Origin of the sequence: Paenibacillus swuensis (assembly GCF_001644605.1) — a bacterium.
Lineage (GTDB): Bacteria > Bacillota > Bacilli > Paenibacillales > DY6 > Paenibacillus_N > Paenibacillus_N swuensis.
On record NZ_CP011388.1, the window covers coordinates 4,632,062 to 4,747,404 of the forward strand.

A 115,343-nucleotide genomic window follows, 5' to 3' on the forward strand; every position below is an offset into this window, starting at 1 on the left:
TCTGCTGCCAGTACAATTCTAACAGCTGTCTATATGGGAAAACTTCCGGATCATAGGTGATCTGTACGGCTTCGTAATGTCCGGTCGTCTCGGAGCATACTTCTTTATACGTAGGATTCTCGGTATGTCCGCCCGTGTAACCTGAGATTACGCTCTGAATGCCCGGCATTTCGTCAAACGGCTTCACCATACACCAGAAACATCCTCCGGCAAAAGTGGCTTTCTTGAAATGGTCTTGATGTCCATTCATATGTCTATCACTCCTCTAAATGTTATAAGATGGATTAAGACTGCTTCTTTATTTCAATGATACCAGATTTATTGTTATGTACAAAATAAAGCGGCCCCTCTACAGGAACCGCTCAACTTCATACCTTCCATCTTAGAACAAAGCGTTATCCCTGCTGTAACGTTTTACGGCTTCGTTCACAAGAATAATGATTACGAAATTCAGAACGGACTGATACACACCAACCGCGGATGACATGCCAAACTCTTGTAAATCAAGCAAAGCGCGGAACGCGAAGGTATCAATCACATCCGTTTTGTCGAACAGAACGCCGTTATTTCCGATGAGCTGATAAAACATTCCGAAATCTCCCCTTGCAATTGTGCTTACTTTCAACAAGAGCAAGACAATAATGGTAGGAATCAGGTAGGGAATCACAATGTGAATAATGCGTTGGAACAACGTCGCTCCATCTATTTTGGCAGCCTCGTGCATCTCGGTATCAATTCCTGTGATCGTCGCCAAATAGATGACCGTTCCGTACCCCACGATTTTCCAGGCACTGAAGAAAGCAAGAATGTATACCCAATAATCCGGGTTATTATATACGTCAATGGCGCCCATGCCCAGTGATTTCAGAAATGTGTTTACCGCTCCGAACTCATAGTTCAGCAAATTATATACGATGGCGCCCGCGACCACCCATGAAATGAAATACGGTAAGAATATCGCGGACTGAAGAAACTTCTTAAGATATTTACCGGCAAGTTCCGATAGAATAATGGCAATGACGATCTCCAGAAAGTTGTTAACCACCATAAAGATAACGTTAAAGAATACGGTGTTCTTGGTAATAAGCCAGGCTTTACCTGACTCGAACAGAAATTCGAAGTTTGCTAAACCCACCCACGGACTGCCGAATATGCCGTCCGTATAAGAATACGATTTGAAGGCAATGATCATCCCGGCCATCGGAAGATAACTAAAGATAAAGAAGAAAACAACGGCAGGCAATACCATTAGGAACAGACTGCGGTTTTTGGATAATTCCTGTACAAATCCACTCTTTCTCAAGATGAATCCTCCTGTCTGGTGTGATAAAATGCATCCCCGCAGGGATGCATTTTACGGCTGCATATGACTTGTTTAATCTATTTCTGCGCGGCCATGAACACGTCCACTTGCTTCTGAACCTCAGCCATCACTTTGTCCATACCCGCTTCCTTGTACTTCTCGAGTAAAGTCTTGACGCCCTGCTCGGGATCGCCAAGCGCTCCGAGATACAATGCGTCCCTGTACTGATCGGTCACATTCTTCATGGCCGCAAGCTCATTCTTGAATTTGGTATTATCGAATACAAACGTGAGAAGCGGATTCGTAATCGCCGATTTATTGAAACTCTCCAACATCTGCGCATATTCAGGAGGCGCGTCGGCCATTACTTTATACATGGACGGCGTTCTCCACCCCCACGGACTGCCGCTGTCAGGTTTGTAACCGGATTCGGAACCGTTAAGCGCTTTAATCTTCTTATCCGCGGTCAGTTCGTAGTGCGTACCTTCGATACCGTAGGTCGTCAGATTGAAATACTCTTCATTGTTACGGAACAAATCAAGCAACATTAATGCTCTTTCCGGATTTTTGGCATTCGCATTAATCGCCATACCGTTGCCTGTGTAAGGTACCGAATACGTTGGCTTGCCTTCGTACACATTGAACATCTCGACTTTCCAATCCGGATGGGATTGCGACGCCGAGGTAACGGCGGAACTGATCTCCAACAAGTTGCCGGCCATGGATGCGCTGCGGCCGCTCAAGAAGGAGTCTCTCACTGTCGTTTTATTCGTCATGACACTTTTGGACCAGTAACCCTTCTGATTGTACTCCGACGCTTTTTTCGCAAACTCCATAAATGCAGGCGTCTCCAAATAATTTATAACTTTTCCGGACGGATCCTTCACATCGAAAGCGATTCCCGAGTTTGCGACCATCACTTTCCAAAGATGATCCGGATTTAGCATCATGTCGTAAATTTGATACGTCTTCCCATCCGCATCGTAAGGAACCAGATCCGGCTCATTGTTGGCAATAGCGTCCAAATATTTCTCGTAATCGGCAAATGTCTTAATGGGAGCCAGCTTATACTTTTCGCGCAAATCACCCCGAACCGCGCCGACGACCATGGGGAAATCTCGGTTGGATGACGGAACCATAAATACTTTACCGTTTACTTCGGCCTGCTTCCACGCTTCTTCCGGCATCTCCTTCATGGTAAGAGGAGCATACTTGTTCAACAATTCCGGTTTAAGTTCCAAGAATGCGCCTTTATTCGCCTGTTCGCTATACTTCATCCAGCTAGCCGCATAGACAAGATCGAATTCCTCGCCGGTTGCGAATAACAGAGGGTATTTCTGATTATATTCGCCCCATGATAGGAATACGGGCTCCACGGTAGCATTGATATCTTGTTTAAGTTTCTTATTAATCTCTTCATATACAAGGGACGTATCCTTAGGCTGGTCGCCGACAAGATACATTTTCAGTTTGACTTCCTTGGAAATATCCGGTTTAGACGGATCTTCGGTTGCTGCCGTTTCCCCGGAAGGCGTGTTCTGACTTTCCTTCGTTTCTCCGTTTTCATTGCCGTTGCCGTTACTGTTGCCGCTGCAGCCTGTCAATACGATCATGATCGTAAGGAGTACCGCTAATAAGGTAAGACTTGACTTTTTCATTGTGAATCCTCCCCTGATTTTATGTTTATGATAAACCGGCTGGTGCCGGGTTCACCCTTTAACAGCACCAACCGTAATCCCTTGGACAAAATATTTCTGAACGAACGGATACAACAATACGATCGGACCCGTAGCAATTACGGTCATGGCCAGTTTGAACGATTCCTTAGGCATCGAAACGACCGCCACACCGGATTGAGCCGCAGCCGAATTGGCGAAACTCATGCTGTTCAGAATGTTATATAGAAAGTATTGGAGCGGGTACAAATTCTCGTTCTCGATGAATAATAAGGCATGATACCAGTCATTCCAATAGTTCAGCGCAATAAATAGTCCGATTGTGGCAAGAGCCGGTTTGGACAAGGGAATAATAATGGAAAGGAAAATTCGGAAATCGCCCGCTCCGTCGATTTTTGCGGATTCGCTGATCGCATCCGGTATTGTAGTCGAGATAAAGCTTCTCATAATGATAATGTAGAAAACGTTTAGCAGCATAGGCAGAATGATGGCCAACAACGAATCCTTAAGATGCAAATATTTAATAATCAGAATATACCAAGGCACAAGCCCGCCCGAGAAAAGAGTCGTGAAGAAAAAGTAGAACGCAAATCCATTGCGGTATCTAAAATCCTTCCGTTGCAACACATAGGCTGTCATGGCTGTTAAAAACAATCCTGCGGCTGTCCCGATTATCGTCACCAACAAGGTTACTTGGTACGCCCTTAAAATTTGACTAGGACTTTTAAAAATAAATTGATAGGATTCCAGAGAGAACACGCTTGGGATTAATTGATAGCCTTGTCTTATAATTGAGTTTTCTTCGGTAAAAGAGCCGGAAACAATCATAATAAAGGGTATCACACATAGCGCTGCAAAAGCGGAGATAAACCCATAACCGATTACATTGAATGCAATTTTCTCCATTGTCCATTTTTTGTCCATTCGTACTTCCTCCATTACCTCTGTGATCTGCTGCGATCGTCTTGTTCGCTTGTTCTAATCATAAGAGGAGCTGTTGGCCGGAGTATACTGAACAATGTACATTTGAACTGTATTAAACTCACATTCTGCGGCTATATTTTTTATACTTGAATACACTTTTTCATCATTCCGGCTCTGAGGGGATTGTCATTGTTCCACAATAAACGGAGGTGTGATATAGTGTTGCTACGTTAAGGAGAACTTCTCTTTACACTGAAAGGAGCAACATTGGGAAATGATACTCAAAGCATGGACTCGCACCAACAGATTATACGCAAACATTTTCCTTTCCCTGACCATTTGCATTATCGTTACTATGGTTTCTTTGTCTTTCATTCTTTATATGAATTTCGAGAAAATAACACTCTCCAACATCTATTCCTCGGAAAAGAATAGCTTGTCCCAATCAAGTTACAGCGCCAAGGCAATGATGGACTCCGCAACGAATTATGCTTTACAGATGTACTCGGATCCGCAATTTGATAAACTTCTTCATTATGCAAAGCCCAAGGAAAGCGACATTACATATTCCTTAATGCGTTTAAATTCATATCTGAACATGAACTACTTCTTCTATTCCATCTATATGTACAGTAATAATTCGCAAACGTTCTACATGTTGCCCGACTCGGCCGCGAGTATCTATAAACGAAATGCATTCTTTGATACCGAAGCGGTAAAGCTTCTGGACAATTTCAAGAAATACAAACGGTTGGCGCCGATCCCAAGACAAATACCCGTTGAAGTTTCTGGGGTCAACGGTAAATTTGCTAACGTATATACCTTCTTGTTTTATGATCTGCCTGGAAGCTCCGATAAGCTGGACAACGTCATCATGCTCAATATATCTGAACGTTGGATGAAAGATACAATTAAGAGCTTAAATAAGGATGGGGAAGGCGATACCTTCATTGTGGACAGACAAGGCAACGTCGTCACAGGGACGGAACGTCACGCTTTTATGTCCAATTTAAGCGGCGAATCTTACATGAAGAACATAGCTGTATCAGATGAGGACACGGGTTATTTGGTAAATCCAGTGGATGGGGTTAAGTCACTGATCATTTATTCGAAGCATGAGCCTTCAGACTGGATTTTTGTGCGCGTGTTGCCTTACGATCATATCATGGGCAATATTGATGCCATGAAACACAACGTATTGCTCATCTGCTTCATTATTCTCATCATCGGACTCACCGTTTCCATGTACTTGTCGAAATCGTTGTACAAACCCATAGAAGGCATTCTTTCCAATCTGAATGTGCTGGCGAAAGAGAAACGGGATAATCAGTTTAAATTGAAACAGAATTATTTAAGCAGACTCGTTCATAATCTGGGCGATGAGAAGACGCAGGATATTCAAGAGAGATTAAGAGAGTATGCCATTGAATTCTCCCCTAACAGCGAGTTTATCGTTATGCTGATGTCCATTGACGGGTATGAAGAATTCAGCAACAAGTATAATTATAAAGACAGAAGTTTGCTTAAATACGCAATAATGAACATTACGACCGAGTGTTTGTCGACGATGGGGATTTGCGAATGTGTGGATATGGAAGATCGCACCATTACCGTTATTTTTAACGGGAACCTGAAACCTTTGCTGGAAGATCAAGATCAGCTTGATAAAGCGATTCGGAATATACAGGATGCGGTCCGGAACCATCTTCAGCTTTCGTTATCCGTCGCGGTCAGCGAAGCGGGAGACAGTCTTGCCGTGATTTACGATCTGTACGAAGAAGCGCAGCAGTTGATGGAGCGTAAATTTTTCGAGGGATATCAAAGCGTCATATATAGCGGTCAACAAGATACAGATCCTTCCCAATCGTTCATGTATCCGCTGCAACAAGAGAAGTCCCTGATCGAGGTAATTAAGCTCGGTAAAGCAGACGAGGCTATGGAGATCATCCGGGACATGTCGATGGCGCTGCCGAATCAATCCTCGCTGGCTTCCAATATGTTCTTTAATCAGTTGGCTTACTCGATCTGTACCACAGCTATATCTTTGGAGAAATCCAGCGGATCAACCTTCAATTACGACTTCCATTCTTTCATTCCCCAACTTCACAAGCAAGAGACATTTAAAGATGTGATGCGCCGCTTCTCGGAGCTTGTTGAAGCCATCTGCGCGGGAATGAAAGAGCGTAAAAGCTCCAAACACGACCATCTGATTGCGAACATTGACGATATTATTCAGCAGAGCTATTCCGATCAAGATCTTTCCTTGTTCAAAATCGCCGAAACGGTAGATATGTCGCCCGCCTATCTGGGGCGAATTTTCAAGAAAATGACGATGAAGTCCGTCCCGGACTACCTCAATGAGTTCAGGTTGGAAAAGGCCAAGGAATTGCTGAGCGGAACATCGCTATCCATTGATGAGATTTCCCAGAAGACCGGTTACAACAACAGCACCTATTTCTACAAAGTGTTTAAGAAATATAACGGAATAACACCGAACGAGTATAGATTGAACATAAATTCTCACGAAGACTAGCCATAATGTGCTGGCGGCGTGAATGGCAAATAAGCGGCGGCCTTCTCAGGCACGCCGCTTTTACCGCTTATTATCATGGAACCGTTTATTGGTTTGAATAAGCTTTTCCCTCTAAGGCTATTACTGGACCGTTGTTGTAGACGGCTCCCGTTACCGGATTAAAGGCTCCGTCCACGGAATACTGCATGATATAGCCTTTACGCGTCGTATTGCTGCGGTTAGGAGTACTGCGATGAAAGAGCAAAGAATGGAATACAACCATGCTTCCTTTCTTAAGCGGAACTGCCATACCGGGATCATCGCCGAAGTAGCACTGTTTACCCACATCGGAGTCCCTATGTTCAACAAAGCCTTGTTTATGGCTTCCTGGATGAATCCATATACATCCGTTCTCAATCGTGGCGTCCTCCAACGCCAGCCAGCACGTAACATAATGCTCAGGCTGAGTCGGGGCGTACCCGTTGTCTTGATGCCAAGGGAAGTCACGGTCCGCTTCCGGCCGTTTATATACGGATTGATCCCAGTACAATTTAACGTCAGGACCAAGCAAGGAGGTTGTGATATCGACCATCTTTTGCTGGGACGCGAAGGTTTTAATAGCGTCATCCTTCTGATTCAGAAGAACTGTGAAATTGATTTTCTTCGCTGTACTGATTCCGGCATGTCCTGATTTCACCAATTCGGCTTCCGATGCTTCATCAAGGATATCAATCCTTTTCGTCAAAGCATCTATTTCCTCGGCGCTGAATAACGACTCTAATATGATATATCCCTCTTGTTCATATTGCTTCAATTGATTTTCATTTAACATGCGGATCGCTCCTTTAGGTTTTTTCGTGATTTTGTTGCATATAGCTCATTTTTACTTTTCTTGAGTGTTGGCGATATTGACCAGGCGTTTGTTTAAACTCTTTAACAAATAACCGGCTTAAGTAGGCAGCATCTGAAAATCCACACTCTATAGCGATGATAGATAAAGGATCATCTGTACTTTCAAGCTTATATTTAACTTTCTTCAATCTCGTTTCCCTGACTAATTGCATCGGGGTGACCCCATAATCGTTCATAAAAACTCTGTCCAAATAGACAGGATGTAAGTGAAGTCTGGCGGCTAACCCCGATCTGGATAGTTTTAACTCGGAATGCTCTGTGATATAACGAACTAAACCATGAAACCGTTCATTGTCATTAGAAGTAATGAGATCTTTATCCGGTTCACTTGCCTTCTGGCTGTCGATTAGCAGACTTAACAGTGAGGTGGAATAGGCCAGTAAACTGTATTCACGAAAATCCGAATGCCCTTCTTGCCAAGTTTGGTTCATTAGTTTAAATAGTTGAACATACACATCACTTGCGGTTAAAGTGACGACCCAGCTTACCGGGAAATAGTACATGAAGTCCAATTTATGCATGACTTGAGCTTTGAAACCGAACCAAAGATGAGTCCCGGGTCCATTCGCGGTTTCTGAAAAAGGAGTGTTCGGCGGATGAACCATTACATCTCCGGTTTGTGCTGTCCTCGTAATTCCGTTAGTAACCGTAGTCACTTCGCCTCGAAGAACAAAGCTGACGATCCAGTAGGGATATATTTGATCTTTGACATTAAGCGATGAATACCCAGCCTCTTCAACATTGAATAGCTCAACCCGGAGTTGCTGGATGATGACGCCTGACCCTGGACTCTCTGCGTTGGGAGTCATCGTTTACCTCCTCTTGATTTCCATTGTAGAAAAAAAAATCTATACTAACAATTTACCATATCAACTTGTTATTGTACTTTTTCAACCTATCTCGCGCACAAAAAATCCCCGAAGATAAGTCATCGGAGATGATTATAGAATATTTGAACCCTATTCTCTAGCTAAGGACGGAAGGCACATCTGTACTCTTTGGCACATCGACGGATGCGGCACTCCGACTATGCACTGTCATGTTCAAACCGCCTTTAGGTCGTAAAGTGATGATAAATTCCGGCTTTACTTGCTGATCTTCCTCTAGATACCGAAACTCGTATCGCTGGGCAATTGTAGCCAGAATCAGCGTTGCTTCCAGCATGGCGAAGTGATTGCCGATACATACACGCGCCCCGCCGCCGAATGGAAAATAAGCGAATTGAGGGATCCCCTTCACCATGTCGTGATCAAAGCGTTCCGGACGGAATCTGTTAGGCTCCGGGAAATACTTCGGATGCCTATGCATTAAGTACGGGCTGACCGTGACCTCTTCCCCTTGCTGGATGAGATATTCGCCGATCTCCACATCTTCCGTAGCCTTTCGGCCGATAAGCCAAGCCGGGGGATAGAGACGCAACACTTCCCAAATAATGTTCTGCGTGTACCCCAACTTATCATAATCCTGCAAGGTCGGTTCCCGGCCGTCCAATACGCTTGCGAGTTCCTCCTGCAGCCGCTGTAACACTTCAGGATGCCTTGTTATTTCATAGAATGCCCATGTAAGTGTATTTGCCGTGGTCTCATGCCCTGCCAGGAAGATCGTCAGAATCTCGTCCCTCAGCTGTTTGTCGGACATCCCCGTCTGATCTTCGGCGTCACGCGCAGCCATTAATACAGACAACAAATCTTCCTTGGAGGCCTCTGCATCCGCAGTTCTTTCGCGTATAACATCATATATGAATTCATCCAAAATCCGGAGAGCCTCTCCGTAAATCTTGTTATCCTTTGTCGGTACGGAGAGCGGCAAATCAATGATAGCCCGCATTCGCTTTGTCACTTGATGCAGACAAGTATCCATAGGCTTTCCGATCTTGTCATAATTCGCAAAGACATCCATGCTGAACATCGTCTTCGTGATGACGGCCAATGCGATATTCAGCATGTCATGCTCGATGGAACGAGTCTCTCCGTCCTTCCAGTCGTCCAGGTAATGCGAAGGAATATCCACCATGTCTTCTGCGTATTTCTGAATATGAGTTCGGCTGAAGGAAGGTTGCATCATGCCGCGCTGCCGTTTATGTAATTCATGGTCGCTGGTGAGGATGCCTTCCCCGACGAAGGTCTTCAGCTTATCAAACACCTTGGGCTTCTTAAATGATTTCTGCTTCGTAACCAGAACTTCCTTAATCATGTCCGGGTTGGTAATCACATAATTGGGTTCACGCAATAACCGAATTTTCACAATGTCTTCGTAACCGCGAAGCTCTTCCATAAACAAGTCCGGTTGGCCAAAAAGCTGTTTCACATGACCGAGCAACCAATGGCCTTTAGGACTTTGGTTTGCCCGTATTGCGTTCGACATATAGGACCCCCTAGTCTAATTTTCTAAATGTTTCCATTCTATTATATAAGCGGATTTACCCGCCAGCAATACAAATAAAAAACGCTCTGCGAGGTTTCCGCAAAGCGTTTCACTTGTTTACATCATCTTGCCGTCTTTCGTCGGGTCGCCCATCATCATACTCACCGAAGCGCCCGGCATCATCATGCCCTTATCGTTAGGCATCATCGGCAAGTTATCGGCAGATTCGGATTCATTGCTTAGCTGAACCTCCGTTCCGAATTTCGGTGCCGCAAACGGAAGGTGGGTTCGCCCTCTGGCCAATATGTGCAGATGGTTGCCTGAATCTCCTTCATAAGGACCATCATGATCCCAAGGTACCCAGGAACGCCCGTTACAGTAATGACAAACATAGGACCGGCGATAACGGTCAGCTGTCTTGTTCGGGTAGGAACGATGGAACAGATGGGAGTGGAAGAACAGGATATCCCCCGGTTTCATCGGAACGGAAATCGCAGGCGGATAGTGCGCCACAATCTTGGATAAAGTGTTCACTTCATCATCGATATGACTCACATTGGCAACCGTTGGGAGATCGCCAAGAGGACCTTCCGAATGAGAGTGCGCAGCAGGATCCGTCGGATAGATCGGTTCGTGGTTTGAACCCGGTACTACCCAAAGGCATCCGTTGTCTTCATCGGCTTCTTCAAGCGCCATCCATGCTCCGATTAGTGAATCAGGTTGTGTGCGGATATAATAGGAGTCCTGATGCCACCCCTGTCCTCCGCGACCCGGCGGGTTGTGAAACAGCATCGATTGAAGCGCATAGACATCGGGTCCGATCAACGCTTCCAACACATCCAGCACACGCGGATGCAGCAACGCCCACTCTCCGGTTGCATGTTGCCGGGATAACATATGCACACGAGTTTGCTGCGCGAATTCTTCTTTCAGCGGATCTTTGCTGGCTTCCTCGGCCATTCTCCGTTCATGCTCTCCCGCTTTGTGCAATTCGACGGCCCAATCATGCAGTTTAGTTACATCCGCTTGCGATAACAGCCCTTCCACTTTCAAATATCCATCCCGATGATATTGCTTGTATTGCTCTACACTTACACTGTAACGGTCTTTGCGGATTGCGGTTTCGGTCTGTGTTTCTATGGAATGCAGCATAAGGAATCCCTCCATGAAGTTAATGATTATAACTTTATTCTGACGGATTCAGAAAAGGCTTACAATGGAGGGAATCGTTAATTTGATGTGTTTATTTGATCTTAGTCGGAAACAAACACAGATGTATTGATCGGATAGGGCAAATGCAGTCCTTCCACTGTTGCGGTGTTACGCAAATAAGGATCCGCATACCGCTCGCGGAATACGGTCGCAGGCATGCCTCGGAGTTGCTTGAACATTTTGGAGAAATGATGCTCATCCCCAAATCCCGATTCGTAGGCCACACGCTTCACCGTCCAGTCTTCCGTAATCAACAATTGCTCAGCCCGCCGGATTCGGCGTTCCAGTAACGCCTTCTTGGGCGTGATGCCGTAGATCTTGTGAAATTTGCGTGTGAAATGTTCATGCGTCCATCCCGTAATTTCAGCAATGCTTTCAATCGTAATGGGCAGATGCAGGCGGGATTCCATATGGGATATCGCCTTCTGAATAGGAGAAGGAATGTCGGGATGTTGCTCGTACTGCAGCAGGTCTGCTGAATCTCCCCATTCTTCCAATATAGCCAGCAGCACGACCCCGATTCGGCGTTGCCAGCTTCTTGGCTGTTGATGCGCGATTTGCAGCATCTGACTAAATAATACCGGCACAAGACTACCCTTTCGCAAAGGCAACAGGACAGGATGATCCAGCCATGTCTCATAGGAAGAATCACTAGCCATTAGTTCGTTCATCTCAAAATGAACATATAAATGCCTTACCGGCCCCCCACGGTCAAAATAGTACGTGTGCTCCTCGCCGGGCTTGGTAAACAAAAGGCTAGGCTTATCCAAGGTGTAAATTTGATCTTTAAAAGTATATGTTGTGCCATTGGCGGAAGGAAAATAAACCAGCTCGTAATCGCCTAACACGCGCGGCCCTAACGTGAAACCCGGTTTTACGATCATGTCGCCGACCGAATGCACCTGTGGCAGCATGTTGTACCCCTCCTCTCGAAACAGAACCAGTTGTAAAAAATTATACGTTCTGCATAAGAAAAAAGCCATCCGTAAGGATGACTTGTTCCCGACTATAGAAGAGATGACTTACCGGTTCATCCAGCCGCCATCTACGCAAAGAATGTGTCCGTTCACATAATCTGAAGCTGATGAAGCCAAGAATACGGCAGATCCGGCTATATCTTCGCCCGTACCCCAACGCCCGGCAGGAATACGGTCCAAGATTTGCTTGCTACGAACCGGATCGTCCCTTAATGCCTCAGTATTGTCCGTTGTCATATACCCCGGTGCAATTCCGTTCACGTTAACCCCCTTGGAGGCCCATTCATTAGCCAGTGACTTGGTTAATCCCGCAATGGCATGCTTGCTCGCCGTATAGCCGGGAACGAAGACGCCACCTTGGTACGACAGCATGGAGGCGATGTTAATGATCTTGCCTGAGCCTTGCTCCAGCATCTGCTTTCCCGCCAGTTGGCACAAGACGAACACCGAATTCAGGTTAACGTCCAGTACTTCCTGCCAGTCTTCGTAAGCATGTTCCGCCGCTGGAGTGCGGCGAATGATGCCCGCGTTATTGACCAGAATGTCAATGCGGCCAAACGCTTCCAAAGTCTTGCCAATCACCTCTGGCAGGGCTTCACGATCAGACATGTCACATTGTATCGTCAGCGCTTGACGGCCCAATGCTTCAATCTCTTGCTTTACGGCATCCGCGGGGGTGTTGTTCGTAACAAGAGCTACATCCGCACCCGCTTGTGCCAAACCGACGGCGATGGCCCGTCCGAGACCGCGTCCCGCACCGGTTACGATCGCAATCCGCCCCGTTAAATCAAATATGCTCATTCTTCATGACACCTTTCAAAGGTTCACCGCACGGCATAGACTATGCTTTCGTACCTGCAAAGCTAAGCTCGAACGATAGAACCGAAATAGTTGCTGTATTTATCCATTAATTCTTCGTCGGCACCGCTGTCGGTAATCATGCAGTGCACATCGGACAATGCCGCAAACGTAATGAGCGCTCCCTTGTCGAATTTGCTGTGATCGGAAACGCAATAGACGGTTTTGGAACATTCCATGTAGACTTTCTTCAACTTGAGCAGTTCCTCCGTGAAGATCGTCAAGCCATACTCCGGATGGATCCCGGTGGTGGACAGAAACAGTTTATGTACATTCAGCCTGCGCACCCAATCATGCATATCATTGCCGATCAATAGGTTCTGATGCCGGTAACCCCCGGGCACGACAAGACGAATCTGTTCTTTGGCCGTGAGTTCGCGAATGATGAACAGATCGTTCGTAAGCACAGTCAACGGAGCATTCTTCAATCTTCTGGCGATTTCGAGCGTAGTGCTTCCGGCGTCCAAAGCGATAATATCGTCATGCTCGATCTGGCTCACCGCGTAATCGGCAATGGCTTCCTTCGCTTTTCGGTGCTTCGCATTAGGATATTGCAACGGAAAGAGGTTATCCTCCCCCTCCGTCATCATCACGGCGCCGCCATGTGTCCGTGACAGCAGGCCCTTCTCCTCCAGCTTCTCCAAATCTTCCCGAATCGTCTTCTCGGTTACGCCGTAGGTCTCACTTAACATGCTAACCCGCACACTCTTGTCCCGCTCCAAATCTTCCATAATCCGTCTGTGTCGTTCCGCTGCCAACATGTTTCCTGTTCTCCTATCTGACTACCATGATCATCCTGTTATTTTAGCGTATCCATAGGGACGATATCCATATCTTTAAATGTATAGTTCTCACCGGCCATCGACCAGATGAAGGAATAATTGCCGGTTCCCGCGCCCGAGTGAACAGACCATGGCGGAGAAATAACCGCTTGCTCATTGGCTACTACCAGGTGACGGGTCTCCGAAGGTTCACCCATGAAGTGAAACACACGTGATTCCGGTTTAACGTCAAAATACAGGTAAGCTTCCATCCGGCGATCATGCACATGCGCCGGCATCGTATTCCATACGTTGCCCGGCTTCAGGCAAGTAACACCCAGCATCAACTGGCAGCTTTGTACGCCGTCCGCGTGGATATACTGGTAGATGGTACGCTCATTGGAAGTTTCAATGGATCCCAAATGCAACGGATTGGCCGTTTCAACGGAGATTTTGCGTGTAGGATACGTCGCATGGGCCAAAGCGGAACAGATATATATTCTCGCCGGATTCGCGGTGTCCTTGCTTTGCAGCGTTACATTCTTTGCGCCCATACCGACATACAAAGCGTCCAAGCGGGACAGTTCATGTGTTTCACCGTCTACGGCGATCAGCGCTTCTCCGCCGATATTGAGCAGAGCCACCTCACGGCGCTCCAGGAAGTATTCTGTTTTCAACGCGTCACCCGCGGACAGCTCGATGGAGCCCTTCACCGGTACAGCGCCGCCTACGATCATACGGTCATAGTGCGTGTATGTCAGCTTCAGCTGATCTTCCACAAACAGCGATTCAATCAGAAATTCACTTCTTAAACGTTCCGTAGTGTAAGCTTTAACATCCGTTGGGTTGGTTGTGTGACGAATTTGCATAATAATCCTCCTATAATGTTCGTTTTTGTTTGTTTTAACCATAACACACTTAAAATGAACATTAAAGAACTTTTTTGCCTACAAAAAAGAGCAGGATTCGCCGGCTGATGCCTTGGACCTGCTCTCTGTTGCGGTTATACAATTTTAAATTCAGGTTTGACCTTCGTAAAGTCCGGATTATGGCCGGCAATCATTAAACCCATACCCCAGTCGAAGTGCGTGTTGACTGTCGGGTAATCGCTGGCATCGCGGCATTGAAACAGGATGTTTCTCCGGGTGCGGGAACTTTTATTGGACTCAGAGCCGTGAATGGTTAAATAGTTAAAGAACAACACATCCCCCGCTTCAGCCACGCAAGGAATACCGTCCGTAATGGGGTATTCTTTATGGTTCAGATAATAAGAGCCTACATGAGGCAATTCACCTTGGCGGTGGGATCCGGGTATGACCCGAAGACAGCCGTTCTCTTCATCCGCCCGGTCCAAATGGACACTTGCCGCCAACATGGAGTGGTTCTCATGCGGGAAATAAGGATAGTCTTGATGCATGGGGAAAGCGGCGCCGTTCTCGGGAGGTTTCACTAACATTTTGGAATGATGAAGTTGCACGTTGGGACCGATGATGCGGGTTAGGACCGCTTTCATGTTCGGATGCACGATGGCTCGGGTGAAGGCGGCATCATGGTAATGGACGTCATGAAATCCTTTCAGCACCAGCTTTTTGAGCTCCTCCTTAGGCAAAAAATCTCCTTGCCACGCATCGTTGCTGTCCAGTTTCGTCTGTGCAGCACGCTGGATAATCGCGTCTACCGCTTCTCTCATCTCTTCCACTTCCTGCGGGTTGAATACGCCTCTCACCAGTAAATACCCATTTTCTTTGTAAAATTCTACATCCTTTTCGGTAATCATGCCTACTCCTCCTCAATGACTCATGGGGCTATATCTTAAATATCCCTTGTTCCTGCCTCTAATTATAATTAAAATGAATAGAAGCTGTCTTTTCAGGAACATGACATTCTTTTGTACTATTAGGACATGATTTATGAGAGTAGGGATCAGAGGTATGTATTTATGCAAAGAAAGTGCCGATATTCTGAATGCCGCCCATACGGTCGTTACGGGGCCTTCGGCTAGTTTCCATATTCACTACTGGGGGATGAATGCCCGGCTGTTTGATAACCCTGTACATAAGCATTCGTTTTTTGAAATTTGCTATGTGTTGGAGGGTGAAGGGGTTTATACGGATGACGGTGTTGACCATATCCTGAAAGCGGGTACTCATTTCGTATCCCGGCCGGGCATAACTCATCAAATCCGCACACAGAAAGGGTTGTACATTGTATTTGTGGCGTTTGATCTGGATGAATCGAGTGCTGATGAATGGGTGCGGGAGGCATATCGAACGATAGCGGAGGATGCGAACGTGGTGGTGTATGACGGGGATGCATATGCTACGGCACATTTGTGGAAAACGTTGATGTTGCGGCATGAGGAATGCGGAAATGTGCCGCAGGCCGGGATGTCCCAGGTGGCTTATGCCTTGTTGCTCTCCTTTCTCGCTCTGTTCGGAAAGTCTGTGCCTTTACAGCAAACCGGACGACCCAAGAACACGAACCTACTCCTGCAGCAGGCCAAAATGTACATTCGCGACAATCTGTCTCAGCCTCTAAATTTACCGGGTGTCGCCCGTTATTTGAATGTGTCGGAGCGTCATTTATCGCGCCTGTTCGCTACGGGGATCCATGAGTCATTCACCCAATATCTGAACGGGGAACGGATTCGTCAAGCCTCTCATCTGTTGTTGACGACAGACTTGCCGATAAAGGAGATTGCCGAAAGTAGCGGATTTTCTTCGGTACATTATTTCTCTCGCCTGTTTAAGGCGCAGAAACAAGTCCCTCCCGCTTCTTTTCGGGAGGGAGTGCGTTAACCTTCGTATGCTTGCTTAAGGGCCTCAACTGCCTCCGCATTGCCGTCGAACTGGGGTTATGTCGTTAATCTGGCATATACACCAAAGAAGATCATGATTTCAGCAATAATGATGTAACCGGGTACGGCTAACCATAACGTGCATAGGAACATAATTCCCAGCAACCCCGCTAAAATCGCAAGATGAATCCTTCCCAGTCTTAGGTGGGCGTGCCGATATTTATGGAATACCAACGTGGTGGAAACGAAGTAAAGCGTTACCGACCCAAATATTAAGCCCACCATAAAACTGTAATTTAATTCCTCCAGAAATATTAAACGGATGGAAGCGGCAAGCATGCATAAGGAGATAAAGACAAACAAATGACCATAGATAATGATTTGTCCCGTAGTTTGTAGGGTTTTATTAACCTTTTTTTCGACATTATCAAAATATTGCCACCAAATCGCGATCGTTAATATAAACGTCATGACCGCAAAAAGCACGGACTGCCAGGTCCACGAGCCGGACTGCAATACAGCGAGTATACTAATCACCATTTCTCCAAGAAGGATCAGTGTAAACAGAGCAAAGCGTTCTAGCAAGTGATGCGTATGGATTGGGGTTTTCACCAGATGTCTTCTGCCCAGCAGCGGAAGCGCAATATCAACGGCAATCCCGGCGTACAAAGCCGCATATCGCAACCAAGAGTCGAACAACAGGGAAGAAGCTGAGATAACAAGTCCGATCCAGAATCGGCTACCAAGGTAACGTGCCGTTACTTTACGGTAGGATAATTCCTGACGACTTACAACTAAGTACTGAATGGCCGTCATGGCTCTTAAACCCACATAACCTATGAAGAATGCCGCATAATTCTGATCAAATTCAACGGACAGGCTGGCTGTCATGATTAAGGAGAAAAACAACTGTACAATCAGAAACATGCGATGGGATGTCCGATCCTCCCCGAACCGGTTAATAAAGAGGGATTGTCCAACCCATGCCCACCAGATTGGAATAATAATCAATATAAATTTCAGTAGATACTCAAGTGGGATATGGCCGTGATGAACATGCAGAAGAACATGGCTCGCCTTCGATACAGCTGCGACAAACAGTAAATCATAAAACAGCTCAAGCCAAGTCACCTTTTTCATCACAGAGGTAGAGACGGATTTGGGTTCCAATGGAGATTCAATTGTTTTGTTAATGTTGTTGTTCATGTTGGGCACCTCTAACACAGAATGATGGAATTTGCAATTAATGGATTTATATCCTTATGCACAAAACATTATAACATGTCCCTAAAGTCCATACTTCCTCTAAGTATGATCATAATCTGTATTTCTTTGAATACTTCATCGAATGACGGTATAATATTACTTTAATAAATGATTTTTCTACAACTTAAAGGAGGTGTACCTATCTGGTCCTCGGGCTTGGATAGGAATTATTGTTGAGTGATCCATTACCCATTTGGTTAAGCTTGTCTGTTGTACTCATTCTTGTGTTATTAAATGCATTCTTCGTTGCTGCCGAATTTGCACTTGTTAAGGTCAGAAGCAGCCGGATTGACGCCCTTGCGGATGAGGGAAACCGGAATGCCAAATATACTCAGAAGATTCTGAATAATCTGGATGCTTATTTATCCGCTTGCCAATTGGGAATTACGCTTGCCTCGCTGGGATTAGGCTGGGTGGGTGAACCCGCGGTTTCAAGTATGCTGGAACCTCTGTTCAGTAAGCTTGGACTTAGTGATGTGCTGTTGCATACGGCATCCTTTCTAGTCGGGTTTATCGTGATTACCATCTTCCATATCACACTTGGCGAACAATTCCCCAAAACTTATGCGATTCGTAAAGCTGAGGATGTTTCGATGTTATCAGCCGGTCCCATGGTTCTAATGTACAAGATCATGTTTCCGTTCATCTGGATGTTAAACGGAATATCCAATTGGATGTTAAGGCTTTCCGGGATTGAACCTACCGCGGAGCATGAACAAGCCCATACGGAAGAAGAAATTCGCATACTGATGAAAGAAAGTAACAAGAGTGGTTTCATTGATAATAATGAAATGAAGCTTGTCAATAATATATTTAACTTTGCTGAAACAACCGCGCGAGAAGTTATGATTCCCAGGACTGAACTGGTATGTTTGTATCTGAATAATTCTTACGAACAACACCGCGAGCTTGCCTTGGAAGAAATGCATACCCGTTATCCGGTATGCGAGACGGATAAAGACAGTATTATTGGTTTTATCCATATCAAGGATTTGTTGAAATACAACGATATTGAAGATATTCGCACCATCATTAGGCCCATCACCAAAGTGCCTGAAACGATGCAGATCAGCGAGCTTCTGAAGCTTATGCAGAAGAAGAAGACACAAATGACGATACTGATTGATGAATATGGCGGGACTTCGGGACTGGTTACGGTGGAAGATATTATCGAAGAAATCGTAGGCGAAATTCAGGATGAATTCGATGAAGAACGACCGAGTATTGAAATTAAAACCGATAACACTTATTCCATTGACGGCTTGCTATTGATTGATGTCGTTAACGATCACTTTGGATTTGATATCGATACCGAAGATTACGATACGATTGGCGGTTGGGTGTATTCTCATGTAGAACTTCCCCCCGATAAAGGGAAAACAGTAACTTATAACAAAGAATATCAATTCACGATTGAAGAAACCGACAATCTGCGCATATCCCGGGTTCGCCTGAGGAAACTGGATGAGAAGCCGGTTTTGGAACCCTCGTTGGAATCATAAAACATGAAGAAACCGCCAATACATGTTGGCGGTTTCTTTATTTCAACGCTGTGATTCACGGGACCTGGATGACCACACAGCCTTTTTTGTGTCCTTTATCCACATATCGATGAGCTTCAGGCACTTCCTCAAGGCGGTAGTGCCGGTCAATGACCGCTCGAATCTTTCCCTGTTCCACAAGCTCTTTCAGAAATATTAAATCTTCGGTTCGTTCCTTGGCAATCCCTTGCCCGTCTACAGTCAAGTATTTGCCGTTCGGCGATAACGCCCTCTTGCAGTTCGCTTTCGTGATTTTTCCGACAGCGTCAAAGATGATATCGTAAAGATTTCCGTTTCGAGTAAAATCCTCTTTCGTGTAATCAATAACGGAATCAGCCCCCAAAGATTTTACTAATTCGAAATTAGCGCCACTGCAGACCGCCGTAACTTCCGCCCCGTAATATTTGGCAAGTTGAACCGCGGATGTACCTACAGCTCCGGAAGCCCCGTAGATAAGCACTTTATGCCCGTTCCCGATATTCCCTTTTCTAAAGAAGTGTAATGCCGTAGTCCCTCCAAAAGGAATGGTTGTTGCCTCTTCATAGGATGCATTGACCGGTTTTAGCGCAATACGTCCGTTTTCAGGAATACAAGTATACTCCGCATAACCCCCGCACCGCATCCCAGTCAGAGCAAACACTTGATCCCCCTTCTTAAATCGCTTCACAGCTGTGCCTGTCGAGACTATTTCTCCTGATAACTCCACTCCGAGTATAGGGTTTCTTGGTTTTCTGATCCCTAAGACGAGTCGCATCGGGATCCAGAACAAGAGTGGACTCTGGAAACCGCGAATTCTGCAGTCCCCGGATGTTACCGTTGTGGCATGAATCTTTACCAGCACCTCATGGTCCTTAGGAACCGGTTGTGCTACCTCGCTAAACCTTAGTACATCAGGTGTTCCGTAACTCTCGCACAGGACTGCTTTCATAAGCTTCATGAGCTTCCTCCATTTTGGGAATGATTAAAGTTCGACCGTTCAGGTACTTTCTTATATATGAAGGAGTTTCGCGGGCAATGTGTGAAACTTATCGTTACTGCTTACAACGGCTTATTGGGGTTCTATAAAGAAAACCTCGGTAATCGATAAATTGAAGGCCAAGGAAATACGGAATGCCAACTCGAGGGAAGGTGAATACTTTCTTTTTTCAATAGCTACTATCGTTTGTCGTGTTACGCCCACATGATCAGCCAGCTGCTGTTGGGTCATTTCATTATGGTCAAAACGTAATCTGCGTATGTTATTGCTGATCATTAATTTATCCACCTTAGACTCCTCTCCGATAAAGTTACAGTTGCGTAGTAACGCCGATAATCTTGGACACAAATCCTGAGAGAAACAACATCATGAACATCAAGGAAGGGGATAAGTCCATAAGCAAAGCCGCCATAGCAAGAACAAAGCCAATTACAAACACGTAATGCGAATTCCTTGTGGCTCTTACTATAAAATCCAAATGTGCATATTGTGCAAAATAACGAAACATAATGCTTTTTTTCTAAAAGTAAAGTAATTTAAGCTAATAGTATATGACAACATACATCATGTCAAATATATTTTACATTTGAATAGTGTTTACTGCAAAAAAATAACCATCCCGAAGGATGGATATTTCTATATTATTTTTTGCCGCGAGCCGGGGGAATACTTTGAGGATTGTTAAACACATTCTGCGGATCATACTTAGCTTTAATTTTCCGTAATCTTGCGTAGTTTGATCCGTAATAGACAGGTCCGGAGTTTTTAATGCCTTGGTCTGGAACGTTGATATAGGAACCTACGATATAAGATTGCAGCTTCTTCCTTGTGTTCCGGGTTAAGGCAATATTTCTCGCTGCATGAGACGGCTTAACCCATGATGAGTTCCATTCTACATAGAATTTCGGGTTACGCCAGAAGAAAGCAGTCGCTTTAGGTGCGATCCGTTTAATGGCACCACCCCAGTTCAGGAAGAAGAAGCCTGCCGGCGTTCCTCCCTCCGCTTTTTCCAGAAACTCGCGCATCGCTTTATAAGCTTGATCCGGGAATGGACGCATGCCAAATCCGCTGGAGAACTGGTTGCTGAACTTTTGGGGTAAAATGGGATCGGGGGCTAACAGAAACTTCGTAGCTTTAATGTATGGCAGATACAGGATCGTTTTTTTAGTAGGCGTCCCGACGCTTAGAATAGGTTCTAATTGGCGCAGTGCTTCTGTTTTCGATCCGAGATACAGCCCCAGCATGCTGACGTTTCCGCCTTTTTTGGGACCGACACTTAACTCGCTGCCCAATTTCGTACTGGCGTTAGGCGCCCATACTTGCCATTTCTTCACCACTTTCTCGAATTGCTCCCATGGCCAGGTAATGCTGAATACGGTAGCTTTGTTTGGAGCCCGCAGCACTTTGAATTTATATTTGGTGTAAACCCCAAAATTGCCTCCGCCTCCGCCTCGGGTGGCCCACAACAGATCGGAGTTGCGTTTTTTGCTGGCACGGATGACCCTTCCCTTAGCATCAACCATCTCCAGACCGATCAGGTTGTCGCTGATAAGCCCGGTCGTTCTTTGGAGCGGACCGATCCCTCCGCCAGGTGTAATTCCGCCGATCCCAACCGTTGGACTGTCGCCAAACGGAGCGATAAAGCCTTGGCGCGCCAACTTATCTACGACTCTTCCTACCCGATTTCCCGTCCCCACCACAACAGTTCTGCATTTTTTATTTAACTTAATTTTCTTCAGATCACTAACGTCAATAACCAGGCCTCCGTTAACTTGCGAAAGGTTGGTTTCCAGAGCATGTCTTCCGCTTCGTGGCCGGATGGGTACGTTATTTTTGCGCGCCCATTTAATAGCATTCGCTACATCGATCGTTTTTTGAGCAAAAACAAATACTTTAGGAAATCTGTCGGTATGCGGATCCCAATTCTTACGAGCTGCTTCATAACCAGGATCTCCTTTAAAGATGACTCGCCCGGTAAGCTTCGTTGATAATTTCAAATATCCCAACCCCTTTAAGTAGTGACTACACTATAGACCATATAAAGCACAATCTATCTTATGTAGGGCACCCGTGCAGGGATTGGGCCAGTGGATGAGTAGTTATGGATAATATGCTATACTACCTCCATTAAATAAATTCGTGAGGTCTAATCATGGCTCGATACAAAAAAGAACAAACCGAACAAATTCGCGAAGAAAGAAAAGATCAAATCTTAAGGGCAGCCTTACAAGTCTTCGCTGAATACGGCATTGAGGGCACCAAAATGAGTATGATCGCTAAGGCTGCCGGACTCAGCCATGGACTTATATATCATTATTTCGAATCAAAGGAGGAAGTACTAACCGAATGTTTTCTGTGGGCAACGGATGGTGCTGAGCAAATGATTGAAGAAATTCACTCCTCGTCCGCAGCTCCCTTAGAAAAAATAACTCATTTCACCCGATCTGCTCTTACTGCGGGAAGTCATGAGGTGTTTCGGCTCATTCAAAGTTGCTTAACCTATCCGAACTTAGATCAAGAGTCACAAAAGTTGATTCAGCGTACTGCCGAAAAGTATGTCCAGCTGTTAGTGCCCATATTTGCGGAAGGACAACGCCGGGGTGAAATCGTTGAAGAGGATCCTGACAAGCTGGTTAACTTGTATTTAACGGTTTTATCCGGTCTGATTGCAGAAAATGCTGCCGGGCTGAATCAACATCTAGATTGGACTATTCGCATGCTCCTAAGGATCATTAAAGAATAAGAACCTGTGCATTATAAATCAGTCTCGGCAACGAGGCTTTTTTTGTTGACAAAAGTCGGTTCCACCCATAAGATATTATTGACTGACTAAGTTAATCAATAATAATTTGAGGGCTAGGGAGGAGATCTGCTGTGAGGAGCAACTACGAGAAATCGAATCCGTCGACGAAACCGAGCCGGCTTTCCGTTGTAGAAAGATCGCTTGCCCCAGACTTAGGGCGAGGATTCATGCTGATGCTGATCATCATTGCACACGCGCCGGTATACTTGTTTTCGTCTGAGCACTTTATGTTGACTCGACCGCTTGGGGAGAATGCGCTGGACAATATCGTTAATTTGATCGGTCTGCTGTTCGTGGACAATCGTGCTTATCCCATGTTTGCCGTATTATTTGGTTACGGTCTTGCAACTATGGTAGCTAAACAGATGGATCGGGGCATGTCGGAAAAGCAAGTGAAGCGTTTGCTTCAACGTCGTTCGTTGTTATTAATCGCATTTGGATTCTTACACCTCATTATCATCGGGGGAGCGGACATTTTAGCTACATATGGCGTGGCCGGACTCCTCTTCGGATGGCTGGTCTTTAAAGATGGCCGTACGCAGTTACGCATCATCCTTGTGCTCGGACTCTTGTATTTGATTCTGATCCCGACCGTTTGGATGCAGCTCTTCCCACTAATGACAGGAGAGGAGCTTGACTTGGGTCTGACAGCTTCCCACACGTACCTTCAGCTCGCCGAAGAACACGCTTTGGCGTTTCCGATATTTATTCTGTTCAATTTACTTCTCTATCCCATGGTGCTGATTATCGTTGTCGGGATCTGGTCCTCTCGAAAACGTTGGCTCGATAACCCGCGACAATACCATGTACAGCTTAGGCGTATGGCTGCCGGTGGAATCGGTATTTCTGTAATTGGAGGCTTACCCTATGCACTAGTCGGTGCGAACGTCTGGAGTCCGCCCTCCGGATGGGTTAGTTGCTTCTTTATCCTTCATATCATTACCGGCGCAGCCGGAGGTTTGGGATATACTTCGCTGATTGCTCTCATTAGCGATGCGGTGAGACACACCGTGCCAAAGATGACCGGGTGGCTGGCGTCTGTCGGGAAGCGATCATTGACGTTTTACATTTACCAGGAAACGATGCTCGTCCTCCTGCTATCCCCTGTTGCCCTTGGGCTCGGAGGAACGATAGGCAGCGCAGGCGCATTTGTCCTTGCGGTGATCATCTGGTTGTCCGGAGTTGGCATTGCGGTTTGGTTGGAAGAACGTGGATGGAATGGCCCCGCAGACGCTTTATTGAGAAGGCTCGTCTACAGACAAGAACGGTGAATTTAACTGGTGAGTGGATTAGCCTGCTCATTTCCTATGATTTCTTGAATATGCAATTTCACATTTACTTCAACCCTATCCCTTGTTACGACTATATTATTGATCAATACCCCTAACATCATCTTTTGTTTTTCGAGTGGAGAGTTTTTATAGACTTCTTTCCAGACAGGGATATGTTTTCTTAACATCTCCATCTCATCAACTTCTACTTTCATTTCCTTTACTTTTATTTGAAGATTTGATAGCTTACTGCTTTCTTCTGTTATTTCATTATTTTTTTGATCAATAAGGGTATTTAGTAGTTCGGCTTTAAATGAACTTTGTCCCATAATTGATTTTGGCACTTCGGATGTGAGAGCGAATAATTCCTTGTATTTCTTTTCAATTTCATTTTGTAACCTTCTTAACTCTTGAGAATCACCATCTATGTTATTCTTGTTGAATGATTCAATTTCTGTTTTTAAGTTAATTTGTTTCAATTCATCTAAAAAAATATCAAGCTCTTCCAGGACAATTTTTTCAATTTTGTTAGGTGAGTATATGGTTTGCCCATTGCATATTTTACCACTAGCTTTTCCGCTGCACCTATATTTTGGAGATGTCCATATTTTCTTTGTCCCATCGACCAATGTGTATGTTTTACGATTATATGTTGTTGTTAATGGAGCACCACAATGACCACACTTTGCCATACCTACAAAAAGTAAAGGGCTCTTTGTTATTTTCTTTGGTTCATCATTACTATTCTGAGTTTTTTTATTTGGGGATCTTTTGCTTCTAGACTGCTGAACCCTATCCCATTTATTCTCAGGAATAATTACTAATTCAATAATTTGTTTTTTTGACACAACCCAATCTTGCGGTTTTTGCATACTGAATACACCCATGTCACTGGTTCGTTTCCCATATGTAGGATATCCTTTATAAACAGGATTTCTAAGAATAAAATTAATCACTCCAGCTGACCATTGTCCGCCATTAGGAGCTGCAACAAAAGGCACTCTTTCGTTATTCATGTATTTTGCTATTCTATTACTGCCAAATCCATATTCATCAACGTAAGTATATATTTCATCAATAATCTTAGCTTCATCAGGTTTGATCACGGGCTTCATTAATTCTTTACCTTTTTTATTCTTGATACCAGATTCAATTAGTTTATAACCGAAAGCTGCTCTGCCACCTCTAAACAATCCATCCTCAGCCATCTGGGTGTGATTCTCCCTTACCCTAATAGACGTATTTTCACTCTCACCATTTGATTGCCAAAACCGTATATAGTTCTTTAACTTATCAGAGTAATCATCAAATTTTTGTTGTCCTTCTTGAGTTGACCAAAGTTCAACACCTTTTTCATTAAACCAGTTCATTATTATAGGCATTTCGTCATCCCTTCGTCCTAACCTGTCAAACATAAATACTAGTAGTATATCGTATAGACCGTCCTCTGCATCTAATTTAGCTTTTTGAAGCTCTCCTCTTTTATTAACTGAAACTCTATATCCAGATACTCCTTTTTCTGTATATTCCTTAACAAGAGTCCAGCCTTGCTTATCAACAAAATCTCTACATGCCCTTTTTTGCATAGGCATATCATCACCAAGAAGTTGTGCTCTTGTAGAAACTCTATACAAACAAGCAACCCTCTTATTTACTAATTCATTCTTGGGTGTTATCGCTTCCATATAAAACCCTCCGATTACGTTATAATAACTACCATAATTCTAGCAAATTTTAAATATATATGTAATTATATTTATGTTGCATTTGCAAATAACAATATGTATACTAATAAAGTCGATCAGAATTACGGGGAATTAGCTCAGTCTGGGAGAGCGCTTCGCTGGCAGCGAAGAGGTCAGGGGTTCGAGCCCCCTATTCTCCATAACTAACATAAAAAAGACCTTCTAATAAAGAAGGTCTTTTTTATGCATTCATTCTGCGCTTCCCACAGCTATTTCCCGTCCAACAGACCCTTACGGTCCATAATCGCAAGCAACCGATAAAAGCTAAAGCTTCCCGCGCCCGTTGTAATCAGCTTGCTTTTCAGCGCTTTATCCACCGCGGCTTTAGCCCAAGAAGGCACCTCCTGCATATCCTCCCTGCCCTCCAAAGCCTGTACACGCACCTCAAGATCCGGCGCAGCTTCCAATTCCTTCACCCGAGCGGTCAGCTCGTCAATTTTCTTATTCAATTCATTCAGCACGCGAATGACCTCCTCATCGAATTGATACAGATTATACACGCTTATCAAGTTCTGCAACTTGGTCGGATATGCGGGGTCTGTGGCGTACCCGGCTCTGTACAATGCCTGCGTTTGCTCTACCGGTGTTGAGGCTGTACGCACATGATAATAGCGCGAGTTGTGAAACAACAGATCCTGGTCGCGAAATCCGTCGTCAATCGTATCATAAACACGCCAATTAGCGGTTACATTATTTACGCGGGTTCCGTTATAAACTTCCCAGGTCTTGGTCGATATCGTTCGACCGTCCCAGAAGGCATTCGGCTTGCCCCTGCCTGCTTTAAAACCAACAAGGTTATTCCAGCTATGAATGGTGGCTCCCGTCTCCAGTAACGCTTGAGCTACACGTACGGATGGAAATACGGGTGAACCCTCTAGACGCAACCGGACGGCAACCGGGCCTACAAACGCGATGAAAGCCTGTTGCTTTGTTGCCATAAGGCACCTCCTCATCATGATGGTCATTAAACGATGTTGCTGCGGAAACAAGATTTACGATAGTTTATGCATCCGGATGGGACGAAGTCTCCGTAGTTTGTCTCCTAGCCAATAGCCGTTTTTTGGCCGATGAAGATTTTCTTAAAGCATACCAAGATTTAATCATCGCGCACATGAGCAAAAAAGCCTTTCTTCCCAGGTACATTACCCAAGAAAAAAGGCCTAGCTTTCGGACGCCTACATCGAATCCATCGGATTTTTGCCAAGCAGACTCGTTAATTCCTTCATAAACATATCGATATCCTTGAACTGTCTGTATACGGAAGCGAAGCGCACATAAGCCACTTCATCCACCGGGTACAATTGAGCCATCACCAGCTCCCCGATGCTTCTGCTTTCAATCTCGGCATGCGCCGTGTTACGCAAATCCTTCTCGACTTCCGAGACGATGACTTCCAGTCTCTCGACAGAAACCGGACGCTTTTCGCAGGCCCGGATTAATCCGCGCAGCATTTTGTCCCGAGAAAATTCCTCACGGCTTCCGTCTTTCTTAATCACAATAAGCGGCGTTTCCTCAACGGTCTCGAACGTGGTGAAGCGGCGCTGACATTTCTCGCATTCCCTGCGGCGCCGAATGGACTTGTTATCGTTCGCCGGACGGGAATCCAGCACTTTCGTGCCTGCATTGTCACAATGAGGACATTTCATAAAGGTTAACTCCTTCACCTTGCTCAAAGTATTTAGAATGGACCCGTCGGATTTCCATGCATTCCCTGATTGTAAGCCAAGCTTATCGAACATAATACTACTACCATATGAAAAGGAGGTGAACACACATGGGATCAGGATCATCAAGAACTAACGATTTGGTAGTACCACAAGCGAACCAAGCTCTGGAACAACTGAAATACGAAATCGCTCAAGAATTAGGTATCCAAGTACCAGCAGACGGATACTACGGTAACATGGCAACACGCGATACTGGTGCGATCGGAGGTCACATTACTCGTCGCTTGGTAGAAATCGCACAACAACAATTGGCCGGACAATATAAATAATTACTCAGCACTAAGGTCGGAGAACCGCGTGAGCGGTTTTTCGGCTTTTTTCACATATACGAAAAAGATCGCTTATAAGCCTTCGGCTTCCTGCTCCGAATAAATTTTCTTATATTTATTATAATAATAAACGACACGTTGTACATAGTGCCTTGTCTCACCGAAAGGGACCGCGTCCAACTGCTCCAGGCTGCCGTCCCAGTTGCCGCTCTTGAGCCATTTCTTAACATTGCCGGGTCCGGCATTATAAGCTGCGATGACAGCTATTTTGTTATAATCAAACTGGTCGTAGAGCGAACGGATATACCACGCCCCCACCTCTATATTCACATCGGCCCTGTTGTCCAACTCGTGAATCGTATACTTGGAGTAATCCGCTTTCTGGATAATCCAATTGGCGGTATCCGGCATAATCTGCATAATGCCCACAGCGCCCTTGGAGGACTTCGTGTCCGTCTTGTAATTACTCTCCACCCGTATAATGGCGGCAATCAAGTAAGGATCAACCTTGTAATTCTGTGAGCTTACTATGATATCTTCGCGATAATGAATGGGATACACCCAACGATCCAGCCAGCTTGTCCCTGCAAAAAGAATCCACATCACACAAACCGCAATAATCAAGGCCGCACCAATACCTGCTTTCCATACGACAGAGCCTGTATTCATAAAGTCAGTCCCTTTCGTTGCCAGAACGCTTCTAGCTGTTTCTCCGTTTCTTGCAGGCTTTCGCTGTTATCGATGACAATGTCCGCTTTCGCTTTCTTATCTTCAATCGGCATTTGCGAGGCTATTCTCTGCCCGGCCTGCTCCCTTGATAGCTTGTCCCGAAGTATGAGACGCTCTAATTGAATTTCTTCCGGCACATAGACCACCATAACTTCATTGAACATGTATTCCAATCCGGATTCGTACAACAAAGGAACATCCACCACAACCAATCGTGTCGGCTCGGCGGCCTCCTGCTCGGCCATCCTCGTTCGCATCAGTGCTCGAATCGGCGGATGCAACAACCCGTCCAGATCCTTTCTTGCCAATGCATCAGCAAAGATAATCCCGCCAAGCTTCTTGCGGTCCAAATTGCCGTCAGGCAGCAAGATTTCGTTACCAAAGCGTTCAGCGACTTCACGGAGCACAGGACTCCCGGGAAGAACCACTTCCCTGGCGATCAAGTCCGCGTCAATAATATGCGCGCCCCTAGCTGCCAGAAGGGCGGCGACGGTGCTTTTGCCCGTTGAAATCCCGCCCGTTAAACCGATATTCATTTCTATAGCAGCTCCTTAAGGTTCACATCAATTTAAGTAATCCCATGAGTATTAATATGCATCCAGGGATGAAAGAAATTCTTCGAATCCAAGCGGCATCGGAGAAAATAAATCCCACACGCAATCCGCAGTAAATGAAAGTCCCGCTGGCCAGTGCGATCAACCCTGAAGTAATTATAGGGTGAAAGCCGACCAAGGCAGCACCAATTCCCGCTCCCAAGGCGTCTAGCGACAAGGCAATTCCAAGTAAGGTGGCTTCGGAAGCGGATATGTTACCGGATCGGTCTATGTCTGCTACCGAGGGCTTCCGCAAAATCTGAATAATGATGCCAAGTCTCTTGAGCTCCACATGCAAGACGGTTTGCTTCTCAGCATCCACATCACCAGCGGGTGTGGGAGGACCGGCGGCAGGCTGAATGTCGTCTGTTTTTTGCATCGACATTTGGATCAAAGACCAGACGCCTAAACCCAATAAAATGGAAGCCCCGACCACTTCCGCGGTCATGGGAGTAATCCACTGCAGAACCAGCACGCCGACCTGCATGGAAATGAAAATAATAAGTCCTGAGCAAACGGAAATAATAATGATGGACAATAACGGGATACGGATTTTCCGCAATCCGTACATGACACCCACGCCGAATCCGTCCATACTGACGGCAAGCGCAAGCAAAGCTAGCGATAGAATAGGGAACAGCATGTGAGTCTCCTTTCTTGTGACGGCAACTCGTGCTTCCTATTCTATGGCAGCGCCCAGATATGGGTGCATGTACTTTATTTAAGTGTCCTTATGCAAACGCTTCGCTTTCAAAGGCTGACATTTCGCGCAATAATGCGTTCCGCGGCCTCCGACTACACTTTTCTCGATGACATGGCCGCATCTGTGGCAAGCTTCGGCTTTCCTTCCGTACACTTTCAACTGATGCTGGAACATCCCCATTTCACCTTGACCGTTCACATATGATTTAATGGATGAACCGCCCGCTTCCACAGCTTCGCTCAAGGTTACGACAATCGCTTCATGTAACCGTCGCTTCTCCTCTTTCTTCAGGGACTGGATTTCCCGTTCCGGGTGAATACCGGCCATGTGCAGCGCCTCATCCACATAAATGTTACCGATGCCTACAACGTATTCCTGATTTAACAGGAAAGGTTTGATTTTCGTCGAACGCTTTCCTAGTTTAGCCTCGAACGATTCAAACGTAAACGCTTCATCCAAGGGCTCCAAGCCCAGCTTCATCAGCGGGGGAAGCGTGAATTCCTCACCGGGATCAAACAAATGCATGGTTCCAAACTGTCTGACATCTTTATATCTCAATTCCGTACCGTCGGTAAAATGGAATATGACATGTGTATGCTTCTCAATCGGCTCGTCCGCCCGATACAGCCCGTAGCGGCCTTCCATGCGAAGATGGGAGACCAAGACGCTTTGATCCAGCAGAATGCGCAGAAATTTCCCTCTGCGTTCGACCGTGCGGACCGTTTGGCCCGTCAGTACGGCATCGAACAGCTCCGCCTCACGCGGTCGCTGCAGGATGCGCGGCAAATGAACGGTTACCCGTGCAATTTCCTTGCCGGTAATCAGTTGATTCAGTGTTCTTCGAACGGTTTCTACTTCCGGTAATTCCGGCATGAACGATCACCTCGCCTAACATTATAACAGATATGGAAAGAAAAAAAGGCGAAGGCTTACTTCGCCTCCTGCCAATTATCCCCGTAGCTTACGTCCGCTTTGAGCGGAACGCTCAGCTCCAATGCTTGCTCCATTTCTTCAGGTACAAGCTTCTTCATAAGCTCCAACTCTTCCGGCGGCACCTCGAATACCAACTCATCATGCACCTGAAGCAGCATTCGGCTTCTCAGGTTCTCAGCCTTCATTCTGGCGGCTACGCGAACCATCGCCAGCTTAATGATGTCGGCCGCCGTTCCCTGAATCGGCGTATTCATGGCGGTCCGCTCGGCGAAGGAACGCAGATTGAAGTTCGATGCCTTAATTTCCGGTAAATACCGCCTTCGTTCCAGCAACGTGGTCACATATCCGTCTTCCCGCGCCTGCTTGACGACGTCATCCATATATTTACGAACACCTTGGAAGACGGCAAAATATTGCTCAATAAACTGTCCCGCTTCCTTGCGGGTAATATGCAAATTCTGGGATAGGCCGTAATCGCTTATGCCGTAAACAATTCCGAAGTTAACCGCCTTCGCCTGACGGCGCATGTTGGCATCCACGGCGGATTCTTCCACGCCGAATACGTCCATAGCCGTTTTCGTGTGGATATCCAGCTCCTTAATGAAGGCTTCCTTCAGATTCTCATCCTGCGATATATGAGCCAGCACCCTCAGCTCGATCTGAGAATAATCCGCGGCCAGAATGAGCCACCCTTCCTCAGAAGGCGTGAATACTTTGCGGATTTTGCGGCCTTCCTCCAAGCGAATCGGAATGTTCTGCAGATTCGGAAATTGAGAGCTTAGCCGGCCTGTAGCGGCGATCGTTTGGCGGTAGTAGGTGTGTATTTTGCCGGTATCCTGACGAACCTCTTTCAACAACCCTTCCACATAGGTGGAAGCGAGCTTGGCCAATGTGCGGTAATGTAAAATCTGACGGACGATTTCGTGATATGGCTCCAGTTTCTCTAGCACTTCGGCATCGGTGGAATAACCGGTTTTGGTCTTCTTCACGACAGGCAGACCCAGTTTATCAAATAGAATCTCGCCCAGCTGTCTCGGTGAATTAATATTGAAAGGGCCCTGCGCAAGCTCGTAAATCTTGTTCTGAAGGTTGTCAATCTGACTGCCCAGCTCAAGTCCGTATTGCTTAAGACCTTCGACATCCACCCGAATGCCCTTCAGCTCCATATCCGCCAACAGCGCGGAGAGCGGAAGCTCCAGCTCATAGAATAAGCGGTTCATTCCGCCCTCTTCCAACTGGCCTTTCTGGGCGTCAGCAAGTTTATAGGCCGTGGCTGCTTTACGGCCGAGATATTCCGCAAGAATGCCGAGCTCAGGCAGTTTGAATTTGGCTCCTTTACCGAAGACGGTCTCATCCGAGGGTAAAGCCGGAAGTCCATATTTACGAGCCTGCTCGCTCATTTCGTAGTTGGTTTCCGTCGGATCGAGCAAATAAGCGGCGAGTTGCGTATCGAACGTAACCCCGGCCAAGACGATGCCCTGCCATGCCAACGCCACTTCAGCTTTGTGCGCATCGAAGATTACTTTGGGTTTGGAGCTGTCCGCAAACCACTCCCGAATCGGTGCCGCATTGTCGCTTAGGAGGAGGTCTACGGGTGCATAGTAGGCTTGTCCCTCACCTGTATAGAAAGCCGCGCCGACCACGGCAGCCGCATGGGGATTCTCCCCCACCGCTTCCACATGAATCGCCTGCACAGCCTGCAGCTGCTCTACAAGTTCCGTCAAATTAGACTCATTCAAGGCGGTTACGTTCAGTTTCTCTTGTTCCACTTCGTTCATTTGCTCGATCTGCGGTAAATTCAACCGCTCGATTAACGATTTAAACTCCAGTTTCGTAAACATTTCGGCGAGTGATTGAGGCTGGTAACCTTCATATTGTAAAGAGGACCATTCGGTTTCCATCGGCACTTCCCGATGAATCGTGGCAAGACGCTTGCTCATCCGCGCGTCTTCCGCGTGATTCACGATTTTCTCTTTCAGCTTGCCCTTCATTTCTTCCGCGCGGTCCAGCACCTGCTCCACGGTTCCGTATTCATGCAGGAGCTTTAAAGCGGTCTTCTCGCCCACACCCGGAATGCCCGGGATATTATCCGAGGTATCGCCCATCAGCCCTTTAAGATCAATAATTTGTTCAGGCAACAGGTTGTACTTCTCTTTAATATAAGCCGGATCATACAACTCCACTTCGCTAATCCCTTTGCGGGTCAGCGCTATCGTAACATGTTCCGAAGCGAGTTGAAGCATATCTTTATCGCCCGTGACGACTATGACTTCTTTCTTCTGCTCGTCCGCCACACGCGTTAGTGTTCCTATAATATCGTCCGCTTCATACCCTTCCAGCTGGAATTGAGAAATGCCGAACGACTTTAACAACTCTTTAATTACCGGAAACTGCTCCGATAATTCAGTCGGCGTCTTCTCGCGGCCGCCCTTGTATTCCTGGTAGCCTTCATGACGGAACGTAATCTTCCCCGCGTCAAAAGCGACCAAAAAATGCGTCGGTTTCTGTTCATCTATAAGTCTTAACAACATTGTCGTAAAACCGAAAACCGCATTGGTGTGCAAACCTTTGGAATTGCTAAGCAACGGCAACGCAAAGAAAGCTCTGTAAGCGATACTGTTCCCGTCGATAATGACTAATTTATCCATCGTGCACCTCACATTATTCCATATTCCTGATATCTTCATCATATCATAGTAGTGACAAGTTACGAAATCTTAGTGAAGGTAAGCTATGTCGGTAAATACTAGATCGGAGGCGTATGCAATGACCGGCCCTCAAGCTCAAACCCTCTTTACCCCCGAGGTGAAAAAAGTCGTCCTGTTTCAGTTGAACGGGACTTTGCTCGACACGGAAGCTACCTTGCGCGCTTGCTTACTGGAAGCTGTTGCGGAGTGGACCGGACGCTGGGCTAGCGACCCTGACCGGTCTGAGCGATTGTGGCTTCGATATAAAGCGGCATGGGCAGCGTCTGAGCTTGGGACAACTCGGAACGTCCATGCCCGTAAATCGCGCGAGAACAGATTACCGCCAGGGAGCGACGCGGAGCAACGGATCGCGCTCTGCTTGCGGGAAGCGCTGATGGCGGAGCGCATCCCGCTGCCGAACATGGACGCCGCCGTGCGTCACATGGTCGGCCGGTACCGGCAGCTGCAGCAGGAACGCGCGCTGCCGCAGGCCGGGATGCCCGCGGCGGTGCAACGCCTCGCCGCCGCGGGCTACAAGCTCGCGGTCGTCAGCAGCGACTCGCGCGAGCGCACCGCGCAGCGGATCCGGCTCCTGGGCCTGGAGCCGTGGTTTCCGCCGGCACGGCGGTACTGCGCCGATGCGACAGGCGCGCGCAAGCCGGCACGCCGCTTCTATGAAGCGGTGCTGCGGGATTTGCGCGCGAAGCCGCGCGAGGCGGTCGTCATCGGCGCATCGTGGCGCCGGGACGTTGCGGGGGCCACAGCGGCGGGCATCGACGCCGTGTGGGCGAATTTTCGCCGGGCCGAGGTACCGGCGAAACCGGCGATGCGGGTGTTGGTTCCGCCCGGCGGACCAGCGGAACCGTTCGGGGCAAGCTCGGCCGCGCAGAAAGGATTGCCTGAACGAACCCAGTCAACCCATGCAAAGCCTGCCGGTCGCGGTCACAAACCCGTCCCGCTTCCTTTCACCTCGGAATCTATCCGAACCCGGGGAAAGGCACGCGGCGGTTATATCACAGTGAACAATGCTGCGGATCTTTCGGCGTTATTTGGCTAAGACGGCCAATTGTTGCGAGATCGCTCACCAAGGAGTCAACGGGATAACCCTCCCTGCCTTCCAAATACAAATAAAAGTCTCCGCCCATGCGGAGACTTTTACGGCTATATGTTCAGGTCAGGCCGCTTCCCTTTCACCAGATACACAACGTTCTCGCCGATGTTGGTGGCATGATCGGCCATACGTTCCAAGTAACGGCTGACAAAGCAGAGTAGCGTGATCTGATTGATTTCTTGCGGGTTCTGACTCATCAGGAGGAACAGTTCCCTTAGAATTTGGCTATGTAAATGGTCGACTTCATCGTCCATTTTGGCCATTTTGTAAGCGAGATCGACGTTCTCTTCCACATAAGACAGGATGCTTTCATTGGTCATGATCTGGACGATTTCCGCCATACGCGGAATATCTACAAGCGGTTTAATCAAGCTTTGATTGCCGATTCTGAGCGTAACCTTAGCTACATCCACAGCCAGATCTGCCATCCGCTCCAAGTCGCTGGCCATCCGGAACGCGATCGTAATGCGGCGAAGATCTTTGGCTACAGGTTGCTGTGTGGCGATTAACGTTGTTCCCAGGTTCTCGATCTTTTCCTCAATCCGGTTGATCTCCTGATCCTGCGTAATAATCTGCTGAGCCAGTTCCAGATCCGAATCCTTCAGTGAGCGGACGGAGTCCAGAATCGCCTTCTCCACCTTATCGCCCATCTGCATCAACTCTTGCCGCAGCTCGTTCAGGCGCAAATCAAATTGTTCCCGTTTCGTTGCCAATGTGCATCCCTCCTTCAATAGTCTACGCTTCGTTGTTTCATTTGCTGCTTGAACTTGATTGTTTTAACCAAAACGACCTGTAATATAGTCTTCCGTTCTCTGATCTTCCGGGTTAGAGAAGAGTTTAACGGTTTCCGCAAACTCAATAACTTCACCGTTCAGGAAGAATGCGGTCTGCCCGGAAACGCGGCCGGCTTGTTGCATGTTATGCGTGACAATGACGATGGTATAATCTTTCTTCAGCTCTTGGATCAATTCCTCTATTTTGAGGGTGGAAATCGGATCTAAAGCGGAAGTAGGCTCATCCATCAACAGAATTTCGGGATTCACAGCCAAGGCTCTTGCAATACACAGACGTTGCTGCTGCCCCCCGGATAAACCGTAAGCTGATTTCTTCAAATAATCTTTCACTTCATCCCACAGTGCGGCGCTGCGCAAACTGGACTCTACGATCTTATCCAGCTCCGCTTTCGAAGAGATGCCATGAATGCGGGGACCGTAAGCTACATTATCATAGATTGATTTAGGAAATGGGTTAGGTTGTTGGAACACCATCCCGATATTTTTGCGAAGAAGCTCTACGTTCACGTCAGGATCATAGATGTTGGTTCCGTTAATCAGAATTTTTCCGTTAATTTTGACACCTTTAATCATATCGTTCATCCGGTTCAGTGTACGCAACAACGTAGATTTACCGCAGCCCGACGGTCCGATAAAAGCTGTAATGGACTTCTCGGGAATGGACATATTCACTTTCTTCAATGCATGAAATTCCGTATAATACAAATCCAAATCCTTAATATCGACGATAGACATAACCAAATCCCCCTAGATTACTGATAGATGAATTGCAACTATTTTCTCTGATATTTATTGCGCAGATAAATCGCCAGCGCATTCATGCTCAGAAGCAACAACAAGAGCAGGATAATACCGGCAGCCGCGATGCTTTTAAATTCTTCCTTCGGCTGGTTGGACCAGTTAAAGATCTGGATGGGCATTACAGTAAACGGATCAAAAATGGAGTTAGGCATAAACGCGATGTAAGATGCGGCTCCGATCAGAATCAGAGGCGCGGTTTCTCCGATGGCTCTGGATAAGGAAAGAATAGCTCCGGTCAGAATGCCCGGCATGGCCGACGGTAACACAACTCGCACCACGGTAGTCCAACGGTTGCCGCCCAAGGCGAATGAAGCATGACGCAAATTCATTGGAACAGCTTTAATCGCTTCCTGTGAAGCTACGATAATAATGGGCAGAACAAGCAAGGTCATCGTCAAGGCGCCCGCCAAAATACTTCGATCCAAGTGAAGGAACCGAACGAAGATGGTAAGTCCCAACAGACCATAAACGATGGAAGGAACGCCCGCCAGATTCGAGATATTCGTTTGAATCAAACGGCTGAACCAGGTGTTCTTGGCATACTCCTCCAGATAGATGGCCGTCGACACGCCGATGATAAAGGTTAACGGTGTAACAATCATCATCAACCACAGCGTCCCGGCCAAGGCTGTAATAATACCCGCTTTCCCCGGAATCCTGGACGATTTGCTCGTCAGAAACTGCCAATCCAAGTAACCCAATCCTTTGCGTGCCACATCAAATATGAGAAGTGCAAGTGCGATCATACCGATAACCGTGGAGAGAAAGAACAGCACATGATAAATTCGGTTGGTCGTCCGGCGTTTACCCACACGGACGGCTTCTTCTTGTTTAGTAAGTGCCAATCAATACACCTCCCGGAATTTTCTCGATATATAGCCTGCAATAATATTCATCACTAAGGTAATCACAAACAGTGTTAAACCTACGGCATAAATGGTTGAATACTCTACGGAACCTTGGCGGACGTCGCCTGAGGCCACGGACACGATGTAGGCTGTCAGCGTTTCTACACTGTCCAACGGATTTAAAGACATGCTCGGCTTCAATCCCGCTGCAAGTGTCACGATCATCGTCTCGCCCACGGCTCTGGACAATCCAAGCACGAAGGAGGCGATAATACCGGATAGCGCTGCCGGCACAACTATCTTGATTGAAGTTTCCAGCTTGGTTGAGCCCAGCGCGTAAGCACCATTACGAAGGGATGCCGGCACGGAAGCCATAGCATCTTCGCTTAGAGAGGAAATCATAGGAATAATCATAATACCGACAACAATGCCGGCGCTTAACGCGTTAAAAATTTCGGTTTGCGGCAAGATCGCCTGCAAAATCGGTGTAACGAAGGTGAGCGCAAAAAATCCGTACACAATCGTAGGCACACCCGCAAGAATTTCAAGTACGGGCTTAATGACCGCGCGTACCCGGTTTGGCGCATATTCACTTAGATAGATCGCGCTGCCAAGACCTATGGGTAAGGCCACAATACTTGCTATAAGAGTAATCATCAACGTACCTGAGATTAAAGGCAGTACACCGAAGCTTGGATTCGCGAATAACGGTTCCCACCTCGTGCCCGTCAGGAAATCCCAAACAGGTACTTCACGAAAGAACCCGGCAGATTCCGTCAATAAAATGGCAACGATTCCGACCGTGGTCAGAACGGATATTCCCGCGAAGAAAGCCAGTAGCTTAGGCATCAAGAAGTCCAAAGAGAAAAGCGATTTCTTCTTTTTGAGATTTACTTTGGAGTTCGTTTGGTTCATGTTGCGGCCCCCCTGAATACTTAGAGTTCACCCGACAACAAGTCGATAACCGTGACACCGGTTAGTTTCTTGGCCGGATGCCACGGTTTGTCAACTGCTATACGGTATTCATGTCATTATTACTTCACCATATCTAGGTTCTTCTTGTAGTCTTCAGCGCTTAATTTAATGTAACCCACTTCTTCAACCAAAGCTTGGCCTTCTTCGCCGTTCAGGTATTTCACAAACTCAGCGATATGCGGTTTAGCCAAGGCGCTTTTCAATGGGTAGATAAAGATCGGACGGGACAATGGTTTATAAGAACCGTCACCGATTGTTTCAACACTTGGAGCAACTGCGGCCGCATCAGCCGTTTCTTTAATGGCAACAGCTGTAAGCTTGTCCGCGTTTTCTTCATAGTAAGCGAATCCGAAGTAACCTAAGGAGTTCTTCTCGCCGGCAACACCTGTTACAAGAACATTATCGTCTTCAGAAGGCGTATAGTTTGTTGTGGATTCGTTCTTCGTGCCGTTGATTTCTTCGGTGAAGTATTCAAATGTACCGGAAGATGTTCCCGGTCCGAACAATTTAATTTCTTCTTTCGGCCAGTCCGGACGAACATCGCTCCAAAGTTTCACTTTAGAATCCTTCTGCCAGATCATCTTTAATTCTTCTACCGTCATCTCGGTCGCCCAAGTGTTTTCTTTATTAATAACAACTGTAATACCGTCCAAAGCTACAGGCATTTCAACGACTTCTTCGTTCTTAGCCTTCAAGTCAGCCACTTCTTCGTCTTTCACTTTACGGGATGCATCCGCGATATCAATTTCACCGTTGATGATCTTCTTGAAGCCTGTCGATGTTCCGCCCTCGGAAACCGTAACGTTTACGCCGTTGTTTATATTCATGAATTCTTCGGCAACCGCTTGAGTAATTGGGAATACTGTGGACGATCCGTCGATTCTAATTTCACCGCTAAGATCCTTTACTGCTTCCGTTCCCGTATTATTTCCACCTTCTGCTGCTCCGTTACCCGTGTTGTTCCCCCCGTTGTTTCCGCATGCTGCAAGTGTGAACGCCAGCACAGTTGACGCCAAGACGATGGATCCCTTACGTAAAACGCCTTTAAACAAGATGATCACTCCTAGTTTTTGTTTTTGTTTTGTAACACAGTTGTAATAGTAACCCTCGTTTGTTTTCGCTATTTAAAAGTTTTGTAAAGGGATTGTAAAATCGTGACGCGCTCTTTTCATAGTTTGTTATGTTCGGTTCATAACATTCCATAATTCGACAAAAATTTACCTAAGTTTAACAAAACTTAGTATTTGATTTAATATCCACATTTTATACTTGGCGTAATCATGTTTAGGGCTAAAGTTGTAGGCGGTTATAACTAGAAACATTTATGGGGGAATTCAGATGCAAGCTGTAGGTAGGTTGTATGCCACATTTAAGGCGAAGTTGATTTTGAGTTTTATACTTATTGTAGTTATTTTTACAGGGGTCGCACTGTATAACCTGACCCAGGTGACGGGGATTAAGACGCAGATTGCCAATCAGAACGCGGCGATGGACAAAAAGGTGGAAGCCCTGGAGCTCAAACAGAACATTCAAGTACTGTTTAACATCTCCACTAATTTGACTTCTACGCAAAATCTGGACCTCGAGCAGGAATATCGGGACAATACCGCGTCTTTCCAAAAAAGTGTGACACAATTGGCGGCCTACGCGGACAATGCGGAGCAGCGTAAACTCGTTCCCAAGCTGAAAACGGTATCTCAGGAATTCATCACGAATTTCGATGCGGCGGTAGCGCTGTTGAAGGATGAGAATGCGGATCCGCTTACTGTTATTGATGAAATGAATGCGGCCACGGATCGAACCAAGGCGCATCGGGAATACCTGTTCCAGCTCGTTGACAGCTTCTATCAATCCTTCTCGGAATCCGCCATGTCCGCCATTAACAAGTCAGATCATATGCTAAACTCCACCGTTCAGGCTTCCGCTGTAGCTTCGGCCGTTGTGCTCGTGTTGTGCGCCCTCGTGGCCACATTGCTAATTCTCTCCTTCGTTCGTCCCATCGGACAATTGCAACAAGCCGTTAAACGAGTGGCGGGCGGGGATTTCCGATACAAGGTGCATTCAGGCAGGCAGGATGAGCTGGGAATGTTAAGCCGTGATTTTGACCATATGATTGATCAGGTAAATGAAATGACGGGGGCAACCAAACAGATCGCCTCCTCCCTCTCCCGGTATTCGGATACGTTCCATAGTTTCTCCAAAACAACAGCCGTTGCCAATAAGGAAATTATCCGCGCCATTGATGACATTTCCAGCGGTGCCGATCAACAGGCGATCCATACGGAGGAGAGTACCAATCTCATTGCCGAGTTGGAAAGCGGGGTTCAGGAAATCAGTTTGTACACTGAGAGCATGAAGGAAATGAGTCTGGAAGCTAACCGGAATACCCAGACAGGTTCCGCATCCGTAACTTCATTGAAAAAGGCTGCCGAGGAATCGGACCAAGTATTGACCGCCGTGTTCGAGTCCATGGAGGCCGTGATGTCTTCTTCCGGACAAATTGAGAAAATCGTCAACACCATCACGGATATTTCCAATCAAACGAACATCCTTTCCCTGAACGCGGCCATTGAAGCTGCTCGTGCGGGTGTGCATGGTAAAGGCTTTGCGGTAATCGCCGATGAAGTCAGACAGCTTTCAGGTCAGACCAAGAATTCATCAGCATTGATCTCGCAGATCATTCGCGGATTAGTGGAACGTTTAAGCGAATTGCAAATGCAGATGCAGCAAGCGATGACGAGTTTTCAGGCACAAGGCGGCAAAGTGAATGAAACGCTGCTGTCCTTCCGCTCTATTGACAGTTCAATGGACAAGCTGACTACGCAGATGGAACGAATACAACTCAAGGTGCTGGAGACGAAGACAAAGAATGAGAAGCTTACCGCTTCCGTCCGCTACGTCGCTTCCATTGCCGAAGAAACCGCGGCGGGCGTGGAAGAGGTGAACTCCACCTCGATTCAACAGGACGAAGCGATCCGGAGCATCGCGGATCAGGCGGAAGAAATCAACCAACTTTCACGCCGGTTGTTTGAGGAGATGAGCAAGTTCCGTACGGTGGGCGATGAAGCGAGTGTAACACCGGATCAAGGGGAAGAACCCCGGGATTCGGGTTCTGCGCAAGTCCCCTCCGTTGCACACGAGGGAGGGGCTCAAGGCAAGGCTGAAGCTGGAGAGGAGCCTGATCGAATCGGACACATTGGCGCCTCTTCTGGACTACTATCGAATTCGTTGAGAGAGCGCGTCATGGTAAGGAACGCTCAGCCTCCGACAACCCAGGAAGTTGAAGCGGTTGATCCGAAAGAGAAGGACAAAGTGCTCGTAACGGTTTAACTGCCGCCACGCCGGAATAGAGTTAGAGAATTTTCATTACACTCGAGAGAACATAATTATTCTAAACGCTTAGTAATCTTCTGAAGTCTAATGGATCACCTTCACCCGCTAAAAAAGCCCCGAGATCACGAGATCTTGGGGCTTTTTACGATGACGGCTAATGCATTAGCTTTATTCGGGCTTACGATTCGCGGTTGGACCGATTACGCGAATTAAAGGGTCTTCTGACCCGGTCTCCAGTTAGCCGGACACAAGCCTCCAGCCTGCAATGCTTGCAGAATGCGGAGGGTCTCGTCCACACTTCGGCCCACATTCATATCCGTAACCACTTGATATCGCAGTACGCCTTCAGGGTCAATAATGAACAAGCCGCGATGAGCGCCACCGGACTCGTCATCCAGAATACCGTATGCCTTCGCTGTCGTCTTGTTGATATCCGAAGCCATCGGATAGTGAATTTCTCCGATGCCGCCTTGGTCACGCGGAGCATTCATCCACGCGCGGTGTGTGTGAATGCTGTCCACCGAGGCTCCGACGATCTCGCAATCCAAAGCCTGGAATTCCTTGTAACTATCGCTGAAAGCTATAATTTCCGTAGGACACACAAATGTGAAATCGAATGGCCAGAAGAACAGAATCAACCATTTTCCACGATAGTCGTCGAGTGTTAAATTACGTTCCATTTCCTGGTTAAACTGGGTTGAAAGCATGCTGAACGCGGGTGCCGGCAAACCGATTTTGGCTGTAATGAAAGGAGCCGTTGTTGCTGTATTCAGTAAAGTCATCTTAGGAGTTCTCCTTTAAAGTTAGTAATGCTTTTGAAAGCGCCGTTTGATTAAAGCCCAGAATGTTCGTCTCCCCAATAACCGTAACCGGTACGGAGCGCATCCCTGTATTCCATAGCTCCTCGGCGTATGTTTCGTCAAGATCAATATTGCGTTCTTCAAAATCCACCTGGTTCTCTTTCAAAAAGTTCTTCACTTGGCCGCAATAATGACAATGCGTGCTTGAATACACGATTACTTCTGCCTTTTCTGACATGGATGGGCTCTCCTCCGTCTTCATTTTGTGAATTTATCTTTACACTTGACTCTGTGCGACACCCGAAGCACTTACCGCTTCCGCCTCATCCAGGAACCGCTCACAGTCGAGCGCGGCCATACATCCGCTTCCCGCTGCGGTAATCGCCTGTCTGTACTTGTTGTCCTGCACATCGCCGCAGGCAAACACGCCCGGAACGTTGGTGGTTGTCGTACCCGGTACAACGGTAATATAGCCATGGTCATCTGTTGTGATCTGACCCCCCAAGAACTTCGTATTCGGTGTGTGTCCAATCGCAACGAAGATGCCGTCCACCTCGAGTAACTCCTCTTCCCCGGTCGCGTTATTACGCACCCGTAAGCCCGTAACGCCTTTCTCTCCCGCGACCACGCCCAGCGGGGTATTATCCAAACTCCAAACGATTTTACCGTTTGCCCGGGCGCGGTCCTGCATCACTTTGGAAGCGCGCAGCTCCGTCCGGCGGTTAACCACACGAACTTCCGAGCCGAAGCGCGACAGGAAGTTCGCTTCTTCCATAGCGGAGTCCCCGCCGCCGATGACGATGATTTTTTTGCCGCGGAAGAAAAATCCGTCACATGTCGCGCAAGTGCTAACACCGCGTCCGATATTCTCCTGCTCGCCCTCAATACCCAAATATTTGGCCGAGGCGCCCGTAGAAATGATGATGGACTCCGCAGTCAAATCTCCCATACCTTCAACCGACAGCTTGAATGGCCTTGAGGACATGTCGATCGCGTTCACCCAGCCTGTCCTAAACTCCGCGCCAAACCGCTCGGCTTGTTTACGCATTTGATCCATCAGCTCCGGACCGGTTACACCCTCCGGGAACCCTGGGAAATTCTCAACCTCCGTGGTGGTGGTCAACTGTCCGCCAGGCTGAGGCCCTTCAATGATTAACGGATTTAAGTTAGCTCTCGCTAAATAGATGGCAGCGGTCAGACCTGCGGGTCCCGTACCGATAATGATGGTTTTGTGCATGTGCATTTGCTCCTTTGTATTTAGACTGAGTATAAATATTTCCGTAAAAAAATCATACCATCCGCGCAGACACGCTGCATGAAGGTATGATGAAGGAAAGATGAAGACTTGATGAAGATCGCTTCAATGTAGCTTCTTTAATTAATCTTCAAAGCCTGTATGATATTTGCGTTCGCTGGAGGACCGGTGTTTCGTGCCCGTGTGGTCCTTCTCCTCTTGCTGTTCCAGCTTCAAGTCTTCCAAAGGAATTGGATCCACATGCTTTTCCTCTTCCCACAGATCGTGCAGGCTCGGGTTGTCGGACGGGTTCTGCTCGGGATTGTCCCGGGACCCCGCCTGTTCCACTTGTTTCTGTTCCGCTTTCTTGTCCGTGTGGTGCTCCGTTGATTTTGTCATGGATCTCACTCCCCTTCAGGTTGTACCCATTTATACCTTCATTCGCTTAAGGTTAAACATATTGGCAGGGTTCTCCATTCAAGGTAGAATATATTCTATAGAAGAGAGAGTACATAAATGACACAGGAGGCTAACTTTACAATGCACAAGAAATCGTTGGATATCATTACTTTCGGAGAATCAATGGGCCTTTTCTACCCAGAGGGGACTCGCGGGTTGGGCCAAGGCGGCCCATTGGCTCAATCGTTCGGCGGAGCGGAAAGCAATGTGGCCATCGGACTCGCGCGGCTCGGGTGCCGTCCGGGTTGGTTCAGCTTGTTGGGTGACGACCCGGTCGGGACCGGCATACATCAAGCTTTGCGCGGAGAAGGCGTGGATGTCAGCCGTGTCCGCTTTACGAATGAAGCTCCGACAGGGCTCATGCTGCGTGAATCCCTAAGAGGAAAGCTATCTGTGTACTATTACCGTGCCGGATCGGCTGCTTCCCTGTTGAAAGCGTCTGATATCGATGCCGATTATATCGCCTCGGCATCGATTCTGCACATCACAGGCATTACGCCGGCGCTGGGCGAGGGCTGTATTGAAGCGGTTCGGGAAGCGGTACGCATAGCGAAAGCGAACGGGGTTGTCGTCAGCTTCGATCCAAACCTCAGATTGAAATTATGGAGCCTGGAACAAGCCCGTCCGATTCTTCTGGAACTAGCGGCCGCAGCTGATTACTTCCTGCCGGGATACGATGAGCTGAAGCTGTTGTGGGAGTCGGAAGATGAAGCATTTATATTGGATCAAGCGGCGAAGTTGCCCGGAATCTCCGTCATCAAGAGTGCGGGCGTTGACAATCTCATTCTGGAACCGGGTAAAGCGCCGGTTCGGATCCCTTTTGAACGAGCAGAACAGGTTGTGGACACGGTGGGAGCGGGGGATGGATTCTGCGCAGGATTTCTAGCCGGTATCTCTAAAGGATATTCAACGGAAGAAGCAGTTCGCTTAGGCGGGTTGACAGGTTCGCTGGTTGTGCAAGCGCCCGGAGACTGGGAAGCGTTGCCTACTTGGCGTGAAGTGGAACGAATTCGCGGTTTAAGCTCACATATTGAGAGATAAGCGGATAAACGGTTACTCAGCCCAAGCCATCTTTTATAGTAAAGGATGAATATCATGCCTGTTCGAAGGTCCGTCGGAACCCTCCAAGGGAACTCTTTTTTCGAATCGGGATTGCCCGTCTATATGAACAGGGTACGCGAATCATTCGATATGCTGGAACATGCCCATGACTTTGTCGAAATCAGCTATGTCAGTGAAGGCGCCGGTACCCATTATATCGGAGATCAATCGATGGAAGTCCGGCGCGGGGATCTGTTCTTTATCCCGATCGGGATCTCCCATGTGTTCCGCCCCGCGTCCGTCCGCGATGATCGTCCTCTGGTTGTCTACAACTGTATATTTCAAGCTTCCGTTCTGGAAGACTTATTGTCCGCTCCTGGCATCGATGATAAGGTAACGAGCTGGTTCCAAACTCATGCTTTGTCGCAAAATATTCTTCGGATGCGCGATCATCATGAAGAAGCCCATCGGGTGATGCAAGAGATGTATGGGGAGTTTACCAGAAGAGATATCGGCTTTCTGGCAGCATTGTATCGGGGTATCATTCAACTGTTTATTCTGATGTTTCGAAAGCAACACAACCACTCACCTGTACCACAGACGCTCCATAACGGGCTGGAGGATCTAATGCGGAACATTCGCCTCAACGGCTCCTCTGCGCCTGGACTGGAAGAAGCTTGTACGGCCTTAGGCATAGGTGAGCGGCAATTCTCAAGGTTATTTAAACGTCACACAGGCAAGACCTACATCCAATATGTGCAAAATGCAAGGATCGAACATAGTCTCAGGCTGCTAACCGGTTCAAATTTGTCAGTGCGGGAGATTGCATGGAAATGCGGTTACCAGGACATTAAATTCTTCAATGCATTATTCAAAAAACATACAGGAATGACACCCCGAGCCTATCGATCATCCTTCCTGAACCTGAACTGAACTGAACTGTGCTGAGCCCATTACCGAAACTTCCAATGTGTTCGAATGATGGCTTCGGCAATGCCCAAATTCAGCAGTACACTGCCATAAACGCCGATGGTATACGCCGTCACATAATCGAGATGAAGCCATTGAAAGCCTATGAAATGGAGTAGGTGAATCCAAGTGTTTGTGAAACAAAACATATAACTGCGCAACATCCAATTCCGATGCTTGACGATCTGCTTGCGGCGGATGAACACGATCGCGGCGATCGTAAAGGCAAGCCACAACAGGTTAACCATATTAAATACGATACTGGTCACCTTGCCGCCTGTGGCAAACGGGGCCATATATCCGGAGGTTACATCTACAATCACGACCATCGCCACATAAACGTATCCATTGGTGCGATGGAACTTCCGATGCTGCTGCAATCGTGTCCAGAAATTCAGCGTACCTGCTATTAAGGCGATAATTGCCGCGCCGACATGAATGCGCATAATGGTTAACCACAGGGGAACCTGGAGCTCGCGCTCCAGGTTCGTCTTGTGTTTCAGGAAGCTTTCCGCTTGGGGATCCAAACCGAAATTTTTCAGCAACGCGTAGATGATGACAAGCAGTACCGCAGCGACCGCGGTGAAATACCTTTTACTCATATGTAATGATCGATTCCTCTCAACGATTATAAATGAATGATATCCAGCAACGACGCCACCACTACATCCGGTTGCCACTCACTCGCGGCGGCGTCCTCTCTCGTTGCGGAGCCGGTCAATACCAGCGCGGTCGCCATGCCCGACTGCTTGCCCAGCGCAATGTCCGAGGTGAGGCTGTCGCCGATCACCATACATTGCCCCGCCGGCAAGCCCAGCACCGCGAGCGCGGCTTCCGCCATCCGGCGCGAAGGCTTGCCGATGACAACCTCCGGCTCCACGCCGGTCGCGTACGTGATGGCGCCGATCATGCCGGCTACATCAATCGAGTCCCCGTCGTCGCCGGGAAACATGCGGTCGCCGTTCGTGGCGATGATCCCGGCGCCGTGGCGTACCGCGCGGAACGCGTCGTTAAGCTCCGCGTAAGTCAGCGTCTCGTGCAGGGTGATGACGAGCCATGCGGCATCCTCCGGCTTACCCGCAATGGGGATGCCGTGGGTCCGCAGCTCGTCCTTCAACCCTTGTTCGCCCAACACCCAAACGGGGCGTCCCGAATGCTCTTGCGATAAGTACATTCCGGTCACCGTAGAGGTTAACAGAATGTCCTCGGCCGCGATATCCAAGCCCATGGCCAAGAGCTTGGCATGACACATTTCTCGGGAAATATTGCCTCGGTTGCTTAAGAACACAACTTTCTTCCCCTGAGATTTCATATGGGCAATCGCCGCGTCCGCTCCCTTGATCAAGTGTTTGCCCCGGTAAACCGTGCCGTCCAGATCGATAATATAACCTTGAATATCCGCCCTCAACCCCTCACCCCCGCTTTATTCAAATCTGAAGTATGTTCGGGCATTCTCATAACAAATACCTTCGATAAGCTTGTCAAGCATTTCCCGTTCATCAGGCACTTCTCCGCGCTCCACCCATTCACCGATGAGATTACAGAGAATTCTGCGGAAATATTCATGCCGCGTATAGGACAAGAAGCTTCTGGAATCCGTCAGCATGCCTACGAATCGTCCCAGCATGCCCAAGCTCGCCAACGTGTTCAGTTGGTTCAGCATGCCGTCTTTCGTATCGTTGAACCACCATGCGGAGCCCAGCTGCATTTTGCCCGGAATCCCGTCGCCTTGAAAACTGCCGATGATGGAAGCCAACACCTCGTTATCTCTGGCATTAAGCGAGTAGACAATCGTTCGGGGCAGGGCGTGATCCCGCTCCATCGCGTCCAACAAGCCCACAAGCGGTGCGGCAACCGGAGCGTCGTTAATGGTATCAAATCCCGCATCCGGCCCGAGCTGACTGAACATACGCGAATTGTTGTTTCGGTGCGCGTTCATATGGAACTGCATGCTCCAGCCGTGGGCAGCGTACTTTCCGCCCAGAAACACGAGCGTTTGCGTCTTGTACTTGATCTCATCCTCTAATGTTAGTTCTTCCCCTTGCAAGGCTCTGGCAAAAATATCGGCGACTTCTTGAACCGCAGCTTCCTCATAAGGGAGAAAGTCCAATCCATGATCCGAGATTCTGCACCCCTGCTGATGGAAAAACTCGATGCGGGATGCCAGCGCGCTGAGCAATGCGTCATATGTGTCAATCGGAGCTCCCGTCACTTCCTCCAGTTTCTTCAGATACTTAGGAAACGTGGCTTTGCGAATGTCCAGATATTTATCCGGACGATAGGTCGGCAGCACTTGAAAGTCCTGAACTTCCTCGCGCAACTTCATATGGTACTCCAAGGAATCGGAGGGATCATCGGTTGTGCAAATCACTTCTACATTCGATCTGCGGATGAAATCCCGCGCGGCAAAGCCTTCTCCCTGTAACAAAGCGTTCGCTGTGTCCCAGATGTGCTTGGCATTTCCCTCATGAATGAGTTCATCAATTCCGAACATCCGGCGTAATTCCAGATGAGACCAGTGATAAAGCGGATTTCCAATCATCATCGGGAGCGTGCGTGTCCAAGCGAGAAACCTGTCATAATCTTGTACACCCTCGCCGCCCGTGACCAGCTCTTCCGCTTCTCCATTGGCGCGCATCGCTCTCCATTTGTAATGATCCCCGTACAGCCATACTTCCGCCAGGTTCGTATATCGTTTATTCTCGTAAATTTCCTTAGGATCCAAGTGGCAATGATAGTCTATGATCGGCATATGGGCAGCCACTTCGTGATATAAACTTACCGCCGTCTTGTTCATCAGCATAAAATCCGCGTCCATAAACGTTCTCAAATTGATCTCTCCTTTTTTTATCCCTATTTTGCCAATATAACATGATCGTCCGACTTGTGAAACCGTTAACTTATCCGAAGGAGTTCCTGTACTCTTTGGGCGATACCCCTTCCGCTTTGCGAAACACTTTAATGAAGTAGCTGGCTTGCGAGAAGCCTGCCGCGAGAGCAACCTCCCCTACCCTCATTCGGGTGGAGACCAGCAGCCCCTTGGCCGCGGCCAGTCTGCATCCGGTAAGATGCTGAAGCGGGGTACGACCAACGATATCGCTGAACAGCCTCAGAAAATGAAACTCGCTGTAGCCAGACAACTCCGCCATTTGCTTTAGCGTCCAAGGCTCATGGCAACGCTCCCGCACGGTGTCCGCCACGGCGCGAATGGAATCGGCTTGTCCGGGAAGGAACGGATCTTCGGGATTTCGGTAGTTCAGTGTCAGCTCCGCCAACAGCTCATAGAGCAAAGCGGACATCCTTGGCTCCGATCGGGTATGAAACGCCTTGGCCAAAGCGTACATCTCCTCTGTAATGGAAATCAATCGTTCCCGGTCTTCAAAGCTGAACCGCCAGCCTGACATTCCTTCCCCTCTGCGCAACAATCCGAACGGGAGCGCCGCCTCCAGATGAATCCACCTTACATCCCAAGGATCCTGAGGATCTGTGCCGTAGTGTTGAAAGGCGTCTTTAGGGTAGAGAAAGCCGTCCCCGGCCTTAAGCGGAACGGATTCGTTGTCTAACATCATGTACCCTTTTCCCTCAAAAACAAGATGAATATTGTAATAAGCAAGCGCCCCCGCCTCCCTCCGCTCCGCGTGTTCCGGAAAATGGTTATACCGCCCCATGGAGACAGGGTAGCATACAAGACTTTCAGACACCGGCGAGGTCAAAAAATAGTTCGTCTTCACTCTGGTTTCCCACCCTTCTGTTTCATTCGCATAGCAAGAAAGTGTTATTTTCCGCAAATATATACTATATACACTTTATAACACAGATTTTAAAATGAACAGTAGAAGAACTTATCGCAATAATATTCTATTTATTTACTGGAGGCGCTAACATGAACCATCCTGACGCACTAAAACCTTTTCGTCTAGGCGTATGTTATTATCCTGAACATTGGGAGGAAACGTTGTGGGAAGATGATTATCGGAGGATGCGTGAAATGGGGCTTACCGTCATTCGCGTCGGCGAGTTTGCCTGGTCCCTGTTTGAACCTGAGGAAGGTGTATTTCAGTTCGAACTGTTCGACCGCGCTATAGACGCGGCTCATCGACATGGCCTGAAAGTTATTCTCGGTACACCGACTGCCACACCGCCCGCATGGTTGACGCATAAATATCCGGAAGTGCTTAATGTAACACACGAAGGGGTTACTCTTCAGCATGGCATGCGCCGGCATTACAACTATAGCTCCCCTAAATACAAGGAGCTTTGTGCCATCATAACCCGCCGGATGGCGCAACAATACCATGATCATCCCGCAGTTATCGGCTGGCAAATCGATAATGAACTGAATTGCGAGACAAGCCGATTCTATGCCGATGCCGATCATCTCGCTTTCCGAAGCTGGGTTCGCGAGAAGTACCAGACGCTGGATCGACTGAATGCCGCTTGGGGCACCGTATTCTGGAGCCAGACCTACACGGATTGGGAGCAGATTTTCCTGCCTCGTCCGACAACCGCCGGTTATCAGCCTAACCCGCATTTGGCGCTGGATGAGAAGCGTTTTATATCCGATAACACGATTGCCTTCGCCAAGATTCAAGGGGATATTCTTCGTGAGGTTGCGCCCAGTCACTGGGTCACGACCAATGGTTTGTTCCAACATCTGGATAACCATCGGATGACCGATGATCTGCTGGATTTCTACAGCTATGACTCCTATCCGCAATTCTCGACCATCTTCTTGGATCCCGCGGAAGAAGATGCACTTGCGGACCGGAGCAGCTCGCTGAACCTTTCGGCCGTGCGCTCGATCTCGCCTAACTTCTGTATCATGGAGCAGCAATCCGGCGGCGGCGGTTGGGTAAACCGGATTGATATGCCGATGCCAAAGCCGGGACAGATGCGATTGTGGACCTATCAATCGATAGCGCATGGCGCGGATCTGGTACTCTATTTCCGTTGGCGCACCGCTACAGTCGGTCACGAAATTTACTGGCATGGCATCAACGATTACCACAATCTACCGAATCGCAGAGTCCGGGAAGCATCGGACATTGGCGCTGAGCTAGCCCGGGTCGGCGTGAGCATCGCGGGTTCCCGGGTGCGTGCCGATATCGCCATCCTCCGGGATTATGATAATGAATGGGACGGCGAATATGATGTTTGGCACGGACCTTTCCAGTGGAAAAGCGGGAAAGAATGGTTTAAAGCTTTGCAGAAGCGCCATATTCCGAACGATGTTTTGTATCTGCGTGAAGGTACATCCTTAGAGGAGCTGCAACGCTACAGTGTGCTTGTCTATCCGCATCCGGCCATCTTGCGGGATGAAACGGCCGCTTTGCTCGAAGCTTATGTGAAGAGCGGCGGCAAAGTGATCTTCGGTTGCCGTACGGGTTACAAGAACGAGCACGGTCACTGCTATATGCGTCCGTTCCCGGGCGCGGCGGCGAATCTGTGCGGGATTACTGTGGAAGAATTCACGAAGGTGATGGGTACGCGCAAGCCCACCTCCATGCAATGGGGAGAGGATTCGGATGCTCTGACACTGGCGCCGGATTTCAACGATATTCTGGAGGTGGCGCCGGACAGCGCGACTGTCACCGTCGTAGCGACTTATGCGACGGATTATTATGCAGGCAAGCCAGCCGTTACGCGGAACGCGTTCGGGCAAGGCGAAGCATGGTACTTCGGCGCCGTGTTTACGGCAGCCGCAGCCGGGCGCGTCATCGACGCGCTTGGGCTGCAATCGCCGTCGGCGGCTTGGTTGCAGCTTCCGCCTAGCGTGGAGCTGATTGTTCGCGAGGGCGAGGCCGGCACGCTGCACTTCCTGCTGAATTACAGCGAGGAAGCCGCTGTCATTCAGGTGTCGGGCGAACGGACCGAGCTGCTTTCCGATACGCCGTTGTCAGGCGATGTCACCCTCCCGGGCTACGGGGTTATGATCCTTAAGGAGAAATAACAAGAAGTTTTTACTAATGTGTAGTTCTGGTAAAAACAGCGCAAGATCAATGTGATCTTGCGCTGTTTACGTTGTTCTTCTTTACTGATGTACGCCGGGTTTTCGACCAGGTAAACACGGCCAATGATAGCCAAATGCATGTAAAAGCCGCTAAATGGGTGTCCGTGAAGTTTTCCTTGTAGAGAAACACCCCTAGAATTAAACTGATCGTAGGAGCCAAATACTGCAGGAATCCGATTAATGTGAGCGAAATCCGTTGAGCTCCCATCGCGAACAGCAGAAGCGGAATTGCGGTCACCGCTCCGGAGCCAATAATCAGAGGCAGCGAAACCGCAACCGATTCGCCGACGCTGAGTGTCCCTTTCACCAACAGGTACACCAGATAACCCAGGGCGAACGGCATGACGAACAGTGTTTCAAAGGTGAGACCCACGATGGAATCCATGCGAGTCAGCTTCTTGGCCAGACCGTATAACCCGAACGATAACGCCAAAGAGAGCGCAACCCAAGGAAATTGTCCGAGATTTAACGTCATCACCAGCACCCCTGCCCCGGCAAGCGCGAAGGCACACCATTGCAAGCTGCTCAACCTCTCCCGCAGTACGGCCAAACCTAATAACACGCTGACCAAGGGGTTGATATAATACCCCATGCTCGCTTCAATTAAATGTCCGGAATTGACGGCCCATATGTAAATATACCAGTTCCCGCTAATCAATAAACTCGCAACCGCCAGCGGCACGGCTCGCTTGGGTTCCTTACGAAGGACGCGAAGCTGCGCTTTAAACTCCTCTCGCCTCCCTGTAACCGACAATACGATTAACATAAAGATGAACGCCCAGAATACGCGTTGTGCCAAAATTTGGTCGGAAGAAATGTTGTCCAGCCATTTCCAATAGATCGGGAGCAAGCCCCAAATGAAATACGATAATGCTGAGTAACCTATACCTTTTTGTTGTTCTGTCATCATTATTATCCCCTGGTCAAAAAAATAGTTTCGTCGGCAACCCTTACCTATGTATTCTACGCCTGCCCCCTCATTCTGGCAATCCGTTTCCCGGTTCACGTTGTCACTGCGGACACTTCTGTCACCCTGAAATCATGGATGTCTTTCGAAAGATTTAGCAACCGCAACTTCAAAGGGAGGGCTGATGAACGCGATGAGACTTGCTACCAAGACCCGGCTGGAGTACCTGCAACAATTAATTCAATCGATGGGCAATAGCCCTGAACAGCGGGAAGCGATTCATATTCTAGAATCCCTTCATAAAGATATTGAAGAAAACTATGCTGAAATATGGATTGAAGGTTGATGACTTTTAAATCTCCCCATTGGTTATATTAGGAATATCCTATTATAGAAAAGGAAGCGATTTACCATTGTCTATGAATTCAACCTTTGACGCATTTCCGCAATTTCCGGAGTCTTACTGGTTAAACGCTTCACCCCTGCAGGAATTCCCTAAGCTACAGGAGAATATTCAGGCGGATGTAGTGATTGTCGGCGCCGGGATTACAGGTATTACGACCGCTTATTTACTGGCCAATCGGGGCGTTAAAGTCGCTTTAATTGAAGCCGGGCGTATCCTTCATGGCACAACCGGTCATACGACCGCCAAAATCACCGCTCAGCACGATCTGATCTACGATGAATACATCTCCCATTTTGGACAAGAGAAATCCAAACTTTACTACGAAGCTAATAACGAAGCTCTGCAATGGATCGAAGGTATAGTGCGGGAACATCAGATTGACTGTCAGTTTCAGGTGGAAGACGCCTACGTGTATACGGAGCAAGACTCCTATCTGAAGAAGATAGAGAAGGAATTTAAAGCCTACGAGTTATTGGGCATTCCCCGCCGTTATGAGCAACAAACCCCGCTGCCTTTCGAGACCAAAGCGGCTGTCGTGATGGAAAAGCAGGCTCAATTCGACCCGGTTCCCTTTCTGACTCATCTCGTTCAGCACATTCAGAGACTTGGCGGTCAGATTTATGAGAATACCACGGTCACGGATGTGGACAAAGGGCCACAACCCTCCGTGCACACGAAAGACGGCTTTACCGTGAAATGCGGTCATACGGTTGTGGCTTCCCACTTTCCGTTTAATGACATGAACGGCTTTTACTTCGCCAAGCTTCACGCGGAGCGCTCTTACATCCTGGCGGTCAAGACGGCGAAGCCTTACCCCGGCGGGATGTACATCAGCGCCGAAACCCCAAAACGGACACTTCGTTCGGTGCAAATTCACGGGGAGTCCGCCGTTATTATCGGTGGCGAAGGCCATAAAACCGGTGAGGGCATATGCACGTTTCAATACTATGAAGCTTTAGAGAAATTCAGCAGAGATACGTTTGGCGTCCATGAAATTCCTTATCGCTGGTCTGCGCAGGATCTTTACTCGCTGGACAAAATGCCCTATATCGGTCGCATGCTGGACGGGCATCCCAATATTCTTGTGGCTACCGGTTACAAAAAGTGGGGCATGACGACAAGCGTCGTTTCCGCGTTGCTCAATACGAAGCTGATTATGGGCGAAGAAACGCCTTATGAGGAGCTCTTCACGCCGAAACGGTTCCATGCCGATCCGGATATTAAAACCTTTGTCACCGAAGCCGTTAGCGTCGCGGGACATCTTGTGGCGGGTAAATTGGAGATTACACATAAAGACCCCGAAGAGTTGAAACCGGACGAAGGATCGGTTGTCAGAATTCGCGGCCGCAGAGCAGGCGCATATCGGGATGCGCAAGGAGCGCTTCATCTGGTGGATACGACCTGTACGCATATGGGTTGTGAAGTAGGCTGGAATGAGGCCGAGCGATCCTGGGATTGTCCTTGTCACGGTTCAAGATACACTTACGACGGTGAAGTAATTGAAGGCCCCGCTATGAAAGCTTTAGGTAAAGTGGAGCTTTAATCAAATTAAGAAAGCCCCGGGCAGAAGGAATATCCTTCCGCTTGGGGCTTTTCATTTACATAGAAAGATATGCGGCCGGAATAGGTGGGTTGTGTGCAAAATCTGTCGTAAACTATTGGGTTTCTCACCCCATGAATTGACATTTTTCCCGCGGCACTTCAGGTATAATATTTTTTATCGCTTCATTACTTTACATAGGGAGGAAGATTAATCGCATGAATCCTGACAAGTTGTTGCACATTGAAGCCGCGTGTTTAAACCCGCAAGACGCCATCCTGTTTCGTTTATATTTGGAGGGTGTCGAAATTCATGAAATGATTTACTTAAAGAGTATATCCCTGGACCCGGTTAATCGGATCCTTAAAATCAGCAATGCTTCCGGACGAACTCGCGAACTTACGGTCAGCGCCAAATGCGTTGCATTATATCAAAAAGCTCTGCACCAAGCCTATTATATTTCGGAGACCCGCACGGAAATGATTCCTCTGATGAAATCCGCCTTCTTATTGAAAGCGAGTATATACGATTATAAAGCGCTCGAAGGGAATCTGGAGGACATGGATGCCGTCATTCTTCGGACCATTGACCGCAGGCTCCATGATCTGTCTCAGATTCATTCCTATCCAGAGTTAACTTACCTTCCTTCAGGTTTACAGATGTTACAACAAACGGTATAAGTGTTCAAAGCCCCTGCTTCAGGGGCTTTTTCGTTATGTAGAGCGCACCGCATAATGCCGAAGAATCCAATATCTTACACTGGACAGAAGAATGCCCATACTGATTCCGGAAATGGTGGAAACAACGATAATACCAATCGTATTGGTGCTAGCCGTGAACGTGAGTTTCAAGGCTACAGTGATTATCGTGATTAACATGACCAGCAGCCAGTATCGGAGCTTCGTGTGAGGCCTCTGTCTGTCGGAAGCCGTTGTAAGCTTGGTGCGTTTAAGGAGATTGATGAGAAACCAAGCTTCCAGCGTTAAACCGATCAATGACAGGGTATGCTGTAGTAACTTGTACACGGGGAAGCCGGCTATGGTCTGCTGTAGAAAGCTGTATTTAGTAACAAAAGATCCGGATTTATGGGTAAACGCATCTAGTCCTATATGGGAGTAGAAACCTATCACAACGCAGATGAGAAATACAAAAGCAGCTTTCAGATTGCCGAATTTCCGATGTTCATTCATCTTGATCCATTGGCGTGTTTTGAGATCTGTATTGTATAAGGAAGGTAAATGTTCAGCTAACGGAATCTTGATGATGTAATGAAACAAGCATGCAAACAGGATGCTTAACGGAATACCTTGGAACAGAAGCCCTGTGGCAGAGTGACCAATGGACTGGAACGGCTCCAGAGCTATGAAATATTCATAATCGGGCGACATACTGCCCAGAATAAGACCTGTTAAGCTTATGTAACTCGGCTGCAGCCATTTGAGCGGCGCAATGTATAGAGGGTGTGCAAACGTAAAGGGCATAATCTTTCCTTTCTAGCAACGAATTGTATCCATGATAACATATTGAGGAGCCGCAATCTCCAACCCATCTGACTACACTTCACTTCGGTTGACAAAAGGGTCCGGGGAATTTAAAATTATAGAATTGTACTTATTTAGGAAGGAAGTATGCACTATGACCGAGCAAAGCAACTATCAAATTCTGCTTTATTATAAATTTGTCAACATTCCCGATGCTGAACAATATGCCGCGGATCATCTCGCCTTCTGCAAGGAATTACAGCTGAAGGGCCGCATCCTGATTGCCGACGAGGGCATCAACGGCACGGTTTCGGGAACTCTTGAGCAGACAGAGCAATATATGCGGGACATGCATGCCAATCCCCTGTTTGCCGATATGGTATTTAAAGTGGATCCGTCGGAAGGCCATGCGTTCCAGAAAATATTCGTTCGCTACAAGAAAGAACTTGTCACGTTGCGTTATGAAGAACCGCTGGATCCTAACGCGCTCAGCGGACACCGGTTAAAGCCTAAAGAATTTCATGATTATCTGCTGAGGGATGATGTCATTGTGCTGGATGGCCGGAATGATTATGAATATGATCTTGGTCATTTCCGCAATGCCATTCGACCGGATGTTGAGACTTTTAAAGAGTTCCCTCAATGGATCAGAGAACATATGGATGACTTCAAGGATAAGACCGTTCTAACCTATTGCACGGGCGGAATACGTTGTGAGAAGCTGACAGGCGTCCTGTTGAACGAAGGCTTTAAAGATGTATACCAGCTTGACGGCGGCATTGTCACATACGGCAAAGACGAGGAAGTGAAAGGCCGGTTGTTCGACGGCAAATGCTATGTGTTCGACGAGCGCATTTCCGTGCCGATCAACCGCACGGATGAGGACATTGTCGTAGGTAAGTGCTACCATTGCCACAAGCCTGCCGATCATTACATCAATTGCGGCGATGACACTTGTCACCGTCAGCACATCGTCTGTGAAGAGTGCGCGGAATCGCATGAAGGCTTCTGTTCCCCGGAATGCCAAGAGCACGAAATGCAACGTATTACACAAGGTTAGGTTCATAGGATTCGGGAAGCTGTGCGATCTTCATCGTACAGCTTCTTTTTTTCTGCGTAGACAGAATTCCTCTCCATCAAGTACTATGGAATCCAATCCTCCGTGAAAGGAATGTGATGGCGTTGGCATCTGTATTTAGGGGAAGTCCCTCCTTGCGCACTAAATTTATACTGATCCTGCTGATGGTTGTCACTTTGCCGTTTGCTTTGAGCGGTATGTTGACTTATCGGAAATACATCGGCGATGTGGAAGGGAAAACCAAAGTATTTACGCATCAGATTGTGGACCAGATGAGGTTGAACCTGGATCGTTATGTTCATGATATTGATCGTTTAACGGTACTTCCGTTCTACAACAACCAAGTTATGCAAACGCTTTATCGACATGACCGCAAGCCGGGTCCCGCTCCTTACATCTCTGCTGAGGAATCCGGGATCATGAACCTGTTTATCTCCGCGCTGACCATCGACCGGCCCGAGATCAGAAGTATCACGATGTTCGCGAACGACGGGAGTTTATTTACGAATCTGAATCACACCGTGGAGCCGCGATGGTCACCTGAAGAAGAGATATGGGTCAAATCCGTTATGGCGGCTGAAGGCGCGCTGGTGATTCTCCCTCCGCACAAGACCGGCTATTATTACGACGCCCCCGCTCAAGAAGTGGTATCTTTAGCCCGATTAATTCGGGATCCCAACACAAAGCGCCATCTGGGTATGATAAAGGTGGATTTAAAAACGGACGGATTTAAAGAGATGATATCCGTTATGAATTACAGGCCCTCCAATCATATTTTTATTCTGGACGGGAATAACCGGCTCTTATATCCTCTGACCGCCCAAGGGACCGCGCTGCCTGATTTCTCCGGCACAGATGAGACAGTGCGGTACGGGAAAGAACACTATGTAATCTCTTCCGTTACTTCCGGGGAAACCGGGATTACGGTCGCAGGGTTAAGTCCGGTTATCGAACTTCGGTCCGGCGCGCGCGAATTGACAGCGTATACTGCTCTTATTTCACTCGTTGCCCTGATTCTGGCGTATATTCTTTCGGTTGTCATGGCGGACAGGCTGGTCAAACCGATTAAATACCTGTTATTTACGATGCGAAAAGTACAACGAGGTTCATTGGAAGTCAGATCCACCATACAGAACGATGATGAAATCGGTCAGTTATCAGCGGCCTTTAATAAAATGTTGGATGAGGTACAGCGGCTCGTACGAGAAGTATTCGAGACTAAACTTCGCGAGCGGGATGCCGAACTCTCCGCCTTGCAAAGTCAGATGAATCCTCATTTCATGTATAACACGTTAGAAACGATGAATATGATGGCCCTCGGCCGTAACCACTACGAGCTCTCTGAAGTGATTCATTCCCTTGGCAACATGCTGCGTTATACCGTGGACCGGGAAGTAAGAACGGTTCGGATGCGCGATGAATTGGAGTTTGTAGAGTCTTATGTGGACATCCAAAGTCAACGGCTTGGAGCCCGGCTTCGCTTTCAGATGAACGTGGATTCATCACTGGAAAAGTGCGTCGTACCTAAACTGATCCTCCAACCATTCGTTGAAAATGTCATAGAACACGGTCTTCCCGAACACGGTTCCATCGAGCTAATCGTATCAGCACAGGTGCTGGATGAAGGATTATTCATTGACGTGGAAGATGACGGGATCGGCATCCCCGAAGAGATTATACAGAAGTTGGAGGATCTGATGTATTCCGAGCGGTGGATTCGAACCGAACAGGAACGCTACGGGGATCAGCGTAAAGGCTATGCTTTACGCAATGTGCATCAACGAATTCAGATTTTGTACGGAACACAATACGGAGTCAAAGTAAGTCACAATAGGACGCGGGGAAGCAGATTTACTCTTCACCTGCCCTTTGTCTGGGAGGAAAACGTATGTTAGAGGTCATGATTGTAGAGGATGAAATGAAAATCAGGGAAGGGATTCGCAAGGTGGTGGAATGTGTCGAAGGTTATAAAGTCACGGCCGAAGCGAGCGACGGAGCATCTGCTTTAAATCAGATTCGAGGCGGGATCTCTGCGGATTTGCTGATCAGCGACATTCGAATGGAAGGCATGAGCGGACTCGAGATGATTAAAGAAATTCGGGAAACCGGTTTGAATCTGCGTGTTCTGATTATTAGCGGCTACGGTGATTTTCAATATGCCAGGCTCGCGCTTCGGTACGGTGTTGCCGATTATTTGTTGAAGCCCGTCAACCATATTGAACTCACCCAGTTTCTGATGAATTACAAGAAGGAAAGAACATCGCAACTGCCCGTCCCCTCCTCCGCATCTGAGGAAAATCAGGGCCTGGGTCATGAACGGAAGATCATTAAAGAAGTCAAAGCGATGATTCAACAAAAACTGGCTGAGGAGATAACCTTACGTTCCGTAGCCGATCAAGTTTTCCTCAATCCGAAGTATCTCTCGGTCTTGTTCAAATCCGAGACAGGTACGAATTTCTCCGATTATGTGGAGGCATGCCGAATGGAGAAAGCCAAGAAACTCATAAGGGATACCCACTTAAAGGTATATGAAATCGCGGGGATGTGCGGCTACAATAATCCCAAGCATTTCATGGTTGTGTTTAAACAGCAAACCGGAATGACTCCCTCCGAATATCGGGATTTTAAGTAAAATATATGGAGAATGGAAACCTTTTCTGACTTATGCATGGTTTATTCAAACCTCGAAGTTCCCCTATAATTAAGGACGAAAGCGCTTTCCAATACCAAAAAGATAAAGGGGAATCGAGCATGAAAAAAGCATGGATCACTAGTTTGGCACTGACGTTAATGCTTACTTCCGTTGTAGGCTGTTCATCCGGCAACAACACCAACGTTGCCAAGACGAATGCCAATCCGTCCGCTAACGGCAACACCGCCAAAGAAGTAAAATTGAAGTTCAGCATCTGGGGCAACGAAACCCATGCCGAGATGTATCAGGGTATGGCGGAAACGTTCAAGGAAACACATCCTAATGTTTCTGTGGAAATCATGAGTATTCCGCTCACCGATTACCAGCAGAAATTATCTATTATGTCCGCCTCCAAGACGGCTCCTGATCTTGGCTGGGTAGCGGAACGGATGATCCCCCAGTTTATCTCGGCTAATCAGATTATCGATATCTCGGAAGTGAAATCCGACGCGGAGTATAACTTCAATGATTTCAATCCCGTATCCTATGAGTTATTTGATCAAGAAGGTAAACTGTACGGAATTCCGTTCTCTACACCGCCGGCTATGATTTTCTACAACAAATCGCTGTTCCAAGCCAAGGGATTGAAGACGCCGACCGAATTATACAAAGAAGGCAAGTGGACTTACGAAGAATTCTCTAAAGCGGCCAAAGAGCTTACGGATCCTTCCAAAGGAGTCTATGGCGCTAAACTGTTCCGTGAATCCAAGAACTGGTCCGATGCCATTGTTCCGTTGGTCTGGTCCCATGGTGCCGATCTGTTTAATGAAGAAGGTAACCGTTTCGCGATGAACACACCTGAAGGCTTACAAGCCTTGCAGTTGTTCGATGATTTGATGTTCAAGGACGAATCCCATGTGAAGCCGGGGGATCAGACGACGTTCGAATCCGGGAAGCTTGCGATGTTCCAGGACCGCTACAGTAATGTGACCAAAGCAAGGGCCATTCAGGATTTCGAATGGGATATCGCACCTATGCCGTCCGGTCCTAAAGGAACCGTTACATCCCTTGGACTTGCAGGGTACTCCGTCTTCGAAGGCACGAAGCATGCCGAAGAAGCACTGGCATTCCTGAAATTCATATCCAACCAGGAAAACATGAGCACAACCGCTAAATATTTCGTTCCTTCCCGTACCGCTGTATTGAACTCTGACGCATTCATGAAATCCGATCCGAAGCCGTCAGCGGAAAGTATCAAGCTTGCTGTAATCGATCAGATGACAAACGCTAAGTTCAGTCCTGCCCATAAGAATTGGCAAAAAATCGACTCCGAGATGCAGATCATGTTTGATTTGCTCTACACCCGCACCGAAAGTGTAGATCAGGTACTTAAACGTATGGAAGAACATATTGATCCGTTAACCAAATAATAATCGTCATTCGCCAAGAGGACTCTTGGCGAATTTCATTCAAGGAGTTGATGAAACATGAAATCTTGGGCAGGCAGCGCTCCTTCCGTGTCCGTACCCGCTCCGCCGGTTAAGAAGCGGGGTCGTTTATCCCGGCGCAACATGTGGTTTGCATATCTCTTTATCTCACCTATGGTCATCGGTTATACGCTATTCTTGCTCTTCCCCATCGTGACCGCTTTCTACATGAGTTTTACGAATTGGTCGTTTACTACGGAGCTTGCTTTCGTGGGTCTGGATAATTATAAGCGGGCATTAACCTCGGATCCGGTTTTCTGGAAAACGGTCGGAAACACGTTGTACTTCTCCGCCGGTTTGGTTCCGCTAAATATACTGCTGGCCTTATCCTTAGCGTTAGTTCTGAAACGGAATCTACCCGGAATCGGCTTGTTCCGCACCGCAATATTCACACCTGTCGTTACTTCCATTGTAGTCTGGGCGATTGTCTGGAAATATATTTTTGCTACGGACGGCGGGTTAATGAATCAATTGTTACAGGTGTTTGGATTCGATCCCATTCCTTGGATGTACACCACGAGTTTGGTCATGCCCATTGTAATCGTCATTAGTGTACTGAAGAATGTCGGTTTAAATATGATTATTTTCCTGGCCGCGCTCCAGGATGTGCCCGCACTCTATTATGAAGCGGCCAAGATCGACGGCGCCGGGCGGGTACGTACCTTCTTTAACGTTACTTTACCGCTCATTACACCTTCTGTATTTCTGACGACGATCATTACGGTCATTGGTTCACTGAAAATCTTTGGCCAAATTTATATTATGACCGGAGGCGGACCCGGAACAAGCACGTACGTCCTGGTCTATTACATTTATCAGCAGGCTTTCAAATTGTTTGAATTCGGTTACGCGTCCGCCATCGCCTTTATCTTATTCTTCTTTATTCTTTTACTGACGATCTTGCAATGGCAGATGAAGAAAAGGTGGGTTCACTATGAAGAATAAATCCGGACGTCTCGGGTTCTTGCTCAAAAACGGACCGAGCTACATCTTTCTGACTTTGATTTCGTTGTTTGTCATGATCCCTTTTCTTTGGATGCTGACGACTTCCCTGAAAGACGAGACCAAGATTTTCATGTTCCCCCCTCAATGGTGGCCGGATCCTATCCGTTGGTCCAACTTTGCCGATGTGTTTCGCTTTCAGCCGTTTCATCTGTATTTGTTTAACAGCGTTTATATTGGGGTGTTGGTTACGGCCGGGACATGCCTGTTTGCGGCGATTGCGGGGTATGCTTTTGCCAAAATGGATTTTCCGTTCAAGAACGCCATCTTCCTGATCCTCTTAAGCTCCATGATGATCCCAACAGAAGTCACGGCCATTCCGCTGTTTAACTGGATGTCGCAGCTTGGTCTGGTCGACACCCACTTTCCGCTAATCGTTCCTCCGATGTTGGGGGCGGGCGGCATCTTTGGAGTATTCTTGATGAGACAATTTTTCATCACGGTGCCTAAGGACTTGAGCGAAGCCGCTGAAATCGACGGGTGCAATCCATGGACGACCTACTGGAGAATTATGTTTCCTTTGGCGAAACCTTCTCTAGCGACGCTAAGTATTTTTACGTTTCTGCACAGTTGGAATGAGTTCTTTGAACCGCTGATTTACCTGAATTCGAGCAAATTATTCACGCTGCCTCTCGCTCTCTCTTTATTCACGGACCAGAGCGGCACCCAATGGCATTTGCTCATGGCAGCATCTGTGATGGCAACCGTACCTCTCCTGCTCGTATTCTTTATCGCGCAGAAGAAATTTATTGAAGGTGTGGCTATGACCGGATTAAAATAACACTGTTAAACTACTAAAATAAACGATGAATATAACGAAAAAAGACCGACAGATCTGCGATATGATATGCAGAACTCTCGGTCTTATTCATTCTTCTAGTATTCTAACAATTTCGACAGGATCAGCGCACATTCCGCTCGCGTCGCAAATGCCTGAGGAGCGAACCTGTTGTTACCCACACCTTTCAGGAAACCAAGCCCTACTGCCTGCTGTACTGCGTCCTTGGACCAAGCGCCTATTTCAGAACTGTCCGTGAAGTTGAGCTCTGCGCTTGAGACTTTTGTGTGCTCTTGTTTCATAGCAGACGCCCGCACCAGCATTGCGGCCATCTCTTCACGGGTGACAGGATCATTTGGCGCAAATACGGTAACGCTTTTTCCATAGATGAGCCCCGCTTTCGATGCGCCCGCTACCGCTTTGGCATACCATTCGTTCGCAGACACATCGTTATAGCCGCTAGCCTCGGCCGATTCCTTCAAGTTCAAGGCGCGGACCAATAATGCCGCCAACTCCGCGCGGGTCACTATCCGATTCGGCTCATAAACATCAGTTGTTGTTCCGAAGACCATGTGCCGGGCCGCTAAATCTTGAATACTATGGAATGCCCAATGCTTGCTTGCCACATCTCCAAATGTTCTGTTCATTTCCAGCACCGCGTACTCCGAGAAATGACGAATCTCCGCCGATATCATGCCTTCCGAATTCAACTGTCCGCCGATCCATTCCAGCTTCCCATCTTCAGCAAGATGATAAATTCCAATTCGCTTGCGATTTACATTTTCTTTCACTTTAAATTGGATGACCATCGGCTTCGTGAACGTATTTAGGGAACTGATTTCCTTACCGTCCGCTCCGACAACCGACAGACGGAATTGATACACTTCAGATCCAGCTTTCCATGTTGCCTTTACTTGGGCCTCCGCAGCGTGTAGTCGATCTTCTCTTGCTTGCACATCCAGGGGCTGCATCTGCAAGAGAACCTGCATGCCAGCAGTATGATTTGCCGCAGTGAGCATGAGCTGCTTCAGAACTTCCGAAGGAACTTCCACTTGTACATTACTGTTGTTGATCTGAAGTCCCTTATCTTTAAATAAATCTAATGCGTTAGTTGGGAGCAACACGTTGTGAATGTCATCTCCAACTTTGATTGTAACATTCTCAGCATGAGAGCTTTCTCCAACAGCTTTGAGAATTTGATTCAGATTCAGTTTGGATGACTTCGAGTCTGTCCATTCTTCTACATTGTTGCTGTGTCCACCGTTATTACCACTACCTTGCCCGTTGCCGTTGCCATTACCTTGGCCATTACCTTGGCTATTACCCTGACCCTCGCCATGGCCGTTACCTTGGCCGTTACTTTGACCCTCGCCTTGGCCATTTCCTTGACCATTGCCTTGACCCTCGCCTTGGCCGTTTCCTTGGCCGTTACCTTGACCCTCGCCTTGGCCATTTCCTTGGCCTCCGGCTGAGTTTACATTCACTTTCACTTTTGCTGTCTTCAACCCATCATTAGTAATTACAGTAATCTCTGCATGCCCCGGACGAATCGGAGTCACAACGCCGATTTCACTGACCGTTGCCACATCGGGGTTGCTTGAGATCCAACTTAATTCCTTATTCGTTGCATTGTTCGGCAGAATGTTCGCGATTAAGGAATAAGGCGCATCATTTACAGATAGCTTTAATTCCTCCACATTTAACACAACTCCGGTAACCGCTACTTCCGTTCCTCCTGTATCTTCCCCTGTGCGGGTAATCATCAGTTCCATCGTCTTGGTTGCCTGCCCCGCGCGCCCTTTATCCGTATACCACGGCAGATTCAGGGTTTCCGCGGACGGTTCAATATGCGCAACGAATTTGTTCAACCCAACGGATAGCGGAATCCTCTCGATCAACACATTACCATAAGCATCCATGGCTTCCGCGGGAATCGGTTGTCCGTTCAGCGTAAAATTCACGCCATAAGGCACTTTGGCTTTCAACGTAAAATGCTCTTCATCTGTCGTATACTCGATGTTTTCATTATACGAGGTACGGGGGAGTGTAACCATTAAAGGCATATCCACCCAACGTAATACGTAATCATTCACGATCATCTTGTTACCGCCTTGATTGGCGATGGTTAATTTCATATTCGTATCGGTTGAGCTGTAAGCCCAGTTACCATAATCCTGGGTATCATTAGGTACACGGGTATGGCTGGAGAAAGCTTCTGTATTCCAGCTGCCTCGTGTGAACTTGTATTCCATCGTTTTGCCAGCCATCATCTTGAACGAGTACTCGACCACCCGGCGATCCGTCGCACCGCTTGGAACCGTCAGTTTCCAACCGGAAGCGTTCCAACCGTTAACAGTACCCGCCAGATAGATGTTGCTCGTGGTCGGCGTGTACTCCGGAATATGCAAACGAATGTTTACATCCACCAGGACAAGCTTCGGTGTTACCGATTGTTCACCTGATTCCGCTCTGTTGTAACTCTGGTCGAAGGCAGCAATCTTGTAAATATAAGACGTATCATTGCTAACGGAAAAGTCCACATACGACGCGACGCCGGATGCAACAGTGGCCACTTTGGAATACGCCGACACTCCAGAAGCTGCTTTCCTGTAAATTTCGAACCCTGAAGCTTCACCAACACCTGCGACCCACTGCAGCTGCACACGGTTGGATTCCACTTCAATGGCATTCAACACCGGTTCGGGTGGTGCTGTAACATCCGTTAGGTCCGCTAATGTAGTTACCGATTGTTCATCAGAGTTCCTGAAAGTATCCCCGTTATCTGTGGACACCTTAGCAAAATAACGGTAAACGCCAGCGACTGTAGGTTCGAATGAAGCTGTATAAATCTTCTTACCGTCGTTCGTATCCGCTTTATACCGTAACTTCGTTTCAAAAGCTAGGCTCGGCTCGGTTCCCTCCAAGTAGTAACGAATTGTGGCTAGGAGTCTGCTTGCCTCTTTCCCAGCAAGTGCACTATCATCCGTAAGACCCGGTACATCCACCGTAACCGCAATCTCAGAGGTTTTCTTGCCGAGACCGATTGTCATCTCCTCTGCCGGCGTACTGATTTCCACATGCTGAATGGCAAAAGAAGGCGTAGCTGAAACCATATCGGTCCATAAACCCTCTCCTGTTCCGATTTGAGCGGTCACAGCATAATAGTATTTGTTTCCGTTTACTACAGCATTGTCTGTATAGCTTGTTTCCGTAAGGGTTGCGATCTTCTCCACAGCGCCTCCTTCCATGGGCGCCCGATATATATTATAACGTTCGCTTCCAACAACCGGGTTCCATGTCAGATGAACCTTAGAGTTATCACCATTAGCTTGCAATCCGGCGACAGGCTCTACCATGGATAACGCTTGCTCCGAAATCATCATGAGACCGGATCTTGCAGGTACGGTAATGTTTATTTTGCCCGCGGTCACAACGCCTTGAACACTTCCGTACAACTGATCGATCAGGGTCAGACCATCCGGTAAAAATCCGGCAACGTTAGCATCGAATGTAACTTCCGAAGACGAACGATTGATGACAGTCAGCCCTGCCTTACTTTCATTTTTGCGGGCATAGGCGATCACATCGCCTTCGGCGTATGCGACTTGCAAGTCACCTGTTCTGAACACCTCGTTCTCATTACGAACAGATGCTGCCGACTGATAGGCCCGGAAAAGCTCGGCATAACGGCCTGCCCCTGCGTATTGATCCGCGGACGATTCAACACGCTCCCATGGAAAGGTTCTGCGTGAATCGGGATCTTTCGTACCCGTCAAACCTACTTCATCCCCGTAGTACACCGTCGGGGCACCAGGATAAGACATCTGGAAAATAGCCGTCAACGCTTGATCCTCCAGGGCCCGATCCGACGCCTCCCCAGGGATGGAGAGCTTCTCTTCCTCCCAATCCGGATGCTCATACTTCGTAATGGAACGCGTTGTGTCATGAGAGTCGACCAGGTTCAACATAGCCTTCCAAGCCTCATCCGGATAATTTTCACGAATACGCTCCAAGGCTTCGTGGAACTCCGCGGCGTTCCCGTTGATAATGAAATTCTGCATCGCGCCCCGGAATTGGTAATTCATGACCGAATCAAATTGATCACCAAGCAGATAATGGGTAGCCACGCCCCACTCTTCACCTAATATAATCGGATCATCGATCGCTTGACCGTTGGCATCTAGTTTGCCGGCCGTTGATTTCACGGATTCCCGGAATTTCTGCCAAGTTCCCTGTGATACGTCCGGCGCGACGTCCAGTCTCCAGCCCCGCGCACCCAGCCAATTCCAACGCTGGGAAGTCGCATTTTGCATAGACCGGTCCGCTTCTTCCGCCGTCATCCCGTCCAAATTTAATCCGATGACTTGTTCCCTGTAATCCGGATTGTTGTACTCATGCAACCCCTCAAGCGCATCCGCGTCACCTTCTTGAGGCGCTTTGGCATCGATTGCCGGCAGCGAATCATAGCCCCACCAAGCCTCGTATTTATAAATCTTACCTGTCTTGTCCCGGTCGTCCACCTTTACATTCTCTACAGTAAACCACTTGGTGAAATTAAAGTCCTCCGGGTATTGATACGGCTTGCCAGTGGCTGTGTTTGTCTTGCTCGTAAAAGCATTACGCACCTCTTGCTCAGCCTGTGCTTGAGTCGCTCCCGCATTTACTTCATCCCATACTTTGGACCAATATTCATAAGCCCCGATTTCCGGATATTTCTCATAACGGTCAAAATAAATGGAGTCATCGCCCACATGATTAAACACGCCGTCCACAATAATACGGATACCGGCAGCCCGAGCAGCCTTTGCGAAATCCGTAAACACCTGATCGGAAGCCTTGCGTGTCTCCTCATAATTTAATCCTGAAGTGGGGTCCCCGGAAACGTTGTAAATAGGCTCGCCGAACATCGGATCCAGATGTTTGTAGTCGGTCGCATCATATTTATGGTTCGACGCGGCCCATGCCAGCGGATTGAAATAGATGACCGTCACCCCGATGGATTGCAAATATTTAATTTTCTGCTGAACCCCTTGAATATCTCCCCCGTAAAACTCATTGGTCCACACACCGTCCGTTTGCGCGTCCGGATAATACGGTTTGTTTTCGGGCAAAGAACGGTCAGGTAATTCCGGAAAATCGGACCAAGTTCCCCACACTTGGGAAGGTGCAGGTTCGTTCGGTACACCCCCGTCCATATATTGCAGCGGATGCCCGCCTTTTTCCGTGAGATTCGCACCCTCCGGTTTCAACGTCCCGCGGTAGCCGTCCACCGTTTTCGCGCGATTATTTCCTTGGGAACCGTCAAAGAAACGGTCAGGAAAAATCTGATAAACGACAGCGTTCTTCATCCAATCCGGAGTCTTGAAATCCTTCTTGTACACCGTCAGATTGAACGGAATAGCCCCTTCCTCCGAGGCAACTCCCGTCCCGCCGCTCAAACCGTCATCTCCGTATTCCAACTTGCTGGCACCGTCAACCAGAATAAATTTGTACCCCCAGATTCCGATGCCCTGGAAAACCGTCTTGGGAATGATGACTTCAAAGTAATCCTGTTCTCCGACGGTCGCGGCTTTCTTCATCTCATAAGTCGAAGCCATTCCTTTACCGTCAATCAGCTCTACTTTGGCGATCTGAACGTCTTCCCGTTTGGCCGCGATGCGAAGGGTCACGTCCGAAGTCTCCTCGGCTACTGCCCCGAATGGCTTCTTAAAGGTTACCGACCGGCTGTTAAACGTGATGCCCGCTTTATCAATCTGACCGTCGGCGCCACTCTCCATGGGAATATAATCATGGACTAACTGACGTTCTGCTTGAGGTTTCGAGTAGTCCAAGGTGAACGTGACGTTTGACGGATCCAGCACATTTACCTTCAGATTAGCTCCATCCCGCGCGCCGTAATTCTCATATCCGGACCAATCGGGTCCGAACACAACTTTCGCTTCGTAGGATCCCGCGGGCAGTGTCCGTTGTAGTTTGTACAAGGTGCCGTCAAAGTGGTAATCGACGAAATATTGATTCGCCTGCGCAGGAGACCACTCCGCTTCCCCAAACACCTTCTGAACCGAACCCACTATTCGAGGATGCTTATCCTCACTTATGGAGGATAGGAATTTAGGGATTCCCGCAACCCCTTCCACGTTCGTGCGTACCTGGTTGGTTGCTTCATTCACATACAAGTTCACTTTTCCTGGTTTTGTTAATGTGAACTCATAGTTATCTCCATTGTTGGAGTATCCCTCCCAGGTGCCGGAACGAACAATTTTGAACTCGTGCTTACCCGCGGGGAGTACTTCAGAGTACGCATAATAGTCACCGGTCAAGTGACTCATTTGCGTTTGGGCAGAAGCATTATTCCAGCCTTGCCAGGAGCCTGCAATAACCCACTTGGTCTTTCCCCCGGGCTGATCCGCAAACACATCCGCTGTGGGAGCGACCTCCCCGCCGGCAGAAGGTACTGTAATCACTGAATTATTGTTGGCTGTAGCCGGGTTGGTCGGGTCGAAGAAATAAACTTCATATTTCCCCTCCTCTCTGGCGACATACTTATATTCATAATCCGCTGCCGGAAGCGGGGTTGTCGTGTAGTTGTATGTGGACTCCGTGACGCTGGTTCGGGTTAGCTCATGTTCTGTCGACCAGTTGTCAAAAGATCCTTTCACAACATACTGGGGAGAACTATGCAGAACAACTTTGCCATTCTCATCGGATCGCGCGGTTAGCGTATCGTCTGACATAGCGGTTCCGTTAAACAGGAAGCGATATGTATACTGCTCGTTCGGGGATAATCCCGTGATTTCTGCGGATAACACACCGTCCCCGTCTCCGTCGGTCATGACGTACTCTTGACTGGAACCGAAACTTCCTTGGGCTTTCACAGTAACCTCTGGCAGTTGAAATGATATGCGCTGATCCTCCGTTACCGACGTTGCAGCAAGCGGCGAACCGGCCTCAACCGAAGTCGGCAATAGCAAAGTTAAACAAATCTGGACTATCATCATAACCGAAAGAAAAGCCGCCATTCGTCTCCTGCTTGTTCCCATCCTTGTGTGCATTCATATTCCCCTTTCAAAATGGTTGTTTCAAAATCAGATATTACCTACATGATTTCGTGCAAACGATTGCATAAAACGACATAGTAACCTGTAAATCATCAGTTGTACGACACAAGTATACAAAATAATTGAAAGCGGTTACTTAATTGATAAATCCATCATAATGCCAAATGGCTAAATTATGCAAATGCCGTTTCCACCGCAAAAATCCAACTTTTCTAGCAATACCTTCCTCAATCTGCGTTATTCACTCATTTATCATGCAAACGTTTGCATGATAAGCATAAAAAACGCCCTTTTACCTAGTTTATAAGCTGGTAAAAGGACGTTCCATAATTCATCATTATAAAATATAAGTGCTCTAAATTTCTTCGTCTTCAGGCGGCTTCTCGCGGATCCGCTCAATCACTTGGTTGAGTGTATCGGGTTTCAATAACTCCACAGGCGATACCCCTTTATCGAACTGGAACAAGTCGCCTTCCAATATAACGATGTATCGGCCGTTCTCTTCCGCAATGTGCACCTTATTGCCATAGTCGGAAAGCAGCCCCTTCACCGCAATATGATCCAGCTTAAATTTCAGCTCCAGATCCTCCTTGTGTACAGTCAACTGAGCGGCAGCCTCCACGACTTGCTCATGCTCCCACTTCTCCTGTAATTCACGCTTGTCGCTCGCCGCCCAGACCTCATAGCTGTGCTCTTCCTTCTGCCGTTCCTCCGGATAGCCGCCGGCAAAACTTTCTTCCGATGACGCATCCATGCCGTCAGGTGTAACGGGTTGCTGTGCGTGCTGCCACTTCTCGTCCATATACTGCTTCACCATGGAAACGACTTGCTCGTTCATGATTTCAGGCATGGATTTCTCATAGGACACATACTTCAGGAAATCCTCGAAGTATCTGGCATGTGACGCCTGATGAATTTTCAACTCATAGTCATCAATCATGCCCTCTTCAATCATGAACGGGTATTGTATCGATTTCATGTTCCTCGCCGTGATCGCCATATCCACTTGTGCAATAAGGCTTCTTTCATCCGCGACCCGTACTACTTTTGGTTCAAAATCGCACTTCAGCACGAATATAAACGGTTCGTTAAAGTACTCGTTCAGCTTCGCGCTTGCAATGATTAAGGCGCCGCCGCGAACCGCGCTCGTATCCATATAGACACGCAGCATGTCGTCGCATTGCGCCATGAATTCTTCTTCATCTCCCGCATGCCGCAATCTTTGGAACAGATTATAATTGGGATTGCTGTCCAGCTCATGCCCGGGCTCCACGATGAAACGGCCGATCTTCGTCGGAGCATTCTCCGATTCCGGATTCTTATCTACCTTCCGCTTGCTGATTCGGGCGAATTCTCCATCGAGGAAATGCTTAAGCTCACTGCTCAGGTAGGCTTCTTCATCCAATGTGCGGTAATGCTTATATCCTTTCGTTGCGGACGCGTCCGCGCTGTCGGGCTGAACAACAAAGAACGATAAATATTGAACGGAATAATTCATGAATCCTCCTGCGTACGCTATTTTTTCAGATGATACGGCACCGTAGTCACAATCACATTACGACGGTACAGCAGATAGGCCCGGATCATCAGACTGGATTGATTGTGCAGAATGTTATGCCATCCCTTCTTCGGAATGAATTGCGGTATAATCACCGTCACTTGATAGTCTGACTCACTCGCCTTGTGCACAACGGTGTCAATGAATCGCGTTAAAGGTTGAATAATGCTGCGGTAAGGAGAGTGCAGTGTAACAAGTCTCACATCCGGCTGCCACTTCTTCCACTTCTCTTCAAAGATCTCTTCCTCTTCCCTTTCAAAAGGGACATATACCGCGATAATCTGATGAGGATTTAACGACTTCGCGTAGTTCAACGAAAATTCCACCACATGCGTAATTCCCGCCACCGGCACAATAATGACATTACCCGCTACCGGAATGGAAGGTTCACAGGTGGTCAGTCGCAATTGATCGCCTACGGCTTCGTAGTGCTTGTGAATACGGTGAAATATTAAAATAATCAGCGGCAAGAAAATCAGAATGGACCACACTTGACCGAACTTCGTCAGGAAGAACATCAGCGTAACCGTAAGACTGATGACGGCGCCTGTCGTATTAATAAACAGCTTCGTTCCCCATCCCGGAGGCTTCTCCCGAATCCATTTCACCATCATACCGGATTGCGAGAGCGTGAACGGAATAAATACGCCTACGGCATAGAGCGGAATCAATTGCTCCGTTTGACCTTCAAAAGCCAGAATCAACAGAATCGAAGCGAAGCCCAGAATGATGATCCCGTTCGAATAGCCCAGACGGTCGCCGCGCACCGTGAACATCCTGGGAATAAACTTATCCTTGGCCAGATTAACGGCAAGCAGCGGAAACGCCGAATAACCGGTGTTAGCAGCTAAGATCAGTATTAAAGCCGTAGTTCCTTGTACAAAATAATACATGAAATTCCGTCCGAATGTCTGCTCGGCGATTTGTGAAACAACCGTGACTTCACCTATAGGTTGTACTCCGTAATAGTAGGCTAACACCACAATACCTGAGAACAAGATGGCCAGCAAGGTTCCCATCGCGACCAAGGTCTTGGCGGCATTGTTCGGTGCGGGGTCTTTAAAGTTGGGTATCGCATTGGAAATGGCCTCAACGCCTGTTAAAGCCGAACTACCCGACGCGAACGCCTTTAGGAGCAGGAAAAGACTGATCCCGATGACAGGGGTTCCGACCGGCGTGTGTAACGCAGGTGACACCTGCCCTGTCACGATGTTATAAACCCCGACGCCAATCAGGATAAATAGGGCGACGACAAACAGATACACAGGATACGCCAGAACGGAAGCGGACTCTGTCACCCCTCTTAAATTTAAAGTGGTAATAAATAATACGAATACAATAGCGATGACAACCGTGTAATCATGCAGGAAAGGAAACGCCGAAGTAATGGCGTCCGTTCCGGCCGAAACACTAACGGCAACAGTCAATATGTAGTCGACGAGCAACGAACCTCCGGCGATGAGACCGGGATTAATACCCAAATTCTCTTTGGAAACGACATACGCTCCGCCTCCGTGCGGATAGGCAAATATAATCTGTCTATAGGACAGAATCAAAGCCGTCAGCAGAAGCAATACACCAATGGCAATCGGGATCGAATACCAGAATGCCGCGGCGCTCACGGTAATTAATACGATTAGAATCTGCTCGGGACCGTAAGCCACGGAAGACAACGCATCCGACGATAAGATGGCCAGCGCTTTTGTTTTATTTAATTTTTGCTCTCCCAGTTCGGCTGATTTCAAAGGCCGCCCGATCAGGAATCTTTTGATTGAAGATAACACGTTTTTCCACCACCATTTATGATATTACATGTTTCTTTTTTGTTTTCTTACATAAGCAACATCACGTATCATACTCCTACCTATTCTTCTTGTAAACTGTTAATTCTAGTCGTATGTTCTCACAAAAAAAAACCGGCACCACTAGGGCGCCGGTTCATGAATAGAACTAAAAAGGGACCAAAGCCCGTCTGCGCGATGCAAACTGGTCCCGGTCCCCATGCTTTAGTTCACTTTGATGACATTATAATGCTTTTCTTGAACTTCCTTAGCCGCGGCATCCAATTCCGCTTTGAAATCTACGCCTTTCTTGGAGAAGATCTTCTGAATCACATTCGTCATGGCGGCATAATACTCTTGTGTGTTATATTGCGCTTCAGGCTTTGCGTCTCCCAAACTATTGGATTCGGCGTTGTATTTATATACGTTGTCGTATTTAGCGAATATGGCTTCTGCTTTCTGTCCGTATTCCGAATCTTGACTATAATAGTTAATATGAGGCGGAATAAAGAACTTTCCTTCGGTTTTACGAGCTTGAATGTCCTTCTCCACAGAGGTTAACCAGTCTTCGGAGAAGTAATCGAATGTGATGTAACGAAATGCCATTTCCTGTTCATCCTTCGTGGCGTTCGGGTTGATTACCATATAATCCCCGCCAAGGATACCATAGTGCTTCCCGCCCTTTTCCATAGCCGGGATCGGATAGGTCAACACTTCATCCGGTTTAAGCCCGCCTTGGTTCAACGCCTGTTCCAGCACGCCTTCCGCGCCGGCAATAACCATACCTGTGCGTCCTTGGGCGAACGCGCCTACCGCGTCTCCCCAGCCTAAAGCCCAGTCTTGCGGGATCGCATCCGCTTCCCATCTAAGTTTGTTGTAGAATTCGGCAGCCTTTACAGCGGCATCGGAATTGAATGCGGCCGTAACTTTGCCGCCTTCCACCGTTTGAATCTCGCCGCCCGCGCCGAAGAGGAAATTCGTCCAGTTCCAGCCGGACTCATTGCCTTTACCCATGGGCGCGACTCCCGCAATTCCTTTCTTCTTGTCGGCTACCGCTTTAGCCGTATTCAACATGTCGTCCCAAGTCCAGTCATACGCCGGTACGGCTACCCCTTTAGCATCCAACATCTTCTTGTTTACGATTGTGGCTGTCGTGTACCCTTTTTGCGGTACACCGAACATTTTGCCGTCGATCAGGAATTGTTTGGACAGGATTGGATTCAACTGATCTTTAAACTCGTAGCTATCCCACAGCGTTGTAATGTCGGCGGCCCAGCCTTTTTCCGCAAGGAATTTAGCCTCAGTCGCATAGGTGTTGAAGAACGTCGGTGCCTCGTTGGCGGCCATCTTGATACCGATTTCGTTCACATTATAATGCCAGTCCGACTTCTCGACTGTTACGTTCGGATATTTCTCTGTAAAACGCCGAATTTTATCATCTTCCAATTTGCGGTTTTCCACTTGATCTGGAAGCGGATAATAAATGCTGATTGTAATTTTCTTATCTTCAATTTTCTCCTCTGCCTCATTCGTCCCGCTATTGGTGTTCTCTGTTTTCGGTGCCTCGGTATTGCCCGTGTTGCCTTTGTTGCCGTTATTGCTGTTATTCCCTCCGCTACAGGCGGCAAGCACCAGACTGCATGCGAGTAAGCACAGGATGACAATCGACCATTTACGCATTGTGTAACTCCCCTTTTCAATCCTGAATTGATGTTGCACCTTCATCATAAGTGAATCGCTCTCACGGAACGATGTGTATTCTTATCGCCTTCATGTGCAACGTTACGATCTATCTTAATTGACATCAGCCTTTAACGCCGCCTAAATGAAGACCTCTCATAATGAATCGCTGGAAGGTCAGGAAAACGGCAATCGGCGGTACCATGACCATAAACAGGATGGCAAACTTAATATTCAAATCCAATCGTCTCGCGTTAATGATATACTTGTAGATTGCGGTTGCCAGCGGGTATTTATCGTCGCTGTGCATGACCAGAGACGGCCAAAACCAGTCGTTCCACGCTGTGGAGAATACGAAGATCGCCAAGGTGGAGATGACCGGAACCGATAAAGGTATCGCGATTCGCAAGAAGCACTTTATTTCCGATGCGCCGTCGATGCGCGCCGCCTCAAACATTTCGGCGTGAATCTCATCGAAGAAGTTTTTAAGCAACAGAAGATAGAACGCGTTCGCCCCGGCCGGCAACCAGAACGCAAAGAACGAATTCAGCAAATTCAAGTCTTTCAAGTTAATGAAATTCGGAATCAGATAAGTGGTCGGCGGAATGAATAATGTCACAATGAACATAAAATGGATCGTCTTGGCGTGAGGCACATTCAGTCTGGAAATGCTGAAAGCGGCTAACCCAAGCACAACAACCGTGACCAGCATATTTCCCCCAAAAATAAGCAACGTGTTTCGCAGGAACAGAGGCAGATCGATAAAGTCCCAGCCTTTCCGGAAGTTGTCCCAATGCCACTCGGACGGCAGAAATCTCGGCGGGAAGGAGTTAACTTCCACGTTGGACTTCAAGGCGTTGAAGAAGGTCATCAAAATGGGATAAATCATCGTGCATACCATGACCATGATCACGATAATCATCAGGGTGTAAACCAGTTTGTGACCAGGCTTATTTAAATCATGGTGAGACAGAATGCCTCGATCTTGTGATTTCATGTCTAGCTCTCCCTTCGGTTGGACAATCTGAACTGCAATACGGCCAGGACGCTGAGTACCAGGAACATCAGCACACCCATCGCGGAAGCCACACCTAACTCAAGCCGGGTGGTTGCGTACTTCACGATCAGGAGCGCGTAAGTCAGGGTAGCGTTTACCGGTCCGCCGTCCAGCATCGCCAATTGCGATTGAAAGCCTTGAGAGGTTCCGATGAGTTGAAGGAGCAGCATCAGGAGCGCCAAGTTCTTGATTGACGGCAAAGTAATGTAACGAATTCGGGCCCATACACCGGCCCCGTCCATTTCCGCCGCTTCGTACCAGTCCCGGGGTATGCTTAACACCGCGGCGAGATAGAGCAGCATGGCCGATCCGAACTGCTGCCAGGTTTCCATGATGACAAGGGAGAGCATAGACCATGACGGATCGGTCATGAACGAGACGGATTCGCCCCCGGTACCGGTAATGACAGCGTTAATCGGTCCAACCGGATCATAGAACCATCGCCATAATCCGTAAAGAACAACCACGGGTATAACATTCGGCAGATAAGCCGCCACACGTACAAAGCCTTGAAACTTCCGTAGTTCCGAAATGGCGATAGCGAATACAATAGGTACCCAATACCCCAGCACCAGACCCAGCATCATATAATACAACGCGTTGCGGATGGCAACGGGAACTTCCGAATCTTGAAATACGGTCTTGTAATTGTCCAAACCGACAAATTCATTTCCTTGAACGAAATCAACATCGTAAAAGCTGTACACAAATCCTTTGATGATCGGCATCCACAGAAACAGAATGAAGATGACGGCCGCAGGGACAATGAACAGATATCCCCACATATGCTTTCGAAGAGTCCGGAGAATTCCCGGCGATTTAATCTTTGGTTTGGAAGGATGAAGCGGAGCAGAGATTTGATTCATAGGGTTTCCTCATTCCTTTACATAACAGATATACATCTATTGTAGAAAAGGACCCCGCTTGCATGAAAGGTGCGTATCTATTGTAATGATAGTCATTCTTACTTCTTTAACTCGCTGGGTGAAATGCCGTAAAATTTTTTGAATATTTTGCTAAAATGTTCCGGTGACTCGTATCCCACCTTCTCCGCGATCTCGTATCTTCGCATATCCGTCTGCAGCAGCAACTTCTTGCTTTCTTCCATCCGAAGCTTGATTACATATTCCCAAAGGTTAAATCCTGTATTTTTTTTGAATAAATAGCTTAAATAGTTGGGACTGATATGGTTTTTCTGGGCTACTTCCTGCAGAGTTAACCCTTTCTGGGCGTAGTGCTGATCAATGTAAGCCCTTGCCTTGTCAATAAGATCATTGTTCTGAGCATGAAACTCCTCTTCAGACGGGTCCTGGGCTTCGCCTTCCCAATTGAAATCACCGTAATAGAACACGTCATGGTCTTTATGCTTCTTATTCCAACGCATCGCTTTCTCCGCTTGCTCCGCGAGCATAGGCAGACCGTCGGTTCCTTTCACAATCTGACTGATTCCGATGACGCTGGTTAATCCCAAGTATTTGCGAATATGATGATGAATGCTGCGCCCGAGCATGTCGAGCAGATTGATTTTGTTCACATTGGCATCTTCCACCTGGGCTTCTTCCCATTCCAGAATGATACTCAGGACGTGATCCGAAGAGCTGAAGGCGGCATGCCTCCATTCCCGGTTCAGCAGCTCATGAAGAATATTCAATGCGGCGTACTCCAGCAACCGGGCGTCGCTTGCCGATAGAGTACGGACCTCTGATCGTTCTTCCAGACGCAGCCGAATGCGAACAACAGAGAAGTAAGGGCCTTGAAGCGCCACGCCAAGATCCGCAAGTTGCCGCAAGGCTGGAAGCTGTTGTTCCGGGTCTGAGATTAACCTGTTGAACCCCTCGGTTTTCTTCGGGTCGGGTTCCTCCATGCGGAAGTGCTCCTGAAGTTCCGTTAATAAGTCTTCCTGGGCTCTGGCCGGTTTTTCCATCTTCAACAGGACATTGCGGACCGAATCCAGCAGCTGACGGCTGTTCAGAGGCTTGATCAAGTAGTCCTTAGCCCCCAACCGCAGCGCCATCTGAGCATATTGAAAGGTTTCATGCGCCGATATGATTATCGTCTGCACCCAGGGTTTAATCATTTTGGCCTGATGCATCAATTCGATGCCGTTAATCTCTCCCATCTGGATATCGGTAATCAGGAGATCGATCTCTTCCATCTTCAGGACATCTAAAGCTTCATAAGCATTATAAGCGGTGTGGATGTGTTCAATATCGAAACCCGATGTAGCCAGAAGGGAGCTCAATCCCTTGCATATCAAAGGTTCATCATCCACAATCAGAATATGGTACATTTACTTATCCCCCTGTTACATTCAATTCTTCATGATTTGCGGAACCGGACGTTTGCGGAAGCACAATGACAACTTCGGTCCCCTGCGGTATACGTTTACGATAATAAAGCCCGTAATCCTGCCCGAAATGCAGCCGAATACGCTGTGTCACATTCCTTATCCCGTAACCTAGAGAAGCATCCGCTTTCTCATCGTTCAAGAGCTTCTCAATCGGTTCGAGTTTAAGCTCTTTGAATCCGTTATCCTCCACTCTCAGCTCCACTTGCTCCCCGGAAAGCCTTCCCCAAACGCGAATCTCACCATCTTCTTCCATATGCTTGATGCCGTGGAGAATGGCGTTCTCAATTAACGGCTGCAAGCTGATTTTGGGTATCAGATAGCCTTGAATTTCTTCAGGGACGTCCCAATGAATACTAAACTTGTAATCATAGCGTTGTTGCTGCAATTTCGTATAAGCCCGCGCATGCTCAAGTTCTTCTCCGATTGTAATTAACTCTCTGCCGCGGCTTAAACTGATTTTCATCAGCTTGGACAGATCTTTAATCATTTCCGCCGATTCGTTGTTTCCTTCCAAGGAGCTTTTCCAATATATACTTTCCAGGGTGTTGTACAGCAGGTGCGGATTTATTTGTTCATACAAAATCTGCAGCTGTGCTTCCTTCTGCTTGATCTCCATCTGGTACTGATCCTGAATCAGGCTGTTCAGCCTGCGAGCCATATCATACATGGAGGTGATGAGGATTCCCACTTCATCATCCCTGTTTTTGGCGGGCGTTTCCGGAATACGTTTGCCGGGTACATAGGAACGCACGAACATAGCCAACTTCTGCAGCGGCGTCATCAACGACCGCCAGAAATAGGTGATGAGGATACATCCGAAGAGGCCATAAGCGACGGAAATCATCAAGATTACCCGTTTCAATTCATTTTGCTGCTGTAACAAGGAGCGTACAGGCAATTTGTAAATCAGATTGTGATGCAGAACAGAGTTGTTATTGATGATATAAATATGTTCTTCATCCATGTAATGCACGGCTTTGCCCCCGGTTTGCGGAAGCGCTGCCCCGGAGGGAAGTTCTAACGGCATTCCCAAACGATACCTCTCGCTGGAAGCCAGAATGATATGATTCGGGTCCGTTACGTACATTTCCCCATCAGGCAAATTCACCGATTTCAGCGATTCTCCGACTTTATCCTCCATCCTGGTCACCACCAGAACACCAATGACGCCGTTGCTTTGCGTAACATTGTTTACCGCTCGTATGTATGCAAGTGTCTTCTGATCCGCAAACGCTTCGTTGCTGTCTATGACCTCCATAAAGCCCTTCCCTTTACGCGCAACGGCTTTATCATACCAATCCGGTTTATTGGATTCTGTGAAGAAATATACTCCTGTCGGTGTCATCTGGATTTTCGGGGCAAAAAAATAATAGTCCTTCGGATCATACACATAAAAAGAGTAATAGACGGGATCCGTTCCCTTCGCACCGGTGGAGTAAGCATTCAGCAAGTCCTCCATCGCTCTGTATTTCGTTACCCGCTCCAACACGTCGTCTTCCCCGTTTGCAATGAGCTGCTGAGTCGTGGTGCTGCGGATTAATGTGCTTGTCACTTTAGTAACCGTATCCATATCCCTGCTGATCAAGGTAAGACTCTGCTTATTCAACTCGGCGTACGCATCGGTTACATGTTTTTTAAGAATCTGCTCCGCCTTGGCGTTTCCATACCAGTGCAGAAACAGGATCGGACTGACCATCATCAGAAACAGCAGAATAAGCTGCTGATTAATCTTCATTCTTGTTAAGGGATTCCGTAGTCCCGCGAGCATCCGATGCACCTCCTGCCTGTTATTTATAATATATCAAAATAAAACGGTTTCAGGAGAAACTCGTAATAATACACATCATTTACGTAATAACAACCATAAGCCCCCATCCGGAGATAGGGGCTTTCTCTGATTCCTACATAACTAGTTCAACAAAAGCAACAGGGATAATGCTCCCTCGTGTTCGGCATCTAAGCTCAGTGTGCGCAAGACAAATTTCTTAGCCCTCTCCTCGTCTCCAAGCTCATAGCTGGAGATTGCAACGGCATAACCTACTTCGGGTTCGGTTGTCTCCTCTGCTTCAGCCTGGTTGAAGAAGGTCATGGCTTCCTCATACCGCTCCATCTGATATAGCAGCATGCCGCTTCTCAGAGCCAGATTCGAATGCTTCGCAACTTGATAAAACCCTTGCCACATCTGTTGAATACCGTATACAACGTCTTTGGATTCTTCCTCGCTTGCGGTTAACACCAGCACGGACAACCGGTACGCACATTGGGAAAACCATTCGGCATCGTAACGTCCCAGCCTCCAGAACGTAAGGATTTGTGAGAGATCCAGCGTATTTAACTGATCATCAAACCATAGCTTCATGTTGAAGAAATCATCCGGTCCGAAGCTTTCAATCGACCGCCGATAAGCTAGCCGGGTAGAACCATAAGCTGATGGATCCTCCAACATAAGAATACAACCGACATTCAAGTTTCGGTAATGATGCGGAGTAAATAAAGCCAGAGCTCCCCGGCTTTCCAAAGTATGTTGGATGGCGTGGTAGTTCGCCGTTAGGGAGAAGCTGCCGTGATGAACGAAGTCAGGAGGCGGAGCGAATGCCCAATGGTCCAGCCGGTGAACTCCCTTATCCGCCGTCAGAAGCACAAATCCTTCCTGTGACAATCGACCCAGCCGCTCCAGACAAGAAAGCCCCACAGAGGGAAATAAAATATGGGAATCTTCAAGCTCCCGTTTGTATAATGCAATGATTTCCGAATAGGCGTATGAATCTTGCTCATACTCCGGAGATTTACGGTAATGGTATTCCGGAATGATGCGTTCCATCATCTCAGGGGTGGCTTCCTGCGTTCCTTCCGGCAGGATTAAAGACACATCGCAAGCATAAATCTGTCCTTCCCCCACATACAACAGGTCCTGTGGAATGCTGTCAAAGAAGTAATTGGCTACGATGAGCAACGGTTGCTTTAAGTCCCCGGGGGTGATTCGATGACCGGATTCAACCAGAAACAATTCGGTGTCGCTCACGGCATCAAACGTAGCGAAGTCCAGCCATCCCCGCTCCACGTAAGGAATCAGTTTAGGATGTTCACGCCAATGCGAGATATTACGCTCAGCCAGATCGCTCATCACATAGCGAAACGGCGGAAGCCTCATTCCCGCAAGCTCAATTAATTGGCGAAGTTCATCCAACACATGAAAGGCCAAAAGACCGGAGCCCGCGCCAAGCTCGAGCATGGTTACAGGCTCCGCCCCGTGACCCATGATGGCCCGGTCTTGCAAAAACGCGAACAGGATTTCGGCATAGGCTGCAGCAATCATCGGATTGCTGGTGATAAATTGGGGAACTTGATCGTTACGCCAAGCTTCGACACCTTGGTTCTCGTAGTAGGCCCGTTGCAATGCCCATAGCGGAGAGTCGCTGAAAGGAAATACAGGTTGTTTCGATGAAGTCATGTCTCTACCCGCTTCTACATAATATTGGCTTGAAATTTACCCAGCAACTCTTTTAATCCGGCTTGAACGGAATTGAACCCCAGACCGGACGGAATGAAATCGAATAAGGTCCAATGGTGTTTCACCGGTGGTTGATATAAGGTCGGCAAAGGAGTTACTTGCACACCCTGCTGTTTAAACAGTTCCACCGCTCTTGGAATATGCCAAGATGATGCGACAAGAAGCGGTTTCTTAAAACCGTTTCTCTGCATGATCACTTTCGATTCTCTTGCATTCTCAAGTGTAGTTCTGCTCTTGTTATCCAGAATAATCATCTTCTCCGGTATATTCATCGCCATCAGGTATCGCTTGGAAATATCGGCTTCATTCCCTGCCCATCCGACACCCAGTCCCTTACCGCCCGATAAAATAATGGGCACCTTCAGTTTCTGGTAAAGCTTCATGGTAACCAGAACATTTAAGGCCGTCGCTGATTTCAGTTCACCCTGATCGTCAACACTCCGCGCATCCATGATCGCTCCTTCGCCTAACATGACAATCACATCGCCGGAAATTTCATCAGGATATGTTAATTGTTTGTCGATTTGCTTCGTTAACATGGCGCCCACAAATGAAATGCTGGAAAGATAGTACATGATCGAAATAAACATTAACAGATAAGATAAACCTCTCTTGCTATTGAAAAAAGTGTACACGGTAAGTCCTACCAGCATCAGCCAGAGTAACGCCGGCGGAAACAATAAAGAATATATGATTTTCACCAAGTAAGCCGCATCCATGGGTACACCCCGCTCCGTTCAAGATGCGTCTATTCTATCATTAGATCCTGTGAACGTCATGGGACTCTTAACCCATTAGGTGGTCGCGGCACCCTCTGCAGCAAGCGCGCGGAAGTCCAAATCAACCAAGGTTTGTCCATGGATAATTCGTTCTCGGATCTCAGTATACCAAGTCTTGAGACGCTCAGGCATCGACTCGACGTCCCTCTTCTTGCGAAGCACCAAATACAAGATGATGTCTCTCAGCTGAAGAAATAGCGGCAGAACATCCAACCACGCCGGCGATAAAGTGAATTCCTCGCTATAGCCTTCCCAGAATGCCTTGAAATACACTCTAGCAAACGCGGAGCGATCTTCGCCATAGTTCGCCGGCGCGCCTCTGCTTACACTATAGTATAGAGGGATTGCCACATCGTGGATAAACCAGGTATTCATCGCGTCGTCAAAATCAAACACGGTGATTCGACCTTCATCCGTGAAGAAATTCCCGGAATGTATGTCGCTGTGAATGAGACCGTAACTCCCGGCAACCTGCGGCAAATCTCTCAACTTCGATATCAGCATCTGAAGTCTTTCGCCTACAATAATGTCTTCCGCCGGAATAAACGCGCCGGCTCCCGTAATCATCACATCCTCATCCCACGCTAAACGAGGCTGCACCCCGTTAGTCTCAGGGGAGTAAAGCTGTGAAATACGGTGCATTCGCCCGGTGACGGCTCCCCATGTTTTGAACAAATGCGTGTTGTATTGGGCTGGATTGTTGGGGTCTGGACGTACGCCTGGTGCTTTATGGAACAGACATGCGATGAAATAGGAAGATCCGGCCTGGATCTTTTCAGCGGACAGACCGTTCAAGGAGGGGATGAAACCCGCTATCTCATTCTCCATACCTGACGAGCTTAGGAAAGCGATCCAGTCCAGTTCCGAGATCACTTCCGCCAATGAGCGGTGAGAACTGTGTGTCAATCTCAGGATGGTTGGCGTATTCTGCCGATCTGCTTCATAAACATAGTTTTCAAAATCACCCAACTTGGACCAGCTCCCCCGCGTTAAACCGAACCGGGATGCCGCCTCATTGAGGATGTGCTCGCCAAATAAAACTTCTACTTCTTGTTCCATTACCTAACCTCCTTAAGCTTTACTATATATAATAGTAAAATGTTCAACACCTATGATTCATTTTCCTCCCAAGTTTCTTGTTTCCCGTCTTCTCTCATAGGGTACAAATAATAGAGTCTTAAACTCAGGAGGTGGCAGTACACATGGGTACAAACCAGAAGAACACGCCAACACGCCAAAGTGAACAAGACGATCAGAAAGCTCAGTTCAAGCAATTTGTAGAAGGCACAGCGGCAGCCCGGGAGCATCCTGCGCGAAAGGATGAGAAGGCCACGGGAACCCATCAGTATATGGACGAGCAGAATAAGTTGATAGACCAGCATAATTTGCGAAAATAGAATTGTATATACGCAGAATGAAAGAAACCTCAGCCGCGGCTGAGGTTTCTTTCGTAAGGTTACAAGGTTTGTCCAGTACTTACTTTCTGGATGAATACACATTGATATGATCGATATGGCCCAATTTGCCTTTGACAACCTTCATGGGACCTACAAATTTTAGTTGAAATTCACCTGCATGATACACATAAATTTTGTCCGTCCCGCTAAACCTAATATCTGCAGGCATACCCAGCGCAGAAATGACCGCGCTAAAGGTCAAGGATTTGATGCCGTGGTTTGGATCCACATTTTGCCCGAAAGCCCGAAGATCGTACACCACGTCTCCGCTTCCTACACCGAAAGCAAAGGCGCCTGTACCCATACCAATGTTGTAAAACTCATAATTATTGCCGGCCGAAGGACCTTTGGTAGGTTTTCCCCAGGTTTTGTGCACCGTTGAAATGAGGGTTTTGCCAGCGACAAAAGGAGTTCCGGGTATTTTACCTTGTTTAGCTAATGTATATATCCCCTTAATATAACTATTCGGAGCTTGGTTAGCCGTTGTTGCTGAGACTGGATTTTTGCTTCCTTCCGCGTGAGTTTCAGCAACCGTGGCAAGTGACCCCACAGATATTAAAGCGGCAAGTGTGACTTTAGACCATTTGTTCATCAGCATTGTGTTAGTCACCGTTCTTCACCTTCCATTCTTAGTTGTATGATGCTCCTTCATTGTAATAAAGAGTTGCGTCTAACTTGTTTCTGTATGTTTCAAAATGATATAAACTATGTAAACATTTATATAATAAAATAAACAAAGGACCTGCCGAAAATTCATTGCAAACAGATCCTTTAGTTTAGTTCAAAATGAAATTAAATCAGTCTCTTGATAACTACAGAAGCGTTCACGTTCGCTTGTGTACCTCCCGCTAATGTTTGTAGCGTCACAGCAGCTGAAGAAGTGTGATTTCGAAGAGTTAATACATCTCCGGATGCCAGCGCAATAATAGCCTGACCTGTGTTCTGTTGTGTCCCTGCCCCTGAACCATATATGGTACCTGCAACCGGGGCACCATTAAGGAATAATCCAAACTGGTTAGGCTCAACACCCGACACAGAGAAATTAATTTCATAATCCCCTGCATTGGTTACTGCTATCTGAGCAGAACCTGGAGCGTGTGTAATGCCTGGCGTAAGCAGACCGTTTGTGTCAAAAATAACGTCCGCCTCAATAGGTACCACCTGAGCGCCTAAATTATAAATATATCCAAATTCAGTTATTCCGCCTGTTCCTGTAGCTCCTGTAGCTCCTGTAGCTCCAGTGGCCCCAGTGGCTCCTGTTGCCCCCGCGGGACCAACGGCCCCGGTAATTCCTGCAGGGCCAGCAGGTCCGGTTGCCCCTACCGCGCCTGCAACGCCGACACTTCCTGCGACACCTACACTACCTGCGGTACCAACGCTTCCGGCTGAACCTACCGCACCAGCGGGACCTACAGCTCCGGCTGCACCTACAGCTCCGGCTGCACCTACATTGCCTGCTGAGCCGACAGAACCTACACTACCAACTGAACCCGCACTCCCTACGCTACCAGCTGTACCAACGGCTCCGGCGCTGCCTACCGTACCTGCAGCACCAACACTTCCAGCAGCGCCTATCGCCCCTTGAGGAATAGTTACACGTACAATTTGCTCTTGAACGACAATTTTCTTGCAGCAACATTTGTTTGTTGCTGGATTTTTTTTCTTATGTTTTTTCTTAGTTGGGCATAGGATGACTGTTTTCTTTTTGCAACCTTTTTTGGGCTTTGGTACAGGACAACCCATGAAGACACCTCCCTAGTGATTTGTTGTATACTACTCCAATCATCTAGGGAAGGCATGGACTTATGTCTTGAGAAGCGTAGACGCTTGTCTATTTATTAAAGGAAATAGGCATTGCATATGGTAAATCCATCTATTGTTCCTCCGCAGGTTCCAGCTCATTACGGGACAACTTCTTTACCGATACCACCTTACCGCTCTGGTCTAGTGCGGTAACAGTAAGGACTTTCCCGGCATGTCGAGGAACTCTGGCAAGCCATGAATGCTGTTCATCCCTTGGATGGTGAGCACGAATGAGCTGCGGCTCCGCTTCATATTGGGCCCCATCGGAAATGTGTAACTTGTGAATGTTTTGATTGGTTACAGCACCTAATAAGATGGGGAACGGTGAATCCTGCCGGCCGTTGTATGGCAGATACTCAACAAACAGTCCATCCGATTGCGCGCCTTGACCTCCCGACATGGATCCTCCCCAAGCCCATTTCCATCCTCGCCACGTCCATCGCACGTGTTCAACATTAAGATCATAATGGTTTTCTTTCATAAACCTGCGATAAAGGACAAGGACTCCATTCTCTACAGCTTCTGTGTGAACATATACAGGATATTCGTTATAACTGCGGAACTTCGTAATGGCAGCTTGCGCTGCTTGTGACTCCGTAGAGTTTATATCCGTTGCATCTTTAATTCTTACTTTTTTAATCTCTTCCGATGACAGAGTGCCCAATATAACTAGGCACATGGATAAAGTGACGGCCACCAGTCCTATCCAATATTTCCTTTTCATGATCAACCCTGCTTCCTTACTTCGTATTAGTCTGCTTAAGAGTTCAGTGATAACGTCTAACCTTTGTACTATATCACATGGCCCAAACCCCCAACTCTTCCTCAACATACTCTACTGTAAACATCAAGGAAAGGGCTGTTGACTGTGACAAACTATCAGGTTGTATGGAAGGGTCCCGTGCAAAAATCAACCGGGTTGGGCACGGCTAGTCGGGAATATGCTGTTGCTCTCCACCGCCAAGGCGTTGATATCAAAATCTTATCCTCCCGGCGATCATCCTCCCCTTCCTTAATTACCTCCCTCTCCAACAAGCGCTATGCGGCGAATAAACCAAAAGTCCTTATACATCATGGGCTTCCCCATCAACTAAACTGGGCCAAGGCTAGAAGGACTTATGACTATATTCTGCTCAACACCGTATGGGAGACCACCAAGGTCCCTAGAAGCTGGTTTCCAAGCATTAACCTCTACGATGCAATATGTGTTCCTTCCGTCCAAAATAAGACTGCTTTGCGTAACAGCGGTGTAAAGGTTCCGGTCTTTCTTGTACCGCATGGAGTCCATACCCGCACCTTTACCCCCAGGAACCGAAAAAAGCCCCTGCCGTTTCGCAAAGGGACCTTTATATTCGTCTCCGTATTTACATTTCAGCATCGTAAAAACCCGGAAACCTTACTGCGCGCCTTTTGGGAGGAATTTTCCGCTACAGACAAGGCAGCACTTGTCATAAAGACTAGCGGGTTTGGATCTCGTGAGTCTGGTGCATGGATTAGAAGACGTATTCGGACCTATAAGAAGAGATTAAATTTGCGTAAGATAACCGCCCCTCTGCAACTTATCACGGGTTACACCAGCCCGCGAAGCCTAAAAGGTTTGTATACGGCAGGAAATGCTTTTGTTCTTCCAACAAGGGGAGAAGGCGTCGGCCTGCCGTTTCTTGAATCGCTAGCAAGCGGGGTACCGGTTATCTCTACACGATGGGGAGGACAAATGGATTTTCTTAACGACAGGAACTCCTATCTTGTAAGTTATCAACTGAAGCCCCCGGCATTGCGTATGAAGCAAGCCATCTCCCGCACCTTCCGGCCTTTATTCGCCCAACCGGGTCAGCGATGGGCGGAGCCAAGTCTGAGCAGCCTGAAGAAGCAGATGAGGAAAGCCTACGCCGACCCGACTCTATGCCGGAGAAAGGGTGCCCAAGGCCGATCAGATATGAAGAAGCAGTCTTGGAGACATGCTGGTCAAGCCATGAAACAAGCGGTGGAATACGTAATTCGCAACAAGAAGCGTAAATTCTGAGTGATGGCCGACACAGTGATTGCGCTGTGACCGAGGTTCAAGGGGAGTGGCCACTTTATTAACTCCGCCATATCTCACCCAAAGCATCCTCCAGCTTCCCGTAACGAAATGTGAACCCTTTTACCGATAGACGCTCCGGCACCACCCAGCGGCTTTTGAGAATCAACTCCGTCTCCGTTCGGATCAGCATAGCTCCGATCTCTAGCAACCATCTCGGGGAAGGCAGTCCAACCCTAACACCAGCCGCAACGCGCAACTGCTTCATGAATTCCTGGTTCATAACCGGATGCGGTGATGAACAATTAAACACTCCGTTAAGCGTCTTATGTTCCATAATAAATTGTACGATGCGAAACACATCTTCAATATGGATCCAGCTAAACATCTGTCGCCCCGACCCTTGGACACCGCCCAATCCGAAATTTACCAAGTTTCGATATGGTCCGATTACACCGCCGTCACGCCCCAGAACTATGGCCATTCGCAGGGCTGCCTGCCGTACACCCGGAACCCGGCACGAGAAGAACGCTTCCTCCCACGCCTTGGCAACATCAACGGAAAACCCCGTCCCCAATTCGCCGTTGTCTTCGGTCATAGGCCGGTCCTCGGCATGTCGGTAAATGGTTGCCGTACTCGCGTTCATCCACAGCGCCGGCGGCTTCGCACATGCCTTTATCGCATCCCCCAGCGCTTGCGTCGTATCCACCCGGGAGCTTACAATCTCCCGTTTATTCTTTTCATTGTAACGGCAATCCACAGACTTTCCCGCCAAATTAATGACAACATCGGCCCCGTCCAAAGCATCTATAATTGATCTCCGATCCGACCAGGAGATATGTCCGTTCCCCCGTGAAATGATCTTCACAACATCCTGAAGTTCCCTGAACTTTTGCTCCAAAAAACGTCCTACAAAGCCCGTTCCGCCAGCCAGCACAATTTTTCGATTCATCATAAACGCTCCTTAGAAACCAGTTATACAAGAATCATAGCTTAAGGAATTCGCTTGGGGCAGTTCTAAATTTTATAGTCCTCCTCCTAATTTATATTGTCAAGTGTAATCTTCTGAGAGAATCTTCATTACTTTCTAATAGTGATGCAGTAACGCTTGCCATACAAGGTTCTTTCCTCGTGTTGGTAAATGGTGGTTGTTTCAAAATATGTTAGGGTAGTTTCAGGTCATCATCTGGTTCAACCCATTACATATTTGGAGGTACACATCTTATGAGTAACAAGTCTATCCCTTCTCTCAGCAAAACAGTACTTAGCGTCACACTGGGGCTATCTATAGCATTAGCCGGAAACGGAGTTATGCCGCAACCTAAAGCTCATGCCGCGTCTGCATCCGTAACCAACAAACTAATCTCTTCAGGCAAAAAATACCTAGGCGTGCGATATCAGTTTGGAGCATCTTCGAATACGACCAGAGCTTTCGACTGCTCTTCTTTCACACAACGTGTGTTTAAACTCAATGGCGTGAAGCTGCCCCGCTCTTCCAAACAACAGGCTAAAGCGGGTACATATATTTCCAAAAGAAATTTGAAAGCCGGGGATCTTGTTTTCTCGGATACCAATCGTGACGGTATTATAAATCACGTATCCATCTATATCGGCAACGATCGTCTGATGCATACTTACAGAGTGGGAGTCGGTGTTACGATCTCTAAGTTCTCTGGCAGCGCATGGGATCGTACCTATAAGACCGCCCGCCGTGTAATCTAACGTCCTCCAAACAGCAAAGGGCTATCTCGTCATCATGAATGACGAGATAGCCCTTCTTGGTTGAATTGATTATTTGCGATTCTTCATCCATTCCGGAAGGAAAATATGTAATTGTACTAGGGTCAAAAACTATGAACTTCATCATATGTTTAATCCCTAGTTTGTCAATGGGATTTATGGACTACTCACTCATGCCGAATCTCTTGGCATTTCTGGCTTTGGCGCGTTCGGCCTCTACTTCCCTGTTGCGAGCATCCGCATTGGTTACCAGGGAATCCAGTAACTTCCGAGCCACAGCGGTAACGTCCGTAACGGCGTCATGAAATGCTTTTTCATTAGCCTTCGATGGCTGCTGAAATCCGGAAAGTTTTCTCACAAACTGCACGGCCGCTGCCTCAATCTCCTCTTCCGTTGCCGGAGGATCGAAGTTAAATAATGTCTTGATATTTCGGCACATCCGAATAACCCCCTGTTGATATATTTTTATACCTCGACATGTTTCCCCAGTTTCTTCAACAGTCCGATCGCATGTTGTTTCTCATCCCCCGTAAGTCCGCTCATCATCCCATCAACGAAAGCCGCATGTTTCGGAAATATACTTGTAAATAGCGCTTGGCCTGCTTCCGTCATTTCAGCATAAGTCACTCGGCGGTCATCTGCGCTCGGCACTCGTTTAAGTAAGCCTCTTTTTTCGAGCTTGTCGATGTTGTAGGTTATGCTGCCGCTCGTTACTAAAATTTTTTCCCCGATTTGCTGCAATGGAATTCTTCTTTTGTGAAAGAGAACCTCCAGGATTGTAAACTCCGAAGCGGAAAAGCCATGGGACTTCATATCTTTGATGGCTTGATCCATGACGGTTTTGTAGGCTTTAGACAACACAACAAACAATTTCAGCGATACAGCTTCACTCTCTTCATTTAGAATCGACTGCGATACCAATCTGCGGCCCCCTGGATTTCCGACATGGTGAGCTGATGCCCGTGAGACTCCCAGTGAACTTCAACTTCCGCACCCGCCCCGTCCAACAACTGCCTAAGTTCCTCTGTTTCCTGCGGGGAACATATAGGATCATTTCGGCCGGCTCCGATGAACACCGGTAATCCGTTCAGTTCCGGCAGCTGCATATGGCGGCGGGGAACCATCGGATGAAGAAGTATGGCTCCTTTAAACACTTGCTCATAATGAAACATCAAGCTTCCCGCGATATTGGCACCGTTGGAGTACCCCACTGCAATCATATGTCCACGCTCAATCTCATAATCTTCAGCCGCTTGATCCAGAAATTCATGAAGTTCTTTGGTGCGCGCAATCAGATCCTCTTCATCGAAGACCCCCTCGGCAAGACGCTTGAAGAAGCGGGGCATGCCGTTCTCCAACACGTTACCTCTGACACTAAGCACGGATGCGGAAGAGTTCACAATGTCTGCAATCGGAAGCAAGTCGTTCTCTGTTCCTCCAGTTCCATGAAAGAGTACAAAGGTCGGCGCCTTCGGGTCAGAGCCTTTCCTGAATAAATGTTTCATCATTGATCCTCCTTCAGCACACGGACTTGAATCGGCGACAGTCCCTGCTCGATCAGCATTCGCTTCTCTTCAAACCAATCGGGAAGCATCAGCTTTTCTCCCAACTTCTCAAATGGCTCATCCTTCGTAAAACCCGGCGGGTCCGTTGCAATCTCGAACAGAATCCCACCCTCTTCACGGAAATAAAGCGCGTTGAAATATTGTCGATCTACAATAGGCGTAACTTGCAACCCGCTTTGTTCCACCGTCGCTCTCCATTGTAGATGGTCCTCATCGTCCTTGGCGCGCCAAGCGATATGATGTACCGTTCCCGCGCCCCCGTGACCCCATTCCATTGCGTTCGCGTTGATATCAATGTAGTTCCCCAGATCCCCTTCCGAACGGAAGCGGAGCAGATCGGCATCGGAGCCGACATAGGTAAAGCCCAAGATTTGCTCCATAACTTCCCGCGTTTTTTCAGGATTGATGCTGTAGAGGACAGCGCCGCCAAACCCTTTAATGGCCATCTGCGCCGGCACACCGCCGAACGCCCACTTGCTCTCCGGTCCCTCCGCGCGTTCCACAATTTCCAGCTGCAGTCCGTCCTCATCCCTGAACCGAAGGAATGTCTCATTGAAACGTGTCATCTCAGTGAAGGAGACGTTCAGCTTCGTTAACCGCTCACGCCAGAACTCAAGCGAACCAAGCGGCACCACAAATGTGCTCCACCCCACTTGTCCTCCGCCAATCTTGCCTTTGCGGCCTTGTGCAAACGGGAAAAAGGTCATAGCTGTACCCGGACTTCCGCTCTCATTGCCAAAATATAAATGGTACACTTCCGGAGCGTCAAAATTTATCGTCTTCTTCACCAGCCGCAATCCTAGCACACCTGCGTAAAAATCAATATTGTTCTGAGCATCTCTGACAAAAGCTGTGATGTGATGAATACCTGCAGTTTTCCGGGTCATCTCAGTACCTCCATTATTTTGAGTATTTACTTTAAAATTAAGTATCTTAAATTTAAGATAATTATACCGCTAATGATTTACTTTTGCAATACTACGTTTTCCATTATAGTGTGAAGATATACTTGTTAAGAAGAGGATCGGTGAAATGATGCGAACGATACGTAATGTGAAACCAGAGGATTTAAATCAACTTTCATCCATCGAACTTCAATGCTTCCCCGAGCAGAAGGCCGCGACACGTGAAGCGTTTCAGGAACGGATTCGTCTGATTCCGGACAGCTTTTGGGTAGCCGAAACGAATGGGATCATTGAGGGTTTTGTGAACGGTCCCGTTACAGAAGAGGCCTATATTACAGATGATTTGTTTACGAGTACCAAAGAAAATCCGCCATTAGGCGGACATCAAACGATTCTGGGACTTGCAGTACCTCCGCATCTGCAGAACCAAGGTATTGCCGCCGGACTGCTTAAGCATTTGGAACAACAGGCTTTTATGGTGAAGCGGCAATCGGTAACACTCACTTGCAAAGAAGAGTTAACCGCTTTCTATGAGAGACGCGGATATATCAACAAAGGTGTCTCCGCTTCAAATCATGGCGGTATCGTTTGGTACAATATGACCAAAGAATTACATAAATAAAAGCCGGACCGAGCAACTCGGTCCGGCTTTCATATGAAAGGGTTTTAGAAACGCTTAGCCGCTTCAATCGCTTGTTCAATCGCCTTAGCTTTAATGTCTGCAGCTTGATCCGGCGCAACTGCCATGCCTTCAACAAACAGTTTCTCTACAGAAGGAATGCCAAAGAATCCCGCAATCGTCTTCAGGTAACGGTGACCCATTTCCACTTCTGCCGCCGGGCCTTCCGAATAGATGCCGCCGCTTGCTTGAATGTGGAACAATTTCTTGTCCGTCAGAAGTCCAACAGGACCTTGCGCAGTATACTTAAACGTTTTACCTGCAACGCTGACAGCATCAATGTAAGCTTTCATCACTGGAGGGAACGAGAAGTTCCACATTGGATTAACGAACACATACTTGTCTGCGGCAATGAACTGATCAACCAGTTGACCGAGGCTGCCCACTTTGCGTTTCTCTTCGTCGGATAATGCCGAAAACTCGGTTCCTGATGCCAACTTGCCCCAGCCGCTGAACACGTCTGTATCAATCTGAGGAACATCCACACTGTAAAGATCCAAGTGAACTACTTCGTCCTGCGGGTTGGATTCACGGTACGCGGAGATGAATTCTTTACCTACCGCCATGCTGTAAGAAGCTTTGTCGTCGTGCGGGTGTGCCGTAATGTATAATACCGTTGCCATTGGAAAATCATCCTTTGCGATTTAATGTATGAAACCTTTATCATTATGTAGATTTAATAGCGGCTTCAAACACATTATAAATAATTCGCTAAATAATATCAAGTTAATTACTTATATTTAGTAAAATATTAATAATAGAGCATGAATAAGCTGCCGGCGCAATCGACGGCAGCTTTTCCAGTTACTTATTCATCTCATCGGTTAGCTTACGGATTATTTCTGATTGTTCCCTTGTAAGAAACTTCTGACCTGTCTGATTCTTGAATTTCTGAACTAACGCCTGCAACCCCGTCCAAGTAAGCGTAACCTTGAATGTAACTGTTAACCAAACCTTATTCCCTGCATAATCTGTGGCCTCAAACGTATAGGAGTTGATCCCCCACTTGAATAAATAAGCCGGTCCCGTAATATTTCGGCATGTTGTTGATGCTACCCCGGACAACTCATCCACCGCCTGGCAGGTGATGCTCACCGTCTCGTTTAAATTGTAGGTTCCCTTGTTTCCGTCCACTTGGATCACAGGCGGATCATACTCAGTCGTTCTAACCTTGAGCACATCGCTGACCTCCGATGTATTTCCGGCCAGATCCCGCGCTTGTATGGTGAAATGATACTCCTGGTATGGAGTTAGTCCGCTTAGTTTCACACTGTAGACGGATCCTGTAATCGTCTGTTGCAGAAAAGTGCCGTTATAGATATCATAGCCGGCGATCGGTCCCTGGTCCGCGGAAGGTTCCCACGTTAACGTAAAGCCGGAATCCGTAATCTCCTTCGCATGGAGGTTAACCGGTTTCGTAGGAGCTTCCAAATCAGGAATTACCTCCCCTTTCTCGCCAATGAACTCTACTTCAGCCATGTTGCCGTGACTGCCTGTCGGCGCAAGATATCTGAAGTAACGATACGCGTTCGGATCAGCGATGCTGATCTCCGTCCAACCCGGCTGCGGTGAAGCTTCTATAACATGAAGGTCACGGTAACCGCTCTCCGGGGACTGGTTGGAGCCTTGAAATCTGCCTCCAACCGCTCTCCCTGCGGCCCATGACGTATCCAGTGTGAAGAACCGGATTGTCACAATGCGGTGCTCATTCCCTTCGCCCGCATCCATCCCCGCATAATTGCCGTCAGCCTGTTTGGCATCATAGTACGTATCAGTCTTGCCATCGAACACAGCGGTGAAACCGCTGCCTGTTCTCCATGCCTCACCTGAGCCAAATACAGTACCGACTATTTCCTGAGGGCCTGTCGGCACATCGGTGAGCGGTTTCGTATAGATTGTGGAAGGCATAGGCGTTAACACGTAATCATCCAGGTATGCATAATAGCCGCTAGCCGGCTTCCATATAAATACGTTCGCATCCATCACTTCTGCCGGGGTGGTGAAAATTACGTACTTGGTTTCGTACGCATTGGGTTTGGTGATACGGATGATATGTTTAATTTGTTCAGCGCCTGCTTGTGCGCGATACTGTACGCCCGTATGAACTTCGCCGTCTTCGCTGGTCACTTGACCTGAAACGCTCAAGATATAAGTTGTGTTTGGCTCCAGCTGGATATCTTGTTGGCCTCCGCCGACATTTAACCCGACTTTAACAGCTTTCGTTCCGGATTGAGGCCTTTCTTCCGCCATCGTTCGATTGCCGTAACTCGACCAGTTGCTATCTCCTGATTCAAAGCCGGAATTGAGCAGCAGATTGGGAATACGGGTCAAGACCAGATCGTCTACAAAGAGGAAACCGCCGTCGTCTGAGGTCTTGTTCAAGAAAATACCTGCACCCGTCACGGTTCCAGGCGTTGTGAAGATGACTTGACGGTACTCAAAGTCGCCGAAATTGGTAATAGCTGCTTTATGTTGGGTTACTGGTGTGCCTGCGCCTGTTTCCATCTCTATTCCAAGCTCACTCGGCAGATCCGGCTTCTTGTCATGCTTTAACCAAGCGCCCAATACATAGGTCGTATTTGCTTCCAACGGCACAAATTTTTTGACTCCGCCTGCCATGGTGCCCAGCTTAAGAGCATGTGCGCCCGTATGGACAGGGGCGGTTACAACGGCCTTGTTGTTGAAACCTAAGCCATAATTCACCCAGCCGCTGTCGAGCAGTCCGGATTCAAATCCGCTCTCTGACAGAAGGTTCGATATTCTGGTCAAATACATATCATCCACATAAGCATTGGCCGCTGTGCTGTTCTTCCACACAAACAGATTTCCTTCCACCAATGAGGGAGGCGTCGTGAACATCATCTGCTGCAACGCGTAGTCCCCGCTATGATCGTAGTACAGGATATGCTTGGTTTGGGGATCCCCGGCCGCTTTACGATATTGCACCCCGATCTCCGTCTTGGCGTTCGGCGTAACATCATGCTTCACCCATGCGGTCAGCAAGTAGGTTGTATTCGGTTCCAGAACGACATCCTGCCCCCCGCCGCCGACACCTGGCCCTACCTTTAATGCTTTAGCGCCTGTATGCGGCTGCTCCGCGACGACGCTGCGTCCTCCCCAATTCGTCCATTGTACATCGCCCTGCTCAAAGCCGGGATTCAGCGCAAGATTCACATGATCCGCAGATTTCAGCGCAATGTATTGGAATAAAGCGTTATTCGTTGTGTTTCCGTCAGCCGTCGTATGCGTATTGTTCATAACGAAGCTAATGGCCGAATTGGCAGTTAGGGTCACGGGCTTGGTGCCCTTTAGCACAAGACTGCCTCCTGGGGCAATCGCGTTTAAGCTTTCTACGGTTTCCACGGGAATGCCGTTGATAAAGAATGTACCCGCTGTCTTGCCTCCCGTTGCTGCTTGCGCGCCTTTGTTGTCAATCCGCGCTTCCAATGTCACAACGTCGCCGAAATAGTAATTTGTCTTTGCCGGTAAGGGCTTAACCTGCGCAACTAGCGGATCTGCGCCGATCGCAGCCGGTTGTCCCTGCACAATCAGCGTTAGAGCGTTATTGTCCGGCTTCGCGTCCGCACCGTAGCTGCTATCTGGTTCAATGACCGCTTTCACGTTAACACTCTGTCCGGATAGCGTGATTTCCGGTGACAGAACCGGCACGGATTCCTTGAACATCAGCTCGCTGTTCAGATCAACTGCAGCCGCTTTAACGTCATTGATATAAAATCCGATTTGCAGCGAGCCCGTCACTTTCTTATCGCCGGTGTTGCTTACAAGCGCCAGCAAGCGGGTTTTGTCCCCCACTTGGAACGTTGTGCGATCCATTTGCAGCGATGTAACGCCCAAATCGGAGATATCCGTAATATTGTGGTTATCGTTCCATACCGAATTGCCTTGCCGGGTCAGATTGGATGGCTTCAAACCGTCCGTTCTGTCGATACAATAACCTCCGTGGCATGCGGGTGCATTCGCCAAACGGTAAGTGTCCCCCGCGAACCAGCTCCAGACGATCCTACCGATTCGATTAGCGCCCGCCACTTCGCGGACCGTGTCGATAACGGAGGTTACTTTGCTGTTGTAAGGTGAACCATACTCTCCGATATGGAATGAAAGTCCTTTGGCATGGACTTTGTCGATGTAGTCCTGCAGACGTTTCTTTCCGTTCGGCAATACCGCGCCCCCGCTTTCCCAGCTGTCATACATATGCAGGGCGAACGTAACGTTACCGTATGAAGCAAGCTGCTCGCCATAGGTAAGCACCGCGCTTTGGGACTCCACAATTTCCCCGAAATTCTGCTTCGTTTCGGATGCGAACTGAGCGCCGTCCACCACAATCATATTGTTAGCTCCGGCCTCTTCCCGGATCGCCTTGATGACCTTCTCATGGGTTGTTAAGAATTGCGGCGAAAGATTTCCAGGTTCATTCATGATATTGAACCACACATAAGGATTGTCCTTATACTTGATGGCGAGATTTTTGTGAAATTCGGCCAATTCCGTCAGGGAAGGTGTTGTCGTATCCGTATAATAGGAACCGGAGAAATCGTGCGCTTCCACCTGAACCACGATACCCGCAGCGGTATACTTATCTATAATTTTATAAAGATGGTTGATATCCTTGAAAAAGGAACCCGGACCGATTTTACTGTTCACCCGAATCGTATTGAATTTCCATACATCTTTCACTAACCGAATCTCGGAGTCCGGTGTCATATCTCGATTCCAATACCAGTTATAGCCGTCCACATTGACGCCCTTGATGATAAATTCGTCTCCGTCCGGATTCAGAATTTTCGTGCCGTCTACATTAAACACACCGGCAACCGTCTGAACGACCGCAGTCGCTGGCGCCGAGATGTTGCCTGAAGCGTCTTTAGCCCGCACCGATACAAGATTCTCTTTGGCCGGAATCAACCCCGTAAGCGAATAGGTCGTCTGTGTTGTCGTACCCACCTTCTGAGTACCTACATAGACATCATAGCCGGTTACTGCGACATTATCGGAAGATGCTGACCATGCGAGCTTGGCTTTGGTGCTCTTCGTATCGCTGACAGTGAGTTCCCCGGGTACTGAAGGCGGCGCATTGTCCGCATCGGGATCTTCATAACCGTAAACCTCAAATTCAGGTAATCGAATGGTGGAATAAGCGCCCTGCTCAGGCACTTGAATCGTCAGCTTCACAAACTTGGCCGATCTTTCGTTGATGAGATGGGTTGTGCTGGATTGGCTGTTTCCGGTTACACGTACGGCTTCAGACCAAACCGTGCCGTCCGAGCTCAACGCGATGGTAAATTCCTTCGTGTTATAGGATGGAGATTCTACAACGCCCCCATGCTTGAGTACGAATTTAGAAACGTTATAGTGCTGCCCCAATTCGACTTGAAGCCAGCCGTTCGCGCCGTTCCCTTGACACCACTTGGTATAGATGTTACCGTCCAGTGCCTTGGCGCCGCTTTCGCTGCTGTTGCATTGTCCAGATGTTACAGCGGTTTTGTTAAGGGCTACATTCCGCAGAAGAGGCATCGTAGTCACCTGGACACTCTCGCTGGCAGATGAAACGTTATTCTCGCCGTCAACCGCTTTTACGGTGAATGCATAAGCAGTGGATGCGCTCAAACCGTTGATTGTAGCTGCGTAAGTGCTTCCGTTCACGCTGGCAAGCACTTGACCTGTATTATTCAGAATTTGATAACCTATTACAGCAACATTATCTGTGGATGAATTCCATGTTAAGGTCACGGAAGTATCGGACTTCCCGGTAAGCCTCAGACCTGACGGGGCCGAAGGAGCCGCTTGATCCCGGTTAGGATCGGGTACACCGAAAACTTCGAATTCATTGATTCGCGCTGCCGTCTCCGTTGATACCTGAGCCGGCTGGTCCACGAGCAGCTTTACATATTTTGCGGTAACAGGGGATATTTCGTGAGTAGATACATTATAGGTATTCGCTGTTACGGACACGTTGTCAGACCAGGATACACCATCGAGGCTTGTCTGAATTCGATAGGCCTTCGTATTCCGGACAGGCTGCTCCCATCCCGCTCCGGCGTGAGCGATTGTGAACTTCGTAACGATATGGGTTCCTTCCAAATAGACCTGAAGCCACGAACCCTCCCCCTGGCCGGCGCACCACTTGTTGTTAAGGTTACCGTCGAACGCTTTCGAAGGTCCCTCTGTGTTTGCATTACATGAAGCGGAAGCTGAGGCCGGTTTATTTAACGCAACGTTCACAGGAGCGGAAGGAGCCTCCGCGTGAGCTGTTAATACAGGGGCCGACGTGAATAATCCGTACGGAAGCAAATTACATAACAACATTATAATCAGAATATGGGGCAATCGTTTGGTCATCATAAACCTCCCTGGATTGTGTATTCAATTTCAATTCATTTCACCGTAGTCAGCTTCCGAACGTAATTTTAATCGTCTTAATTTCATAAGGCTTGATATCAAACCGTATCTCATGCTCGTGAACAGGGCCGCAATTCTCCTCCAATAAATTAGTGAACCGCCAATGTCTATAAGGAAACGCAGGAATCAGCTGCAGGTTCGCCGAACTCCCCTTGTACTCATGAAGCCGCACAATCACATCGGTTCCCGCTTCCGTTTGCTTTACGGTATCCACCCATACACAGTCGGCGGACAAGGTAAATAAAGAAAGCTCCTCCGCGGCCATCCCGCCTTGAGTAACCGTTACGGGCTCATTTAAAAACCACGCGGCCGTCTGGGTATTTCCATCAGCCCAATCTCCTTCATGGGGATACAGACTGTAAGTAAATGCGTGCTCTCCCTGATCCGCGTTCGGATCCGGCCAAACAGAGCTTTTGATCAAAGATAATCTCATAACGCTGTCTTTAATGTCGTAGCCGTATTTACAGTCATTCAGCAAGCTTACTCCGTATCCCCTTTCCGACACATCGGCCCATTGATGCCCGCAGGTTTCAAATCGCGCATAATCCCAACTTGTGTTCCAGTGGGTAGGGCGGCGAACGTTCCCGAATTGAATGTCGTACGTGGCCTCCGTCGCGCGAATTTGAACAGGAAACGCAACCTTCAACAGTTGCTGCTTCTCATGCCAATCCACTATGGTACGGAAATCGATTCTTCGTGACTCGCGATACAGCATCATATTTTGACGAATGACGGATTTTCCATAAGTCCATTCCAGCTTTACGGTTACACGCAACGGCCCTGCTTCAAGGACTTCAATGCAAGTCGCATTCGTTACTTCACGCCCATGCTCCAAGCTGAATATATCGATATCCCAGGCGTCAAAATTCAACGGTTTATCCTCAAACACCTGAAAAACATTCCCTTTTGACCCTACAGCCAAAACATCGCGTTCAGCTGTACGATCCCAAAGTCGGGTAATTTGACCGCTTGCATTCCAGCTTAACTTGTAGAAAGGAGTGATCAGGCCATCCTTGGTTAACTCAAAAGCTTCAAATTTCGTCAACAGTTCCTCGGAGTCGTTTATTGTGCTCTCAAGTGTGGTATAACCCAGAGAAGGAATACCCGGTACATAGACAAGCCAGCCTTCCTCCGTCGGCTGAACATCGAGTTGTTTGCCGTGTTGCGTCCAACGGACCGACTCGCTTTGTTCACGATATAAGTCATCGGAATACGAATAAGGTATGACCACGTAGTCCGCCCGAATCTGATTGGAACTGTTCCAGATCGTATAAACCGCACTGTTGTTTTCATTGGATTCAAGGAGTGATGTTACGGCTTCCTCTTGAATTGAATGAACTAGCCCGAAGGCTTCTTCATACTCAAGCTCCGCATCGGCGTATACCTCCGCAATGGATGAACCCGGAATGATATCATGAAACTGGTTTCGAAGAACAATTTTCCAGGCTAGATCGAACCGGGCTTTATCATAATGACTCGGTTCTCCCTTGACGAGAGAATTCATTACCCCAAGCCACTCCGCCCTGCGCAACGCAATCTCGATCTGTCTGTTCCAACGCTTGACTTTGGCTTGACTCGTGTAGGTTCCGCGGTGATACTCGAGGTATAATTCACCGTCCCATACATGGACATACCCGTCGTAGGTATCCACGCGCTTCTTCAAACCGGAGAAATATTCATCGGCTGTGCCTGTTACAATTTCGGGCAATCCCGGCATCTCGGACAAAGCGCGCCGCATCTCGAGCATGTTCCGGTTCACCCCCCCGCCGCCGTCCCCGTATCCATAGGCAAGCAACAGCTGGTTATTCATTTCTTTATCCTTGTAACTGTTCCAAATGCCGGTGACGGTGGAAGCTCTGACATCCCCGTTGTACGTATAGAACCACGTATCGGATTTGGCATCCGGCTCAGGTGTGGTGATGAAATGCACCAACACCTCCGAACCGTCCATCCCCCTCCAGCGGAAGGTGTCGTGCGGCATACGGTTGTACTGATTCCAGCTGATTTTCGTAGTCATCATAACGGGGATCCCGCAACCGCTAAGAATTTGAGGCAGTGCCCAACTGTAACCGAACACATCGGGTAACCACAAGTACTTGCATGCTTGACCGAATTCCTCGCGGAAGAACGCTGTTCCATACAGAATCTGACGGACCAGCGATTCTCCAGAAGGTAAATTGCAGTCCGCCTCCAGCCACATCGCTCCCCCCGCTTCCCAACGTCCTTCCTTCACTTTCTCCTTGATCTGCGCATATAACTCCGGAGAATCCTCTTTAATATATTCATAGATTTGAGGCATCGTCTGGAGAAATTTATATTCCGGATATTCTTCCATTAACCGCAGGACGGTTGTGAAGGAGCGTTCCGCTTTCTCCCTTGTGTGCTGCAGCCTCCACATCCAGGCTACGTCGATATGAGTATGCCCGACACAGGTTACCGTAACCGGATGCTCGGTTTTCATGGAAGACAAGGCCAGATTCAGCACATCTAATGCTTCCGCTGTTGATTGATAAAAACGGTCTGATCCGGGTTCGGACCAATCCAGCCTGCTGAACGCCCGATCCAAAACCTTAAGAAGTTCCTGATATTCGTATCGGTGTTCATTCAACACATTTAAAGTTTCCAGAACCGCCTTGCCCCGGGTGCACAATTGATCCGTTGGGACATCCATCAAACTGAGCTCAAATTGCTTAAACACATGCTCTTGTTCTGTCTGAGGCCCTCCGAACTCATGACCGGACCATAACCTGAAATGCAGCCTAAAGCTTTTCCCCTTGCAATCCATGGGAAACAGCACTTCTTTATGATGAATATCCACACCTTGGTAAGGCGCTCCGTCCACATAAAGCAGCGACTCAAAACCTCCCAGATTCCCGCCGAAATTAGCGCCAAAGTCAAACCGTCCGGTAACCCTTCCGGTATGCCATGCTTCCGGCACCTCGATTTCCGTGTAGATCCATGCGTATCGGTCTCTCCCTTTCCACCGGCTTCCCGTTGTCCGCGTCTTCCAACCCGAATGCTCTGATGCAGGCGGTGTCCTGAAGGGTTGCCCGATCGGCTCTTCCAGCATACGAAACTCATGAATGTGCAGATTTTCTTTGAAACGGTAGCGCTCCAGTTCATTTATTCTTGCTATTAATTTTTTTAATTGGAGAAACACAAGCATCTACTCCTTTACTGAACCAAGCATAATGCCTGTCATGAAATATCGCTGCAAGAAAGGATATACCAGCATAATAGGCAGTAACGTTACGAAGATCTTGGCGGCGTTCACGGTTCGTTGCGAAACCGATCTCAGCAATTCGATATCTTCCTCGCGGTATTCCTTGGTGGGATCAATCTGAACCACAAGCTGCTGCACATAGGTCTGCAGAGGATAATTCTCTTCTTTATTCATATAAATCAATCCGTCAAAAAAAGAGTTCCAGTGACCGACCATAGTAAACAGAACGATGGTGGCAAGGATGGGAACCGATAACGGCAGATAAATGACGAAGAGTTTATACCAGGGTCCGGCACCGTCTATAGAAGCTGATTCATCCATTTCCTTGGGCAAGTTCCGAAAGAAGTTAACCATTAAGACGACATTAAATACACTGGCCGCGCCCGGTAACACCAATGCCCAGATTGAGTCAATCAATCCCAGATCACGAATCGTTAAGAAGGTCGGAATCAACCCGCCGTGGAACATCATTGTGAAGATACAGAACCACATATATACATTTCTTAAAGGAAACTGTCTGACTTCCCGCGATAAAGGAAAGGCCATTAGGGTAATGACGCTCAAGGATACAATGACACCTAACACAACCCTCTTCACCGATACCCATGCCGCGTCAAAAAATTTCTGGTCACTGAGAATATTTGCGTAGGAATCCAAAGTGAAGCCTATCGGCCAGAAGGATACGATGCCTGCGGCGGCTTTGGAGCTGTCGCTTAGGGAAACGGCTAAAGTATTTATAATGGGCGTGACAGAACCCAATGCCAGCAGAGCAAGAATCAGAAGGATCGCGATGTCCGCCATTTTGGAACTCAACGTTTTGTTTTGGATCATGTGCGTACCCTCCCGTCAAAATATTCTGTAATTGGCAAAGCGATAAGCCAGATATGATGATACACCGATGAGTATAAAGCTCACCACGGATTTAAAGAGTCCTATTGCAGTTGCGATTTCGTACTGTGCCTGAGATAGGCCTAACCTGTAAACATAAGTGTCTATAATGTCTCCGGATTCATAAACAACGACATTATACATATTCAATACCTGTTCAAAGCCCGCATTCAGAACACCCTGCATGCTTAATGTGGCCAATAGAATGATGGTCGTTGTCAAGCTGGGTAACGTAATGTATTTCAAGTTCTGCCACCTGTTAGCGCCGTCAATAGCGGAGGCTTCATACAAATTGGGATTAATGTTGGTTAAAGCGGCAAGATAGATAATGGCACCAAATCCGAAATCCTTCCAAGTATCCGTGCCTACCAAAATGGCCGGGAACCATGCGTTGCTGCCCAAAAAAGTGATGGCATCAACGCCCATAAGGCCTAAGGTTTTGTTAATTAAACCTTCATTAGAAAACATATCTTTAAACATACCGGCCAAGATAACCCACGATAGAAAATAAGGAAGATACACCACAGTTTGCACCGTACGTTTAAACCATCGGATCCGAACTTCATTTAACAAGAGGGCAAATACCAACGATGCCACATTATTCGCAATTATCTTCGCCGTTGCGATAAACAGCGTGTTATAGACCACTTGAAAACTAAGCGGATTGTTAAATACGGATCTGAAATGCTCAAAGCCGATCCATGGAGAACCCCAGATGCCCGCCACAGGATTAAATTGTTTAAATGCCAGAATCACCCCGAACATCGGATAAATACTGAATATTAACAGCAATAAGATACCAGGGAGTAACATGAGGTGGTAATGGGAACGTTCAACTTTGTTATTCATAACAGCACACCAGCCTATTCCGAAAGAAAGGAGTGAAAGCGCCCGCTTGCTTCGCTCGCACTCCTTCCCTGATCTGTAATGTTATTTCTTTAACAGCTCTGTCATTTCTTTAATAATCTGATCTCCGCCTTGCTGTTTCCATGCTTTTACCATTTCGTCATAAGCGCTGATTGGCTTCTGTCCCATTACAATCGCCGTAATTTCTTTCTTGGTCAGATCGTCCAGAGGCGCCGATTTGGCAGTCGTGGTTTCTGTAGTCAGGTAAATCGGCTCAATATATGCTTTCGGCGTATTGGTCAAAATTTCAGATGCATCGCCCCAGGCCCGCTGAGCCGCCCAATTGTCTAGATTTTTGGGGTCTGTTTTGAATTTTTGAATACTGTCAAAATGCTTTTGAAACTCTTCGGTTAAGGTTGATTTATCATTCTTGTCCAGCGCTTCCTTCAACAGTTTATACTGTCTTTCGATTTCATCCTCATACTTGGCTGCCGCCGCCACAGGCCACGGCAAGAATTTATTGTAGCCGCCCTCTTCCACTTTCTTCTCCCACAGCTCCGTCAGTTCAGGAATACGCTTCAGTTCGAATTCTTCGTTAATATTAACAAGCTTCATCGCCAGCTCTGGGTGCTTAAATCCTTTCTTCACCACAACCCATTGCCATGAGCGCTGCTTAGCTGTTCCATACCACTTGCCGTCATCACTCAGTATTGCATATGGTTTCCAATCGGCGTTCGGGTCGTTCTTCATCGTTTCATTCAAAGGATAATAAGGGCCCCACCATACCCATTGCATAATGCCCGCTTTACCGTTAGCGATCATTTCGTTGTTTTTGGCCTCATCCTTCAATGCGAATTCCTTGTCAATGAGACCTTCCTTATATAACTCGGCCATTTGGGCCACGCCCGCTTTGTATTCCGGCGTATCCATTCCGCTCATGACCTCGCCTTGCTCGTTTTGTATCATAAGTCTTGTTGCTTTGTTAGCATAAAAGCCTAAGTTAAATGTGCGAGGATCATTCCCCACAATGAAACCGGCTGTGTCTGCTTTTCCGTTACCGTCAGGATCCTGGGTTTTGAAAGCTCGCGCGATGTTCGTCAGGTCTTCGAACGTTTTCGGAGGCTGCAGACCTAATTTATCCAGCCAGTCCTGGCGAATCCATGCAAAATCATGACCCTCGGATTGAACGGATAAGTTCGGAATCGCCATCAGCTTACCGTCAAAGGTCACATCTTCCAACGCTTTGTTACCCGCCGCTGAATGAAAATCTTTGAATGTGGGAGAAGCATAATCTTCATAAACTTTGGTTACATCTTCAATCATGCCGTTCTGTACTAGCTTCTTTAATTGATTCAAATCTCCGACAACAAATATATCCGGAATATCATTACTGGCAATAGCCAAATTCAGGCGGTCCCGAAGACCGTTGTTCTCCGCTGGCGCGGTCCAAATCACTTTCGTCTCAATATTGTAATTCTCTTTCAAGTAACGTGTCGCATGATTATCCTCGTAGGAATTTCCCTCGGGAAATTTCACATTGGGCCTTGTGCCGATCGCGGTGGTGTAACTGACCGGTTCAGCATATTTACCGAAGGGATCCGCCTTTTCAACCGGTGTTGGCGTTTCTTCGGTGGAGCCTTGGTTTGTTGCGTTCTTGCCGTCTGACACCGCGTTCGCATTGTTGTTGGTACCCGCCGAATTGCTGCAGGCCGGTAAAGCGAGCAGCATGACAGCCAGCGTTGCCGTCAGCCATCGGGAATAATAATGTTTCATTTCTTGAACCCTCCCATGATTAAGATCACTTATTTACATTTTCATTGTATAAGTAAACGCTGTCATTCCGTGAGTGAACGAAGTTTTCCCGTATGTAGAAACATTTCAATCTTTCACGGAACAACGAACATATTTCCCACATTCAACGACATCTTTATTCATTGCCGGGTTGAACTTGCCGCGGCTTGACGAAATTCCGTAGGCAGCAATCCGGTTTCCTCTCTGAATATGCGGCTGAAATAACGGGTATCGTCATATCCGCACAAAGTGGCAATCGTTCCTACTTGTGTATCCGTCTGCAATAACAATTGCTTGGCTTTGGCCAATTTCAGATCCTTGCAATATTGCTGAAACGGCTTCCCTACGATGTCCTTAAAGCTCTGGGAGAAATAACTCCGGCTTAAATGGTATTTGCGAGCAAGCTCATCCTGACTGTAATCCACCGCGTAATCTTTAGAAATATACTCAACGGCCTCCAGTATCCGTTCCACAATGTCGCGTGAATAAGCAAATTCCTTCTCCTGTCGAACTAACAGTTGCTTCTTTACCCGCTCAAGCCAGCTAATCCAATCCTGCCAATATAAACAATGCTCGAAGCCTTGGCTCGTTTGAGATAAGTTAGGTATGAGCGAAGACCATCTGGAATATGCGGAGTAAAATACGGCCCGGACTAGTCTTGGATGCAGGTGAAGCCTGCGAAGTTCCATAAGGAGCTGATTGTAAGCAGCATCGTTGTATAACCAAGCTAATGAATTTGTGCAGAAATCACTGCCTGCTTTGACATCCGCCTCATTCTCATTAAACGCGGGATAAGCCTCATTTAAATGTAAATATGTCGTATTTTCCGGATATTCCTCATAGAACAGCGCGGCGTCCTTCAACCTCTGGACACGTTTAGCCAGATTACTCGGATCTGTATATCTCAGCCCTTCTACCCTGATTTGGAACCATCGGGCGGCATCCGGCGGTACCACAGCTTCCCCGCCAAGCACCAGTTTAAATCCCAAATCGATGTCCACTACAGTCCTGCCCTGAATATCCCAATCCGCATCTGATAGCGTGGACACTTCAATCCCGGGTCGAACCGCATACATGAAACCCTGGTCCGCTCCGTATTCACCGGAATCCTGTTTCGTCGCCATCTTCCCTGTAATCCGCTTTAACACTTCTTCCATCATATCTTCTTCCAGTTCCAGCTTTACAATATAATCAATAGCGCCCATTCGTAACGCTTTCTGGATAAACTTAAAGTCTTCATGACAGGTAAGGACCACGATTTTAATATGCGGATGAAGAGTACGCACCTGTTCTATCAGTTCGAATCCGCCCATAACGGGCATCGTCAAATCCGTGAACAGAAGATCGACCTGCGCGGTTAACAACGTTTCCAAGGCAGCTTTACCGTTGCGCTCCTCGGCAACAATCTCTATATTGTATTTGTGGAGCGGCATCGTCGAAATAAACCCTTTGCGTACCAGCCTTTCATCATCAACAATCATGGCTCTGATCATGGCTTAACCTCCTCCGACATTCGGGTAAGGGGCAGCGTAAACAGAAACCGCGTCCCCTTCCCTTGGCTGCTTTCTACTCGAAGCTCCGTTCCCATATGCACTTTAAGCATCCGATCCACGAATTTCACCCCGATGCCCAGCCCTACTTGCTTTTCTTGCTCTTCAGAATGAAGCAAGACAGCAATTTCATCAGCAGTCATACCTCTTCCGTTATCCCACACTTCAACTAAACATTCGTCGCTATTATGCGTTTGAATACGTACGCCAATCAATCCCTGACCATCCTCCAAACCATGGTATAGGGCATTTTCCAGCAATGGCTGCAGAACGAACCTCGGTATTCTAACCGTCTCCAAGCCTTGATCCATATCGATATGTACTTTGAACTCATAATCGTACCGGATTTGCTGCAATTCCACATAATCCTTCAGCGCGGCCACTTCTTCCTTCATGGTGACCACGGTCCCGTTCTTTCCGATATTGTAACGTAACAGTTTGTAGAACAAGGTAACCAGCTTATATATTTCATCATGACCGGCTTGCCTTGCCAGCCATTGTATTGTGTTCAATGTATTGTATAAGAAATGGGGATTCATCTGAGAAACAAGCTTCTCCACTTCCAGATGACGTTTCTCCTTTTCCTGATGCTCCACCTCCAGAAGCAATTTCCAGATCCGTTGTCTCATCCAGGAAAATTTGTTCAACACTTGATCAAACTCAGGAATTGAGGTTTTTTCGATTTCGGTATGAAAATTACTGTCCGCTAGGGATTGAATTTGTCTGTTGAGATGAATCAAAGGACCATAAATCATCTTCCAGATGGCAAAGCCAATCATTAATGCGAGAATGAGCGTGCAGACAATACCTAACGTAAACAGCACCATCCATTGATTAATTTCTCGGTTGAAACCGGCGATGGGAATCGCTGTAAGAACACTCCAGCCCATCACGCTGGTTTCTTTATAGAAGTAATAGCCCTTGTGCGCGATGCGATCTTTATTTCCGAATGAAGGCAATGTTGTGGCATGCCCCGTTTTCTTTCGTAAACCGTCATAGATATACTTGCCATTCCCATCCGTTAACAGGTGATGAGCTTCATAACCGAATTGGTTATCGACCAATAATTTGCTCGCTTCCGACAAATTAGACTCAATGGAAATATAAGCGGGTCTGTTAGTGGCCAAGGACAATTTACGACTTACCGAAAACACGAGCTTGCGCGGATTGGTATCATATTGTGTTTCATGAGGGCCGTGGAACGTAACGTTATCAATAGCGGACAGGACAGGCAATCGTTCAGGCGCGGCATCCGTCCTTACAGAAATGCTGGGAAATTGAATATCCGTCCCGGGAAAATAGACCATCATAAAGCCAAGCGCGGGGTTCGTAAAGTTGTATAGATTGTAGATTCGTTTAAGCTCGCCGATAAGTTCAAATCTTCGAAAAACATCATCATACGGCGTATCCTTGTCAAAAAGTCGAATTAACTCCGAGTCCAAGGCAAACCGCTGTGACGTATAATTCAGATTAAACAGCACCGTTTCAATATTTTCTTTCATTCTAATTTCCGACTGTCTGATCCCCTTATCAATCTTATTATTCAAAATGGAGTAAATGGAATAGTAGGATAGTATCCCAATGATGACTAAAGGCACCAATGAAATGAAAATAAGGAGCAGATTCAGCCTATATTTCAGCGTTCTCGGTTTAGTAAACAGATTCATTAAACAGATCTCCTTTGGTGGGGAAAAAAGAAGGCAGGAGAACCTCCGCCTTCTTCCACAGCATGAATTAATAGAAATAGTTTAATGGATATACTTGGTTTTGTCTGTACCGGGTAAGTCTTATTTATCTATGCCGAACGCCTGAAATTCATATATTCTGACCGTGTTGTACTGACCTTGCTCGGCCTTGGTGACGGACAACCGGACATACCGCGCATCCGCCGGCGAGATTGTATGCGTAGTGGTATTGGCTGTGTTCCCGGTTACGGTAACTCGGTTCGTCCAGTTCACACCGTCCATACTCGTATCAATGGTGAAATCCTTCGTATTGGCATTCGCCGTTTCTCCGCCGGATCCAGCATGGCCTACGACGAATTTACTTAACGTTTTCACAGCGCGTAAGTCCACTTTCAACCACTTCACGGCATTTCCGTTATTGTTACACCACTTCGTGTTCGGATAGAAACCGAATCCGTCCACCGCGCTTGAACCGGAGGAATCGAAGGAACAGTTACCGTCCACCGTTGCAGGTTGATTGAGCGCAACGTTCGTTAATCGGAGCACCTTAAACTCATAGATCCGTGCAGCGTTGTTGCCGCTCTGTTCGGCTTGCGTAATGTTTAACCGGACATATCTTGCTTGCACCGCATTGATCGTATGCGTTGTTGCGGATGAAGTGTTATTGTTGACAGACACCTGAGGAGTCCAGTTTGTGCCGTCATTGGAGGTGAGAATTTCGAAAGCTTTCGTGTTGTAACTACCGCTCTCATTCCCCGATCCTGCGTGACCGACATAGAACTTCGTGATATCATAGCTCGTTCCAAAATCCACCTGTAACCATTTGGCTGCTGTGCCCGCACACCATTTCGTAAATTGCTGTCCGTCAAAAGCTTTAGCCGCGGATTCACCCGCGTTGCAGGAACCGCTGGCCGAGTACACCGGCGGGTGAGTCAAGTCCCATACCAGACTCCCGAACGGCGTCAGGTTCGTCGGCTTCGCTACACCGTCCGTCCGATCGACACAAGAGATATTGCCGCAAGTTACGGTGACATGATCATTCATCAGGTCTCCCGAGAAAGCGTGCCAAGAGATTCGGCCGATATTGTTAGGAACGACTTCATTCTTAATGACCGAGGCAACCCCTGTATTGTTAAAGGTTCCGTTGTACATCCCGTATTCGCCTACATGGAACGAGAGGCCTTTAGCAAATACACGATCCTTGAAATCGGTGAAGCGGGTCTTTCCGTTCGACAGTACCGCATCGCCATATTGCCAGCCCCCGTACATGTGGATCGAAAATGTTAAATTCTTCAGGGGATCGTGGTTGAGCAGCGTTTGTCCGTGTGACAGCAAGCCGCTTTCAGAATCGCCGATTTGCGAGCCGTTGTAAGTGACGGTGTCATTAGCGAAGTTATCACCGTCGACGATAATGATACTTTCGTTGCCGGTGCTCCGAATCGCATCAATCACTCGTTTGTGGGTGTCCACATATTGTTGAGGTACTGGATTATGATTGTATCCGGGTTCATTCATCACATTAAACCACAGATAACTGCCTTTGGGATGGTTCTTATACCGCGTCGCTAGATCTTTGTGAAAGTCCGCTAATTCCGTAAGGGAAGGCGTTGTCGTGTCCGTGTAATAGCTTCCGGAGAAATCATGAGCTTCAACCTGGACAACCACGTTATTGTTAATGTATTTATCGATTAGATTGTATAGATATTGCTTATCCTTATGGTATTGGGTTCCTCCTATTTTATTGTTAACCCGCACCGTGTTGAATTTCCATACATTCTTGATCGTATTTAACCAGGAGTCCGTTGACATGTCCAGCTCCCACACCCAGTTATACCCGCTAATATTCGTTCCGTTGATGATAAATGGATTGCCGTTCGGATCGATGATCTGATTGCCTTCAATGTGAAATTTACCTGTAGCAGCCGCCTCCGCCTTGTTCATGAAACCCCCAGCATGGCCAAACATCAGTGTGAAACACCATACCAATAACAGCAACTTGATACCTGTCTTCTTCATCATTCCAACACTCCTTTAACTCGCAGATTAGTCCGAGACTCTATTGCCTAAAGCGGTGTTTCGCTTGACATTTCACCTCCAATCGTAATTTGATAACGTTTACAATTTTTAGTGTAGCATTCCGATGCGGGATTCATAAGGGGAGCCGTGTAGACATTCGGTGTGAAAAGTGTTGCAATTGTGGATCAAAAAAAGACTGAACCGTTAATCTCGTTCAGCCAGTTGTTTTTTTGCTTTTTAAGCCCGCTCCATCAAACGATATTGTCTTGGCGATACCCCCGTCCATTTCTTAAAGGCGTTCTGAAACGCGCTAGGCTCTGAATAATGCAGCAAATAGGCAACATCCGCGACGGAATGGTCCGGTTTGCTTAAGTAGCTGATGGCCAACTCTTTGCGGACACTTGTCGCTAAATCGTTGTAAGAAGTATTCTCTTCTTTCAGCTTAGCCTGCAGCGTCCGGGTACTGAGCCGGAGTGCATCCGCCGTTTGGCCCAAGGAGGGAAGAGTTGACGGCATACAGGAGAGCATCCATTGAAACACTTGATCCGATAATGCGCTGCCCCGGGTTAGCTTCGCTTTCGTCTCCTCCGCAATCCCTTCGAACATCCGAAGCATCTTCGGATCCGAATAAACAATGGGAGCGTCCAACACATCCCTGTTCATACGCAACACGTTTTCTTTACATTCGAACTTGGGAATGACGCCGAATACAGCCCGATACGGTTCCAGGTTATCCGGCGCCCCGTGTGCGAACTCCACGTCATGGAGAGGGATTCGCCGACCGCTCATTTTCACAATAAATTGATAGATTGAACTAGCCATATCTTCCATACAATGCCTGGAGGCTCTTCCGCTTGAAGTCACCATAATGAACCTCAACAGCAACTGATCTCCCTGCGACTCCCATTCCAGGTTAAACTCGCTGCTTATAAGCACATTATATCTTTGATAAGCTTCCAGCGCTTGAGCAACATGACCTGAATGCATCATGACATAACCGAGAACCCCCAAATCAACCACATCCGTTATCTGTCCCTGATGAAGTCCGAAGTGTTCATCGTTCGTATACTCCGCTGCCGCGTAAATCAGCCTTTCCAGCTCTGTCGCAAGAATCCGGTACTCCACGTCACGCAACAGCTCATGGTCAAAAGAAACGTAACGACAAAACTGTTCCGGATCATACCCCTTATGCATGATGGATTTCATGATCGGATGCACCATCGATATGGAAATGCCATGGCGAAGCATGCGAACTCCTCCTTTTTGCGTAAATCATCAACTTTTCAGCGCCTGAAATCATTTCTGTAAATGACAAAACATTCTAAGATGAGTATAGCACTGAAACCGAGAGGAGAATTACGATGACAAAGAAAAAAATTCTAGTGATTAACGGTCACCCCGATCCGCAAAGCTATGGTTCCGCATTATCACAAGCTTACCTCGAGGGGGCTTCGGGCAGTACAACTGAAGTTCAACTTCTGGAGTTAAATCGACTGAAATTCCAACTGAATTTACAATACGGCTACCGCCAAAGAACGGAATTGGAACCTGATTTATTGAAGGCTCGCGAGTTAATCCAATGGGCGGATCATCTGGTTTTGATTTATCCAACTTGGTGGGGTTCGACGCCGGCCCTGCTGAAAGGTTTTATTGACCGTGTATTCCTGCCGGGATTCGCTTTTCAATTCAAGGAAGGCTCTTCTGCGAAATGGGATAAACTTTTAAGCGGCAAGTCTGCGCATCTGATCGTAACCTCCGACACCCCCTCATGGTTGAACCGGCTTATGTATCGACGGGCCGGACTCATGGTCATGAAACGGAATACGCTGCAATTTTGCGGGATCAATCCGGTTCAAATTACAGAAATTAACCCGGTGAGTTCCTCCTCGGCGGAGTTTCGGACCAAATGGCTTGAGAAGGTAAAGAAGCTGGGTTCCATTAAGAACAAGTAGTTGGCCCACAGGACGAGACTTCATTTATCGGAACACTTCTAATACTACTACTTATATTTGTACAGCAAGTTTCCTGGTAATCGGCGGCCGGTGTGTTCGGGATGGAACAAACACCGGTTTCCGGAAGGTGAAGCTTCACTTCCCGAGCTGCTTCAAAGTCGCCTGATAATGCGGCGACAACGCTGCGAACCTGTTCGTAGCCGGTCGCAAGTAAGAATGTCGGGGCGCGGCCATAACTTTTGGATCCAACAATATAGAAATTCTTCTCTGGCTGGCGAAGCTCGGACTCACCGTGCGGACGAACTGTGCCGCAACTATGGATATTGGGATCAATTAAATCCGCCAGTTGGGAGACGGATTCAACAGCAGTATCCGCAGTAAAGCGCAGTTCACGTATGAATGAGAAATCTGGTCTGGCTCCAGTCGCTACGATTATTTCATCAATCTTATCAATGGAATAGGCTTGAGTTAATTTCGTACCATGCAGTGAAAGCGTTGATGTTTCTTCATTGTTCATAATTTGCTGGATGAGAAACGGCGTGTGAACCAATATATTTCCATTCTGTACATATTGGTTCGCGCGGGTTCCAAGTTCCCCTCTTGCGGGTAAACCATCGTTTTCACCGCCGCCAAAAGCGTCAGATACATTCTGTTTTCTAAGCACCCAATGGATGGTGGTTTCCGGAATGTGGAGTTTCAGTTCATGAAGCAGTGTAAGGGACTGAATAGCAGAGTGACCACTGCCTATAACCGCAATGTTTTTGCCGGAATAACGTTGTTTGCTTAATCCCAATATATCTGGAATGCCATACATAATGTGATCCGCATGCTCCTGTTCACCGTCTGCAGGATTACCGTTTGCACTGATCGGGTTCGGGGTTAACCAAGTCCCTGTTGCATCAATAACGGCGGAGGCTTCTGTACGATTTACTTGTCCTTGATTCTCGTATTCAATGATGAAGGGTGCTTGCTCACGACCAGCCGTTTTCATTTTATCGAAACCTTTGCGGTAAATCGCTTTAACCTTTGACTCAAGATGAATAAATGGCTTGATCGAATCTAATTGCGATAGCGGCTCTAGATAAAGTTGGACCAGCTCTTTACCCGTAGGCATCCGATCTTGCGGGGGTTCGCTCCAATCCGTTTCAATAAGGAGCTCCTTAGCAGACGAGTCGATATTAAACTCCCAAGGAGAAAACATCCTAACGTGTTCCCAGCTAAGAACAGAAGCCCCCACCTGACTGCCTCTCTCAAAAAGAACAAAAGGTTTGTTTCGCTTCACAAGTTGAGCAGCAGCCGCTAAAGCTATAGGACCTCCTCCTATAATTGCGGTGGGTAACTGATTAGACATATATAATTCCTCCCTATTTACATTATTATCATCATATAACATAGTTGCAAAATGCAATTATAAACTTTTAAAAAAACCTCCATTATTTAGAAGGTACACAACATTGTTTCATCGCTTCATTTAACAATTTAATCGAACGAATCACAGTCTCTTTTTCAAACTCTGACAGCTTGGAGAGAACACCTTGAAGTTGAGCATTCACGGTAAAGTTAATGTTATTCTCCATTTCCAATCCTTCTGGCGTCAATGACAAGATGTTAATACGGTTGTCATCCGGGTGAGGTGTTTTCTTTACTAGACTTTTATCAACCAAAGTTTTCACCTGTCTGCTGAAAGTTGTAATGTCAATCCCCAGAGCTCCCGCAATTTCCTGCATAGAAGGGTTATGCTGCCGATTTACTTCGTATAGGATATGACTTTGTACAATCGATATCTCTTGTCCACAGCAGGTATCGC

The 115,343-nt window shown here is 47.6% G+C and carries 97 protein-coding genes, 1 tRNA gene and 1 pseudogene (2 of these 99 running past the window's edge); 27 read left to right on the forward strand and 72 right to left on the reverse strand.

Annotated features, from left to right (window positions below; translation table 11 throughout):
- The 4 genes from msrA to SY83_RS20935 all read right to left on the reverse strand — a co-directional run.
- Positions 1-250, reverse strand: the 5' portion of a protein-coding gene (gene msrA / locus SY83_RS20920; protein WP_068610073.1) for a peptide-methionine (S)-S-oxide reductase MsrA. The gene continues 719 nt to the left of window position 1, outside the view; the window shows 250 of its 969 coding nt (coding positions 1-250); it begins with the start codon at positions 248-250; its stop codon lies beyond the left edge, outside the window.
- A 132-nt stretch (positions 251-382) separates the two neighbouring features.
- On the reverse strand, positions 383-1,303 hold the full coding sequence (locus SY83_RS20925) for an ABC transporter permease (RefSeq protein ID WP_231891318.1): 921 nt from the start codon (positions 1,301-1,303) through the stop codon (positions 383-385).
- 77 nt (positions 1,304-1,380) lie between these two features.
- On the reverse strand, positions 1,381-2,961 hold the full coding sequence (locus tag SY83_RS20930; RefSeq protein ID WP_068610075.1) for an ABC transporter substrate-binding protein: 1,581 nt from the start codon (positions 2,959-2,961) through the stop codon (positions 1,381-1,383).
- Between the two features lie 51 nt (positions 2,962-3,012).
- Positions 3,013-3,903, reverse strand: coding sequence for a carbohydrate ABC transporter permease (locus SY83_RS20935; protein WP_068610077.1), 891 nt, complete (start codon positions 3,901-3,903; stop codon positions 3,013-3,015).
- Positions 3,904-4,339: 436 nt separating this feature from the next.
- Between SY83_RS20935 and SY83_RS20940 the strand changes: the two genes are divergently transcribed.
- Entirely contained in the window at positions 4,340-6,436 is a 2,097-nt protein-coding gene (locus tag SY83_RS20940; protein ID WP_197479915.1) for an AraC family transcriptional regulator, read from the forward strand.
- A gap of 85 nt (positions 6,437-6,521) precedes the next feature.
- Here SY83_RS20940 and SY83_RS20945 read toward each other — a convergent pair whose 3' ends face one another.
- The 9 genes from SY83_RS20945 to SY83_RS20985 all read right to left on the reverse strand — a co-directional run bounded on the left by SY83_RS20945 (position 6,522) and on the right by SY83_RS20985 (position 15,276).
- Positions 6,522-7,247 carry a phytanoyl-CoA dioxygenase family protein gene (locus SY83_RS20945; RefSeq protein WP_068610082.1) on the reverse strand — a complete coding sequence of 242 codons (726 nt, stop codon included), beginning with the start codon at positions 7,245-7,247 and terminating at the stop codon, positions 6,522-6,524.
- Positions 7,248-7,260: 13 nt separating this feature from the next.
- Positions 7,261-8,136 (reverse strand): AraC family transcriptional regulator, encoded by an 876-nt coding sequence (locus tag SY83_RS20950; RefSeq protein WP_068610084.1) that lies wholly within the window; start codon positions 8,134-8,136, stop codon positions 7,261-7,263.
- 157 nt (positions 8,137-8,293) lie between these two features.
- The gene (locus SY83_RS20955) at positions 8,294-9,691 is read right to left on the reverse strand and encodes a cytochrome P450 (protein ID WP_068610086.1); all 1,398 of its coding nucleotides are present in this window, start codon (positions 9,689-9,691) and stop codon (positions 8,294-8,296) included.
- Positions 9,692-9,808: 117 nt separating this feature from the next.
- On the reverse strand, positions 9,809-10,843 hold the full coding sequence (locus SY83_RS20960) for a phytanoyl-CoA dioxygenase family protein (protein ID WP_068610088.1): 1,035 nt from the start codon (positions 10,841-10,843) through the stop codon (positions 9,809-9,811).
- 101 nt (positions 10,844-10,944) lie between these two features.
- A complete protein-coding gene (locus SY83_RS20965) occupies positions 10,945-11,817 on the reverse strand; it encodes a helix-turn-helix domain-containing protein (protein WP_068610090.1) in 873 nt (290 codons plus the stop codon).
- Between the two features lie 108 nt (positions 11,818-11,925).
- Positions 11,926-12,681 carry a 2-dehydro-3-deoxy-D-gluconate 5-dehydrogenase KduD gene (gene kduD / locus SY83_RS20970; protein WP_068610091.1) on the reverse strand — a complete coding sequence of 252 codons (756 nt, stop codon included), beginning with the start codon at positions 12,679-12,681 and terminating at the stop codon, positions 11,926-11,928.
- Between the two features lie 62 nt (positions 12,682-12,743).
- A complete protein-coding gene (locus SY83_RS20975; protein ID WP_068610093.1) occupies positions 12,744-13,499 on the reverse strand; it encodes a DeoR/GlpR family DNA-binding transcription regulator in 756 nt (251 codons plus the stop codon).
- Positions 13,500-13,537: 38 nt separating this feature from the next.
- Positions 13,538-14,368: a 5-dehydro-4-deoxy-D-glucuronate isomerase gene (kduI, locus tag SY83_RS20980; protein ID WP_068610095.1), complete on the reverse strand. Its 831-nt coding sequence runs from the start codon at positions 14,366-14,368 to the stop codon at positions 13,538-13,540.
- 134 nt (positions 14,369-14,502) lie between these two features.
- Positions 14,503-15,276 (reverse strand): phytanoyl-CoA dioxygenase family protein, encoded by a 774-nt coding sequence (locus SY83_RS20985; RefSeq protein WP_068610097.1) that lies wholly within the window; start codon positions 15,274-15,276, stop codon positions 14,503-14,505.
- A gap of 154 nt (positions 15,277-15,430) precedes the next feature.
- Here SY83_RS20985 and SY83_RS20990 point away from each other — a divergent pair, with 154 nt between their 5' ends.
- Positions 15,431-16,297 (forward strand): AraC family transcriptional regulator, encoded by an 867-nt coding sequence (locus SY83_RS20990; RefSeq protein ID WP_068610099.1) that lies wholly within the window; start codon positions 15,431-15,433, stop codon positions 16,295-16,297.
- 56 nt (positions 16,298-16,353) lie between these two features.
- Here the strand turns inward: SY83_RS20990 and SY83_RS20995 are convergent, their stop codons facing one another.
- On the reverse strand, positions 16,354-17,436 hold the full coding sequence (locus SY83_RS20995) for a low temperature requirement protein A (RefSeq protein ID WP_068611266.1): 1,083 nt from the start codon (positions 17,434-17,436) through the stop codon (positions 16,354-16,356).
- Between the two features lie 329 nt (positions 17,437-17,765).
- Between SY83_RS20995 and SY83_RS21000 the strand changes: the two genes are divergently transcribed.
- Positions 17,766-19,064 (forward strand): hemolysin family protein, encoded by a 1,299-nt coding sequence (locus SY83_RS21000; protein WP_231891319.1) that lies wholly within the window; start codon positions 17,766-17,768, stop codon positions 19,062-19,064.
- Between the two features lie 55 nt (positions 19,065-19,119).
- Here SY83_RS21000 and SY83_RS21005 read toward each other — a convergent pair whose 3' ends face one another.
- From SY83_RS21005 to SY83_RS21015, 4 genes are all read right to left on the reverse strand, one after another.
- Complete coding sequence (locus tag SY83_RS21005; RefSeq protein ID WP_068611268.1) at positions 19,120-20,031, reverse strand: NAD(P)-dependent alcohol dehydrogenase; 912 nt, start codon at positions 20,029-20,031, stop codon at positions 19,120-19,122.
- Positions 20,032-20,151: 120 nt separating this feature from the next.
- Positions 20,152-20,355 carry a helix-turn-helix transcriptional regulator gene (locus tag SY83_RS21010; RefSeq protein WP_407944640.1) on the reverse strand — a complete coding sequence of 68 codons (204 nt, stop codon included), beginning with the start codon at positions 20,353-20,355 and terminating at the stop codon, positions 20,152-20,154.
- 34 nt (positions 20,356-20,389) lie between these two features.
- A complete protein-coding gene (locus SY83_RS23695; RefSeq protein WP_269453466.1) occupies positions 20,390-20,518 on the reverse strand; it encodes a hypothetical protein in 129 nt (42 codons plus the stop codon).
- Positions 20,519-20,720: 202 nt separating this feature from the next.
- Positions 20,721-22,076 (reverse strand): FAD-binding oxidoreductase, encoded by a 1,356-nt coding sequence (locus SY83_RS21015; RefSeq protein ID WP_068610105.1) that lies wholly within the window; start codon positions 22,074-22,076, stop codon positions 20,721-20,723.
- A gap of 155 nt (positions 22,077-22,231) precedes the next feature.
- Between SY83_RS21015 and SY83_RS21020 the strand changes: the two genes are divergently transcribed.
- Positions 22,232-22,822, forward strand: a complete 591-nt coding sequence (locus SY83_RS21020; RefSeq protein ID WP_068610106.1) for a TetR/AcrR family transcriptional regulator — start codon at positions 22,232-22,234, stop codon at positions 22,820-22,822.
- Between the two features lie 131 nt (positions 22,823-22,953).
- Complete coding sequence (locus tag SY83_RS21025; RefSeq protein ID WP_068610109.1) at positions 22,954-24,153, forward strand: DUF418 domain-containing protein; 1,200 nt, start codon at positions 22,954-22,956, stop codon at positions 24,151-24,153.
- A 2-nt stretch (positions 24,154-24,155) separates the two neighbouring features.
- Here the strand turns inward: SY83_RS21025 and SY83_RS21030 are convergent, their stop codons facing one another.
- The gene (locus tag SY83_RS21030) at positions 24,156-25,838 is read right to left on the reverse strand and encodes a recombinase family protein (protein ID WP_068610111.1); all 1,683 of its coding nucleotides are present in this window, start codon (positions 25,836-25,838) and stop codon (positions 24,156-24,158) included.
- 126 nt (positions 25,839-25,964) lie between these two features.
- Between SY83_RS21030 and SY83_RS21035 the strand changes: the two genes are divergently transcribed.
- Positions 25,965-26,038 (forward strand) — tRNA-Ala (locus tag SY83_RS21035).
- A 69-nt stretch (positions 26,039-26,107) separates the two neighbouring features.
- Here the strand turns inward: SY83_RS21035 and SY83_RS21040 are convergent.
- Positions 26,108-26,836, reverse strand: a complete 729-nt coding sequence (locus SY83_RS21040) for a glycoside hydrolase family 73 protein (protein WP_082882671.1) — start codon at positions 26,834-26,836, stop codon at positions 26,108-26,110.
- A 237-nt stretch (positions 26,837-27,073) separates the two neighbouring features.
- Positions 27,074-27,544 (reverse strand): transcriptional regulator NrdR, encoded by a 471-nt coding sequence (gene nrdR / locus SY83_RS21045; RefSeq protein WP_068611272.1) that lies wholly within the window; start codon positions 27,542-27,544, stop codon positions 27,074-27,076.
- A 128-nt stretch (positions 27,545-27,672) separates the two neighbouring features.
- Between nrdR and SY83_RS21050 the strand changes: the two genes are divergently transcribed.
- Entirely contained in the window at positions 27,673-27,894 is a 222-nt protein-coding gene (locus SY83_RS21050; RefSeq protein ID WP_068610113.1) for an alpha/beta-type small acid-soluble spore protein, read from the forward strand.
- Between the two features lie 72 nt (positions 27,895-27,966).
- Here the strand turns inward: SY83_RS21050 and SY83_RS21055 are convergent, their stop codons facing one another.
- The 5 genes from SY83_RS21055 to polA form a co-directional block, all read right to left on the reverse strand.
- The gene (locus tag SY83_RS21055) at positions 27,967-28,563 is read right to left on the reverse strand and encodes a lytic transglycosylase domain-containing protein (protein WP_068610115.1); all 597 of its coding nucleotides are present in this window, start codon (positions 28,561-28,563) and stop codon (positions 27,967-27,969) included.
- On the reverse strand, positions 28,560-29,159 hold the full coding sequence (gene coaE, locus SY83_RS21060; protein ID WP_068610117.1) for a dephospho-CoA kinase: 600 nt from the start codon (positions 29,157-29,159) through the stop codon (positions 28,560-28,562). Before coaE ends, SY83_RS21055 begins: the two co-directional genes overlap by 4 nt.
- Positions 29,160-29,181: 22 nt before the next feature.
- Positions 29,182-29,859 carry a sporulation membrane protein YtaF gene (ytaF, locus tag SY83_RS21065; protein ID WP_197479916.1) on the reverse strand — a complete coding sequence of 226 codons (678 nt, stop codon included), beginning with the start codon at positions 29,857-29,859 and terminating at the stop codon, positions 29,182-29,184.
- A gap of 78 nt (positions 29,860-29,937) precedes the next feature.
- A complete protein-coding gene (mutM, locus tag SY83_RS21070) occupies positions 29,938-30,792 on the reverse strand; it encodes a DNA-formamidopyrimidine glycosylase (protein WP_068610119.1) in 855 nt (284 codons plus the stop codon).
- 56 nt (positions 30,793-30,848) lie between these two features.
- Entirely contained in the window at positions 30,849-33,500 is a 2,652-nt protein-coding gene (gene polA / locus SY83_RS21075; protein WP_068610121.1) for a DNA polymerase I, read from the reverse strand.
- Positions 33,501-33,618: 118 nt separating this feature from the next.
- Between polA and SY83_RS21080 the strand changes: the two genes are divergently transcribed.
- On the forward strand, positions 33,619-34,596 hold the full coding sequence (locus SY83_RS21080) for an HAD family hydrolase (RefSeq protein ID WP_068610123.1): 978 nt from the start codon (positions 33,619-33,621) through the stop codon (positions 34,594-34,596).
- 104 nt (positions 34,597-34,700) lie between these two features.
- Here the strand turns inward: SY83_RS21080 and phoU are convergent, their stop codons facing one another.
- From phoU to SY83_RS21105, 5 genes are all read right to left on the reverse strand, one after another.
- Positions 34,701-35,306: a phosphate signaling complex protein PhoU gene (phoU, locus tag SY83_RS21085; protein ID WP_068611278.1), complete on the reverse strand. Its 606-nt coding sequence runs from the start codon at positions 35,304-35,306 to the stop codon at positions 34,701-34,703.
- A gap of 120 nt (positions 35,307-35,426) precedes the next feature.
- Positions 35,427-36,179, reverse strand: coding sequence for a phosphate ABC transporter ATP-binding protein PstB (gene pstB, locus SY83_RS21090; protein WP_068610125.1), 753 nt, complete (start codon positions 36,177-36,179; stop codon positions 35,427-35,429).
- 38 nt (positions 36,180-36,217) lie between these two features.
- The gene (gene pstA / locus SY83_RS21095) at positions 36,218-37,090 is read right to left on the reverse strand and encodes a phosphate ABC transporter permease PstA (protein WP_068610127.1); all 873 of its coding nucleotides are present in this window, start codon (positions 37,088-37,090) and stop codon (positions 36,218-36,220) included.
- The gene (gene pstC, locus SY83_RS21100; protein WP_068610129.1) at positions 37,091-38,008 is read right to left on the reverse strand and encodes a phosphate ABC transporter permease subunit PstC; all 918 of its coding nucleotides are present in this window, start codon (positions 38,006-38,008) and stop codon (positions 37,091-37,093) included.
- A 119-nt stretch (positions 38,009-38,127) separates the two neighbouring features.
- Positions 38,128-39,120: a PstS family phosphate ABC transporter substrate-binding protein gene (locus tag SY83_RS21105; RefSeq protein ID WP_068610131.1), complete on the reverse strand. Its 993-nt coding sequence runs from the start codon at positions 39,118-39,120 to the stop codon at positions 38,128-38,130.
- A 286-nt stretch (positions 39,121-39,406) separates the two neighbouring features.
- Between SY83_RS21105 and SY83_RS21110 the strand changes: the two genes are divergently transcribed.
- The gene (locus SY83_RS21110; protein WP_068610133.1) at positions 39,407-41,398 is read left to right on the forward strand and encodes a methyl-accepting chemotaxis protein; all 1,992 of its coding nucleotides are present in this window, start codon (positions 39,407-39,409) and stop codon (positions 41,396-41,398) included.
- A 212-nt stretch (positions 41,399-41,610) separates the two neighbouring features.
- Here SY83_RS21110 and SY83_RS21115 read toward each other — a convergent pair whose 3' ends face one another.
- The 4 genes from SY83_RS21115 to SY83_RS21130 all read right to left on the reverse strand — a co-directional run bounded on the left by SY83_RS21115 (position 41,611) and on the right by SY83_RS21130 (position 43,834).
- Positions 41,611-42,183, reverse strand: coding sequence for a peroxiredoxin (locus SY83_RS21115; protein WP_068610135.1), 573 nt, complete (start codon positions 42,181-42,183; stop codon positions 41,611-41,613).
- A gap of 1 nt (position 42,184) precedes the next feature.
- Positions 42,185-42,439, reverse strand: coding sequence for a glutaredoxin family protein (locus SY83_RS21120; protein ID WP_068610137.1), 255 nt, complete (start codon positions 42,437-42,439; stop codon positions 42,185-42,187).
- A gap of 39 nt (positions 42,440-42,478) precedes the next feature.
- Complete coding sequence (gene trxB / locus SY83_RS21125) at positions 42,479-43,438, reverse strand: thioredoxin-disulfide reductase (protein ID WP_068610139.1); 960 nt, start codon at positions 43,436-43,438, stop codon at positions 42,479-42,481.
- A gap of 141 nt (positions 43,439-43,579) precedes the next feature.
- Positions 43,580-43,834 carry a hypothetical protein gene (locus SY83_RS21130; protein WP_068610141.1) on the reverse strand — a complete coding sequence of 85 codons (255 nt, stop codon included), beginning with the start codon at positions 43,832-43,834 and terminating at the stop codon, positions 43,580-43,582.
- A 141-nt stretch (positions 43,835-43,975) separates the two neighbouring features.
- Here SY83_RS21130 and SY83_RS21135 point away from each other — a divergent pair, with 141 nt between their 5' ends.
- Positions 43,976-44,935: a sugar kinase gene (locus SY83_RS21135; protein WP_068610143.1), complete on the forward strand. Its 960-nt coding sequence runs from the start codon at positions 43,976-43,978 to the stop codon at positions 44,933-44,935.
- A 123-nt stretch (positions 44,936-45,058) separates the two neighbouring features.
- On the forward strand, positions 45,059-45,868 hold the full coding sequence (locus SY83_RS21140; protein ID WP_197479917.1) for an AraC family transcriptional regulator: 810 nt from the start codon (positions 45,059-45,061) through the stop codon (positions 45,866-45,868).
- A 20-nt stretch (positions 45,869-45,888) separates the two neighbouring features.
- On the opposite strand, the gene SY83_RS21145 is transcribed toward SY83_RS21140, so the two are convergent.
- The 4 genes from SY83_RS21145 to SY83_RS21160 all read right to left on the reverse strand — a co-directional run bounded on the left by SY83_RS21145 (position 45,889) and on the right by SY83_RS21160 (position 49,635).
- Positions 45,889-46,506 (reverse strand): DUF2306 domain-containing protein, encoded by a 618-nt coding sequence (locus tag SY83_RS21145; RefSeq protein ID WP_068610147.1) that lies wholly within the window; start codon positions 46,504-46,506, stop codon positions 45,889-45,891.
- A 26-nt stretch (positions 46,507-46,532) separates the two neighbouring features.
- On the reverse strand, positions 46,533-47,312 hold the full coding sequence (locus SY83_RS21150) for an HAD-IIA family hydrolase (RefSeq protein ID WP_068610149.1): 780 nt from the start codon (positions 47,310-47,312) through the stop codon (positions 46,533-46,535).
- 15 nt (positions 47,313-47,327) lie between these two features.
- Positions 47,328-48,734 (reverse strand): glucuronate isomerase, encoded by a 1,407-nt coding sequence (gene uxaC / locus SY83_RS21155; protein WP_068610151.1) that lies wholly within the window; start codon positions 48,732-48,734, stop codon positions 47,328-47,330.
- A gap of 70 nt (positions 48,735-48,804) precedes the next feature.
- Positions 48,805-49,635, reverse strand: coding sequence for a helix-turn-helix transcriptional regulator (locus tag SY83_RS21160; RefSeq protein ID WP_068610153.1), 831 nt, complete (start codon positions 49,633-49,635; stop codon positions 48,805-48,807).
- Positions 49,636-49,787: 152 nt separating this feature from the next.
- Here SY83_RS21160 and SY83_RS21165 point away from each other — a divergent pair, with 152 nt between their 5' ends.
- Positions 49,788-51,854: a beta-galactosidase gene (locus SY83_RS21165; RefSeq protein WP_068610155.1), complete on the forward strand. Its 2,067-nt coding sequence runs from the start codon at positions 49,788-49,790 to the stop codon at positions 51,852-51,854.
- A 46-nt stretch (positions 51,855-51,900) separates the two neighbouring features.
- Here the strand turns inward: SY83_RS21165 and rarD are convergent, their stop codons facing one another.
- A complete protein-coding gene (gene rarD, locus SY83_RS21170) occupies positions 51,901-52,824 on the reverse strand; it encodes an EamA family transporter RarD (RefSeq protein WP_068610156.1) in 924 nt (307 codons plus the stop codon).
- Between the two features lie 181 nt (positions 52,825-53,005).
- Here rarD and SY83_RS23175 point away from each other — a divergent pair, with 181 nt between their 5' ends.
- The 3 genes from SY83_RS23175 (at position 53,006) to SY83_RS21180 (ending at position 55,447) form a co-directional block, all read left to right on the forward strand.
- Positions 53,006-53,167, forward strand: coding sequence for a hypothetical protein (locus SY83_RS23175; protein ID WP_157279900.1), 162 nt, complete (start codon positions 53,006-53,008; stop codon positions 53,165-53,167).
- A gap of 73 nt (positions 53,168-53,240) precedes the next feature.
- Complete coding sequence (locus SY83_RS21175) at positions 53,241-54,770, forward strand: FAD-dependent oxidoreductase (RefSeq protein ID WP_068610158.1); 1,530 nt, start codon at positions 53,241-53,243, stop codon at positions 54,768-54,770.
- A 215-nt stretch (positions 54,771-54,985) separates the two neighbouring features.
- Complete coding sequence (locus tag SY83_RS21180) at positions 54,986-55,447, forward strand: hypothetical protein (protein ID WP_068610160.1); 462 nt, start codon at positions 54,986-54,988, stop codon at positions 55,445-55,447.
- Between the two features lie 33 nt (positions 55,448-55,480).
- On the opposite strand, the gene SY83_RS21185 is transcribed toward SY83_RS21180, so the two are convergent.
- Positions 55,481-56,248, reverse strand: a complete 768-nt coding sequence (locus SY83_RS21185) for a DUF4184 family protein (protein ID WP_068610162.1) — start codon at positions 56,246-56,248, stop codon at positions 55,481-55,483.
- Positions 56,249-56,402: 154 nt separating this feature from the next.
- Between SY83_RS21185 and trhO the strand changes: the two genes are divergently transcribed.
- The 6 genes from trhO (at position 56,403) to SY83_RS21215 (ending at position 63,228) form a co-directional block, all read left to right on the forward strand.
- Positions 56,403-57,308, forward strand: coding sequence for an oxygen-dependent tRNA uridine(34) hydroxylase TrhO (gene trhO, locus SY83_RS21190; protein ID WP_068610164.1), 906 nt, complete (start codon positions 56,403-56,405; stop codon positions 57,306-57,308).
- Positions 57,309-57,460: 152 nt separating this feature from the next.
- The gene (locus SY83_RS21195) at positions 57,461-59,221 is read left to right on the forward strand and encodes a cache domain-containing sensor histidine kinase (RefSeq protein ID WP_068610165.1); all 1,761 of its coding nucleotides are present in this window, start codon (positions 57,461-57,463) and stop codon (positions 59,219-59,221) included.
- Positions 59,215-59,958, forward strand: coding sequence for a response regulator transcription factor (locus tag SY83_RS21200; protein WP_068610167.1), 744 nt, complete (start codon positions 59,215-59,217; stop codon positions 59,956-59,958). Before SY83_RS21195 ends, SY83_RS21200 begins: the two co-directional genes overlap by 7 nt.
- A gap of 119 nt (positions 59,959-60,077) precedes the next feature.
- Positions 60,078-61,388, forward strand: a complete 1,311-nt coding sequence (locus tag SY83_RS21205; RefSeq protein WP_068610169.1) for an ABC transporter substrate-binding protein — start codon at positions 60,078-60,080, stop codon at positions 61,386-61,388.
- 57 nt (positions 61,389-61,445) lie between these two features.
- A complete protein-coding gene (locus tag SY83_RS21210) occupies positions 61,446-62,390 on the forward strand; it encodes a carbohydrate ABC transporter permease (protein WP_068610171.1) in 945 nt (314 codons plus the stop codon).
- On the forward strand, positions 62,380-63,228 hold the full coding sequence (locus tag SY83_RS21215; protein ID WP_068610172.1) for a carbohydrate ABC transporter permease: 849 nt from the start codon (positions 62,380-62,382) through the stop codon (positions 63,226-63,228). Before SY83_RS21210 ends, SY83_RS21215 begins: the two co-directional genes overlap by 11 nt.
- A 95-nt stretch (positions 63,229-63,323) precedes the next feature.
- Here the strand turns inward: SY83_RS21215 and SY83_RS21220 are convergent, their stop codons facing one another.
- From SY83_RS21220 to SY83_RS21270, 11 genes are all read right to left on the reverse strand, one after another.
- Positions 63,324-70,223: an alpha-amylase family glycosyl hydrolase gene (locus SY83_RS21220; protein WP_197479918.1), complete on the reverse strand. Its 6,900-nt coding sequence runs from the start codon at positions 70,221-70,223 to the stop codon at positions 63,324-63,326.
- A 415-nt stretch (positions 70,224-70,638) separates the two neighbouring features.
- A complete protein-coding gene (locus tag SY83_RS21225) occupies positions 70,639-71,781 on the reverse strand; it encodes a DUF3900 domain-containing protein (protein ID WP_068610176.1) in 1,143 nt (380 codons plus the stop codon).
- 17 nt (positions 71,782-71,798) lie between these two features.
- On the reverse strand, positions 71,799-73,625 hold the full coding sequence (locus tag SY83_RS21230) for an APC family permease (RefSeq protein WP_068610178.1): 1,827 nt from the start codon (positions 73,623-73,625) through the stop codon (positions 71,799-71,801).
- A gap of 222 nt (positions 73,626-73,847) precedes the next feature.
- On the reverse strand, positions 73,848-75,302 hold the full coding sequence (locus SY83_RS21235; protein WP_068610180.1) for an ABC transporter substrate-binding protein: 1,455 nt from the start codon (positions 75,300-75,302) through the stop codon (positions 73,848-73,850).
- Positions 75,303-75,426: 124 nt separating this feature from the next.
- Positions 75,427-76,299 (reverse strand): carbohydrate ABC transporter permease, encoded by an 873-nt coding sequence (locus SY83_RS21240; RefSeq protein ID WP_068610183.1) that lies wholly within the window; start codon positions 76,297-76,299, stop codon positions 75,427-75,429.
- A 2-nt stretch (positions 76,300-76,301) separates the two neighbouring features.
- Positions 76,302-77,225, reverse strand: a complete 924-nt coding sequence (locus tag SY83_RS21245; protein WP_068610185.1) for a carbohydrate ABC transporter permease — start codon at positions 77,223-77,225, stop codon at positions 76,302-76,304.
- A gap of 98 nt (positions 77,226-77,323) precedes the next feature.
- Positions 77,324-78,649 (reverse strand): response regulator, encoded by a 1,326-nt coding sequence (locus SY83_RS21250; protein ID WP_068610187.1) that lies wholly within the window; start codon positions 78,647-78,649, stop codon positions 77,324-77,326.
- A 4-nt stretch (positions 78,650-78,653) separates the two neighbouring features.
- Complete coding sequence (locus SY83_RS21255) at positions 78,654-80,477, reverse strand: cache domain-containing sensor histidine kinase (protein WP_068610189.1); 1,824 nt, start codon at positions 80,475-80,477, stop codon at positions 78,654-78,656.
- A 141-nt stretch (positions 80,478-80,618) separates the two neighbouring features.
- Complete coding sequence (locus SY83_RS21260; protein WP_068610191.1) at positions 80,619-82,160, reverse strand: hypothetical protein; 1,542 nt, start codon at positions 82,158-82,160, stop codon at positions 80,619-80,621.
- Between the two features lie 14 nt (positions 82,161-82,174).
- Complete coding sequence (locus SY83_RS21265; RefSeq protein WP_068610193.1) at positions 82,175-82,939, reverse strand: YdcF family protein; 765 nt, start codon at positions 82,937-82,939, stop codon at positions 82,175-82,177.
- A 75-nt stretch (positions 82,940-83,014) separates the two neighbouring features.
- Positions 83,015-84,058, reverse strand: a complete 1,044-nt coding sequence (locus SY83_RS21270; protein WP_068610195.1) for a phosphotransferase enzyme family protein — start codon at positions 84,056-84,058, stop codon at positions 83,015-83,017.
- A 143-nt stretch (positions 84,059-84,201) separates the two neighbouring features.
- Here SY83_RS21270 and SY83_RS21275 point away from each other — a divergent pair, with 143 nt between their 5' ends.
- Positions 84,202-84,396: a hypothetical protein gene (locus SY83_RS21275; protein WP_068610197.1), complete on the forward strand. Its 195-nt coding sequence runs from the start codon at positions 84,202-84,204 to the stop codon at positions 84,394-84,396.
- Between the two features lie 79 nt (positions 84,397-84,475).
- On the opposite strand, the gene SY83_RS21280 is transcribed toward SY83_RS21275, so the two are convergent.
- From SY83_RS21280 to SY83_RS21290, 3 genes are all read right to left on the reverse strand, one after another.
- Positions 84,476-85,054, reverse strand: a complete 579-nt coding sequence (locus SY83_RS21280; protein WP_068610199.1) for a YjgB family protein — start codon at positions 85,052-85,054, stop codon at positions 84,476-84,478.
- Positions 85,055-85,248: 194 nt separating this feature from the next.
- A complete protein-coding gene (locus SY83_RS21285; RefSeq protein WP_082882679.1) occupies positions 85,249-86,199 on the reverse strand; it encodes a collagen-like protein in 951 nt (316 codons plus the stop codon).
- 130 nt (positions 86,200-86,329) lie between these two features.
- On the reverse strand, positions 86,330-86,983 hold the full coding sequence (locus SY83_RS21290; protein ID WP_068610200.1) for a hypothetical protein: 654 nt from the start codon (positions 86,981-86,983) through the stop codon (positions 86,330-86,332).
- A gap of 177 nt (positions 86,984-87,160) precedes the next feature.
- Between SY83_RS21290 and SY83_RS21295 the strand changes: the two are divergent.
- Positions 87,161-87,952 (forward strand): annotated as a pseudogene (locus tag SY83_RS21295) (glycosyltransferase family 4 protein); the annotation flags it as partial.
- A 21-nt stretch (positions 87,953-87,973) separates the two neighbouring features.
- A complete protein-coding gene (locus SY83_RS23820) occupies positions 87,974-88,282 on the forward strand; it encodes a hypothetical protein (RefSeq protein WP_407944641.1) in 309 nt (102 codons plus the stop codon).
- Between the two features lie 58 nt (positions 88,283-88,340).
- Here the strand turns inward: SY83_RS23820 and SY83_RS21300 are convergent, their stop codons facing one another.
- A complete protein-coding gene (locus tag SY83_RS21300; protein ID WP_068610202.1) occupies positions 88,341-89,231 on the reverse strand; it encodes a TIGR01777 family oxidoreductase in 891 nt (296 codons plus the stop codon).
- 272 nt (positions 89,232-89,503) lie between these two features.
- On the opposite strand from SY83_RS21300, the gene SY83_RS21305 reads away from it, so the two are divergent.
- Complete coding sequence (locus SY83_RS21305) at positions 89,504-90,001, forward strand: C40 family peptidase (protein ID WP_068610205.1); 498 nt, start codon at positions 89,504-89,506, stop codon at positions 89,999-90,001.
- A 181-nt stretch (positions 90,002-90,182) separates the two neighbouring features.
- Here SY83_RS21305 and SY83_RS21310 read toward each other — a convergent pair whose 3' ends face one another.
- The 4 genes from SY83_RS21310 to SY83_RS21325 are packed head-to-tail and all read right to left on the reverse strand — an operon-like array spanning position 90,183 to position 92,471.
- A complete protein-coding gene (locus SY83_RS21310; protein ID WP_068610208.1) occupies positions 90,183-90,458 on the reverse strand; it encodes a DUF2277 domain-containing protein in 276 nt (91 codons plus the stop codon).
- 26 nt (positions 90,459-90,484) lie between these two features.
- Positions 90,485-90,940 (reverse strand): MarR family winged helix-turn-helix transcriptional regulator, encoded by a 456-nt coding sequence (locus SY83_RS21315; RefSeq protein WP_068610210.1) that lies wholly within the window; start codon positions 90,938-90,940, stop codon positions 90,485-90,487.
- Complete coding sequence (locus SY83_RS21320; RefSeq protein WP_068610212.1) at positions 90,919-91,524, reverse strand: alpha/beta hydrolase; 606 nt, start codon at positions 91,522-91,524, stop codon at positions 90,919-90,921. The genes SY83_RS21315 and SY83_RS21320 overlap by 22 nt, the downstream gene beginning before the upstream one ends.
- Positions 91,524-92,471: a ring-cleaving dioxygenase gene (locus SY83_RS21325; protein WP_068610214.1), complete on the reverse strand. Its 948-nt coding sequence runs from the start codon at positions 92,469-92,471 to the stop codon at positions 91,524-91,526. The genes SY83_RS21320 and SY83_RS21325 overlap by 1 nt, the downstream gene beginning before the upstream one ends.
- A 148-nt stretch (positions 92,472-92,619) precedes the next feature.
- Between SY83_RS21325 and SY83_RS21330 the strand changes: the two genes are divergently transcribed.
- Positions 92,620-93,111: a GNAT family N-acetyltransferase gene (locus tag SY83_RS21330; protein WP_068611284.1), complete on the forward strand. Its 492-nt coding sequence runs from the start codon at positions 92,620-92,622 to the stop codon at positions 93,109-93,111.
- 44 nt (positions 93,112-93,155) lie between these two features.
- Here SY83_RS21330 and SY83_RS21335 read toward each other — a convergent pair whose 3' ends face one another.
- The 10 genes from SY83_RS21335 to SY83_RS21380 form a co-directional block, all read right to left on the reverse strand.
- Positions 93,156-93,791, reverse strand: a complete 636-nt coding sequence (locus tag SY83_RS21335; protein WP_068610216.1) for an FMN-dependent NADH-azoreductase — start codon at positions 93,789-93,791, stop codon at positions 93,156-93,158.
- 181 nt (positions 93,792-93,972) lie between these two features.
- Positions 93,973-99,525, reverse strand: a complete 5,553-nt coding sequence (locus tag SY83_RS21340; protein WP_068610218.1) for a discoidin domain-containing protein — start codon at positions 99,523-99,525, stop codon at positions 93,973-93,975.
- 49 nt (positions 99,526-99,574) lie between these two features.
- Positions 99,575-102,745: an alpha-mannosidase gene (locus SY83_RS21345; RefSeq protein WP_068611286.1), complete on the reverse strand. Its 3,171-nt coding sequence runs from the start codon at positions 102,743-102,745 to the stop codon at positions 99,575-99,577.
- A 6-nt stretch (positions 102,746-102,751) separates the two neighbouring features.
- Positions 102,752-103,639 carry a carbohydrate ABC transporter permease gene (locus SY83_RS21350; RefSeq protein ID WP_068610220.1) on the reverse strand — a complete coding sequence of 296 codons (888 nt, stop codon included), beginning with the start codon at positions 103,637-103,639 and terminating at the stop codon, positions 102,752-102,754.
- A gap of 15 nt (positions 103,640-103,654) precedes the next feature.
- Positions 103,655-104,545: an ABC transporter permease gene (locus SY83_RS21355; protein ID WP_068610222.1), complete on the reverse strand. Its 891-nt coding sequence runs from the start codon at positions 104,543-104,545 to the stop codon at positions 103,655-103,657.
- 81 nt (positions 104,546-104,626) lie between these two features.
- The gene (locus tag SY83_RS21360; RefSeq protein WP_068610224.1) at positions 104,627-106,315 is read right to left on the reverse strand and encodes a type 2 periplasmic-binding domain-containing protein; all 1,689 of its coding nucleotides are present in this window, start codon (positions 106,313-106,315) and stop codon (positions 104,627-104,629) included.
- A 158-nt stretch (positions 106,316-106,473) separates the two neighbouring features.
- Positions 106,474-107,826 (reverse strand): helix-turn-helix domain-containing protein, encoded by a 1,353-nt coding sequence (locus tag SY83_RS21365; RefSeq protein WP_068610226.1) that lies wholly within the window; start codon positions 107,824-107,826, stop codon positions 106,474-106,476.
- Positions 107,823-109,550 (reverse strand): sensor histidine kinase, encoded by a 1,728-nt coding sequence (locus tag SY83_RS21370; RefSeq protein ID WP_068610228.1) that lies wholly within the window; start codon positions 109,548-109,550, stop codon positions 107,823-107,825. Before SY83_RS21370 ends, SY83_RS21365 begins: the two co-directional genes overlap by 4 nt.
- Positions 109,551-109,670: 120 nt before the next feature.
- A complete protein-coding gene (locus SY83_RS21375) occupies positions 109,671-111,587 on the reverse strand; it encodes a discoidin domain-containing protein (protein ID WP_068610230.1) in 1,917 nt (638 codons plus the stop codon).
- 234 nt (positions 111,588-111,821) lie between these two features.
- Positions 111,822-112,832 (reverse strand): AraC family transcriptional regulator, encoded by a 1,011-nt coding sequence (locus tag SY83_RS21380; protein WP_068610233.1) that lies wholly within the window; start codon positions 112,830-112,832, stop codon positions 111,822-111,824.
- A gap of 113 nt (positions 112,833-112,945) precedes the next feature.
- Between SY83_RS21380 and SY83_RS21385 the strand changes: the two genes are divergently transcribed.
- Positions 112,946-113,536, forward strand: a complete 591-nt coding sequence (locus SY83_RS21385) for an NAD(P)H-dependent oxidoreductase (RefSeq protein ID WP_068610235.1) — start codon at positions 112,946-112,948, stop codon at positions 113,534-113,536.
- On the opposite strand, the gene SY83_RS21390 is transcribed toward SY83_RS21385, so the two are convergent.
- Positions 113,523-114,887, reverse strand: a complete 1,365-nt coding sequence (locus SY83_RS21390) for an NAD(P)-binding domain-containing protein (RefSeq protein WP_068610238.1) — start codon at positions 114,885-114,887, stop codon at positions 113,523-113,525. The genes SY83_RS21385 and SY83_RS21390 overlap by 14 nt on opposite strands.
- Before the next feature lie 82 nt (positions 114,888-114,969).
- Positions 114,970-115,343, reverse strand: partial view of a MarR family winged helix-turn-helix transcriptional regulator gene (locus SY83_RS21395; RefSeq protein ID WP_068610240.1) — the 3' portion only. The gene runs 67 nt beyond the window's last position; the window shows 374 of its 441 coding nt (coding positions 68-441); its start codon lies off the right edge, out of view — the gene reads right to left on this strand; its stop codon occupies positions 114,970-114,972.

What these genes read in the sequence shown, in the direction of transcription:
- SY83_RS21080 (WP_068610123.1), top strand. Translation starts at nt 33,619, where the DNA reads ATGACCGGCCCTCAAGCTCAAACCCTCTTTACCCCCGAGGTGAAAAAA.
- SY83_RS21270 (WP_068610195.1), bottom strand. Translation starts at nt 84,058, where the DNA reads ATGGAACAAGAAGTAGAAGTTTTATTTGGCGAGCACATCCTCAATGAG.
- SY83_RS21380 (WP_068610233.1), bottom strand. Translation starts at nt 112,832, where the DNA reads ATGCTTCGCCATGGCATTTCCATATCGATGGTGCATCCGATCATGAAA.
- SY83_RS21120 (WP_068610137.1), bottom strand. Translation starts at nt 42,439, where the DNA reads ATGTCAGAAAAGGCAGAAGTAATCGTGTATTCAAGCACGCATTGTCAT.
- SY83_RS21245 (WP_068610185.1), bottom strand. Translation starts at nt 77,225, where the DNA reads ATGAATCAAATCTCTGCTCCGCTTCATCCTTCCAAACCAAAGATTAAA.
- SY83_RS21340 (WP_068610218.1), bottom strand. Translation starts at nt 99,525, where the DNA reads ATGACCAAACGATTGCCCCATATTCTGATTATAATGTTGTTATGTAAT.
- SY83_RS21145 (WP_068610147.1), bottom strand. Translation starts at nt 46,506, where the DNA reads ATGAGTAAAAGGTATTTCACCGCGGTCGCTGCGGTACTGCTTGTCATC.
- SY83_RS21260 (WP_068610191.1), bottom strand. Translation starts at nt 82,160, where the DNA reads ATGACTTCATCGAAACAACCTGTATTTCCTTTCAGCGACTCTCCGCTA.
- SY83_RS21375 (WP_068610230.1), bottom strand. Translation starts at nt 111,587, where the DNA reads ATGATGAAGAAGACAGGTATCAAGTTGCTGTTATTGGTATGGTGTTTC.
- SY83_RS20935 (WP_068610077.1), bottom strand. Translation starts at nt 3,903, where the DNA reads ATGGACAAAAAATGGACAATGGAGAAAATTGCATTCAATGTAATCGGT.
- SY83_RS21115 (WP_068610135.1), bottom strand. Translation starts at nt 42,183, where the DNA reads ATGACTTTACTGAATACAGCAACAACGGCTCCTTTCATTACAGCCAAA.
- SY83_RS21040 (WP_082882671.1), bottom strand. Translation starts at nt 26,836, where the DNA reads ATGGCAACAAAGCAACAGGCTTTCATCGCGTTTGTAGGCCCGGTTGCC.
- SY83_RS21275 (WP_068610197.1), top strand. Translation starts at nt 84,202, where the DNA reads ATGGGTACAAACCAGAAGAACACGCCAACACGCCAAAGTGAACAAGAC.
- SY83_RS21110 (WP_068610133.1), top strand. Translation starts at nt 39,407, where the DNA reads ATGCAAGCTGTAGGTAGGTTGTATGCCACATTTAAGGCGAAGTTGATT.
- SY83_RS20975 (WP_068610093.1), bottom strand. Translation starts at nt 13,499, where the DNA reads ATGTTGGCAGCGGAACGACACAGACGGATTATGGAAGATTTGGAGCGG.
- SY83_RS20945 (WP_068610082.1), bottom strand. Translation starts at nt 7,247, where the DNA reads ATGTTAAATGAAAATCAATTGAAGCAATATGAACAAGAGGGATATATC.
- SY83_RS20985 (WP_068610097.1), bottom strand. Translation starts at nt 15,276, where the DNA reads ATGATTACCGAAAAGGATGTAGAATTTTACAAAGAAAATGGGTATTTA.
- nrdR (WP_068611272.1), bottom strand. Translation starts at nt 27,544, where the DNA reads ATGAAATGTCCTCATTGTGACAATGCAGGCACGAAAGTGCTGGATTCC.
- rarD (WP_068610156.1), bottom strand. Translation starts at nt 52,824, where the DNA reads ATGATGACAGAACAACAAAAAGGTATAGGTTACTCAGCATTATCGTAT.
- SY83_RS21010 (WP_407944640.1), bottom strand. Translation starts at nt 20,355, where the DNA reads ATGATCAGCAATAACATACGCAGATTACGTTTTGACCATAATGAAATG.
- SY83_RS20960 (WP_068610088.1), bottom strand. Translation starts at nt 10,843, where the DNA reads ATGCTGCATTCCATAGAAACACAGACCGAAACCGCAATCCGCAAAGAC.
- SY83_RS21290 (WP_068610200.1), bottom strand. Translation starts at nt 86,983, where the DNA reads ATGAAAAGGAAATATTGGATAGGACTGGTGGCCGTCACTTTATCCATG.
- SY83_RS20995 (WP_068611266.1), bottom strand. Translation starts at nt 17,436, where the DNA reads ATGAAAAAGGTGACTTGGCTTGAGCTGTTTTATGATTTACTGTTTGTC.
- SY83_RS21030 (WP_068610111.1), bottom strand. Translation starts at nt 25,838, where the DNA reads ATGGAAGCGATAACACCCAAGAATGAATTAGTAAATAAGAGGGTTGCT.
- SY83_RS21135 (WP_068610143.1), top strand. Translation starts at nt 43,976, where the DNA reads ATGCACAAGAAATCGTTGGATATCATTACTTTCGGAGAATCAATGGGC.
- SY83_RS23820 (WP_407944641.1), top strand. Translation starts at nt 87,974, where the DNA reads ATGGATTTTCTTAACGACAGGAACTCCTATCTTGTAAGTTATCAACTG.
- SY83_RS20930 (WP_068610075.1), bottom strand. Translation starts at nt 2,961, where the DNA reads ATGAAAAAGTCAAGTCTTACCTTATTAGCGGTACTCCTTACGATCATG.
- SY83_RS21175 (WP_068610158.1), top strand. Translation starts at nt 53,241, where the DNA reads ATGAATTCAACCTTTGACGCATTTCCGCAATTTCCGGAGTCTTACTGG.
- SY83_RS21180 (WP_068610160.1), top strand. Translation starts at nt 54,986, where the DNA reads ATGAATCCTGACAAGTTGTTGCACATTGAAGCCGCGTGTTTAAACCCG.
- trhO (WP_068610164.1), top strand. Translation starts at nt 56,403, where the DNA reads ATGACCGAGCAAAGCAACTATCAAATTCTGCTTTATTATAAATTTGTC.
- SY83_RS21215 (WP_068610172.1), top strand. Translation starts at nt 62,380, where the DNA reads ATGAAGAATAAATCCGGACGTCTCGGGTTCTTGCTCAAAAACGGACCG.
- coaE (WP_068610117.1), bottom strand. Translation starts at nt 29,159, where the DNA reads ATGAATATCGGTTTAACGGGCGGGATTTCAACGGGCAAAAGCACCGTC.
- SY83_RS23175 (WP_157279900.1), top strand. Translation starts at nt 53,006, where the DNA reads ATGAACGCGATGAGACTTGCTACCAAGACCCGGCTGGAGTACCTGCAA.
- SY83_RS20950 (WP_068610084.1), bottom strand. Translation starts at nt 8,136, where the DNA reads ATGACTCCCAACGCAGAGAGTCCAGGGTCAGGCGTCATCATCCAGCAA.
- SY83_RS21050 (WP_068610113.1), top strand. Translation starts at nt 27,673, where the DNA reads ATGGGATCAGGATCATCAAGAACTAACGATTTGGTAGTACCACAAGCG.
- SY83_RS21335 (WP_068610216.1), bottom strand. Translation starts at nt 93,791, where the DNA reads ATGGCAACGGTATTATACATTACGGCACACCCGCACGACGACAAAGCT.
- mutM (WP_068610119.1), bottom strand. Translation starts at nt 30,792, where the DNA reads ATGCCGGAATTACCGGAAGTAGAAACCGTTCGAAGAACACTGAATCAA.
- kduI (WP_068610095.1), bottom strand. Translation starts at nt 14,368, where the DNA reads ATGCAAATTCGTCACACAACCAACCCAACGGATGTTAAAGCTTACACT.
- SY83_RS21130 (WP_068610141.1), bottom strand. Translation starts at nt 43,834, where the DNA reads ATGACAAAATCAACGGAGCACCACACGGACAAGAAAGCGGAACAGAAA.
- ytaF (WP_197479916.1), bottom strand. Translation starts at nt 29,859, where the DNA reads ATGCTGTTCCCTATTCTATCGCTAGCTTTGCTTGCGCTTGCCGTCAGT.
- SY83_RS21350 (WP_068610220.1), bottom strand. Translation starts at nt 103,639, where the DNA reads ATGATCCAAAACAAAACGTTGAGTTCCAAAATGGCGGACATCGCGATC.
- SY83_RS21200 (WP_068610167.1), top strand. Translation starts at nt 59,215, where the DNA reads ATGTTAGAGGTCATGATTGTAGAGGATGAAATGAAAATCAGGGAAGGG.
- SY83_RS21280 (WP_068610199.1), bottom strand. Translation starts at nt 85,054, where the DNA reads ATGCTGATGAACAAATGGTCTAAAGTCACACTTGCCGCTTTAATATCT.
- SY83_RS21055 (WP_068610115.1), bottom strand. Translation starts at nt 28,563, where the DNA reads ATGAATACAGGCTCTGTCGTATGGAAAGCAGGTATTGGTGCGGCCTTG.
- polA (WP_068610121.1), bottom strand. Translation starts at nt 33,500, where the DNA reads ATGGATAAATTAGTCATTATCGACGGGAACAGTATCGCTTACAGAGCT.
- SY83_RS20990 (WP_068610099.1), top strand. Translation starts at nt 15,431, where the DNA reads ATGTATTTATGCAAAGAAAGTGCCGATATTCTGAATGCCGCCCATACG.
- SY83_RS21225 (WP_068610176.1), bottom strand. Translation starts at nt 71,781, where the DNA reads ATGAATTATTCCGTTCAATATTTATCGTTCTTTGTTGTTCAGCCCGAC.
- SY83_RS21005 (WP_068611268.1), bottom strand. Translation starts at nt 20,031, where the DNA reads ATGAAAGCAGTCCTGTGCGAGAGTTACGGAACACCTGATGTACTAAGG.
- kduD (WP_068610091.1), bottom strand. Translation starts at nt 12,681, where the DNA reads ATGAGCATATTTGATTTAACGGGGCGGATTGCGATCGTAACCGGTGCG.
- SY83_RS21235 (WP_068610180.1), bottom strand. Translation starts at nt 75,302, where the DNA reads ATGCGTAAATGGTCGATTGTCATCCTGTGCTTACTCGCATGCAGTCTG.
- SY83_RS21300 (WP_068610202.1), bottom strand. Translation starts at nt 89,231, where the DNA reads ATGAATCGAAAAATTGTGCTGGCTGGCGGAACGGGCTTTGTAGGACGT.
- SY83_RS21370 (WP_068610228.1), bottom strand. Translation starts at nt 109,550, where the DNA reads ATGAATCTGTTTACTAAACCGAGAACGCTGAAATATAGGCTGAATCTG.
- pstB (WP_068610125.1), bottom strand. Translation starts at nt 36,179, where the DNA reads ATGTCTATCGTCGATATTAAGGATTTGGATTTGTATTATACGGAATTT.
- SY83_RS21205 (WP_068610169.1), top strand. Translation starts at nt 60,078, where the DNA reads ATGAAAAAAGCATGGATCACTAGTTTGGCACTGACGTTAATGCTTACT.
- SY83_RS21360 (WP_068610224.1), bottom strand. Translation starts at nt 106,315, where the DNA reads ATGAAACATTATTATTCCCGATGGCTGACGGCAACGCTGGCTGTCATG.
- phoU (WP_068611278.1), bottom strand. Translation starts at nt 35,306, where the DNA reads ATGCAGATGGGCGATAAGGTGGAGAAGGCGATTCTGGACTCCGTCCGC.
- pstC (WP_068610129.1), bottom strand. Translation starts at nt 38,008, where the DNA reads ATGAACCAAACGAACTCCAAAGTAAATCTCAAAAAGAAGAAATCGCTT.
- SY83_RS21365 (WP_068610226.1), bottom strand. Translation starts at nt 107,826, where the DNA reads ATGATCAGAGCCATGATTGTTGATGATGAAAGGCTGGTACGCAAAGGG.
- SY83_RS21285 (WP_082882679.1), bottom strand. Translation starts at nt 86,199, where the DNA reads ATGGGTTGTCCTGTACCAAAGCCCAAAAAAGGTTGCAAAAAGAAAACA.
- SY83_RS21305 (WP_068610205.1), top strand. Translation starts at nt 89,504, where the DNA reads ATGAGTAACAAGTCTATCCCTTCTCTCAGCAAAACAGTACTTAGCGTC.
- SY83_RS21310 (WP_068610208.1), bottom strand. Translation starts at nt 90,458, where the DNA reads ATGTGCCGAAATATCAAGACATTATTTAACTTCGATCCTCCGGCAACG.
- SY83_RS21325 (WP_068610214.1), bottom strand. Translation starts at nt 92,471, where the DNA reads ATGACCCGGAAAACTGCAGGTATTCATCACATCACAGCTTTTGTCAGA.
- SY83_RS21265 (WP_068610193.1), bottom strand. Translation starts at nt 82,939, where the DNA reads ATGGATGCGGCTTACTTGGTGAAAATCATATATTCTTTATTGTTTCCG.
- SY83_RS21385 (WP_068610235.1), top strand. Translation starts at nt 112,946, where the DNA reads ATGACAAAGAAAAAAATTCTAGTGATTAACGGTCACCCCGATCCGCAA.
- SY83_RS21240 (WP_068610183.1), bottom strand. Translation starts at nt 76,299, where the DNA reads ATGAAATCACAAGATCGAGGCATTCTGTCTCACCATGATTTAAATAAG.
- SY83_RS21185 (WP_068610162.1), bottom strand. Translation starts at nt 56,248, where the DNA reads ATGCCCTTTACGTTTGCACACCCTCTATACATTGCGCCGCTCAAATGG.
- SY83_RS21330 (WP_068611284.1), top strand. Translation starts at nt 92,620, where the DNA reads ATGCGAACGATACGTAATGTGAAACCAGAGGATTTAAATCAACTTTCA.
- SY83_RS20965 (WP_068610090.1), bottom strand. Translation starts at nt 11,817, where the DNA reads ATGCTGCCACAGGTGCATTCGGTCGGCGACATGATCGTAAAACCGGGT.
- SY83_RS21020 (WP_068610106.1), top strand. Translation starts at nt 22,232, where the DNA reads ATGGCTCGATACAAAAAAGAACAAACCGAACAAATTCGCGAAGAAAGA.
- SY83_RS21165 (WP_068610155.1), top strand. Translation starts at nt 49,788, where the DNA reads ATGAACCATCCTGACGCACTAAAACCTTTTCGTCTAGGCGTATGTTAT.
- SY83_RS21255 (WP_068610189.1), bottom strand. Translation starts at nt 80,477, where the DNA reads ATGCTCGCGGGACTACGGAATCCCTTAACAAGAATGAAGATTAATCAG.
- SY83_RS21140 (WP_197479917.1), top strand. Translation starts at nt 45,059, where the DNA reads ATGAACAGGGTACGCGAATCATTCGATATGCTGGAACATGCCCATGAC.
- SY83_RS21220 (WP_197479918.1), bottom strand. Translation starts at nt 70,223, where the DNA reads ATGATGATAGTCCAGATTTGTTTAACTTTGCTATTGCCGACTTCGGTT.
- SY83_RS21250 (WP_068610187.1), bottom strand. Translation starts at nt 78,649, where the DNA reads ATGTACCATATTCTGATTGTGGATGATGAACCTTTGATATGCAAGGGA.
- SY83_RS21355 (WP_068610222.1), bottom strand. Translation starts at nt 104,545, where the DNA reads ATGAATAACAAAGTTGAACGTTCCCATTACCACCTCATGTTACTCCCT.
- SY83_RS21320 (WP_068610212.1), bottom strand. Translation starts at nt 91,524, where the DNA reads ATGAAACATTTATTCAGGAAAGGCTCTGACCCGAAGGCGCCGACCTTT.
- SY83_RS21210 (WP_068610171.1), top strand. Translation starts at nt 61,446, where the DNA reads ATGAAATCTTGGGCAGGCAGCGCTCCTTCCGTGTCCGTACCCGCTCCG.
- SY83_RS20955 (WP_068610086.1), bottom strand. Translation starts at nt 9,691, where the DNA reads ATGTCGAACGCAATACGGGCAAACCAAAGTCCTAAAGGCCATTGGTTG.
- SY83_RS21390 (WP_068610238.1), bottom strand. Translation starts at nt 114,887, where the DNA reads ATGTCTAATCAGTTACCCACCGCAATTATAGGAGGAGGTCCTATAGCT.
- trxB (WP_068610139.1), bottom strand. Translation starts at nt 43,438, where the DNA reads ATGCACAAAACCATCATTATCGGTACGGGACCCGCAGGTCTGACCGCT.